Annotated in this window: 80 protein-coding genes and 7 tRNA genes; 42 read left to right on the forward strand and 45 right to left on the reverse strand. The window is 56.2% G+C overall.

The genetic code is table 11. The features are described from left to right. Window positions 1–159: 159 nt before the first annotated feature. The 3 genes from ACOTXT_RS10900 to ACOTXT_RS10910 are packed head-to-tail and all read right to left on the reverse strand — an operon-like array spanning window position 160 to window position 2,661. Window positions 160–903: an alpha/beta hydrolase gene (locus ACOTXT_RS10900; protein ID WP_333164574.1), complete on the reverse strand. Its 744-nt coding sequence runs from the start codon at window positions 901–903 to the stop codon at window positions 160–162. 11 nt (window positions 904–914) lie between these two features. Next, window positions 915–1,382, reverse strand: a complete 468-nt coding sequence (locus ACOTXT_RS10905; protein ID WP_023294273.1) for a DUF6130 family protein — start codon at window positions 1,380–1,382, stop codon at window positions 915–917. Between the two features lie 49 nt (window positions 1,383–1,431). After that, a complete protein-coding gene (locus ACOTXT_RS10910) occupies window positions 1,432–2,661 on the reverse strand; it encodes an MFS transporter (RefSeq protein ID WP_333164571.1) in 1,230 nt (409 codons plus the stop codon). Window positions 2,662–2,758: 97 nt separating this feature from the next. On the opposite strand from ACOTXT_RS10910, the gene ACOTXT_RS10915 reads away from it, so the two are divergent. Next, window positions 2,759–3,649, forward strand: a complete 891-nt coding sequence (locus ACOTXT_RS10915; protein ID WP_045351566.1) for a LysR family transcriptional regulator — start codon at window positions 2,759–2,761, stop codon at window positions 3,647–3,649. On the opposite strand, the gene ACOTXT_RS10920 is transcribed toward ACOTXT_RS10915, so the two are convergent. Next, window positions 3,646–3,834, reverse strand: coding sequence for a YfgG family protein (locus tag ACOTXT_RS10920; RefSeq protein ID WP_021241815.1), 189 nt, complete (start codon window positions 3,832–3,834; stop codon window positions 3,646–3,648). The genes ACOTXT_RS10915 and ACOTXT_RS10920 overlap by 4 nt on opposite strands. A 352-nt stretch (window positions 3,835–4,186) precedes the next feature. On the opposite strand from ACOTXT_RS10920, the gene ACOTXT_RS10925 reads away from it, so the two are divergent. Then, complete coding sequence (locus ACOTXT_RS10925) at window positions 4,187–6,427, forward strand: sensor domain-containing phosphodiesterase (RefSeq protein WP_055321497.1); 2,241 nt, start codon at window positions 4,187–4,189, stop codon at window positions 6,425–6,427. Between the two features lie 4 nt (window positions 6,428–6,431). Here ACOTXT_RS10925 and ppx read toward each other — a convergent pair whose 3' ends face one another. The 4 genes from ppx to purM all read right to left on the reverse strand — a co-directional run bounded on the left by ppx (window position 6,432) and on the right by purM (window position 11,914). Next, on the reverse strand, window positions 6,432–7,970 hold the full coding sequence (gene ppx / locus ACOTXT_RS10930) for an exopolyphosphatase (protein WP_008501646.1): 1,539 nt from the start codon (window positions 7,968–7,970) through the stop codon (window positions 6,432–6,434). 3 nt (window positions 7,971–7,973) lie between these two features. Beyond that, on the reverse strand, window positions 7,974–10,034 hold the full coding sequence (gene ppk1 / locus ACOTXT_RS10935; RefSeq protein WP_008501645.1) for a polyphosphate kinase 1: 2,061 nt from the start codon (window positions 10,032–10,034) through the stop codon (window positions 7,974–7,976). 204 nt (window positions 10,035–10,238) lie between these two features. After that, complete coding sequence (purN, locus tag ACOTXT_RS10940; RefSeq protein WP_021241814.1) at window positions 10,239–10,880, reverse strand: phosphoribosylglycinamide formyltransferase; 642 nt, start codon at window positions 10,878–10,880, stop codon at window positions 10,239–10,241. Next, a complete protein-coding gene (purM, locus tag ACOTXT_RS10945) occupies window positions 10,877–11,914 on the reverse strand; it encodes a phosphoribosylformylglycinamidine cyclo-ligase (protein ID WP_008501643.1) in 1,038 nt (345 codons plus the stop codon). The genes purN and purM overlap by 4 nt, the downstream gene beginning before the upstream one ends. A gap of 266 nt (window positions 11,915–12,180) precedes the next feature. Between purM and ACOTXT_RS10950 the strand changes: the two genes are divergently transcribed. The 4 genes from ACOTXT_RS10950 to ACOTXT_RS10965 all read left to right on the forward strand — a co-directional run bounded on the left by ACOTXT_RS10950 (window position 12,181) and on the right by ACOTXT_RS10965 (window position 16,626). After that, window positions 12,181–13,611, forward strand: a complete 1,431-nt coding sequence (locus ACOTXT_RS10950; protein WP_021241813.1) for a 6-phospho-beta-glucosidase — start codon at window positions 12,181–12,183, stop codon at window positions 13,609–13,611. A 215-nt stretch (window positions 13,612–13,826) separates the two neighbouring features. After that, window positions 13,827–14,453: a uracil phosphoribosyltransferase gene (upp, locus tag ACOTXT_RS10955; protein ID WP_008501641.1), complete on the forward strand. Its 627-nt coding sequence runs from the start codon at window positions 13,827–13,829 to the stop codon at window positions 14,451–14,453. Between the two features lie 86 nt (window positions 14,454–14,539). Further along, the gene (gene uraA, locus ACOTXT_RS10960) at window positions 14,540–15,829 is read left to right on the forward strand and encodes a uracil permease (protein ID WP_023294266.1); all 1,290 of its coding nucleotides are present in this window, start codon (window positions 14,540–14,542) and stop codon (window positions 15,827–15,829) included. 95 nt (window positions 15,830–15,924) lie between these two features. Then, on the forward strand, window positions 15,925–16,626 hold the full coding sequence (locus ACOTXT_RS10965) for a DnaA inactivator Hda (protein ID WP_166792068.1): 702 nt from the start codon (window positions 15,925–15,927) through the stop codon (window positions 16,624–16,626). An 84-nt stretch (window positions 16,627–16,710) separates the two neighbouring features. On the opposite strand, the gene arsC is transcribed toward ACOTXT_RS10965, so the two are convergent. After that, window positions 16,711–17,067 carry an arsenate reductase (glutaredoxin) gene (gene arsC / locus ACOTXT_RS10970; RefSeq protein WP_021241810.1) on the reverse strand — a complete coding sequence of 119 codons (357 nt, stop codon included), beginning with the start codon at window positions 17,065–17,067 and terminating at the stop codon, window positions 16,711–16,713. Window positions 17,068–17,085: 18 nt separating this feature from the next. Then, the gene (gene bepA / locus ACOTXT_RS10975) at window positions 17,086–18,549 is read right to left on the reverse strand and encodes a beta-barrel assembly-enhancing protease (RefSeq protein ID WP_055321491.1); all 1,464 of its coding nucleotides are present in this window, start codon (window positions 18,547–18,549) and stop codon (window positions 17,086–17,088) included. Window positions 18,550–18,770: 221 nt separating this feature from the next. Between bepA and ACOTXT_RS10980 the strand changes: the two genes are divergently transcribed. Further along, complete coding sequence (locus ACOTXT_RS10980) at window positions 18,771–19,835, forward strand: AI-2E family transporter (protein WP_008501636.1); 1,065 nt, start codon at window positions 18,771–18,773, stop codon at window positions 19,833–19,835. Between the two features lie 83 nt (window positions 19,836–19,918). On the opposite strand, the gene bcp is transcribed toward ACOTXT_RS10980, so the two are convergent. Together bcp and ACOTXT_RS10990 are read right to left on the reverse strand one after the other, a co-directional pair. Beyond that, window positions 19,919–20,389, reverse strand: coding sequence for a thioredoxin-dependent thiol peroxidase (gene bcp / locus ACOTXT_RS10985; RefSeq protein ID WP_008501635.1), 471 nt, complete (start codon window positions 20,387–20,389; stop codon window positions 19,919–19,921). Continuing rightward, window positions 20,389–20,958 carry a glycine cleavage system transcriptional repressor gene (locus ACOTXT_RS10990; RefSeq protein ID WP_008501634.1) on the reverse strand — a complete coding sequence of 190 codons (570 nt, stop codon included), beginning with the start codon at window positions 20,956–20,958 and terminating at the stop codon, window positions 20,389–20,391. Before ACOTXT_RS10990 ends, bcp begins: the two co-directional genes overlap by 1 nt. Window positions 20,959–21,103: 145 nt before the next feature. Between ACOTXT_RS10990 and dapA the strand changes: the two genes are divergently transcribed. The 6 genes from dapA (at window position 21,104) to ypfH (ending at window position 27,561) form a co-directional block, all read left to right on the forward strand. After that, window positions 21,104–21,982 (forward strand): 4-hydroxy-tetrahydrodipicolinate synthase, encoded by an 879-nt coding sequence (gene dapA / locus ACOTXT_RS10995; RefSeq protein WP_008501633.1) that lies wholly within the window; start codon window positions 21,104–21,106, stop codon window positions 21,980–21,982. A gap of 16 nt (window positions 21,983–21,998) precedes the next feature. Beyond that, window positions 21,999–23,033 (forward strand): outer membrane protein assembly factor BamC, encoded by a 1,035-nt coding sequence (bamC, locus tag ACOTXT_RS11000; protein ID WP_008501632.1) that lies wholly within the window; start codon window positions 21,999–22,001, stop codon window positions 23,031–23,033. Between the two features lie 109 nt (window positions 23,034–23,142). Then, a complete protein-coding gene (gene purC / locus ACOTXT_RS11005) occupies window positions 23,143–23,856 on the forward strand; it encodes a phosphoribosylaminoimidazolesuccinocarboxamide synthase (RefSeq protein WP_008501631.1) in 714 nt (237 codons plus the stop codon). A 120-nt stretch (window positions 23,857–23,976) separates the two neighbouring features. Further along, on the forward strand, window positions 23,977–24,846 hold the full coding sequence (locus ACOTXT_RS11010; protein WP_008501630.1) for a neutral zinc metallopeptidase: 870 nt from the start codon (window positions 23,977–23,979) through the stop codon (window positions 24,844–24,846). Further along, window positions 24,846–26,792, forward strand: coding sequence for a tRNA(Met) cytidine acetyltransferase TmcA (locus ACOTXT_RS11015; RefSeq protein WP_055321492.1), 1,947 nt, complete (start codon window positions 24,846–24,848; stop codon window positions 26,790–26,792). Before ACOTXT_RS11010 ends, ACOTXT_RS11015 begins: the two co-directional genes overlap by 1 nt. A gap of 73 nt (window positions 26,793–26,865) precedes the next feature. After that, window positions 26,866–27,561, forward strand: coding sequence for an esterase (gene ypfH, locus ACOTXT_RS11020; RefSeq protein ID WP_055321493.1), 696 nt, complete (start codon window positions 26,866–26,868; stop codon window positions 27,559–27,561). Between the two features lie 39 nt (window positions 27,562–27,600). Here the strand turns inward: ypfH and ACOTXT_RS11025 are convergent, their stop codons facing one another. Genes ACOTXT_RS11025 through ACOTXT_RS11035 form a run of 3 tightly spaced genes read right to left on the reverse strand, consistent with a single transcriptional unit; the run spans window position 27,601 to window position 29,311 of the window. Next, entirely contained in the window at window positions 27,601–27,798 is a 198-nt protein-coding gene (locus ACOTXT_RS11025) for a YpfN family protein (protein ID WP_008501627.1), read from the reverse strand. A 24-nt stretch (window positions 27,799–27,822) separates the two neighbouring features. After that, window positions 27,823–28,950 (reverse strand): succinyl-diaminopimelate desuccinylase, encoded by a 1,128-nt coding sequence (gene dapE / locus ACOTXT_RS11030; protein ID WP_008501626.1) that lies wholly within the window; start codon window positions 28,948–28,950, stop codon window positions 27,823–27,825. Between the two features lie 10 nt (window positions 28,951–28,960). Beyond that, complete coding sequence (locus ACOTXT_RS11035; RefSeq protein WP_008501625.1) at window positions 28,961–29,311, reverse strand: ArsC family reductase; 351 nt, start codon at window positions 29,309–29,311, stop codon at window positions 28,961–28,963. A 387-nt stretch (window positions 29,312–29,698) separates the two neighbouring features. Between ACOTXT_RS11035 and ypfM the strand changes: the two genes are divergently transcribed. Beyond that, window positions 29,699–29,758, forward strand: a complete 60-nt coding sequence (ypfM, locus tag ACOTXT_RS11040; RefSeq protein ID WP_015572204.1) for a protein YpfM — start codon at window positions 29,699–29,701, stop codon at window positions 29,756–29,758. A gap of 109 nt (window positions 29,759–29,867) precedes the next feature. Here ypfM and acrD read toward each other — a convergent pair whose 3' ends face one another. Both acrD and narQ read right to left on the reverse strand, forming a co-directional pair. Then, window positions 29,868–32,981, reverse strand: coding sequence for a multidrug efflux RND transporter permease AcrD (gene acrD / locus ACOTXT_RS11045; RefSeq protein ID WP_008501624.1), 3,114 nt, complete (start codon window positions 32,979–32,981; stop codon window positions 29,868–29,870). A 142-nt stretch (window positions 32,982–33,123) separates the two neighbouring features. Continuing rightward, on the reverse strand, window positions 33,124–34,818 hold the full coding sequence (gene narQ, locus ACOTXT_RS11050) for a nitrate/nitrite two-component system sensor histidine kinase NarQ (RefSeq protein WP_232946010.1): 1,695 nt from the start codon (window positions 34,816–34,818) through the stop codon (window positions 33,124–33,126). 152 nt (window positions 34,819–34,970) lie between these two features. Between narQ and aegA the strand changes: the two genes are divergently transcribed. From aegA to ACOTXT_RS11065, 3 genes are all read left to right on the forward strand, one after another. After that, window positions 34,971–36,950: a formate-dependent uric acid utilization protein AegA gene (gene aegA, locus ACOTXT_RS11055; protein WP_055321494.1), complete on the forward strand. Its 1,980-nt coding sequence runs from the start codon at window positions 34,971–34,973 to the stop codon at window positions 36,948–36,950. A gap of 66 nt (window positions 36,951–37,016) precedes the next feature. After that, on the forward strand, window positions 37,017–37,610 hold the full coding sequence (gene nudK / locus ACOTXT_RS11060; protein WP_025912781.1) for a GDP-mannose pyrophosphatase NudK: 594 nt from the start codon (window positions 37,017–37,019) through the stop codon (window positions 37,608–37,610). A gap of 101 nt (window positions 37,611–37,711) precedes the next feature. Continuing rightward, window positions 37,712–38,755: a DUF1176 domain-containing protein gene (locus ACOTXT_RS11065; protein WP_055321499.1), complete on the forward strand. Its 1,044-nt coding sequence runs from the start codon at window positions 37,712–37,714 to the stop codon at window positions 38,753–38,755. Window positions 38,756–38,851: 96 nt separating this feature from the next. Here ACOTXT_RS11065 and tkt read toward each other — a convergent pair whose 3' ends face one another. Next, window positions 38,852–40,840 carry a transketolase gene (gene tkt / locus ACOTXT_RS11070; RefSeq protein WP_333164559.1) on the reverse strand — a complete coding sequence of 663 codons (1,989 nt, stop codon included), beginning with the start codon at window positions 40,838–40,840 and terminating at the stop codon, window positions 38,852–38,854. Window positions 40,841–40,859: 19 nt separating this feature from the next. After that, window positions 40,860–41,810, reverse strand: a complete 951-nt coding sequence (gene tal / locus ACOTXT_RS11075) for a transaldolase (RefSeq protein ID WP_333164554.1) — start codon at window positions 41,808–41,810, stop codon at window positions 40,860–40,862. 289 nt (window positions 41,811–42,099) lie between these two features. Here tal and maeB point away from each other — a divergent pair, with 289 nt between their 5' ends. Continuing rightward, complete coding sequence (maeB, locus tag ACOTXT_RS11080; RefSeq protein WP_045406103.1) at window positions 42,100–44,379, forward strand: NADP-dependent oxaloacetate-decarboxylating malate dehydrogenase; 2,280 nt, start codon at window positions 42,100–42,102, stop codon at window positions 44,377–44,379. 79 nt (window positions 44,380–44,458) lie between these two features. Here the strand turns inward: maeB and hemF are convergent, their stop codons facing one another. Together hemF and amiA are read right to left on the reverse strand one after the other, a co-directional pair. Next, entirely contained in the window at window positions 44,459–45,358 is a 900-nt protein-coding gene (gene hemF / locus ACOTXT_RS11085) for an oxygen-dependent coproporphyrinogen oxidase (protein ID WP_039024769.1), read from the reverse strand. Beyond that, entirely contained in the window at window positions 45,358–46,233 is an 876-nt protein-coding gene (amiA, locus tag ACOTXT_RS11090) for an N-acetylmuramoyl-L-alanine amidase AmiA (RefSeq protein ID WP_008501615.1), read from the reverse strand. The genes hemF and amiA overlap by 1 nt, the downstream gene beginning before the upstream one ends. A 212-nt stretch (window positions 46,234–46,445) precedes the next feature. On the opposite strand from amiA, the gene ACOTXT_RS11095 reads away from it, so the two are divergent. The 10 genes from ACOTXT_RS11095 to pdxK all read left to right on the forward strand — a co-directional run bounded on the left by ACOTXT_RS11095 (window position 46,446) and on the right by pdxK (window position 54,790). Next, complete coding sequence (locus ACOTXT_RS11095) at window positions 46,446–46,871, forward strand: GNAT family acetyltransferase (RefSeq protein WP_008501614.1); 426 nt, start codon at window positions 46,446–46,448, stop codon at window positions 46,869–46,871. Next, entirely contained in the window at window positions 46,858–47,307 is a 450-nt protein-coding gene (locus tag ACOTXT_RS11100; RefSeq protein WP_055321495.1) for a DUF2919 domain-containing protein, read from the forward strand. The genes ACOTXT_RS11095 and ACOTXT_RS11100 overlap by 14 nt, the downstream gene beginning before the upstream one ends. 63 nt (window positions 47,308–47,370) lie before the next feature. Further along, entirely contained in the window at window positions 47,371–47,946 is a 576-nt protein-coding gene (locus tag ACOTXT_RS11105) for an RpoE-regulated lipoprotein (protein WP_021241797.1), read from the forward strand. A gap of 92 nt (window positions 47,947–48,038) precedes the next feature. Then, the gene (locus ACOTXT_RS11110) at window positions 48,039–48,938 is read left to right on the forward strand and encodes a Dyp-type peroxidase (RefSeq protein WP_333164550.1); all 900 of its coding nucleotides are present in this window, start codon (window positions 48,039–48,041) and stop codon (window positions 48,936–48,938) included. Between the two features lie 174 nt (window positions 48,939–49,112). Then, a complete protein-coding gene (locus tag ACOTXT_RS11115) occupies window positions 49,113–50,126 on the forward strand; it encodes a sulfate ABC transporter substrate-binding protein (protein WP_008501610.1) in 1,014 nt (337 codons plus the stop codon). Next, window positions 50,126–50,959, forward strand: a complete 834-nt coding sequence (gene cysT, locus ACOTXT_RS11120; protein WP_055321756.1) for a sulfate/thiosulfate ABC transporter permease CysT — start codon at window positions 50,126–50,128, stop codon at window positions 50,957–50,959. The genes ACOTXT_RS11115 and cysT overlap by 1 nt, the downstream gene beginning before the upstream one ends. After that, the gene (cysW, locus tag ACOTXT_RS11125) at window positions 50,959–51,834 is read left to right on the forward strand and encodes a sulfate/thiosulfate ABC transporter permease CysW (RefSeq protein WP_008501608.1); all 876 of its coding nucleotides are present in this window, start codon (window positions 50,959–50,961) and stop codon (window positions 51,832–51,834) included. The genes cysT and cysW overlap by 1 nt, the downstream gene beginning before the upstream one ends. After that, the gene (gene cysA, locus ACOTXT_RS11130; protein WP_008501607.1) at window positions 51,824–52,918 is read left to right on the forward strand and encodes a sulfate/thiosulfate ABC transporter ATP-binding protein CysA; all 1,095 of its coding nucleotides are present in this window, start codon (window positions 51,824–51,826) and stop codon (window positions 52,916–52,918) included. The genes cysW and cysA overlap by 11 nt, the downstream gene beginning before the upstream one ends. A gap of 118 nt (window positions 52,919–53,036) precedes the next feature. Then, on the forward strand, window positions 53,037–53,948 hold the full coding sequence (cysM, locus tag ACOTXT_RS11135) for a cysteine synthase CysM (RefSeq protein WP_021241793.1): 912 nt from the start codon (window positions 53,037–53,039) through the stop codon (window positions 53,946–53,948). A gap of 5 nt (window positions 53,949–53,953) precedes the next feature. Further along, entirely contained in the window at window positions 53,954–54,790 is an 837-nt protein-coding gene (gene pdxK / locus ACOTXT_RS11140) for a pyridoxine/pyridoxal/pyridoxamine kinase (RefSeq protein WP_333164546.1), read from the forward strand. 44 nt (window positions 54,791–54,834) lie between these two features. Here pdxK and crr read toward each other — a convergent pair whose 3' ends face one another. The 5 genes from crr to cysZ form a co-directional block, all read right to left on the reverse strand. After that, window positions 54,835–55,344: a PTS glucose transporter subunit IIA gene (crr, locus tag ACOTXT_RS11145; RefSeq protein ID WP_003861316.1), complete on the reverse strand. Its 510-nt coding sequence runs from the start codon at window positions 55,342–55,344 to the stop codon at window positions 54,835–54,837. Between the two features lie 40 nt (window positions 55,345–55,384). Next, window positions 55,385–57,112, reverse strand: a complete 1,728-nt coding sequence (gene ptsI / locus ACOTXT_RS11150) for a phosphoenolpyruvate-protein phosphotransferase PtsI (RefSeq protein ID WP_008501604.1) — start codon at window positions 57,110–57,112, stop codon at window positions 55,385–55,387. 44 nt (window positions 57,113–57,156) lie between these two features. Then, window positions 57,157–57,414: a phosphocarrier protein Hpr gene (gene ptsH, locus ACOTXT_RS11155; protein ID WP_000487600.1), complete on the reverse strand. Its 258-nt coding sequence runs from the start codon at window positions 57,412–57,414 to the stop codon at window positions 57,157–57,159. Between the two features lie 317 nt (window positions 57,415–57,731). Next, window positions 57,732–58,703, reverse strand: coding sequence for a cysteine synthase A (gene cysK / locus ACOTXT_RS11160; protein ID WP_023294245.1), 972 nt, complete (start codon window positions 58,701–58,703; stop codon window positions 57,732–57,734). Between the two features lie 163 nt (window positions 58,704–58,866). Then, entirely contained in the window at window positions 58,867–59,628 is a 762-nt protein-coding gene (gene cysZ / locus ACOTXT_RS11165; RefSeq protein ID WP_023294244.1) for a sulfate transporter CysZ, read from the reverse strand. 230 nt (window positions 59,629–59,858) lie between these two features. On the opposite strand from cysZ, the gene zipA reads away from it, so the two are divergent. From zipA to ACOTXT_RS11180, 3 genes are all read left to right on the forward strand, one after another. Beyond that, window positions 59,859–60,842, forward strand: a complete 984-nt coding sequence (zipA, locus tag ACOTXT_RS11170; protein ID WP_023294243.1) for a cell division protein ZipA — start codon at window positions 59,859–59,861, stop codon at window positions 60,840–60,842. 69 nt (window positions 60,843–60,911) lie between these two features. Continuing rightward, the gene (gene ligA, locus ACOTXT_RS11175; protein ID WP_032663110.1) at window positions 60,912–62,927 is read left to right on the forward strand and encodes an NAD-dependent DNA ligase LigA; all 2,016 of its coding nucleotides are present in this window, start codon (window positions 60,912–60,914) and stop codon (window positions 62,925–62,927) included. A gap of 1 nt (window position 62,928) precedes the next feature. Further along, the gene (locus ACOTXT_RS11180) at window positions 62,929–63,144 is read left to right on the forward strand and encodes a DUF3820 family protein (RefSeq protein ID WP_003861328.1); all 216 of its coding nucleotides are present in this window, start codon (window positions 62,929–62,931) and stop codon (window positions 63,142–63,144) included. Here ACOTXT_RS11180 and ACOTXT_RS11185 read toward each other — a convergent pair. Continuing rightward, on the reverse strand, window positions 63,141–64,136 hold the full coding sequence (locus tag ACOTXT_RS11185) for a bile acid:sodium symporter family protein (RefSeq protein WP_008501598.1): 996 nt from the start codon (window positions 64,134–64,136) through the stop codon (window positions 63,141–63,143). The genes ACOTXT_RS11180 and ACOTXT_RS11185 overlap by 4 nt on opposite strands. A gap of 89 nt (window positions 64,137–64,225) precedes the next feature. On the opposite strand from ACOTXT_RS11185, the gene ACOTXT_RS11190 reads away from it, so the two are divergent. Then, the gene (locus ACOTXT_RS11190) at window positions 64,226–65,161 is read left to right on the forward strand and encodes a LysR family transcriptional regulator (RefSeq protein ID WP_023294241.1); all 936 of its coding nucleotides are present in this window, start codon (window positions 64,226–64,228) and stop codon (window positions 65,159–65,161) included. Here ACOTXT_RS11190 and ACOTXT_RS11195 read toward each other — a convergent pair. The 5 genes from ACOTXT_RS11195 to ACOTXT_RS11215 form a co-directional block, all read right to left on the reverse strand. Next, window positions 65,158–65,499 (reverse strand): FlxA-like family protein, encoded by a 342-nt coding sequence (locus tag ACOTXT_RS11195; RefSeq protein WP_023294240.1) that lies wholly within the window; start codon window positions 65,497–65,499, stop codon window positions 65,158–65,160. The two genes, ACOTXT_RS11190 and ACOTXT_RS11195, sit on opposite strands and share 4 nt — an antisense overlap. A gap of 126 nt (window positions 65,500–65,625) precedes the next feature. Beyond that, window positions 65,626–65,701, reverse strand: a tRNA-Lys gene (locus tag ACOTXT_RS11200). 4 nt (window positions 65,702–65,705) lie between these two features. Beyond that, a tRNA-Val gene (locus ACOTXT_RS11205) sits at window positions 65,706–65,781 on the reverse strand. Between the two features lie 29 nt (window positions 65,782–65,810). Further along, window positions 65,811–65,886, reverse strand: a tRNA-Val gene (locus ACOTXT_RS11210). Between the two features lie 41 nt (window positions 65,887–65,927). After that, window positions 65,928–66,003 (reverse strand) — tRNA-Val (locus ACOTXT_RS11215). Window positions 66,004–66,261: 258 nt separating this feature from the next. Here ACOTXT_RS11215 and gltX point away from each other — a divergent pair. Next, entirely contained in the window at window positions 66,262–67,677 is a 1,416-nt protein-coding gene (gene gltX, locus ACOTXT_RS11220) for a glutamate--tRNA ligase (protein ID WP_032663114.1), read from the forward strand. Between the two features lie 44 nt (window positions 67,678–67,721). Here the strand turns inward: gltX and ACOTXT_RS11225 are convergent, their stop codons facing one another. Continuing rightward, a complete protein-coding gene (locus tag ACOTXT_RS11225) occupies window positions 67,722–68,114 on the reverse strand; it encodes a YfeC-like transcriptional regulator (protein ID WP_032663116.1) in 393 nt (130 codons plus the stop codon). Window position 68,115: 1 nt separating this feature from the next. Then, entirely contained in the window at window positions 68,116–68,478 is a 363-nt protein-coding gene (locus tag ACOTXT_RS11230; RefSeq protein WP_008501593.1) for a YfeC-like transcriptional regulator, read from the reverse strand. A gap of 217 nt (window positions 68,479–68,695) precedes the next feature. Between ACOTXT_RS11230 and ACOTXT_RS11235 the strand changes: the two genes are divergently transcribed. From ACOTXT_RS11235 to ACOTXT_RS11245, 3 genes are all read left to right on the forward strand, one after another. Next, window positions 68,696–68,771: transfer RNA gene (locus ACOTXT_RS11235), tRNA-Ala, on the forward strand. 41 nt (window positions 68,772–68,812) lie between these two features. Next, window positions 68,813–68,888, forward strand: a tRNA-Ala gene (locus tag ACOTXT_RS11240). 215 nt (window positions 68,889–69,103) lie between these two features. Beyond that, a complete protein-coding gene (locus tag ACOTXT_RS11245) occupies window positions 69,104–71,293 on the forward strand; it encodes a sensor domain-containing phosphodiesterase (protein WP_063929802.1) in 2,190 nt (729 codons plus the stop codon). A gap of 44 nt (window positions 71,294–71,337) precedes the next feature. Here ACOTXT_RS11245 and ACOTXT_RS11250 read toward each other — a convergent pair whose 3' ends face one another. From ACOTXT_RS11250 to ACOTXT_RS11265, 4 genes are all read right to left on the reverse strand, one after another. Then, complete coding sequence (locus tag ACOTXT_RS11250; RefSeq protein ID WP_008501591.1) at window positions 71,338–72,525, reverse strand: NupC/NupG family nucleoside CNT transporter; 1,188 nt, start codon at window positions 72,523–72,525, stop codon at window positions 71,338–71,340. Window positions 72,526–72,933: 408 nt separating this feature from the next. Then, the gene (locus tag ACOTXT_RS11255) at window positions 72,934–73,323 is read right to left on the reverse strand and encodes a hypothetical protein (protein ID WP_154816488.1); all 390 of its coding nucleotides are present in this window, start codon (window positions 73,321–73,323) and stop codon (window positions 72,934–72,936) included. 72 nt (window positions 73,324–73,395) lie between these two features. Then, a complete protein-coding gene (locus ACOTXT_RS11260) occupies window positions 73,396–73,728 on the reverse strand; it encodes a hypothetical protein (protein ID WP_154816489.1) in 333 nt (110 codons plus the stop codon). 154 nt (window positions 73,729–73,882) lie between these two features. After that, window positions 73,883–73,998 (reverse strand) — tRNA-Met (locus tag ACOTXT_RS11265). Between ACOTXT_RS11265 and ACOTXT_RS11270 the strand changes: the two genes are divergently transcribed. After that, entirely contained in the window at window positions 73,966–74,112 is a 147-nt protein-coding gene (locus tag ACOTXT_RS11270) for a manganese transporter (protein WP_148639726.1), read from the forward strand. The two genes, ACOTXT_RS11265 and ACOTXT_RS11270, sit on opposite strands and share 33 nt — an antisense overlap. A 31-nt stretch (window positions 74,113–74,143) precedes the next feature. Here ACOTXT_RS11270 and ACOTXT_RS11275 read toward each other — a convergent pair whose 3' ends face one another. Together ACOTXT_RS11275 and mgrA are read right to left on the reverse strand one after the other, a co-directional pair. After that, window positions 74,144–74,485, reverse strand: a complete 342-nt coding sequence (locus ACOTXT_RS11275) for a DUF2502 domain-containing protein (protein WP_008501589.1) — start codon at window positions 74,483–74,485, stop codon at window positions 74,144–74,146. A gap of 127 nt (window positions 74,486–74,612) precedes the next feature. Further along, the gene (gene mgrA / locus ACOTXT_RS11280) at window positions 74,613–75,611 is read right to left on the reverse strand and encodes an L-glyceraldehyde 3-phosphate reductase (protein WP_055321755.1); all 999 of its coding nucleotides are present in this window, start codon (window positions 75,609–75,611) and stop codon (window positions 74,613–74,615) included. Between the two features lie 185 nt (window positions 75,612–75,796). On the opposite strand from mgrA, the gene ipdC reads away from it, so the two are divergent. After that, on the forward strand, window positions 75,797–77,455 hold the full coding sequence (gene ipdC, locus ACOTXT_RS11285) for an indolepyruvate decarboxylase (RefSeq protein WP_039266818.1): 1,659 nt from the start codon (window positions 75,797–75,799) through the stop codon (window positions 77,453–77,455). On the opposite strand, the gene ACOTXT_RS11290 is transcribed toward ipdC, so the two are convergent. Continuing rightward, entirely contained in the window at window positions 77,456–78,691 is a 1,236-nt protein-coding gene (locus ACOTXT_RS11290; protein ID WP_055321754.1) for an ion channel protein, read from the reverse strand. 205 nt (window positions 78,692–78,896) lie between these two features. Between ACOTXT_RS11290 and glk the strand changes: the two genes are divergently transcribed. Next, entirely contained in the window at window positions 78,897–79,862 is a 966-nt protein-coding gene (gene glk / locus ACOTXT_RS11295; RefSeq protein WP_008501585.1) for a glucokinase, read from the forward strand. 35 nt (window positions 79,863–79,897) lie between these two features. On the opposite strand, the gene ACOTXT_RS11300 is transcribed toward glk, so the two are convergent. Further along, window positions 79,898–80,629, reverse strand: coding sequence for a LytR/AlgR family response regulator transcription factor (locus ACOTXT_RS11300; RefSeq protein WP_129345004.1), 732 nt, complete (start codon window positions 80,627–80,629; stop codon window positions 79,898–79,900). A 3-nt stretch (window positions 80,630–80,632) separates the two neighbouring features. Continuing rightward, on the reverse strand, window positions 80,633–82,339 hold the full coding sequence (locus ACOTXT_RS11305) for a sensor histidine kinase (protein WP_129345002.1): 1,707 nt from the start codon (window positions 82,337–82,339) through the stop codon (window positions 80,633–80,635). 385 nt (window positions 82,340–82,724) lie between these two features. Here ACOTXT_RS11305 and alaC point away from each other — a divergent pair, with 385 nt between their 5' ends. Then, window positions 82,725–83,963, forward strand: a complete 1,239-nt coding sequence (alaC, locus tag ACOTXT_RS11310; RefSeq protein WP_008501582.1) for an alanine transaminase — start codon at window positions 82,725–82,727, stop codon at window positions 83,961–83,963. Between the two features lie 52 nt (window positions 83,964–84,015). On the opposite strand, the gene ypdK is transcribed toward alaC, so the two are convergent. Continuing rightward, on the reverse strand, window positions 84,016–84,087 hold the full coding sequence (gene ypdK, locus ACOTXT_RS11315) for a membrane protein YpdK (protein WP_099458937.1): 72 nt from the start codon (window positions 84,085–84,087) through the stop codon (window positions 84,016–84,018). A gap of 357 nt (window positions 84,088–84,444) precedes the next feature. Beyond that, window positions 84,445–85,365 carry a kdo(2)-lipid IV(A) palmitoleoyltransferase gene (gene lpxP, locus ACOTXT_RS11320; protein ID WP_025912768.1) on the reverse strand — a complete coding sequence of 307 codons (921 nt, stop codon included), beginning with the start codon at window positions 85,363–85,365 and terminating at the stop codon, window positions 84,445–84,447. A 12-nt stretch (window positions 85,366–85,377) separates the two neighbouring features. Here lpxP and ACOTXT_RS11325 point away from each other — a divergent pair, with 12 nt between their 5' ends. Continuing rightward, on the forward strand, window positions 85,378–85,515 hold the full coding sequence (locus ACOTXT_RS11325) for a hypothetical protein (RefSeq protein ID WP_162184392.1): 138 nt from the start codon (window positions 85,378–85,380) through the stop codon (window positions 85,513–85,515). A gap of 639 nt (window positions 85,516–86,154) precedes the next feature. Next, window positions 86,155–86,568 carry a type VI secretion system contractile sheath small subunit gene (tssB, locus tag ACOTXT_RS11330; RefSeq protein ID WP_421625313.1) on the forward strand — a complete coding sequence of 138 codons (414 nt, stop codon included), beginning with the start codon at window positions 86,155–86,157 and terminating at the stop codon, window positions 86,566–86,568. The last annotated feature ends 96 nt before the right edge of the window (window positions 86,569–86,664 follow it).

Below are 86,664 nucleotides of genomic sequence, written 5' to 3' on the forward strand. Positions count from 1 at the left end.
AGGCCATCATCTTCAACGGAATAACGCTTGCGTACTACGACCGAAAAACCCAGAGTGTGGTGCGGATAGACTAAAAGTGTTACCTATGTTCCCGGTCTGATCTGTCACCTATGTATCCGGTCATACACTGCGCTTACCCGGCCTACAATTTACAAAATACTATTTTGCTTCAATCGCCTGCTCAATCGTCCGGGCGATAGCCTCCGGCTGGCTCACCATCGACACGTGGCTCGCGGAGACCTCGGTGGTTTTCGCATGGATCGTCTTCGCCATCGCACGTTCAAGATCGGGGTTGATCATTCGGTCATTTTTGCTGACCACAAACCAGCTCGGCTTATCATGCCACGCCGCGTGGGTCACCTTTTCACCAAACGCATCGGCCTTAATTGGCCCCTGCGTGGCCGCGATTGCAGTTTGTTCCTCGGGCTTCACGTCCGGCGCGAAATCCTTCCTGACGGCGTCCGTCGGCAGATATAAATAGCCGTCCGCCGTTTTGGCGATGCCCGCGCTGCCCGGCGGCGGCGGGTAGCTTCCCGCGAGGTCCGCCGTTGACTGGCCGGCATCCGGCGCGAACGCCGCCACATACACCAGCGATTTCACCCGCGCATCGTTGCCCGCTTCGCTAATCACGGTGCCGCCCCAGGAGTGACCCACCAGCACGACATCCCCCTGGGCGCGGGCGATGGCCCGCTTTGTGGCCGCAACGTCATCGTTAAGCGACGTGAGCGGCAGCTGGACGGCAATGACCTCTGCGTGCTGTTTCTGCAACAGGGTAATCACCTTATTCCAGCTGCTGCCGTCGGCAAACGCGCCGTGCACCAGCACGACGCTGGTTTTGCTCTGTGCAAAGGCGCTGGCGGAAAGCGCCAGCAGGCCTGCCGTGACTACAGTCAGTGCTTTCATCTTCAGACTCCTTAAAAATGGTGGACCGCCGCATGAGGCGGTACGGTGAATTCGATGGTTTTGTGGTCGAGCGGCTTGTGCGTCGGGTCGGCCAGAATAATCGTCACCTTGTGTTTACCGGCGGGGAGTCCCACCAGAATCACCGGCTCTCCGCTGGCGTCAGCCCAGTGCCACGGCGCGTCATCCACCACCACGTGAATGTGCCCGATGCGCGGGGTGACCTTGAGCGCTTCAGGTCCGAATACCGGCTCGATGCGCAGGTTTTCGGCACGGTACTGGATAAACACCGCGCCTTTACTCAGCGGCCCGGAAAGCGGCGGATCGACGATCAGTTTTGCCGGCGGTTGCGGCTGCGCCAGCGGGGCAACGGCGGCGGGGCCGTTAACGTCCGCGGCGCTCAGGTTGTCCAGCGGCGTGGCCTGGGCATGTGTTACAGAGGCCAGGACGAGCAGGGGTAAAATTGCGTAACGACGAATCATGGTTCTCTCCTCATCGGTTCTGAATGACGACAGGGAAAGAAAACCATTTTTATGTATCGGAGATATTTGCCGGAGGGGGCGTTTTGTACCCGTTTGTCAGCGCGTCGCGCGGGATACAGTGCGATACAGTTTGCCTCCCGGGACGGCGCACGATCGCTATCGCCAGCCCGGCAATCACCAGCGTTAACCCCGTCGACACTCCCATTGCACCCGCGATCCCCAGCGTTTTGTTCAGCCACGCATAGGCAAACGGTGCGGCTGCGGCCATCAGCTGGCCCGGGATAAGCAGCATGCCCGTGCGGCGGGCATAGCTTTCCGCACTAAACAGCTCCAGTGGCAGCGTGGCTTTGACTATGGTGACCAGCCCGTTGATGGCGCCGTAGCCCAGCACAAACCCGGCCGCGCACCAGGCAAACAGGGCGCTGCTTATTCCCACAAAAAAACACAGCGGCATGGCAAGAGCGGTAAAGAGCGTAAGCTTGAAGGGGGTTAAGCGGCCACCTGCCAGCACCTCCAGCGAGCGCGCGCCCGTCTGGCCGATCCCCCACAGCATGCCGATGGCGACCGGCAGGCCAAAGTGGGCAATAAACTCCGGCAAATGGGTGGAGGTGCCGTTAGAGACAAAGGTGATAAGGGCGATGAAGGCCGCATAAAGCCAGGCGTTACGCCGCTCGTTGCGCAGGGGCGGCGCGATGGCCTTCGTGTTTTCCGTCAGCCGCTGCCGGGGAAGCGTGCGGATCAGCACTGCGCTCAGCAGGCCAAGCAGGGCATAAATGCGTAACGCGTCCTGCCAGCTCATGATGTGAAGCAGGCCATCGCCCAGCGGCCAGAAGACGGCGGAGGCCAGCCCGCCCGCCAGCGTGACGCGTGAGATCGTTCTTCGCGCCTGCTGCCCGTAGAGGTTGACCAGCGCGGCGAACAGCGCATCGTACAGCGACAGGCGCATCCCAGTGCCGGCGACAATCCAGGCGCTGTACCAGCCATAAAGCGTCCGGGTATACGCCATTTCTGCACAGCTTGCGGCGATCAGCAGCGTTCCGACCATCACCACTTTTTGACCGCCAAAACGTGCCAGCAGGCGGGCGACAAAAGGAGATACCGCCGCCATCACCAGCATCGCCAGCGTCAGGCCGAGGTAAATCTGCGGTGACGACCATCCCCGGTCGGCTGAAATGGCCCGCGCAAAGGTGCCGGGCATATAAAATGAAATCCCCCAGTTGATGAGTTGATTACACCCGGCGGTGAGGGCGAGGCGACGAGGAAGGGCAGAGGTTTCCATGAGTTTTCATTCCGTTATGCAGTTGTCCTGAGCATAACGGGCGCGGTATTGTGCTGGCAGGGCTGCAACCTTATGCACGGTATAAGAGAAACTTTGAATGACGACGCTTAATCTGGGCTATCTCGCCACCTTCCGCCTGGTTCACCAGCGCGGCAGCTTTTCAGCGGCAGCGGACGTTCTGGGCCTCTCCCAGCCCGCCGTCAGCCTGCAAATACGCCAGCTGGAGCAGTTTCTGCAAACGCGGCTGGTGGAGCGTACCGGGCGAGGGATTAAGGCGACGGCTGCCGGAGAAACCTTGCTGGCGCACGGGGAGCGTATTCAGCAGGTGGTGGATGACGCCATCCGGGCCGTGAATGCGTTTAGCCACGACGTGAGCGGCACCATTACCCTTGGCACGGGGGCGACGGCCTGCATTCATCTTCTGCCGCCGCTGCTGGAGCAGCTACGCCGCGACTATCCGCTCCTGAGCGTGGGAGTCACGACGGGCAACACCCTCGACATCGTCAGGGCCATTGAAGAGAACCGTCTCGATATGGGGCTGGTGACGCTGCCGGTGAGCGGCAGAGCGCTGGACGTCATGCCGGTGATGGACGAAGAGTTTGTCTTTATCGCCTCAAGGGAGCAGCAGGACGCTTTCAGGGAGTTAACCCCGGAGGCGCTCCATGCCCAGCCGCTGATCGCCTTTGAGACAGGCAGCGGGACCCGGGCGCTGATCGATGGCTGGTTTGCCGCCCATGGGGTAGCGATGGCGCCGGTGATGCAGCTTGGCAGCATCGAGGCGATCAAACGCATGGTTCGCGCGGGGCTGGGCTACAGCATCGTGCCGCGAATGGCGGTAGAACAGGTTGCCGATCGCGAGGGGCTATGCGTGATGTCGCTGACGCCCATGCTGCAGCGGCAGCTGGCGGTGGTGATGCGGCAGGATAAAATCCTCAGCAAAGGGATCGCGGCCCTTATTCGGCTCGTACAACATCCTTCGGGGGGTTAGCGGTCAGCGGTGTCGACGGTCAGGCTGGATTGCTGTGACTGGGTTTTGTCCTGATGGTGGTACCAGGCGCCAATCGAAGAGTAAACGAAGCGGCCAAAGAAAAACAGGAAACTGATAAGCAGTATGATGCGGGTCATTCGGGTGTTAAATCGATGTCGTTTGCGCATACGCGTGACCTGACTCACTCTGTTTTTCCTGGATAAGCCCTCCCGGGCGATAAGGATATTAAGGCACAGCGGGAAGATGGGGTCAATTCTGTGATGTGTAAATAACCGTCAACGTTTGCATTAACTATTGTTATTGAAATTAATAATTGCATTTACCATATTGATAATATGAAGAAAATTATTTCACAAAATTCTTCTGCAAGGCTTATTTGCGTGAAATAGTTTGATTTAAGTCAACGGATTCCCGGCTCTGATATTTAAAATCCCTCCTCCACACTGTTCACTCTGCACGTCGCGGGGTGGCGCCAGGTCAGGTTGGATGCCTGTCTTTATTTTCCCTCTGGAGAAAAAGGGGTTTAACCGGGCATCTATGAAGATTTTCGCTTTTCTGAAAAACAATAAATACCGTTGGTGGGCATTGCCGCTACTATTACCGGTGGTTTTGCTTCCCGTGCTGAGCGTGGCAAATACGTTCACGCAGCTGGGGGACGGTATCGCGGCGCTTTATTATTTACCGCTCTCCTTTTTGCTCTCGCTGATGATGTTCTTTGGCCTGGAAGCCCTTCCCGGGATCGTGTTGTCGCTGTTTATCCGCTATTACCCGTCGGTCGGGATGTTCGAAACGGTTGCCGGGGTGCTCCATTTTATTGTCCCTTTAGTCCTCAGCTGGGGCGGCTACCGGGTGTTTGCGCCCAGACGCAATATGACGGCGTACGGCGACATCCGGCTGATGGCGCAGCGCATCTTCTGGCAGGTTATCTGCCCCGCGACGCTGTTTCTGGTGCTGTTTCAGTTTGCGGTGTATCTGGGCGTGTATGAGAGTCGCCAGAGCCTCGCGGGGTTGAACCCTCTTAACATTCGTACGCTCATTAACTACCAGGCGCTGCTGGTCAGCGGGCTGACGGGCGTGCCGTTGAGCTATCTGCTGATCCGCCTGATCCGTCATCCGCGCTATATCAAAAGTCTTCTCTCGCAGATCCGTTTCCAGATAGATAAAAAGGTGACGGCCGCGGAGTTTTCGCTGTGGGCGATTGCGCTTGGCGGGCTGCTGTCGCTGCTGCTGCTCCCGATAAATGAAAACAGCTCCATCTTCACCACTAACTATACCCTGTCGCTGCTGATGCCGGTGATGCTCTGGGGCGCGATGCGTTTTGGCTATAAGCTGATTTCGCTGATCTGGACCCCGATACTGCTGGTGTCCATTCACTATTTTTACCGCTATATCCCAGTGAACGCGGGGTACGATATTCAGCTGGCGATCACCTCTTCCAGTTACCTGGTCTTTTCGTTTGTGGTGATTTATATGTCGATGCTGGCGACCCGGCAGCGCGCGGTGAACAAACACGCCCGCAGGCTGGCACTGCTCGATCCGGTTGTCCATATGCCTAACCTGCGGGCGCTGTCGCGCGATCTGGCGAAGAATCCGTGGTCGGCGCTCTGCCTGCTGCGCATTCCGGAGCTGGAAATTCTGGGCCGAAATTACGGCGTGCAGCTGCGTATTCAGTACAAACAGCAGCTGGCGCAGTGGGTTAACGGTACGCTCCAGCCCAATGAGCAGGTGTATCACCTCACCGGATATGACATGGCGGTGCGGCTCAACGCGGAATCGCACCAGCAGCGGATTGACGCCCTGGACGAGCATATCAAGCAGTTCCGCTTTGTCTGGGACGGCATGCCGCTGCAGCCGCAGGTTGGCGTAAGCTACTGCTATGTCCGGTCCCCGGTTAACCATCTTTATCTGGTGCTGGGGGAGCTGGCGGTGGTGGCCGATCTGTCACTCTCCTCTAATCACCCGGAAAATCTTCAGCAGCGCGGTGCCGTCCATTTGCAGCGCAGCCTGAAGGATAAAGTCGCGATGATGAGCCGCCTGCAGAAGGCGCTCGACAACGACGAATTCATCCTGCTGGTTCAACCCGTTCGCGGCCTGCGTGGCGATTGCTATCACGAAGTCCTGCTGCGGATGCCGGACACCAATGGGATACTGATCTCCCCCGATCAGTTCCTGCCCGTCGCGCAGGAGTTTGGTTTGTCCTCTCGGGTGGATCTGTGGGTGCTTGAGCATACGCTGCGCTTCCTGGCCGCGCATCGGGAAAGACTGCCCGGCCAGCGCTTTGCTATTAATCTGGCGCCTTCAACAGTGTGCCGGGTGCAGTTCCCGCTTGAGGTGAGCCGCGTGCTGGCGAAATACGCTATTGAGCCGTGGCAGCTGATCTTTGAAGTGACGGAGTGCAGCAACTTCTGCAACCCCGAGCAGGCGCTGCATATCCTCAGTCAGCTGCAGAAAATGGGGGTACGCATTGCGATTGATGATTTTGGTACCGGCTCTGCAAGCTACGCGCGGCTAAAAAGCGTGGACGCGGATATTCTTAAAATCGACGGCGACTTCATCCGAAATATCGTCAACAACAGCCTGGATTATCAGATTGTGGCGTCTATCTGCCATCTGGCGCGCATGAAAAAGATGCTGGTGGTGGCGGAATATGTCGAGACCGAAGAGATACGTAGCGCGGTTCACGCGCTAGGTATTGATTATGTGCAGGGCTATCTGATTGGCAGACCGGCACCGCTTGAGTCACTGCTGGAAACAGAGGCGTCCTGCGCGGACGCCTGAACCGTTACGCGGCGACGTCGGCGCTCTCTTCCTCGATTTTGAGCAGCCAGCCGGTGACCGCTTCCCAGTACTGCTGCTCCTTTTCCAGGTCCAGCAGGACCAGCGCGTTCTGGCTGAACCAGTCGTGCGGGAAGCTCAACGTCCAGTGATGGTCGTCGGTTTTCAGCTTCAGCGTGGGCGGCGTGGTGGTCGCCTGACGCTGGTTATTGAGCAGCACGCCCAGACGCAGGAGCTGAATCAGCGGCAGGAACTGCTTTTTCTTAAACAGCGTGAAGCGCGGCAGGTCGTCGAGCTTGATGGCTTTGCGGTGATAGCGCACCAGGGTCGCCATCATGGTTTGCTGCTCCTGGTTGAAGCCAGGCAGATCGCTGTTTTGCAAAATATAGGCCGAATGGCGGTGCATCCCGCTATGGTTGATGTTCAGCCCCACCTCATGGAGCATCGCGGCCCATTTCAGCAGCGCGGCAAGCTGCGGGTGCGCCAGCTTCGGATTCTGCTCTTCCCACTGTTCATACATCTGCACCGTGGTGTCCAGCACGCGCTTCGCCTGCTCGCGGTCGATGTTGTACTGGTTGGCCAGGCTTTGCGCGGTGCGGCTGCGAATATCCTGATGGCGGAAGCGGCCTTCCATTTCGTACAGCACGCCTTCGCGCAGCGCGCCGTCGGACAGGCGCAGCTCTTTAATGGCCAGCGCATCAAACACGCCGCAGAGAATGGCCAGCCCCGGCACGAAGACCGCCTTACGCTCGTCGGAAAGCCCCGGCAGGCTTAAGGCGTCAAAACTTTTATGCTTCAGCACTTCGTCGGTCAGCAGCGTCAGGCGTTCGGGCGTGATGAACCCATCTTTTTCACCCATCGCCAGCAGCACTTCATGCGCCGCCTTGATGGTGCCCGACGCGCCCAGCGCCACGTTCCAGCCCTGAATACGGTACTGCCAGGCCAGGTTTTCCAGCTTCTGGACTGCCGCCATACGTGCACGCTGGAAGTTCTCGCGGGTGATGGTGCCGCCCGGGAAATACATCTGCGCGAAGCTGACGCAGCCCATACGGCGGCTTTCCACCAGGCGAGGCTCAAAGTCTTCGCCGATCACAAGCTCCGTAGAACCGCCGCCGATGTCGATCACCAGCTTGCGCCCTTTTTCCGGCTGGGTGTGCTCGACGCCCATGAAAATCAGACGCGCTTCCTCGTTACCGGAGATGATCTCAATCGGGTAGGGGATCACCTTTTCGGCCCGCTTGAGAAACTCTGGCGCGTTCAGCGCCTGGCGCAGGGTGTGGGTGCCCACGATGCATACGCTGGAGGGCGAGAAGCCCTGCAGGCGTTCAGCAAACAGCGACAGGCAGTTTAACCCGCGCTCCATCGCCTCTTCGCTGAGCATGCTGCGTTCATCAAGGCCATCCGCCAGGTGTACGCGCTGCTTCAGACGACCGATGATCTGCAGCGCGCCATCCACCTCACGGGCGATGACCATGTGGAAACTGTTAGAGCCAAGATCGACCGCGGCGAATTCCTGCGGGCGTGGGGTCTTATCATTTATCGGCATAGGTTAATCGGGTTGCTCGAGTGATTTGATATAGTCGTAAATCGCCAGTTGCGACCGCACTTTACGGCGGTTGCCGCGCGGTACATAGCGGTTACTGAGTTCTTTGTCGATATAGCGCGCCTTCACCGTATCGCTGAACAGGATCTCGATAATGTCGAGAATACGCTGTTTCAGACGCGGATCCAGCAGCGGGGTTGCGACTTCAATTCGGTAGTCAATATTGCGCGTCATCCAGTCTGCCGAAGAGAGATAGACCTGTTTGTCGCCTGCATTATCGAAAATATAGACCCGATCGTGTTCCAGGTAACGGTCAACAATGCTGATCACCCGAATATTGTCGCTGATGCCTTCCAGTTCCGGGATCAGCGAGCACATGCCGCGGATCAGCAGGTTAACCGGTACGCCAGAGCTGGACGCGGCGTACAGCCTGTCCACCAGTCCTTTGTCGACCAGATTGTTAAGCTTCAGGGTGATGCCGGACGACAGCCCTTTCTGGGCATTGGCAATCTCTTTATCAATCATATCGTACAGCAGACGGCGCGAGTTCTGCGGCGAGACCAGCAGATAGTCGAAGCTGACAGGGCGGTACGGGTTCTCAATGAAGTTAAAGACCCGGCGTACCTCGTTGGTGATGCGCGCATCGGCGGTCAGCAGCGAGTAGTCGGTATAAATACGGGCGGTTTTTTCGTTGAAGTTACCGGTGCCGATGTGAGCATAGCGCACCACGTCGTCGCCCTCTTTACGGGAGATCAGGAACAGCTTGGCGTGAATTTTCAGACCCGGCGCGGAGAAGATCACGTGCACGCCCGCTTCCGTCAGACGGCGCGCCCAGTGAATGTTCGCCTCTTCGTCGAAGCGCGCCTGCAGCTCAACCACCACGGTCACTTTTTTGCCGTTGTGCGCGGCGTGGATCATCGCATCGATGATGCGGGAATCTTTAGCCACGCGGTAGATGTTGATTTTGATCGCCAGCACGCTCGGGTCGAACGAGGCCTGTCGCAGCAGCTCCAGCACGTGTTCAAACGTGTGATACGGATAGTAGAGCAGAACATCGCGCTCGCGAATGGCGTCGAACCCGTTGCGGAATTTATCAAACCACAGATGGCGCAGGCGCGGCAGCGGCTTGTTCACCAGATTGGCCTTGCCGACGTTCGGGAAGCCAATAAAGTCTTTAAAGTTGTGGTAACGGCCGCCCGGCACGATGGAGTCATAGCGCGAAATGGTCAGCTTCTCGCGCAGCATTTCTACCATGGCGTCCGGCATATCGCGCTGATAAACAAAGCGCACCGGCTCGGCCGTCAGGCGTTGTTTCAGGCTGGAGGACATCAGCTCCATCAGGCTGGCCTCCATCTCGTGCACCAGGTCATATTCGGCGTCACGGGTCATCTTCATCGAGTAGGCGTTTAACGCATCGTAATCGAAGAAGCCTTTGAAAATGTCGTCGAGACAGTAGCGCAGGATGTTGTCCAGCAGGATCATCGGCTTGCGTCTGCGCGGGGTTTCCGGCGGCAGGTTCACGAAGCGCGGGACCTTGTCGGACGGGATCTCCAGCAGCGCGTAGCGAATGGATTCACCGCGAATAATTTCTACGGCCAGATAGGTGTAGTCATCTTTCAGGAACTGCACCAGATCGGTTTCGCGGTTGATGAGAATCGGGGTAATGTGCTGGCGCAGGTACTGTTTAAAATAGTGGCGCAGCCAGTTTTGTTGGTTAACGGAAAGCTGACGTTCGTTAATCAGGAAGATTTGATTGCGCGCCATCTCCAGCAGCAGTTCGTTATACAGGCCGTCAAATTCCTGATCGGCTTTCAACACGCGGGACTGGATTTTGCCCAGCAGATGCCGCGAGTGAGAGTTTAAGCCCTGTTCTTCACTGATGATGATCCGTCTTTTCAGCTCGGCAAAGCGAACCTTGTAGAACTCATCCAGGTTGTTGGAATAGATGCCCAAAAAACGCATGCGTTCGATCAGCGGGTTACTTTTGTCAGCCGCTTCCTGGAGTACACGTTCGTTAAATGCTAACCAGCTTAGCTCTTTCTCGATATATAACTTTTCCTGACCCATTACAGCTCACACTCCAGTTCAATCACAGGACGTGGTAAATCCGTCTCGTCCTTATTATGGCGAGCATTTCCACGATATGTCCAACAGTGCCAGAAAAGTATGACAGTTATTTTTTTTGTTGGGGAATTTAGAAGGTTGGAGAAGAGAATATCGGGTAATGCAAGGTAGATGTCGGGTAAGCGCGGCGCCACCCGACATAACAAACTACTCTTCCGCCGCATGGCCCTGCGGGGGTAACTTCACGCCATCCAGCCAGGCAGCGCCGTCGCGCATTTCGAGACGCCCGTCGACAAACCAGCTTACCACCAGCGGGTAAATGGCGTGTTCCTGGGTCTGCACGCGTTCGGTCACATCTTCTTCGCTGTCGCCGTCAAAGACCGGGACTTTGGCCTGCAGGATCACCGGACCGCCGTCCAGCTCGTCGGTAACGAAATGCACGGAGGTGCCGTGCTCCTCATCGCCGTTTTCCAGAACCTGACGATGGGTGTGCAGGCCGGGATATTTCGGCAGAAGAGAAGGGTGAATATTCAGCAGACGTCCGGCGTAGTGCGCAACAAAAGCCGGGCTCAGAATGCGCATATAGCCCGCCAGCACCACGACGTCCGGTGCGTAGGCATCAATCTCCTGAACCAGCTCGCGGTCAAAGGCTTCACGCCCGGCGAACTGACTGGCTTCCAGCGCGTGCGCGGGAATGTTAGCTTCCCGCGCGCGCTCAAGGCCGAACGCGTCGGCCTTGTTGCTGAATACTGCCCGAATGGTGCCGTTGATTTTCTTCTGTTTGCAGGCGTCAATGATGGCCTGCAAATTGCTTCCGTTGCCGGAAATGAGCACCACGATGTTTTTCATTCAATGACCACACGCTGTTCGGAATCGGAGGCTTTAATCGTACCGATTTTCCACGCGTTTTCACCTTTTTCGGTCAGCAGTTTAACCGCTTTATCCGCTTCGCTTGCCGGCAGGGCGATAACCATGCCCACGCCGCAGTTAAAGGTGCGGTACATTTCGTGAGAGCTCACGTTGCCTGCGGTCTGCAGCCAGTTAAACACGGCTGGCCACTGCCATGAGGATTCGTCGATTACGGCCTGGGTGTTGTCCGGCAGCACGCGCGGGATGTTTTCCCAGAAGCCGCCGCCGGTCAGGTGGGCGATAGCGTGCACGTCAACGTTCTCAATCAGTTCCAGCACGTTTTTCACGTAGATGCGGGTCGGTGCCAGCAGATGGTCTGCCAGCGGTTTACCGTCAAGCTCGGTGGTCAGCGGGTCGCAGCCGCTCACTTCGAGGATTTTACGCACCAGGGAGTAGCCGTTGGAGTGTGGGCCGCTGGAAGCCAGCGCGATCAGCACATCGCCATCCGCCACTTTGCTGCCGTCGATAATTTCTGATTTTTCTACTACGCCGACGCAGAAGCCCGCGACGTCATAATCTTCGCCGTGATACATACCCGGCATTTCAGCGGTTTCGCCGCCGACCAGCGCACAGCCGGACTGCAGACAGCCTTCGGCGATACCGTTAATGACGCTGGCCGCGGTATCCACGTCCAGTTTGCCGGTCGCGTAGTAATCGAGGAAGAACAGCGGCTCTGCGCCCTGAACCACCAGGTCATTCACACACATCGCGACCAGATCGATACCGATCGTGTCGTGACGTTTTAAATCCATCGCCAGGCGCAGCTTGGTGCCTACACCGTCAGTACCCGAGACCAGAACAGGTTCACGATATTTTTGCGGCAGCGCGCACAGTGCGCCGAATCCACCCAGACCACCCATCACTTCCGGGCGGCGGGTTTTTTTCACCACACCTTTGATTCGGTCAACCAGCGCATTACCTGCGTCAATATCAACACCGGCATCTTTGTAGCTGAGAGAAGTTTTGTTGGTCACGGCTCAAGTCCCCACGCGATTGCATAGCTAGTAAGAAAAATCGGCGCAATTCTAACAGTCCAGGCAAACGTTTGCGAGCCTATTCTCGGTGCGGGGATCTTTTTTTCTCTCTGGCTTATGCAGGGCGACAAACTTGACTCTGTTCACGAAAATGAAACCGGTTTCGGCGTTCTGCTTGCAACGGCTATCCCCTTTGCACATCATCGAACTGAAACCGGTTTCTGTAATTGTTTTTGCAGAAAATAACGCAGAATGAGGGAAAGCAAATGTCAGGATTTAAAGCAGATTTTCTGTGGGGTGGTGCCGTTGCGGCGCATCAGCTTGAGGGCGGCTGGAAAGAGGGCGGCAAGGGCGTTAGCGTTGCCGATGTGATGACGGCGGGCGCGCACGGCGTACCGCGCGAAATCACCAACGGCGTGCTTGAGGGGAAAAATTACCCTAACCATGAAGCCATCGATTTCTACCACCGCTATAAAGAAGACATCAAACTCTTTGCCGAGATGGGGTTCAAATGCTTCCGTACCTCCATCGCCTGGACGCGTATCTTCCCGAAAGGTGACGAGCTTGAGCCGAACGAGGCCGGTCTGAAATTCTATGACGATCTGTTCGACGAGTGCCTGAAGTACGGCATCGAACCGGTTATTACGCTTTCCCACTTCGAGATGCCTTTCCACCTGGTCACGGAATACGGCGGCTGGCGCAACCGTAAGCTGATCGACTTCTTCGTTCGTTTTGCGAAAGTGGTTTTCCAGCGCTATCAGCATAAAGTCAAGTACTGGATGACCTTTAACGAGATCAACAACCAGGCCAACTTCCATGAAGATTTTGCGCCGTTTACCAACTCCGGGCTGAAGTACGCGCCGGGTGAAGATCGTGAGCCGGTGATGTTCCAGGCCGCGCACTATGAACTGGTGGCCAGCGCCCTGGCGGTTAAGGCGGGGCGCGAGATTAACCCGTCCCTGCAGATCGGCTGCATGATTGCCATGTGCCCCATCTACCCGCTGACCTGCGCGCCGGACGACATGATGATGGCGATGAACGCCATGCACCGCCGCTACTGGTTCACCGACGTGCACGTGCGCGGCAAGTATCCGCAGCATCTGCTCAACTACTTTGAACGTCGCGGCTTCGCGCTGGATATCACCGAAGAAGATAAAGTCGCGCTGACGCAGGGCTGCGTGGATTACATCGGGTTTAGCTATTATATGTCCTTCGCCACCAAGGCGACGGCGGACAACCCGCAGCTGGACTATGACGAGAGCAAGAGCCTGGTCTCTAACCCGTACGTGCAGAAATCTGACTGGGGCTGGCAGATTGACCCGGTGGGGCTGCGCTACTCCCTCAACTGGTTCTGGGATCACTACCAGCTGCCGCTGTTTATCGTTGAAAACGGCTTTGGCGCAATCGACGTGCAGGAGAGCGACGGCACGGTGAACGACCAGTACCGCATTGACTACCTGGCCGCCCACATCCGCGAGATGAAAAAAGCGGTGGTGGAGGATGGCGTCGATCTGATGGGCTATACCCCGTGGGGCTGTATCGACCTGGTGTCTGCCGGTACCGGTGAAATGAAAAAACGCTACGGCTTTATCTTTGTCGATAAAGACAATGAAGGCAACGGCACGCTGAACCGCAGCAAGAAAAAGTCGTTCGACTGGTATAAGCAGGTGATTGCGAGCAACGGCGATAACCTGTAATTGTCGGGTGGCGCTAACGCTTACCCGACCTACACTACACGTAGGCCCGCGTAAGCGTAGCGCCACCGGGCAGAACCTCGCACTTAAGCCGGAGACCTGTCTCCGGTTTTTTGTCTTTGCTTGATCCCTGTCAAGCAACATGGGTATGGCCTAATCCGAAAAAAGCGGTATAATCCCGCGATTTTTTTGCGGATGCCATTCAGAGGAGAAAGAGAATGAAGATTGTGGAAGTGAAACACCCACTCGTTAAACACAAGTTGGGCCTGATGCGTGAGCATGACATCAGCACGAAGCGTTTTCGCGAACTGGCCTCTGAAGTCGGCAGCCTGCTGACTTACGAAGCGACCTCCGATCTGGAGACAGAAAAAGTCACCATCGAAGGCTGGAACGGCCCGGTGCAGGTTGAGCAGATCAAAGGTAAGAAAATTACCGTTGTGCCAATCCTGCGTGCCGGTCTCGGCATGATGGAAGGCGTGCTGGAGCATGTGCCAAGCGCGCGCATCAGCGTGGTGGGGATCTACCGTAACGAAGAAACCCTCGAACCGGTTCCTTACTTCCAGAAGCTGGTGTCCAACATCGACGAGCGTATGGCGCTGGTGGTTGACCCGATGCTGGCAACCGGCGGTTCAATGATTGCCACCATCGACCTGCTGAAAAAAGCGGGCTGCAGCAGCATTAAAGTGCTGGTGCTGGTTGCGGCACCGGAAGGGATCGCGGCACTGGAAAAAGCGCACCCGGACGTTGAGCTGTATACCGCCTCTATCGACCAGGGCCTGAACGAGCACGGGTACATCATCCCGGGGCTCGGCGATGCCGGCGATAAGATCTTTGGTACGAAATAATCGAATAACGATAAATAAGCCGACTTTGATAGTCGGCTTTTTTTTGAATAAAACACCAACAACGATACTACTCAGAGGAAAACACTATGACGCGCCGTGCTATCGGGGTGAGTGAAAGACCGCCGCTTTTACAGACTATCCCGCTTAGTTTGCAGCACCTGTTCGCCATGTTTGGCGCAACCGTGCTGGTGCCAATCCTGTTCCACATTAACCCGGCAACCGTGCTGCTGTTCAACGGCATCGGTACGCTGCTGTATCTCTTTATCTGTAAAGGCAAAATCCCGGCGTATCTCGGGTCGAGCTTCGCCTTTATCTCTCCGGTGTTATTGTTGCTGCCGCTGGGTTATGAGGTCGCGCTGGGCGGCTTTATCATGTGTGGCGTGCTGTTCTGCCTGGTCTCCTTCATCGTGAAGAAAGCCGGTACCGGCTGGCTGGACGTGATGTTCCCCCCTGCGGCGATGGGCGCCATCGTGGCCGTCATCGGTCTTGAGCTGGCGGGCGTGGCGGCGAATATGGCCGGCCTGCTGCCAGCAGACGGCCAGTCACCGGATTCCAAAACCATTATCATCTCGCTGGTGACCCTGGGCGTAACGGTCTTTGGCTCCGTGCTGTTCCGCGGCTTTATGGCGATTATCCCGATCCTGATCGGCGTGCTGGCGGGCTATGCGCTCTCCTTTATGATGGGCGTGGTGGATACCACCCCGATTGCGCAGGCGCACTGGTTCGCGCTGCCTACCTTCTATACGCCGCGCTTCGAATGGTTTGCGATTTTCACCATTCTGCCTGCGGCGCTGGTGGTGATTGCGGAGCACGTCGGCCACCTGGTGGTGACGGCAAACATTGTCAAACGTGACCTGATCCGCGACCCGGGCCTGCACCGTTCCATGTTTGCGAACGGTTTCTCCACCATCATCTCCGGTTTCTTTGGATCTACGCCAAACACCACCTACGGTGAAAATATCGGCGTGATGGCGATTACCCGCGTCTATAGTACCTGGGTTATCGGCGGCGCGGCGATCATCGCCATTCTGCTCTCCTGCGTCGGCAAGCTGGCGGCAGCGATTCAGATCATCCCGGTGCCGGTGATGGGCGGCGTGTCTCTGCTGCTGTACGGGGTCATCGGTGCCTCCGGTATTCGCGTGCTGATTGAATCCAAAGTGGATTACAGCAAAGCGCAGAACCTGATCCTGACGTCGGTGATCCTGATTATCGGCGTGAGCGGCGCGAAGGTGCACATCGGCGCGGCCGAGCTGAAAGGCATGGCGCTGGCAACCATCGTCGGCGTGGGCCTGAGCCTGATTTTCAAGCTGATCTCCGTGATCCGTCCGGAAGAGGTGGTGCTGGACGCTGACGAAAGCGAAAAAGCGTCACAGTGATCCTATAACCGGGCGGACGATCCGCCCGGTTCTCTCCTTGCAGGTTCCGTGTTAAACTCCATGCCGATTTTATGTCAGATCTGGTTGAGGTACTTCTGAACGGACCGGCACAGCTCTCTCTGCCACTCTATCTCCCTGACGACGAAACGTTTGCAAGTTTCTGGCCGGGTGATAACCCCTCTTTACTGGCTGCACTGCAAAACGTGCTGCGTCAGGAACACAGCGGATACATCTATATCTGGTCACGCGAAGGTGCGGGGCGCAGCCATCTGCTGCATGCCGCCTGTGCGGAGCTTTCGGCGCGCGGTGATGCGGTAGGCTACGTGCCGCTGGATAAACGAACCTGGTTCGTGCCTGAGGTGCTGGAGGGGATGGAACATCTCTCCCTGGTCTGCATCGATAACATCGAATGCGTGGCGGGGGATGAGCCGTGGGAAATGGCGATCTTTAACCTCTACAACCGCATTCTGGAATCGGGCAAAACCCGGCTGCTGATCACCGGCGATCGCCCACCTCGGCAGCTGAATCTGGGCCTGCCGGATCTGGCGTCTCGCCTGGACTGGGGACAAATCTACAAGCTCCAGCCTCTGTCGGATGAAGATAAGCTTCAGGCGCTACAGCTGCGTGCAAAGCAGCGTGGGTTTGAGCTGCCGGAAGACGTGGGCCGTTTCCTGCTGAAGCGGCTGGACCGCGAAATGCGCACGCTGTTCGACACGCTGGATCAGCTCGATCGCGCCTCGATTACCGCCCAGCGCAAGCTGACCATTCCGTTTGTGAAAGATATTCTGAAGCTATAGTTGTGCCGGGTGCCGGCTGCGCCTTACCCGGCCTACATATGGCACCCGTAGGCCCGGTAAGCGCAGCGCCACCGGGCGAAACCATCAGAGGATCTCGAGCACGTCTTCCGGCGGGCGTCCAATGCGCGCCTGGCCGTTCGCCACCACAATCGGGCGCTCAATCAGCTTTGGATTTTCAACCATCGCCTGTATCAGCCGATCCTCGGAGAGACTGTCGTCATTCAGGTTAAGCGACGTATACAGATCTTCTTTCTTGCGCATCAGATCCCGTGCACTGCCCATGCCCAGCATATGCAGCAGCTGGCGGAGGGTTTGCGCGTCCGGTGGGGTGTCGAGGTACAGCACCACCTCTGGCTCCACGCCGTTAGACTTCAGCAGGCTCAGAGTATCGCGGCTCTTGGAGCAGCGCGGGTTGTGATAAATTTTTACGGCGTCTGTCATGACGTGAATTCTCCTTGATTACATCTTCTCGTACGGCTTGAAGCGCTGCTGCAGGCCGCGAAGCTGATCGATACGCGCGTCGTATCGGGCCTGCTGGAGGCTGCCGAGTTTGACCTGCGAGCTGGCGCTGCTGAGCGCGGAAATGGCCTGATCGAGGCGCCCCACCAGGGCAAAGCCTTCGGCACGCGCCGCGAGCTCCTGGTCGCGGTTGCCAAGCTGGGCTTCCGCCTGAGCGAGCAGATCCCAGCCGTTTTGATCGTCTTTATTGTTAAAGGTGTAACGGTTCAGGATGGTCGCCGCTTCACCCGGCTGGCCGCCCTGCAGGTAAGCGTTCGCCAGGTTAAGCTGCAGCACCGGGTTGGTGCGGACGTTTTTCGCCCCTTTCAGGCGGTTAATCGCATCGGCAGGCTTCTTCTGCCCCAGATCGATATCCGTCGACAGATCGAGGTACCACGGGTTGTTCGGGTCGGCAGCCAGAAGCGGTTGCAGCGCTTTACGCGCCTCGTCGTATTTGCTGGCTTCCATCGCCTGGAGCGCCTGACCATACTGCGCGGCGTTTTTCTCACGCACGTTGCCTTTCGCCAGGGCATCCAGCAGGTCGCTGGTGAGCTGGTTACGCCCGGAATTGTACATCCCCAGCGTTCTCACTTTCGCCATGTAGAAATCCTGCGAAGACTGGACCACAACCGGGCGCATCTGGTTGGCACGGTTACGCGCGTCCGACAGACGGCTCTCAGGCAGCGGGTGTGTGAGCAAAATTTCCGGTGGGCGGGAAGAATAACGCGCCTGATCGAGCAGTTTTTCGAGGAAGCTCGGCATGGCCTGCGGGTCAAAGCCTGAGCGCTGTAACACCTGGATGCCGATGCGGTCTGCTTCCTGCTCGTTTTGTTGGGTAAAGCTGATCATCCCCTGGCGCGTCCCGGCCAGCGTACCGGTCAGCGCCGCCATCCCGGCCTGCGGGCTGGCCATCGCCAGCAGAATGGAACCCAGTGCGCCCACCCAGGTGAGGGGAGCGTTACGTTTCTGGTCTTCCATCGCACGCGCCAGGTGCCGCTGGGTGACGTGCGAAATTTCGTGCGCCATGACCGAGGCCAGCTGGCTTTCGTTGTCCGAATAACGGAATAACGCCGAATGCAGCACCACGTTACCGCCAAAGAAGGCGAAGGCGTTGATTTCGTCATTATTGATTAAATAGAAATGGAAGGGGGTTTTTACCGAGTCGGCGTGCGCCACCAGGCGCATTCCCAGCCCGTTTATGTACTGTACCAGCAAAGGGTCGTTAATCAGCGGGGCGCTGCCGCGCAGCTGGCGGACATAGTAGTCGCCCATTTGCATCTCTTGCCCAATAGAGAGCGTGCTTCCTGCCGTGGTGCCCATGTCCGGCAATGTATCGGACGAGTCAGCAAAAGCGGGCAACACCTGACCGACCGTCACCGCGGCAATCAGTGTTGCAACCAGTGTTTTTCTCAACTGCCTGAACATAACCACTGTCCTGTATGTTAGATGTGCTAGTTTGACCGATGAACCGGCATATCGTTCATCTCTGCTGCCCTGCGAGTGTAGCCGTGTTGTAGCATGAAGAAAATCCCATTCATCAGGCTTTTGCGGATTGCGATCGGGATACAAAAAGCGAAAGTCTTTTTTGTGACAGTTAGATACAATTCACCCTCTCACTCCCGCCATTCGATTCAGGGAAGGGTTGTATGCTCGAAATGTTAATGCAGTGGTACCGGCGTCGGTTCAGCGACCCGGAAGCCATTGCTTTGTTGGTTATTCTGGTCGCCGGGTTCGGTATCCTGTTCTTCTTCAGCGGCCTGCTCGCCCCTCTGCTGGTAGCGATTGTGCTGGCGTACCTGCTGGAGTGGCCAACGGCGCGCCTGGAGAATATTGGGTGTTCCCGCCGCTGGGCGACCAGCATCGTGCTGGTGCTGTTTGTCGGCATCCTGCTGCTGATGGCCTTTGTGGTGATGCCGGTAGCCTGGCAACAGGGAATTAACCTGATCCGCGATATGCCCGGCATGCTGAATAAGCTTTCTGATTTCGCCGCCACGCTGCCGCGCCGTTATCCTGCGCTGATGGATGCCGGGATTATCGACGCGATGGCCGAAAATATGCGCGCCCGCATCATGACGATGGGCGATTCGGTGGTGAAGTACTCTCTGGCGTCCCTGGTCGGACTGCTGACGCTGGCGGTCTACCTCGTGCTGGTGCCGCTGATGGTCTTCTTCCTGGTGAAAGATAAAGACCAGATGCTCAACGCCGTACGCCGTATTCTGCCGCGCAACCGCGGGCTGGCGGGGCAGGTCTGGGAAGAGATGAACCAGCAGATCACCAACTACATTCGCGGCAAGGTGCTGGAGATGATTGTGGTGGGGGTCGCCACCTGGATTGGCTTCCTGATTTTCGGCCTGAACTACTCGCTGCTGCTGGCCGTGCTGGTCGGATTTTCGGTTTTGATCCCCTACATCGGCGCGTTTGTGGTGACCATTCCGGTGGTTGGCGTGGCGTTGTTCCAGTTTGGGCTGGGTACCGAGTTCTGGAGCTGCTTCGCGGTGTATCTGATTATTCAGGGGCTGGACGGTAACCTGCTTGTACCGGTGCTGTTCTCCGAAGCGGTGAACCTGCATCCGCTGGTGATTATCTTATCGGTGGTGATTTTCGGCGGGCTGTGGGGATTCTGGGGCGTGTTCTTCGCTATTCCGCTGGCGACGCTGATTAAAGCGGTCGTCCACGCGTGGCCGGATGTGCCGGCGGTAGAAGAGCAGTAAGTTTTGCCGGGTGGCGCTGCGCTTACCCGGCCTATTTATCCTTGTAGGTCGGGTAAGGCGAAGCCGCCACCCGACACTCACTTTCAGGCACTTTCTTTCAGCCAGTTCAACACCACGTCGTGGTGGTTGCTGGTTTTGAAGTCGTCAAACACGTGTTCAACTTTACCGTCGGCGTCAATCAGGAAGCTGATGCGGTGAATGCCGTCGTAGGTTTTACCCATAAACGTCTTCTCGCCCCAGACGCCGAACTGCTCGCATACCTGATGATCTTCGTCAGAAAGCAGCGTGAAGTTCAGCAGCTCTTTTTCAGCAAATCGTGACAGCTTTTCTGGTTTATCGGTGCTGATACCCAGCACTTCCACGCCGACTTTTTTCAACTCATCCATGTTATCGCGTAAGCCGCAGGCCTGTACGGTGCAGCCGGGGGTCATGGCTTTCGGGTAGAAATAGACCAGAACACGCTGTCCCTGGAAGTCGGTCAAATTTACTTGCTCGCCGTCTTGATCCGGTAAGCTAAATTTCGGTGCGATGTCACCGGCTTTCAGTGGATTCATTACTCAACTCCATCCTGTTCGTGCTGCGAATAATTGACGACGCTTATACTGCCCTGCGCGTTTAATTCTGTACAGAGGGCTTTGAACGCTTGCTCGATATTTGACGCATCCTGTGACGCAGGACTGTGCGCGGTAATTTGAATAAAGAGCGTGGGAACCGTGCTTGCGTCGCCCGGCTGTGTGCGGGAAACGAGCTCGGCGATGTTCATCTGATGGCTGTCAAACAGCGCGGTGAAGCGCTCTATCAGATGTGGAGAATCAGGCACTTCAACCTGCACCCAGACGGTAGCGGGCATGGCCGGGCGAGGGCGCGCGGTGGTGCGCTTCATGACGATCAGCAAATCCAGCTCGGCACCTTTCAGCGGCAGGGTCGATTCAATCAACGTGATGGCGTTCCATGTCCCTGAAAGCAACATAATGAATGTGAACTCTTCGCCGAGCATGGCCAGACGGCTGTCTTCAATATTACAGCCGCAACTGCTTACGTGGCGGGTGATGGTGTTCACGATACCCGGCCTGTCGGCACCCAGCGCAGTGATAACCAGGTAATGTTGTGATGAGGTTGTCAAACCTGTTCTTCCTTTGCATGGTTAAGTCTTCCTAAGGAAAGCATAAAAAAAACATGCATACAACCGCCTGAGGGCCTCAGGTCGCTTGCTTTTATTACAGTTCCAAACGTACCATTGAGACTCTTGTTCGCACAGAGGATGGCTCATGTTCACGGGAAGTATTGTCGCGCTTGTAACACCGATGGATGAAAAAGGTAACGTCTGCCGGTCTAGCATGAAGAAGCTGATTGATTACCATGTCGCCAATGGAACCTCGGCGATCGTTTCGGTAGGGACTACCGGTGAATCTGCAACGCTGAGCCACGACGAGCACGGCGATGTGGTTATGCTGACCCTGGAACTGGCTGACGGACGTATTCCGGTCATCGCGGGCACAGGCGCGAATGCCACCGCAGAAGCGATCAGCCTGACTAAACGTTTTAACGACAGCGGCATTGTCGGCTGTCTGACGGTGACCCCTTACTACAACCGTCCTACTCAGGAAGGTTTGTTCCAGCACTTCAAAGCCATCGCTGAACATACTGACTTGCCACAAATTCTGTATAATGTGCCGTCCCGTACCGGTTGCGATATGCTGCCGGAAACCGTTGGTCGTCTCTCGGAAGTCAAAAATATTATCGGTATTAAAGAGGCGACAGGGAACTTAAGCCGCGTTCATCAGATCAAAGAGCTGGTTTCAGACGACTTTATCCTGTTGAGCGGTGATGATGCGACCGCGCTGGACTTTATGCAGCTCGGTGGCCATGGCGTGATCTCCGTAACGGCAAACGTTGCGGCACGCGACATGGCTGAAATGTGCAAACTGGCCGCGGCCGGTCACTTTGATGAAGCGCGTGTCATAAATCAGCGTCTGATGCCGCTGCACAATAAATTATTTGTCGAACCCAATCCGATCCCAGTGAAATGGGCATGTAAGGAGTTGGGGCTTGTAGCAACCGACACGCTGCGTCTGCCAATGACACCGATTACCGACCACGGTCGTGATATCGTCAGGGCAGCGCTGAAACATGCCGGTTTGCTGTAAAGTTTAGGGAGATTTGATGGCTTATTCAGTACAGAAGTCGCGCCTGGCGAAGGTTGCGAGTGTTTCGCTTGTTATGCTGCTCGCTGCCTGTAGTTCAGACTCGCGCTACAAGCGCCAGGTGAGCGGTGATGAATCCTATCTGGATGCGACCCCGCTTGCTGAACTTCACGCACCGGCTGGTATGATCCTGCCGATTCAGAACGGCGATTATAATATTCCCGTGACCAACGGCAGCGGCCTGGTCGGTAAAGCGCTTGATATTCGTCCGCCAGCACAGCCTCTGGCGCTGGTGAGCGGGGCGCGTACCCAGTTCACCGGTGATACGGCGTCTCTGATGGTTGAGAGCGCGCGCGGTAGCACCCTGTGGCCGCAGGTTGTCAGCGTCATTCAGGCGAAGAACTACACCATCGATAAACGCGATGATGCCAGCCAGACGTTAACCACCGACTGGATCGAATGGAACCGTCTGGATGAAGACCAGCAGTACCGCGGTCGTTATCAAGTCTCCGTTAAACCGCAGGGTTATCAGCAGGCGGTTAACGTTAAGCTGTTGAACCTGGAGCAGGCGGGTAAACCGGTTGCGGATGCCGCATCCCTGCAGCGTTACAGCACCGAAATGCTGAACGTGATTGCCGCAGGCCTGGATAAAAACGCGACCGATGCTGCCAACGCCGCGCAGAGCCGCAACGGTGTGACCTTCGATGTCCAGAGCGGCGCGGATGACACCGGCCTGCCAATGCTGGTGGTGCGTGCACCGTTTAACCAGACCTGGCAGCGTCTGCCAGCGACGCTGGAAAAAGTGGGCATGAAAGTGACCGACAGCACCCGCTCAACCGGCAGCATGACGGCAACCTATAAGCCGCTCTCCGACAGCGCGTGGCAGGAACTGGGCGCGAAAGATCCTCAGCTTGCCTCCGGTGACTACAAGATTCAGGTCGGTGACCTTGATAACCGCAGTAGCCTGCAGTTTATCGATCCAAAAGGTCACACGCTGACCCAGTCGCAGAACGATGCGCTGGTCGCTGTCTTCCAGGCAGCATTCAGCAAATAAATACGAGGGCTGGTGAATCCAGCCCTTTTTATTTTCGTGCTACGCAAACGTGTGCGTGGCATAATATCCCCAGTTTTGAACACAAATCATCACACCAGGAGTAATGAAGATGCAGAAGCAAGCTGAGTTGTATCGTGGCAAAGCGAAGACCGTATACAGCACGGAAAACCCGGATCTGTTGGTGCTCGAGTTCCGCAATGATACGTCAGCAGGGGATGGCGCGCGCATTGAGCAGTTCGATCGTAAAGGCATGGTGAACAACAAGTTCAACCACTTCATTATGACCAAACTGGCCGAAGCGGGTATCCCGACTCAGATGGAAGCGTTGCTGTCCGATACGGAATGTCTGGTGAAAAAACTGGATATGGTTCCGGTTGAGTGCGTTATTCGTAACCGTGCGGCGGGCTCCCTGGTGAAGCGTCTGGGCATTGAAGAAGGTATCGAACTGAATCCACCGCTGTTCGATCTGTTCCTGAAAAACGATGCCATGCACGACCCGATGGTCAATGATTCCTACTGCGAAACCTTCGGCTGGGTGAACAAAGAGAACCTGGCGCGCATGAAAGAGCTGACCTACAAAGCCAACGACGTGCTGAAAAAATTGTTTGATGACGCGGGCCTGATCCTCGTCGACTTTAAGCTGGAGTTTGGTCTGTTCAAAGGCGAAGTGGTGCTGGGCGATGAGTTCTCACCGGACGGTAGCCGCCTGTGGGACAAAGAAACCCTGGATAAAATGGACAAAGACCGTTTCCGTCAGAGCCTGGGTGGCCTGATTGAAGCGTACGAAGCGGTTGCTCACCGTTTAGGCGTTAAGCTCGACTAACTCCCTCACTTGCCAAAGGATGTTCGCATCCTTTGGCGTCTTACCTTTGTTTCCTATGGTAATCTTGCCGTTAACCGCCTACGATCATAGCTATTATAAATGGAATAGTTAGAGGTGGTTATGCGCTGGCAAGGGCGTCGTGAAAGTGACAATGTAGAAGACAGACGCAGTGATGGCGGCGGCGGTCCTTCCATGGGCGGACCGGGCTTCCGGTTACCCAGCGGCAAGGGCGGTATCATTCTGCTGATTGTGGTGCTGGTCGCGGGCTATTACGGCGTCGATCTCACCGGGTTAATGACCGGTCAGCCGCTGCAACAGCAGCAGCATTCTCAGCGCTCCATCAGCCCGAATGAAGATGAAGCGGCCAAATTTACCTCCGTGATCCTCGCCACAACGGAAGACACCTGGGGTCAGCTGTTTGAGAAGATGGGGCGTACCTACCAGCAGCCGAAGCTGGTGATGTACCGGGGTGCAACCCGCACCGGATGCGGCACCGGGCAGTCCGTGATGGGACCGTTCTACTGCCCGGCGGACGGCACCGTCTATATCGATCTCTCCTTTTACGATGACATGAAACGCAAGCTTGGCGCTGACGGTGATTTTGCCCAGGGTTACGTTATCGCGCATGAAGTCGGCCATCACGTGCAAAAGCTGCTGGGAATTGAGCCAAAAGTGCGCCAGCTGCAGCAAAATGCTTCGCAGGCTGACGTGAATCGCCTGTCCGTTAAAATGGAGCTGCAGGCGGACTGCTTCGCGGGCGTCTGGGGCCACAGCATGCAGCAGCAGGGCGTGCTGGAATCCGGCGATCTTGAGGAGGCGCTGAATGCCGCTCAGGCAATCGGTGACGACCGTCTTCAGCAGCAGAGCCAGGGGCGCGTCGTGCCGGACAGCTTCACTCACGGTACCTCGCAGCAGCGCTACAGCTGGTTTAAACGCGGTTTCGACAGCGGCGACCCGGCGCAGTGTAATACCTTCGGTAAAGCGATGTAATGCTGGCGTTTGATCAGCAGATACGCGAGCTTGAGCGCACCGGCCATCGTCGGCTGGTGGTGCTCAGCGGTGAGACGCAGTGGACGTTGAGTCAGGCGGCTGTCCTGCGTAATACCCTGCCGGGAGACTGGCTGTGGCTGGATGACATTCCCTCAAAAACCCTCAGCGGACTGCTGGGACGCGAATACCTTCACGCCGTTTTTGACGCGCGCGCCGGGTTTGACGTCTCAGCCTTCGCCGCGCTCAGCGGAACGCTGCGCGCCGGAAGCCTCCTGGTGCTGCTGGTTCCTCCGCTTGCTGACTGGGCCGACAGGCCAGACAGCGATTCTTTGCGCTGGAGCGACAGCGCGGAGCCGATCGCCACTCCATACTTTGTGCACCACTTCTGCCGGACGCTTGCCGCCGATTCGGATGCGATTGTCTGGCAGCAGCATCGTCCTTTGTCCGTTCCCGTTGCGCCGGATTTACCCGACTGGCAGCCTGCCAGCGGCGCACCGCAGCGCGAGCAGGCGGAGATCCTCGACGCGCTTCTGACCATGCCTGCGGGCATCGCTGCCGTAACGGCACCGCGCGGGCGCGGAAAGTCAGCGCTGGCGGGGATGCTGCTCAATAGCATTCAGGGGAGTGCGGTGGTCACGGCACCGGCTAAAGGGGCAACGGATGTCATTGCGCGCTTTGCGGGCGAGCATTTCCACTTTATGGCCCCGGATGCGCTGCTGGCCTCCACGCTGCAGGCCGACTGGCTGATTGTCGATGAAGCGGCTGCCATCCCGGGCCCGCTGCTGGAGAAGCTGGTGACGCGCTTTACGCGCGTATTATTAACCACCACGGTGCAGGGCTATGAAGGGACGGGCAGGGGCTTCCTGCTGAAGTTCTGCGCCCGTTTCAGCGGACTGCGGCATTATGCCTTATCGACCCCCATTCGCTGGGCCGCCGGATGTCCGCTTGAGCGGTTCGTGGCAAATGCTCTGTTATTTGATGATGCGCTTATCGATCGCAAACCGGAAGGTGAGGTTCGTATAACGCCGCTGGCGCCGCGGATGTGGGAGAGCGACCCGGCACGCGCGGCAAGCGTTTATGAACTGCTGTGTGCTGCTCATTACCGCACGTCACCACTCGATTTACGCCGGATGATGGACGCGCCCGGCCAGCACTTTGCTGTTGCAGAGACGGGGGCCGATATTGCAGGCGCGCTCTGGCTGGTGGAAGAGGGCGGGTTGTCACCGGAGCTTAGCCGCGCCGTGTGGGCGGGATACCGGCGTCCACGCGGGAATCTCGTGGCGCAGTCGCTGGCGGCGCACGGCGGCTCTCCGCTCGCGGCGACGCTGAAAGGGCGACGGGTTAGCCGCATTGCGGTTCACCCCCTGCGCCAGCGGGAAGGCATCGGGCAACGGCTTATCCTTAGCGCCAGCGGGGAAGATTATCTGTCGGTGAGTTTTGGTTATACCGACGAGCTGTGGCGTTTCTGGCAGCGGTGCGGGTTTGTGCTGGTGCGGATGGGGAGCCATCGGGAAGCCAGCAGCGGCTGCTACACGGCGATGGCGCTGCTGCCGCTGAGCGAGGCCGGGCGTCGGCTGTGCGCGCAGGAACATCACCGTTTATGCCGGGATATGCGCGTCCTGTCGGCCTGGAACGGTGAAAAGATCCCGGTGGACGACGGCTGGGAAGCTACCCTTAATAGTGATGACTGGCGGGAGCTGGCGGGGTTTGCTTTTGCCCATCGCGCGTTTTCAACCTCGGTTGCCGCGCTGACGCGGTTGTTGCTCAATGTTGATATGCCGCTTCCGGCCCTGCGGGGGAAACTAGCAGGGAAAACGGATGAGCTCGGGCGAAAAGCGTTGCTGGCAAAGCTGCGCTCTGAAACCGCGCAAGCGCTTGAAAGCCTTGATTATCCCCGCTGCCAGCAGTTGAAGGAAGCCATTTTGCAATGGCAATTTTTTCAATGACTTCTTCAGTAAAGTGGCATGGTCATTCCCGCCGGGAGGCGTAGAATCCAGGTCATCTATTAAGGAGACCACCATGAAACATGACCATTTTGTTGTTCAAAGCCCTGACAAACCGGCTAAACAGTTACTGCTTCTGTTTCATGGGGTTGGCGATAATGCCGTCAATATGGGGCAGATTGGCAGCTGGTTTGCACCCGTTTTCCCGGAAGCGCTGATTGTCAGCATCGGCGGCGTAGAGCCATGCGGCCCGAACGGGCGCCAGTGGTTCTCGGTTCAGGGCGTGACGGAAGAGAACCGTCAGGCGCGTATCGACGCCATCATGCCGACCTTTATCGACGTCGTCCGCTACTGGCAGCAGCAGAGCGGCGTAGGAGCCGAAGCGACCGCGCTGATTGGCTTCTCGCAGGGGTCAATCATGTCGCTGGAAAGCGTAAAGGCGCAGCCGGGTCTGGTGTCACGGGTGATCGCCTTTAACGGCCGTTTTGCGACGTTACCGACAAGCGCAACCACGCAAACCACGATCCACTTAATCCACGGCGGTGAAGACCGGGTGATTGAGCTCTCGCATGCGGTTGCTGCCCAGGAAGCGCTGATTCGTGAGGGTGGGGATGTGACGCTGGATATCGTTGACGATCTGGGCCACGCCATTGACGACCGCAGCATGCAGTTTGCGCTTGACCATCTGCGCTATACCGTACCGAAGCACTACTTTGATGAAGCGCTCAGCGGCGGTAAGCCGGATGACGATGATATTGTTGAGTTTATGTGATTCTTCCCCCTCTCCCATGGAGAGGGGGAATCGGATCGATTACTTCTTCTGATCCTTCTTCGGCCAGTCGTCGTCATCGTCCCACTTGTCGTTGAAATCACGGTGCGGGGGAAGATCCGGCTTGTTGGCGAGAAATTTTTTATGGTCAACGCGCTTAAGGTCTTTAATCACGTTCAGCAGTACGCCGACCAGAAAAACCAACACCAGAACCCACCAGTACTTTGAAAGCCAATCCATTCGCTATTCCTCTCAGAGCGTTCGTCAGGCGACGATTTGCTCCATAATACGTTGATACATACGGGCCAGCAGTTGTAAATCTGCCGCATTGACACACTCATTTATTTTATGAATGGTTGCGTTCACTGGCCCCAGTTCGACAACCTGAGCACCCATACGGGCGATAAAGCGTCCGTCTGAGGTGCCACCCGTTGTCAGCAGCTGTGGCTTAATTTCATTATAGTGCTCGATGGCGTTCACCACCGCATCCACCAGTTTACCGCGCTGCGTCAGGAACGGCTGGCCGGAAAGCCACCACTCCACGGTGTAACGCAGCTGATATTTTTCCAGCAGGGCGATAACGCGCGCCTTGATCATCTCATCGGTCAGTTCCGTGCTGAAGCGGAAGTTGAACTGGACGACGTAATCCCCCGGGATCACGTTATTGCTGCCGGTCCCGGCCTTGACGTTCGCAATCTGCATGCTGGTCGGCGGGAAGAACTCGTTGCCCTTATCCCACTCAATCGCCACCAGCTCGCTCAGCATTGGCGCGGCGCGGTGGACCGGGTTATCGGCCAGATGCGGATACGCAACGTGCCCCTGAACGCCGTGAATGGTCAGGTTACAGGTCAGCGAGCCACGGCGACCGTTTTTGACGACGTCACCCACCACTTCGGTACTGGACGGCTCACCGACCAGGCAGTAGTCGAGACGCTCGTTGCGTGCCATCAGCGCTTCGACGACCTTCACGGTGCCGTTGTGCGCGCTGGCTTCTTCGTCGGAGGTGATCAAAAACGCGAGACGGTTTTTGTGATTCGGATGCTGCGCCACAAAGCGCTCTGCCGCCACGACCATCGCCGCCAGAGAGCCTTTCATGTCTGCCGCGCCGCGACCAAACAGCATGCCATCGCGAATGGTCGGCTCAAACGGCGGGTTAATCCAGCGATCCGCGTCACCGGCGGGAACGACGTCAGTATGCCCGGCGAAGGCCAGCGTTTCGCCCTGTCCGCGCCACGCCCAGAAGTTCTGGGTATCGCCAAAGTCCATGCGTTCAACGGTAAAACCGATGGCACGCAGGCGTTCAATCATAAGAGCCTGACAACCTGCGTCGTCCGGGCTAAGGGAAGGACGGCGAATAAGCTGCTGAGTCAGCTCAATGACCGGGCATGACATAAACTACACCTCAACGAAAAAAGTCGGAATAAAGGGTTTCACTGAAACCCAGCAGCATAGGCTGCCCTGGCGCGCAGAGCAATGGGCGTTTGATAATTGCCGGCATCTCGAGCATCAGTTTTGCCGCGCTGTCGGCATCGGTGATGCTGGCGCGCAGAGAGTCGTCCAGTTTACGCCAGGTGGTGCCGCGGGTGTTCAGCAGGGCTTCCCAACCCAGTTCGCGAATAGCGCTATGCAGAAATTCTGCATCGAGCCCGTCGGCACGGTAATCGTGGAAGCGGTACTCCACGCTGTTAGCGTCCAGCCAGCGGCGGGCTTTTTTGATGGTGTCGCAATTTTTAATGCCGTACATCACAACCATGGTGAATCCTTTTGATGTTCTGATAATTAAATGTTCAGTAAATTCGAAGATATATCCTTAAGTGGAATATAACACATTCAGGAATTGTCTGGATTAATACGTCTTCTTAATTCGACTCACAACTGTACGCTGAATATTCTTTCATCATTTAAGCATAGATGTCCATTAACTTTAAAAATCCAATAAACTCAGCAAATAAAATAAAACTCACCCGTTCGTAGGGTTATTTCAAAATATTGCTGGCCGTCACAAAAAATTGAGGGCTCTCCGTTCATATTTATCATAAATCCCCGCAGGACGTAGGGTACAATCACAGCAATTGGTTAAATAGTCTTCACAATGATGGTACGTTTTTGTAGAATGCGCATAATAATAAGAGAGGTTGTTATGATTGAACGTGAACTGGGGAACTGGAAAGATTTTATCGAAGGTATGCTTCGTAAATGACATTCAGTAAGAATTGCAAGAGCACTAAAATAAGTAAAATAACCATAGTGTGAATTAATCACACAGTAAAAAGGCGGCCGATAAAGCCGCCTTTTTTTATTTCAACCACTTACTCAGGACGTTCCTTTAGCGGGAAGCGGCGACGCACCAGCACAAAGAACAGCGGAACGAAGTAAATGGCCAGGATGGTGGCCGAAATCATGCCGCCCATCACCCCCGTGCCGACGGCATGCTGGCTGCTGGAACCTGCACCGGTGCTGGTCGCCATCGGCAGTACACCAAAAATAAACGCCAGCGATGTCATCAGGATCGGACGCAGGCGCTGACGGCAGGCGTGCAGCGTGGCGGCCATCAGCTCGTGGCCTTTGGCATTCATCTCGTTAGCAAACTCAACGATCAGAATGGCGTTTTTCGCCGACAGCCCAATGACGGTGAGCAGGCCCACCTGGAAGTAGACATCGTTCTCCAGGCCGCGCATCCACGTTGCGAGCAGCGCACCGATAACCCCAAGGGGCACGACCAGCATGACCGAGAACGGGACCGACCAGCTCTCATACAGGGCGGCAAGGCAGAGGAAGACCACCAGCAGAGAGAGCGCGTAAAGGGCGGGGGCCTGCGCCCCTGAGAGACGCTCCTGGTAAGACATGGCCGTCCACTCGAGACCAAAACCGGCGGGCAGCTGTTGCACCAGTTTTTCCATGGTGTCCATGGCGGTACCGGTGCTGACGCCCGGCGCGGCTTCCCCGACGATTTCAACCGCAGAATAGCCGTTATAGCGTTCCAGGCGTGGCGATCCGCTCTCCCAGTGCGAACTGGCAAAGGCTGAGAACGGCACCATGCCGCCAGCATTATTTCTGACAAACCAGCGGTTAATATCATCCGGCAGCATGCGGAACGGCGCGGCGGACTGGACATACACTTTTTTCACGCGGCCGCGATCCATAAAGTCATTCACATAGCTCGACCCCCACGCCGTTTGCAGGGTGTCGTTGATATCGTTGATCGACACACCCAGCGCCTGCGCCTTTCGCTGATCGATATCCACCTGAAGCTGCGGGCTGTCGTCGAGGCCGTTATGGCGAACGCGGGTCAGGCCGGGATCGTTGCCTGCCAGCGCTAACAGCTTATCGCGTGCCGCCATCAGCGCCGTGTGGCCCGCCCCGGCGTGATCCTGCAGCTCCATATCAAACCCGGCTGAACTGCCCAGGCCGCTTATCGCCGGTGGGCTGCTGGCGAAGACGCGCGCTTCTTTGATGTGCGCAAAGGCTTTTGTCGCACGTTCAATGATGGCAAACGAGGTGCCCGTCCGGGTATCGCGTTCGTCCCAGTCCTTCAGGCGGACAAACATGCGGGCAACGTTCTGCCCGTTTCCGCCCGGGCCGGAACCGACGGTGGAGAAGACCGAGACAACGTTATCTTTCTCTTTGGTGAAGAAATACTGTTCCACTTTCTGCACCACTTTCAGCGTCTGCTGCTGCGTTGCGCCGCTCGGAAGCTGCACCGAGGTGGTGAACATCCCCCGGTCTTCCATCGGCAGGAACGAGGTGGGCAGGTGCAGGAACAGCCACACCATCCCGCCCAGCAGCACAACGTAAATCATCATCCAGCGCAGGCTGCGGTGCAGTACGCGACCCACGGCAGATTCATAGCGCGCGGCGTTGCGGTTGAACATCCGGTTAAACCAGCCGAAGAACCCTTTCTGCCCGTGATGCTCCCCTTTGTGCAGCGGTTTCAGAATGGTGGCGCACAGCGCGGGGGTGAGGATCAGCGCGACCAGCACGGAGAGCACCATCGCCGAGACGATGGTGATCGAGAACTGGCGATAAATCGCCCCGGTGGTGCCGCCAAAGAAGGCCATCGGGATAAAGACGGCCGACAGCACCATCGCAATCCCGACCAGCGCCCCCTGAATTTGCCCCATGGACTTGCGCGTCGCCTGGCGCGGAGAGAGCCCTTCTTCGCTCATAATGCGCTCGACGTTTTCAACCACCACGATGGCATCATCCACCAGAAGGCCGATCGCCAGCACCATCGCAAACATCGTCAGGGTATTAATGCTGTACCCGAAGGCGTAGAGCACCGCAAAGGTCCCCAGCAGCACGACGGGGACGGCAATGGTGGGGATCAGCGTCGCGCGGAAGTTTTGCAGGAACAGGTACATGACCAGGAACACCAGCGCGATGGCTTCGAGTAGAGTCTTCACCACGTCCTCAATGGAGGCTTTTACGAAGGAGGTGGTTTCATAGGCGACTTTGTACTCCAGCCCGTGCGGGAAATACTGCGACAGCTCGTCCAGACGGTCTAACACCAGTTTTGCCGTCGCCATTTCGTTCGCGCCGGAGGCCAGCTTAATCCCCAGACCGGAGGCCTGATTGCCGTTAAAGCGGCTCAGGTAGTCGTATTTCTCCGCCCCCATTTCCACCGTGGCGACATCGCCGAGACGCACTTCCGACCCGTCCTGATTCACGCGCAGGGTGATATTGCGGAACTGGTCCGGTGTCTGCAGCAGGGATTGCGAATTAATGGTGGCGTTCAGGGCTTGCTTATCAACGGAAGGCGTTCCCCCCAGTTGCCCCACGGCAATCTGGGCGTTCTGGGCTTTGATAGCATCCGTCACGTCGGTTGCCGTCATCTGGTAGCTGTTCAGCTTGTTGGGATCGAGCCAGATACGCATGGAGTACTGTGAGCCGTAGGCGTCGATATCCCCGACGCCGTTAATCCGGCTGATGGGATCCTGAATATTACTGGCGACGTAGTCCGCGATGTCCTGTTTATCCATCGAGCCATCTGTCGAGACAAACGCGATGGTCAATATGTTGGTATCGCCGGTTTTACGCACGGTCACGCCCTGGTTTTGCACCGCCTGGGGCAGCTTGCGCATGGCCGACTGCAGCTGGTTTTGGACCTGCTGCACCGCTTCGTCCGGGTCGGTGCCCGCCTTAAAGCTCAGGGTGACCGTCGCCTGTCCCGTGGCGCTGCTTTGTGAGGACATGTACATCAGGTTATCCAGACCCGTCATGTTCTGCTCGATAACCTGCGTCACGGTATTTTCCAGCGTCTGAGCGGACGCGCCGGGGTAGTTTGCGGTGACGCGCACGTTCGGCGGTGCCAGGTCGGGGTATTGCTCAACGGGAAGTGACGTAATCGCCAGGACACCTGTCAGACACAACAGGATGGCAAGCACCCAGGCAAAAATGGGGCGATCGATGAAAAAATTCGCCATGAAAGTGTGACCTCGTTTTGCTGCACGTCATTATTGTTTATTGCCCGCATAACTTTAGCGGTAAGGCCCAGGTCAAACGTGGAGAAATAAAGGAGATAGTGTAAATTATCATGCGCTTTTCCCTGCGCTTCCCTCTTTACCGTTATTTACCCGTTAACGGCGTGGGCGCCGGAAACGTCACGCTGACCAGCGTGCCGCCGTTTTGCGGCTGTGAAAAGTGCAGCACTCCTCCAAGCCGCTGCGCGCGTTCGCGCATAATGTTCAGACCGTAGTGTCCCGGCGGCTCGCTGGCCTCGCCAATCCCGATGCCGTTGTCGCGAATGCTGACGCTGTGCGTACCGTCCGCTGCGGTCACGCAGCTCACGGTGATCTCGCTGGCCTGCGCGTGCTTAATGGCGTTCAACACCGCCTCACGCACGATCTGTAACAGGTGCACCTGCTTTTGCGCGTCGAGCGCCAGCGAGGAGAGGCGGCAGTCGAGATGCAGTTTCGCCTGCGTCTGGCTCTGCAGGACATCGAGTGACTCCTGCAGCGCCGCGGGTAAATTCGCGTGGTTCAACGTCAGGCGGAAGGTGGTCAGCAGCTCGCGCAGCTGCTGCCAGGCGTTGTTCAGCTCGCGGGAGAAGTCGGTAATAATGGCCTGCGCTTGGGTATTTTCTTCCGGCACGGCGCGTTTGAGCAGCGCAAGCTGAATGCGCAGATACGACAGCACCTGCGCCAGCGAATCGTGCAGCTCGCGGGCAATGGTGGCGCGCTCTTCCATCAGCAGCAGCTGCTGGTAATGCTTTTGCGCCTGGTTAAAGTACAGCCCGCGCCCGAGCATGGTCGCCACGCTTCTCATCAGCGGAAGGGGGACGCTGTCCGCCTCGCTTTGCCAGCGCAGCTCGCCGTAGAGCGTGTCCTGCATCAGTACCGGCAGGTTTTGCAGAGGGGTACCCTCAGCCTCCGTCCCTTCGCACAGCCGCCAGTCGTCGCTGGTGCGCAGTTCCAGATAATTCATCTGCGTATAGTCATGGACAATCTGCAGGATATGCCGGAAACAGTGGCTGTCTATCTGGCCGGTATTGAGCGCCTGCGAGCACTTAAACAGCATGTCGAGCTGCTGGTGGGCTTCGTGCAGGTGCCGCGTCTTTTCCGCAACCGAGGCTTCGAGCGAACGGTAGAGTGTATCAAGCTCGGCTGACATGTGGTTAAAGGCGCGCGAAAGCTGGCCCAGCTCGTTCGGCAGGGCACTGTCCGGCGCAGGGGTGGCAAACTCGCCGCGCTCAATGCGTTCGCTGGCCGCCACCAGGTTGTTTAGCGGAAGCACCACCTGGCGACGGATGCGTCGCAGGGTAAACAGCGTCAGCAGCAGGATCCCGAGTGCGCCAGCCAGCGAGAGCAGGGTGACCGTTTGAATTTTATGTTCGGTGTAGTGCTGGAGGGCGAGCACAAAGGCATCAATGCGGCCGACAAAATCCTCAATATTGCGTTGATACCACGCGCTGTCGCCGCGGGCGATATGCGCATCCATCTCCTGCCAGGCCACATGCAGCTGCTGATAGCGTGCTTTCACATTGTCCGGAACGTACCAGCGGTTCAGCTTCTGCAGGGCAGGCGCGCCGAGCGTCTGTTGCCAGCTCTCGCGATGTGCCGAAAGGGAAGGGCTGTTGCGCTGCATCTCGTAGCCCAGACGATAGCTCTGCATGCGCAGTGAGCCAGCGATGTTGATGGCTTCGGCATCGCGCTGGCTGCTGGCCAGCGTCAGCAACGCGACGGTGCTGCTGAGCACGGATAGGGCAATGATCGAAAAGAAAGCCCAGGCAAGGCTTCCGGAAACGGGTCGTTTAACGGTCACAGAACGGCTCTCTGAATAAAATTGATCTGCCACAGGTTCACTGGAAATAATTGGGCGCTTCTGGCATTTGAACATTGCCCGAACGCACCGTGATGCGTAAATACCATACTCTTATAAAGAGAAAGGTTATTGAACCAAAAACAGGTGTGGTTATGAATCGTTTTATTATGGCTAACAGCCAGCAGTGCATTGGGTGTCGCGCCTGCGAAGTCGCCTGCGTGATGGCGCACAACGGTGAGCAGCATGCCCTGAGCGAGCACCATTTTCATCCCCGTATCACGGTCCTGAGATCCGGCGAGAAGAGCCACCCCGTGACCTGTCATCATTGCGAAAATGCACCCTGCGCGCAAAGCTGCCCGAACGGCGCCATCAGCAAATGCGATGACAGCGTACAGGTGAATCAACAAAAATGCATCGGCTGTAAGGCCTGCGTGGTGGCCTGCCCGTTTGGCACGATGGAGATTATCGTCACTCCGCTCGACAATGGCAGCGTGAAGGCCTCGGCGAATAAATGCGATCTCTGTCTGACGCGTCCACACGGCCCGGCCTGTATCGAAAATTGCCCGGCGGATGTCCTCTCCCTGGCGACGCCCGCCGCGCTGGAAAACCTGGCGAAATCGCGCCGACAGCGCACGGCCTGCCTGGAGGCGCAGCCCTGGCATGGTGCCGAGGCCGTCAGCGTGGACGCGCCGCGTACCAAACTGCAGCAGATGCAAACGACCCCGCCCCGCGGCGAGCCCGACAAGCTGGCTGGCGCAGAGCGCGTGGGCCATTTTAACGAAATTTACCTGCCGTTCCGGGCCGAACAGGCCGCCCGCGAGGTGTCGCGCTGCCTGAAGTGCGGAGAGCACAGCATTTGCGAATGGACCTGCCCGCTGCACAACCACATCCCGCAGTGGATTGAGCGCCTCAACGCGGGGGATATCACCGGCGCGGCCGAGCTTTCTCATCAGACCAACTGTTTACCTGAAATTACCGGTCGCGTCTGCCCGCAGGACCGGCTATGCGAGGGAGCCTGCACGCTTCGTGACGCGGCGGGGGCCGTGACGATCGGCAACATCGAGCGCTACATCTCCGATCGGGCGCTGGCGATGGGCTGGCGGCCGGATATGTCCGCCGTCACGCCGTCAGGTAAACGTGTCGCGATTGTCGGCGCGGGGCCCGCCGGGCTGGCGTGCGCCGACGTGCTGGCGCGCCGCGGCGTGAGCGTGACGGTCTATGACCGGCATCCGGAGATCGGCGGTTTGCTGACCTTTGGCATCCCGGCATTTAAGCTCGATAAATCGCTGCTCGCGCGGCGCAGAGAGATCTTTACCGCGATGGGGATCCGCTTCGAGCTGAACTGCGAGGTGGGCCAGGACGTGTCGATGTCGCAGCTCAAGAGCGATTACGACGCCCTGTTTATTGGCGTGGGTACCTATCGTTCGATGAAGGCGGGTATCCCGAACGAGGATGCGCCAGGGGTCTACGACGCGCTGCCTTTCCTGGTGGGCAACACGCGGCATGTTATGGGGCTGGAGGCGACGGCCAGCGAGCCGTTCATCGACACCCGTGGCCTGAACGTGGTGGTGCTGGGTGGAGGCGATACCGCGATGGACTGCGTCCGCACGGCGTTACGTCACGGCGCGGCGACGGTCACCTGCGCCTATCGTCGGGATGAGGCCAACATGCCGGGCTCGAAGAAAGAGGTGCAGAACGCCAGAGAAGAGGGGGCGTCATTTGAGTTTAACGTCCAGCCGGTTGAGCTGACGCTGGATCCGAACGGTAAGGTCAACGGTATCCGGATGCTGCGTACCGCGCTCGGTGAGCCGGATGCGCAGGGGCGTCGTCGGCCCGTTCCGGTGGCGGGCAGCGAGTTTGTGATGGCCGCGGATGCAGTCATCATGGCGTTTGGCTTTAATCCGCACGCGATGCCGTGGCTGCAGGCGCAGGGTGTCGAAACGGATGACTGGGGGCGGATCGTGGCCTCGGTCGAGAGCCGCTACCGCTATCAGACAACCAACCCGCAAATCTTCGCCGGGGGCGATGCGGTACGCGGCGCGGATCTGGTCGTCACCGCGATGGCGGAAGGGCGTCATGCCGCGCAGGGGATACTCGACTGGCTGGGAGTTGATGTACCACAACATCATTAATCCGGCGGACGACAAAGCGGGATTCACGGCGTAGTATAGGACGACTCATTGTGCCGTGGAGCCCGTATGACCCTGAAAATTGACGTTATCAAAGACAAAATTCTCTCTGAAAACTACTTTGTCCTGCGTAACATTACCTATGATCTTACACGTAACAACGGTGAAGTGATCCGCCACAAGCGCGAGGTCTATGACCGTGGTAACGGAGCAACCATCCTGCTCTATAACCGTGAAAAGCAGAGCGTGGTGCTGATCCGTCAGTTCAGGGTGGCAACATGGGTCAATGGCAATCCTGACGGACGTCTGATTGAAACCTGCGCGGGCCTGCTCGATGACGATGAGCCGGAAGTCTGCATCCGCAAAGAGGCCGTCGAAGAGACCGGCTTTGAAGTGGGCGAGGTCAAAAAGGTCTTCGAGCTGTACATGTCCCCGGGCGGCGTGACGGAAATTGTCCATTTCTTTATTGCTGAATACAGCGACGCACAGCGCACGCACCGGGGCGGTGGCGTAGAGGATGAAGATATCGACGTGCTGGAGCTTCCTTTTGCCCGAGCGCTGGAGATGGTGCGTTCAGGCGAAATCAGGGATGGTAAAGCGGTGATATTGCTGCAGTATTTACAGACAACCGGGCTGATGAACACCCCTTTCGAACGGATATAGCCTGTTTTTCAGGTATATCTGATAAATCCGATTGAGCAACCCCGGCGTGAACACGAAGATACTGCCCTGTTATGCGTTTTCGTTCCGGGATTGTGTCATTCATGCGCTACAGCGTCTTTTTATTTTCCCTGTTTTGTGTGCTCCTCGCGCCGCAGGTGCGGGCTGCACCCGCGCAGCAAGCCTTCTCTGACTGGCAGGTGACCTGCAATAACCAGAACTTTTGCCTTGCCCGCAACACGGGCGAACACCGCGGTCTGGTCATGACGCTCACCCGGAGCGCCGGGGCGAAAACGGATGCCACGCTGCGTATCGATCTCGGCGGTCTTGATACCCCCTCCGTGAAAGAGCCGGATATTGCCCCGCGGCTGCTGCTGGATAATGTTCCCCTGAAGCTCGACAAACAGCGCTGGCAGCTCACCCCCTGGCATCTGAAAACGGACGATGCGACCACCATCACCGCCTTTCTGAAAAACATCCAGGAAGGAAAAGCCCTGACTCTGCGAGGCGGTAAGCAGGTGATTTCACTGGCCGGTCTGAAAGCCGCGCTGCTGTTCATTGATGCCCAGCAAAAGCGCGTTGGCAGCGAAACCGCGTGGATCAAGAAAGGTGACGATCCGCCGTTAAGCGTGCCGCCCGCACCTGCCCTGAAAAAGGTGGCGATCGTTAATCCTACCCCAACACCGCTTTCCCACGCTGAACTGAACGATCTGCTGGATTATGGTACCGGCAGGATGAACAGCAGCCAGTGCTCGCTGGATCCTAACCGTCGCGAAGTGCGCGTCACCGCGTTAACCGATGACAAAGCGCTGCTGATCGTCAGCTGCGAGGCGGGGGCCTATAACACGGTCGATCTGGCGTGGCTGGTGTCACGTAAAAAACCGTTCTCTGCCCGCAGCGTGAGGCTGCGTCTGCCGTTTACGCCGTCAAGCGACAGCAGCGAAATCGAGTTGATGAACGCCAGCTTTGATGAAAAGACGCGTGAGCTGACCACGCTCTCGCTGGGGCGCGGTATGGGGGATTGTGGGATCCAGACGCGCTGGCGGTTTGACGGCCAGCGTTTCCGCCTGGTGCGCTATGCCGAGGAACCCAGCTGTGATAACTGGAATGGGCCAGACGCCTGGCCCACGCTGTGGATCACGCGGTAGCTTTTTGCCGGGTGGCGCTGTCGCTTACCCGGCCTACGGTTTGGTGGTTTTGTAGGCCGGGTAAGGCGTAGCCGCCACCCGGCAACGCAGACCGCACTAAATCACGCTCAGCGCCTTCTCTACCACGTTCTCAACGGTAAAGCCAAAGTACGGGAACAGCTTGTCGGCAGGGGCGGACTCACCGTAGCCCCGCATCCCAACAATCGCCCCTTTGAGCCCGACATACTTGTACCAGTAGTCGGCAATACCGGCCTCCACCGCCACGCGCGCCGCGACGTTAGAGGGCAGCACCGATTCCCGGTACGCTTCGTCCTGGGCGTCAAAGATATCCGTTGAGGGCAGGGACACCACGCGCACCGCGTGGCCTTCGGCGGTCAGTTTTTCCGCCGCTTTTACCGTGATTTCCACCTCGGAACCGGTCGCAATCAGGATCACGTCCGGCTTGCCGCCGCTGTCTTTCAGGGTATAGCCGCCGCGGGCAATGTTTTTCACCTGCTCCGGCGTGCGCTCAATCTGCGTCAGGTTCTGGCGTGACAGGATCAGCGCCGTCGGGCCGTTATGGCGTTCTACCGCCAGCTTCCAGCCCACCGCCGCTTCGACCTGATCGCAGGGACGCCAGGTGCTGAAGTTGGGCGTTAAACGCAGGCTCGCCAGCTGTTCCACCGCCTGGTGGGTGGGACCGTCTTCTCCCAGACCGATGGAGTCGTGGGTATAGACCATAATCTGCCGCGCCTTCATCAGCGCTGCCATGCGCGCCGCGTTACGGGCGTACTCGACAAACATCAGGAAGGTGGCGGTGTAGGGCACGAAGCCGCCGTGATGGGCGATGCCGTTGGCGATCGCGGTCATCCCGAACTCGCGCACGCCGTAGTGGATATAGTTCCCGGCAATATCCTCCTTCAGCGATTTCGAGCCCGACCAGATGGTCAGGTTACTCGGTGCCAGGTCCGCCGAGCCGCCCAGCAGCTCAGGAAGGAGAGGGCCAATCGCATTCAGGGTGTTTTGCGACGCCTTACGGGTGGCGATTTTTGCCGGGTTGGACTGCAGGTTTTCAATCAGCGCCTGGGTTTTATCGTCCCAGTCCTCCGGCAGACCGCCGCTCATGCGCCGGGAAAACTCGGCGGCCAGTTCCGGGTACGCTTTTTTGTAGGCGGCGAATTTCTCGTTCCAGGCCTGCTGGGCTTTCTCACCGTCTTCACGGGCATCCCACGCCCGGTAGATCTCTTTCGGGATCTCAAACGGCGGGTATTTCCAGCCCAGCTTCTGCCGGGTCAGCGCCACTTCTTCGTCACCCAGCGCCGCGCCGTGCGCCTCTTCTTTGCCCGCCTTGTTCGGCGAGCCGAAGCCGATAACCGTGCGGCAGATAATCAGGGACGGTTTGTCCTTCACGCTCTGCGCTTCCTGAATCGCTTTTTTCACCGCCTCAGGATCGTGGCCGTCGATCTCGTGCACTACGTGCCAGTGGTAGGCCTCGAAGCGTTTTGCCGTGTCGTCGGTGAACCAGCCCTCGGTTTCCCCGTCGATGGAGATGCCGTTGTGATCGTAGAAGCCAATCAGCTTGCCGAGCCCCAGGGTGCCCGCCAGGGAGCAGACCTCATGGGAAATCCCCTCCATCAGGCAGCCGTCACCCATAAACACGTAGGTGTAGTGATCGACAATCTCGTGGTCCGGCTGGTTGAACTGTGCCGCCAGCGTACGCTCGGCAATCGCCAGCCCGACCGCATTTGCCAGCCCCTGACCGAGCGGCCCGGTGGTGGTCTCCACGCCCGGCGTATAGCCGATCTCCGGGTGACCCGGGGTTTTAGAGTGCAGCTGGCGGAAGTTTTTCAGCTCCTCAAGTGGCAGATCGTAACCGGACAGGTGCAGCAGGCTGTAGAGCAGCATCGAGGCGTGGCCGTTGGAGAGAATAAAGCGGTCACGGTCGTACCAGGTGGGATCGTTAGGGTTGTGCTTCAGGAAGTCGTTCCACAGGACTTCGGCAATATCGGCCATGCCCATCGGTGCGCCGGGATGGCCAGAATTGGCTTTCTGCACGGCATCCATGCTGAGGGCGCGGATGGCATTGGCGAGCTCTTTACGGGACATAGTTCACTCCGTGGCAAGGTTAAAGTTTGGCAGCGAGAAGATCTTCAAGTTTGCGCTGGTCGACGGCGAACAGGCGGATACCTTCCGCCAGTTTTTCCACGGCCATGGCGTCCTGATTGTGCTCCCAGTGGAATTCGGCTTCGGTCATGGCTTTCGGTTTTGGCAGAACGGTAGAGGTGGGGATCAGCTTGCGGATGACCGTCTCTTCTTTATCCTGTAGCTCCTGGAGCAGGTTAGGGGAGATGGTCAGGCGGTCGCAGCCCGCCAGGGCGAGGATCTGCTCGGTACGGCGGAAGCTGGCCCCCATCACGATAGTTTCGTAGCGATGCTGCTTGTAGTAGTCGTAGATATTGCGAACCGATTTCACGCCCGGGTCCTCATCCACCACGTACGGATCCATCGGCTGTTTCGCCTGGTACCAGTCGTAGATGCGGCCAACAAACGGTGACACCAGGAACACGCCCGCTTCGGCACAGGCGCGCGCCTGGGCAAAGGAGAACAGCAGCGTCAGGTTGCAGTGAATTCCCTCTTTTTCCAGCACCTCTGCCGCGCGGATGCCTTCCCAGGTCGACGCCAGCTTGATCAGAATGCGTGATTTATCGATCCCCTGCTCCTGGTAGAGTTCCACCAGGCGGCGAGCCTTGTTGATGCTCTTTTCTTTATCGAACGAGAGGCGGGCGTCAACTTCGGTCGAGACGCGTCCCGGAATGCTTTTAAGAATTTCCGCACCAAAATTAACTGCCAGCTTGTCGCTGGCTTCGGCGACCTGCTGTTCCTGCGTCTTCCCGCGCTGTTTTCCGTAGGCAATGGCGTCATCAATCAGATGACTAAAATGGGTAAGCCCGGCTGCCTTGAGCAGTAGCGAAGGGTTGGTGGTCGCATCCTCCGGCTGATAGTGGCGAATCGACTCGATATCGCCGCTGTCTGCCACCACCGTGGTGAATTGTTTGATGCCGTCTAGCTGGTTCATAAATGATTACTCCTTGGAAATAAAAGCGTTAGCTGAGTGCGTTAGTTCACACTTCTGAGAAAATCATGATGGACTTAACAAAAAAGCATAGCAGACGGGGGAGGCATTGCTTTTGAGACGGGTAACATGGCTGTTATAAATTGATAACAATTTTTAATGTGTGATGGTGAGAGTTTGGCAGCCTTCAAAGTTTAGGAGGCGGCCTGAGGCGATACTAGGCGGCACACCAGGGTGTGCAACCGGATCGTTTTCGTCACCCTTTTGACCGATACGTGAAAGGAAAAATAAGATGGATGAGCAGTTGAAACAGAGTGCCCTCGATTTTCACGAGTTCCCTGTCCCGGGCAAAATTCAGGTCTCCCCAACCAAGCCGCTGGCGACACAGCGCGATCTGGCGCTGGCCTACTCGCCGGGCGTGGCGGCCCCGTGTCTGGAAATCGAAAAAGATCCGCTGGCGGCCTATAAATACACCGCGCGCGGCAACCTTGTCGCCGTGATCTCTAACGGCACGGCGGTACTGGGGCTCGGTAACATCGGCGCGCTGGCCGGTAAGCCGGTGATGGAAGGCAAGGGGGTGCTGTTCAAGAAATTCGCCGGTATCGACGTGTTTGATATCGAGGTGGACGAGCTCGATCCTGACAAATTCATCAACGTGGTGGCCGCGCTGGAGCCGACCTTCGGCGGGATCAACCTGGAAGACATCAAAGCGCCGGAATGTTTCTATATCGAGCAGAAGCTGCGCGAGCGTATGAACATTCCCGTGTTCCATGACGACCAGCACGGAACGGCCATTATCAGCACCGCCGCCATTCTCAACGGCCTGCGCGTGGTAGAGAAAAATCTCTCCGACGTGCGCATGGTGGTCTCCGGCGCTGGCGCCGCGGCCATCGCCTGTATGAACCTGCTGGTGGCGCTGGGTATGCAGAAACACAACATTGTGGTCTGCGACTCCAAGGGCGTGATTTACAAAGATCGCGAGCCGAACATGGCGGAAACCAAAGCGGCGTATGCGGTAGAAGACGACGGCAAGCGCACGCTTGAGGACGTGATTGACGGCGCGGATATCTTCCTCGGCTGCTCGGGTCCGAAAGTGCTGACCCAGGAGATGGTGAAGAAGATGGCGCGCGCGCCGATGATCCTGGCCCTGGCGAACCCTGAGCCGGAAATTCTGCCGCCGCTGGCGAAAGCGGTGCGTGAAGACGCCATTATCTGCACCGGGCGTTCCGACTACCCGAACCAGGTGAACAACGTGCTCTGCTTCCCGTTCATCTTCCGCGGCGCGCTGGACGTCGGCGCGACGGCGATCAACGAAGAGATGAAGCTGGCCGCGGTGCACGCCATTGCGGAGCTGGCCCACGCCGAGCAGAGTGAAGTGGTTGCCTCAGCCTATGGCGATCAGGATCTGAGCTTTGGCCCGGACTACATCATTCCAAAACCGTTCGACCCGCGTCTGATTGTCAAAATTGCCCCTGCGGTGGCAAAAGCGGCGATGGATTCCGGCGTGGCGACGCGTCCGATTGAAGACTTCGACGCTTACGTCGATAAGCTCACCGAGTTTGTCTATAAAACCAACCTGTTCATGAAGCCGATCTTCTCTCAGGCGCGCGCCGACGCGAAGCGCGTGGTGCTGGCGGAAGGGGAAGAGGCGCGCGTGCTGCACGCCACCCAGGAGCTGATCACCTTAGGCCTGGCGAAACCGATCCTGATTGGTCGTCCGAGCGTGATTGAAATGCGTATCCAGAAACTGGGCCTGCAGATTAAGCCGGGCGTCGACTTCGAGATCGTCAACAACGAATCCGATCCGCGCTTCAAAGAGTACTGGAGCGAATACTACGCGATCATGAAGCGCCGTGGGATCACCCAGGAGCAGGCGCAGAAAGCCGTCATCAGCAACACCACGGTGATCGGCGCGATCATGGTGCATCGCGGCGAGGCGGATGCGCTGATTTGCGGCACCATTGGCGATTACCACGAGCACTTTAGCGTGGTGCAGGAGATCTTCGGTTATCGAGACGGCGTCCATACCGCCGGGGCGATGAACGCCCTGCTGCTGCCGAGCGGGAACACCTTTATCGCTGACACCTACGTTAACGACGATCCGACCCCGGACGAGCTGGCGGAGATCACCGTGATGGCCGCCGAGACCGTGCGCCGCTTTGGTATCGAGCCGAAGGTGGCGCTGCTGTCGCACTCTAACTTCGGTTCGTCCAAATCAGCGGCGGCGTGCAAAATGCGTGAGACGCTGGCGCTGGTGCGCGAGCGCGCGCCGGAGCTGATGATTGACGGGGAAATGCACGGTGATGCCGCGCTGGTGGAGAGCATCCGCAACGAACGTATGCCTGACAGCCCGCTGAAAGGATCGGCAAACATCCTGATTATGCCGAATGTGGAAGCGGCGCGTATCAGCTACAACCTGCTGCGCGTCTCCAGCTCTGAAGGGGTGACCGTAGGACCGGTGCTGATGGGCGTGGCGAAGCCGGTGCATGTGTTAACGCCGATTGCCTCCGTGCGCCGTATCGTGAATATGGTGGCGCTGGCGGTGGTTGAGGCGCAGACGCAGCCGCTGTAAGCGTTGTGAGTCGGGTAGCGCGTTCGCTTACCCGACCTACGGGTTGAGCAGGCCGGATAAGCGCAGCGCCATCCGGCAGTTAAACCCAGTCGCGTACTTTAAGGAACTCACTCAAGGCAGCCTCCGGGCTGCCTTCTTTTGGCTCGTAGCAGTACTCCCAGCGCACCAGCGGCGGCATCGACATCAGAATCGACTCCGTGCGCCCGCCGGTCTGCAGGCCAAACAGCGTCCCGCGATCCCATACCAGGTTGAACTCCACGTAGCGCCCGCGACGGTAGAGCTGGAACTCGCGCTCGCGCACGCCATAGCTGGTGTCTTTACGGCGTTCGACGATGGGCAGGTACGCGTCGGTATAGCCTTCGCCCACCGCGCGCATAAAGCTAAATGCGGTATCAAAATCAGGCGTGTTGAGATCGTCAAAGAACAGCCCGCCGATGCCGCGCTGCTCGTCGCGGTGCTTCAGGTAAAAGTAGTCATCGCACCACTTTTTAAATTTCGGGTAAATGTCTTCGCCAAACGGCAGGCAAAGATCCCGCGCGGTGCTGTGCCAGTGCACGGCATCCTCTTCGAAGCCGTAGTAGGGCGTCATGTCGAAACCGCCGCCAAACCACCAGACCGGATCGGCCCCCGCTTTTTCCGCAATGAAAAAGCGCACGTTGGCATGGCTGGTCGGCACAAACGGATTGTGCGGATGCACCACCAGCGAAACGCCCATCGCTTCGAAGCTGCGGCCCGCAAGCTCGGGACGATGTGCCGTCGCAGACGCGGGCATCGCGTCGCCATGAACGTGGGAAAAATTCACGCCCGCTTGTTCGAAGATGCCGCCGTTACGCAGCACGCGGCTACGCCCGCCGCCGCCGGCTTCGCGCTGCCAGTTGTCTTCCTGAAATTCTCCGCCGTCAGCGGCGGCCAGTTTCTGGCAAATTTCGTCCTGCAGCTGCAGCAGGAAGGTTTTGACCAGTTGAGCATTGGGTTTCATCAGCGTTTCCTGGAGTGCGCTTTTTGGTTATCAAACCAGTTGAAGTAACTGATAATGCCGGAGGCGATGGCGTTGGCGATCTTCTGACGAAACGCCGTAGTGCCGAGGAGTCGCTCCTCTTCCGGGTTGGTAATGAACGACGTTTCCACCAGCACGGACGGGATAGACGGTGATTTCAACACCACAAACGCCGCCTGTTCGGTGCTCCTGCTGTGCAGGCGATGCACTGGCTTAATCTTCTTCAGGATGTGCGAGCCGAGCGTCAGGCTGTTTTTGATCGTATCCGTCTGCACGAGGTCGAACAGCACCTGCTGTAGCAGGTGGTCTTTGTCGGTGGCTTTTTTCCCGGCGACTTCATCCGCCCGGTTCTCGCGGTCGGAGAGGTATTTTGCCATGGCGCTACTGGCGCCGCGGTTGGACAGCGCAAACACCGAGGCACCGGCGGCAGACGGGTTGGTAAAGCCGTCCGCGTGAATCGACATAAACAGATCCGCCCCGTGCTGGTGGGCGATCTCTACGCGATCGTACAGCGGAATAAAGGTGTCGCCAGAGCGCGTTAGACGCGCGTCAATGCCGTTGCTGCGTAAAATCGCCCGCACATTTTTTGCAATTGCCAGCACGACGTGTTTTTCTTTCGACCCGTTTTTGCCGATGGCGCCGGTATCAATACCGCCGTGGCCCGGGTCGAGCATCACCAGACGCTTTGCGCCCGGCTTTTTGGTTTTCGGTTTGCTGTGTCCGTTACTGGTTTTAAGCGTGCTCTCGTCTTTTGCCTGAGCCTGCTTTGCGATGCCCGTTAACGTTAAGGCCGCCAGCCCCGCTTTGAGAACCTGACGACGCGATGTGAGTGCTTTTAATGGTTTGAATGTGCTCATGCGGCCTGAATACTAAAAAAAGGGGTCCTGGTGTTATATCGTATCGCGTTTAGCGTTACGACAGTCCTTATTGAGAATTGTTTTACTTTTCATTTCAATACGTGACAAAGTGACATTATGCCAAATTTTGGCGAGATTTTCCCCGGTTATTGGCTAAAGGCGTGGTTCGCGCCATAATCACTGTTTTTAAACCCGAAAAGGCGGTTAATACCATGGAGATACGCGTTTTTCGCCAGGAAGATTTCGAAGAGGTGATCACCCTTTGGGAGCGCTGCGATCTGCTGCGTCCGTGGAACGATCCGGAAATGGATATCGAACGTAAGGTGAATCACGACGTCAGTCTGTTTCTGGTTGCGGAAGTCAATGGCGAGGTTGTGGGGACGGTGATGGGCGGTTATGACGGCCATCGCGGCTCGGCCTATTATCTGGGCGTCCATCCGGAATACCGTGGTCGCGGTATTGCCAATGCGCTGCTCAACCGGCTCGAGAAGAAGCTGATCGCCCGCGGCTGTCCGAAAATCCAGATCATGGTGCGGGAAGATAACGACGTGGTGCTGGGCATGTATGAACGCCTGGGCTACGTACACGCTGACGTGCTGAATTTAGGAAAGCGTCTCATCGAAGATGAAGAGTACTGAGATCCATCCGGCAGATTATGACGCGCAGGGTCGCGTCAGGCTGCCCTTTTTATTCTGGTGCGTTCTGCTGCTTCAGGCCCGCACCTGGGTGCTGTTTGTGATGGCCGCCGCGTCGCGCGGGCAGGGCGACACGCTGCTAAATCTCTTTTATCCCGATCACGATGCCTTCTGGCTCGGCTTGCTGCCGGGCGTACCGGCGGTGGTGGCTTTCTTGTGCAGCGGTCGGCGGCACGTAATCCCGCGCTTGTGGCGCGCGCTTCGCGGGCTGCTGATCCTTGCCCAAATTGCGCTGCTCTTCTGGCAGCCGGTACTCTGGTGGTACGGTGAACCGCTGACGGGCATCGGCGTTGCGCTGGTGGTTGCCGATATCGTGGCGCTGCTGTGGCTGCTGACCAACCCACGTCTTCGCGCCTGTTTTGTGCCTCAGGATGATTAATCCGGCACTTTTTGCCGATGTCGCACTCCAACAAGCGTTGATTTAACACGTAAGGACGTTTCAATGAAATCGCTGCGTTTAGTTTTATGCGCTCTTCCGCTGGCATTGACCGGCTGTTCGACGCTCTCCTCCATTAACTGGTCTGCTGCGTATCCGTGGAACTGGTTTGGCTCATCAACGGAAGTGACCGAGCAGGGCGTGGGGAAAATTACCGCCGCGACGGCGCTGGATCAGAATGCTATTCAGGATGCGCTCAGCAGTGACTACCGCCTGCGCAGCGGCATGAAAACAGAGAATGGTAATATTGTTCGCTATTACGAGGCGCTGAAGGGCGACAAGCTGGCGCTGGCGATCAACGGTGACAAAGGCACGGTAAACCGGATCGCGGTGATGGATGAAGATATTCCGACCGCCAGCGGCGTGAAGGTCGGGACGCCGTTTAGCGATCTTTATAAGCAGGCCTTTGGCAACTGCACCAGCGTGCCATCCGACGATGAAGTGGCGGTGGAGTGTAAGGCGGAAGGCAGCCAGCACATCAGCTATGTTTTTACCGGCACCTGGAGCGGCCCGGAAGGGTTGATGCCGTCTGACGACACCCTGAAGAGCTGGAAGGTGAGCAAAATACTCTGGAAGCAGTAATTTGCGTCTGAACAAACCGCCTCGCTGAAATCCGGGTATAATAGCCGCCATCAATGCCACGCTGACGTGGCATCTTTATTTCAGGAGGAGCGATGTCTCAGGTTCAGAGTGGCATTTTGCCAGAACATTGCCGCGCGGCGATTTGGATTGAAGCCAATGTCAAAGGGGACGTGGATGCCCTGCGTGCGGCCAGCAAAGCGTTTATTGATAAACTGGTGACCTTCCAGGCCAAATTCCCGGAAGCCCACCTCGGCGCCGTTGTTGCGTTTGGCAATAACGTCTGGCGTCAGCTGAGCGGCGGTGAAGGGGCAGAAGAGCTGAAGGACTTCATTCCTTACGGCAAAGGCCTGGCACCTGCGACCCAGTACGACGTGCTGATCCACATCCTTTCTCTGCGTCACGACGTGAACTTCTCCGTTGCCCAGGCGGCGGTGGCGGCCTTTGGCGACAGCATCGAGGTGCAGGAAGAGGTTCACGGTTTCCGCTGGGTAGAAGAGCGCGATCTGAGCGGCTTTGTCGACGGAACGGAAAACCCGGCGGGTGAAGAGACGCGTCGTGAAGTCGCGGTTATCAAAGACGGCGTGGACGCGGGCGGAAGCTACGTGTTCGTGCAGCGCTGGGAGCATAACCTCAAGCAGCTTAACCGCATGAGCGTGCATGACCAGGAGATGATGATTGGCCGTACGAAAGAAGCTAACGAAGAGATCGACGGCGATGACCGTCCGGTCACCTCGCACCTGAGCCGCGTTGACCTCAAGGAAGACGGCAAAGGGCTGAAGATTGTCCGCCAGAGTCTGCCGTACGGTACCGCAAGCGGTACGCACGGCCTCTACTTCTGCGCCTACTGCGCGCGCCTGCATAACATTGAACAGCAGTTGCTGAGCATGTTCGGCGATACCGACGGCAAGCGCGACGCCATGCTGCGCTTCACCAAACCGGTGACCGGCGGCTACTACTTCGCGCCGTCCGTCGAGCGTCTGCTGGCGCTGTAAACCGCTTTCCATACGTAGGCCGGGTAAGCGTTAGCGCCACCCGGCAATTTTCCCCGCTCCTTATTCCCTTTTCTGCTTCTAAATCACCAAACGGTATATAAAACCGTTACTGCTTTCATCACCGTTATAAATATTATGACTATAAGATAGTCATCACATTTATAAGGGTGCGCAATGGCCGTTACTGTACTGAAAAAAGGAACTCTGGCGCTGGCAGGTTTACTGCTGGTGGCACAGGCGCAGGCGACTGAACTGTTGAACAGTTCGTATGACGTCTCCCGCGAGCTGTTTGCCGCCCTTAACCCCCCGTTCGAACAGCAGTGGGCGAAAGACAATAACGGCGACAAGCTGACCATCAAGCAGTCTCACGCCGGGTCGTCCAAGCAGGCGCTGGCCATCCTTCAGGGGCTGAAAGCGGATGTGGTGACCTACAACCAGGTGACTGACGTGCAGATCCTGCACGACAAAGGCAAGCTCATCCCGGCGGACTGGCAGAGCCGTCTGCCGAACAATAGCTCGCCGTTCTACTCCACCATGGGTTTCCTGGTGCGTAAGGGCAATCCGAAGAATATCCACGACTGGAGCGATCTGGTGCGTTCCGACGTGAAGCTGATCTTCCCGAACCCAAAAACCTCCGGTAACGCGCGTTACACCTATTTAGCGGCGTGGGGCGCGGCGGACAAGGCTGACGGTAACGATAAAGCCAAAACCGAGCAGTTCATGACCCAGTTCCTGAAAAACGTCGAAGTGTTTGATACCGGCGGCCGCGGGGCGACCACGACCTTCGCAGAGCGCGGCCTGGGCGATGTGCTGATCAGCTTTGAGTCGGAAGTGAACAACATCCGCAAGCAGTATGAAGCGCAGGGCTTTGAGGTGGTTATCCCGAAAACCAACATTCTGGCCGAATTCCCGGTCGCATGGGTGGATAAAAACGTGCAGGCGAACGGTACCGAGAAAGCGGCAAAAGCCTATCTCAACTACCTGTACAGCCCTCAGGCGCAGGCCATCATTACCGATTACTACTACCGCGTAAACAACCCGGACGTGATGAACAAGCTGAAAGATAAGTTCCCGCAGACCGCGCTGTTCCGCGTGGAAGACCATTTCGGCTCATGGCCAGACGTGATGAAAACGCATTTTGCCAGCGGCGGTGAGTTAGACAAACTGCTGGCGGCGGGGCATAAGTAATGTTTGCAGTCTCGACCAAACGCGTGCTGCCGGGCTTTACCTTAAGCCTCGGGACCAGCCTGCTGTTCGTCTGCCTGATTCTGCTGTTGCCGCTCAGCGCGCTGGTGATGCAGCTTGCGCAGATGAGCTGGGCGCAGTACTGGGACGTGATCACCAACCCGCAGGTGGTGGCGGCCTATAAGGTGACGCTGCTGTCGGCGTTTGTCGCCTCCATTTTTAACGGCGTGTTCGGCCTGCTGATGGCGTGGATCCTGACCCGCTATAGCTTCCCGGGCCGCACGCTGCTTGACGCCCTGATGGATCTGCCGTTTGCGCTGCCGACGGCGGTCGCGGGCTTAACCCTCGCGTCGCTCTTCTCCGTGAACGGGCTGTACGGCGAGTGGCTGGCGAAATTTGACATCAAGGTGACCTACACCTGGCTTGGTATCGCGGTGGCGATGGCCTTTACCAGCATCCCGTTTGTGGTGCGTACCGTGCAGCCGGTGCTGGAAGAGTTAGGTCCGGAATACGAAGAAGCGGCGGAAACGCTGGGCGCCACGCGCTGGCAGAGCTTCCGCAAAGTGGTGCTGCCTGAACTGTCTCCGGCGCTGATGGCGGGCGTCGCGCTGTCGTTTACCCGCAGCCTCGGCGAGTTTGGCGCGGTGATTTTTATCGCCGGGAACATCGCCTGGAAAACGGAAGTGACCTCGCTGATGATATTCATTCGCCTGCAGGAGTTTGATTATCCGGCGGCGAGCGCGATCGCTTCGGTGATCCTCGCGGCATCGCTGCTGCTGCTGTACTCGATTAACACTCTGCAAAGTCGCTTTGGTCGACGTGTGGTAGGTCACTGATGGCGGAAGTTACGCAATTGAAGCGATACGATGCGCCCCGCATCAACTGGGGTAAATGGTTTCTGATTGGGGCGGGCGTGCTGGTTTCCGCCCTCATTCTCGTCGTGCCGACGATTTATATCTTCGTTCAGGCGTTCAGCAAGGGCCTGATGCCCGCGCTGGAAAACCTGGCGAACCCGGATATGCTGCACGCCATCTGGCTGACCGTGCTGATTGCCCTGATCACCGTCCCGGTGAACCTGGTGTTCGGTACCCTGCTGGCGTGGCTGGTGACGCGCTTTAATTTCCCGGGACGTCAGCTGCTGCTGACCCTGCTGGATATTCCGTTTGCCGTGTCGCCGGTGGTGGCGGGCCTGGTGTATCTGCTCTTCTACGGCTCTAACGGACCGCTGGGCGGCTGGCTGGATGCGCATAACCTGCAGATCATGTTCGCCTGGCCGGGCATGGTGCTGGTCACCATCTTCGTGACCTGCCCGTTCGTGGTGCGCGAGCTGGTGCCGGTGATGTTAAGCCAGGGGAGCAACGAAGACGAAGCGGCGGTGCTGCTGGGTGCGTCGGGCTGGCAGATGTTCCGCCGCGTGACCCTGCCGAACATCCGCTGGGCGCTGCTTTATGGCGTGGTGCTGACCAATGCCCGCGCGATTGGTGAATTCGGTGCCGTTTCCGTCGTCTCTGGCTCCATTCGGGGTGAAACCCTGTCGCTGCCGCTGCAGATTGAACTCCTGCAGCAGGACTACAACACCATCGGCGCCTTTACTGCCGCAGCGTTGCTGACGCTGATGGCGATTTTGACCCTGTTTTTGAAGAGTGTGGTGCAGTGGCGTTTAGAAAATCAGGAAAAACGTCAGCATCAGGAGGGAAATCATGAGCATTGAGATTGCCAATATTAAGAAGTCTTTTGGTCGCACCCAGGTGCTGAATGATATCTCGCTGGATATCCCTTCCGGACAAATGGTGGCGCTGCTGGGGCCGTCTGGCTCGGGCAAAACCACGCTGCTGCGTATTATCGCCGGGCTTGAGCACCAGACCAGCGGGCACATCCGCTTCCACGGCACTGACGTGAGCCGCCTGCACGCCCGCGATCGTAAGGTGGGCTTTGTGTTTCAGCATTACGCGCTGTTCCGCCACATGACCGTGTTCGACAACATTGCGTTTGGCCTGACCGTGCTGCCGCGTCGTGAGCGTCCGGATGCGGCAACCATTAAGGCGAAAGTGACCAAACTGCTGGAGATGGTGCAGCTGGCGCATCTGGCGGACCGTTTCCCGGCCCAGCTGTCCGGCGGGCAGAAACAGCGCGTGGCGCTGGCGCGCGCGCTGGCCGTTGAGCCGCAAATTCTGCTGCTGGACGAACCCTTCGGCGCGCTGGATGCGCAGGTGCGTAAAGAGCTGCGCCGCTGGCTGCGTCAGCTTCATGAAGAGCTGAAATTCACCAGCGTCTTCGTGACCCACGACCAGGAAGAGGCGATGGAAGTCGCGGATCGCGTGGTGGTCATGAGTCAGGGCAACATTGAGCAGGTTGACGAGCCGGAGCAGCTCTGGCGTGAACCGGCGACCCGCTTCGTGCTGGAGTTTATGGGCGAGGTGAACCGCCTGCAGGGCACCATTCGCGGCGGTCAGTTCCACGTTGGCGCGCACCGCTGGCCGCTGGGCTATACCTCCGCGCATCAGGGGCCGGTCGATCTGTTCCTGCGCCCATGGGAGGTGGACGTGAGCCGTCGAACCAGCCTGGACTCACCGCTGCCGGTACAGGTGCTGGAAGCGAGCCCTAAAGGGCATTACACCCAACTGGTGGTTCAGCCGCTGGGCTGGTACACCGAGCCGCTGACCGTGGTCATGCGCGACGACGTCCCGCCGCATCGGGGAGAGCGCCTGTTTGTCGGTCTTCAGCATGCCCGTATTTATCACGGCAAGGAACGCATCGAGACGCGCGAGGATATTGCTCTGGCGGAGTCAGCCTGATAGGTTATTAGGATGTTTATCGCCCGGTGGCGCTGCGCTGACCGGGCCTACAGCTAAAACTGTGTCTTGTAGGCCGGGATCGCTGCGCGCAACCCGGCTTTTTTATTGAGTAAAAATCGTGAATACACTCGAACATACCATCGGCAACACGCCTCTGGTCAAGCTTCAGCGCATGGGGCCAGACAACGGCAGCGAAATCTGGGTCAAACTCGAAGGTAATAACCCGGCGGGGTCGGTGAAAGACCGGGCCGCACTATCGATGATCGTCCAGGCCGAAAAGCGTGGTGAAATCAAGCCGGGCGACGTGCTGATTGAAGCCACCAGCGGCAACACCGGTATCGCCCTGGCCATGATTGCGGCGCTGAAAGGCTACCGCATGAAGCTGCTGATGCCGGATAACATGAGCCAGGAGCGCCGCGCCGCGATGCGTGCCTACGGAGCCGAGCTGATTCTGGTGACCAAAGAGCAGGGGATGGAAGGCGCGCGCGACCTGGCGTTAGAAATGGCCGAGCGCGGCGAAGGTAAACTGCTCGATCAGTTTAACAACCCGGACAACCCTTACGCGCACTACACCACCACCGGCCCGGAAATCTGGCAGCAAACCGACGGGCGCATTACCCATTTTGTCTCCAGCATGGGCACCACGGGCACCATTACCGGCGTATCCCGTTTTCTGCGCGAGCAGGCGAAAACCGTCACCATCGTTGGCCTGCAGCCGGAAGAGGGGAGCAGCATTCCGGGCATTCGCCGCTGGCCGGCGGAGTATATGCCCGGCATTTTTAATGCGCAGCTTGTGGACCAGGTGCTGGATCTTCACCAGCGCGAGGCGGAAAATACCATGCGTGAGCTGGCCGTGCGCGAAGGTATCTTCTGCGGCGTCAGCTCGGGCGGCGCGGTAGCGGGTGCGATTCGGGTGGCGCAGGCAAACCCGGGGGCGGTAGTGGTGGCGATTATTTGCGATCGCGGCGATCGCTATCTGTCTACCGGCGTCTTTGGTGAAGAGAGTTATTCGCAGGGGGCGGGGATTTAAGCGTCATGGAGATGATTCTATTCCGGGATAATACCCGGGCGCAGCAAACCGATATTGTCGCCGTGCAGTCGCAGGTGGTGTACGGCAGCGTGGGGAACAGCATTGCGGTACCGAATATTCGTACCCACAGGCTGAACGTTACCGCCGTGCCGACGGTACTGTTCAGCAACACGCCGCACTATGACACCTTCTACGGCGGCGTGATCCCCGACGAGTGGTTCAGCGGCTACCTGAAGGCGCTGGAAGAGCGCGAGATCCTGCGCGAGCTTAAGGCGGTCACCACCGGCTATATGGGCAGTGCCAGCCAGATTGTCCTGCTGGCGCAGTGGTTGAAGGCGGTCAAAGCGCAGCATCCTGACCTGCTGGTGCTGGTCGATCCGGTTATCGGCGATATCGACAGCGGGATGTACGTGAAGCCTGAGATCCCCGAAGCGTATCGGGAGCACCTGCTGCCGCTGGCGCAGGGGATCACGCCCAATGTCTACGAGCTGGAAGTGTTAAGCGGCAAGCCGTGCCGCACGCCGGAAAGCGCCATCGCGGCGGCGCAAGGACTGCTCTCAGACAGCCTGAAATGGGTGGCGATCACCAGTGCGCCGGTTGCCGACGATCCGCAAAACATCCACGTGGTGCTGGTCTCACGCGAGGGCGTCACCGTCAGCGCGCATCCGCGCGTAGAAACCGATCTGAAAGGGACGGGCGACCTGTTCTGTTCAGAGCTGGTGAGCGGCATTGTAGAGGGGAAAACCGTTGCTGATGCCATTCGCATGGCCGGCGATCTGGTGACTGACGTGATGCTTTATACCCAGTCGAAAGGCTACGACGAGCTTATCCTCCCGGCATAAACAAAAATGGCGCCCGAAGGCGCCATTTTTCTGTGCGGCAAGAATTACTTCTTGATGCGGATAACCGGGGTTTCACCCACGGTGACGCTGCCAGACAGTTTGATCAGTTCTTTGATTTCGTCCATGTTGGAGATAACAACCGGCGTCAGGGTAGACTTGGCTTTTTCTTCCAGCAGTGGCAGATCGAATTCAATCACCGGGTCGCCAACTTTCACACGCTGGCCTTCTTCCGCGATACGTTTGAAGCCTTCGCCTTTCAGTTCAACGGTGTCGATACCGAAGTGAACGAACAGTTCGATACCGCTATCAGATTCGATAGAGAACGCATGGTTGGTTTCAAAAATTTTACCGATGGTGCCGTCAACTGGAGCAACCATTTTGTTGCCAGTTGGTTTGATAGCAATGCCATCACCAACGATTTTCTCAGCAAACACTACATCCGGCACGTCTTCGATGTTGACGATCTCGCCGGAGAGCGGAGCAACAATCTCAATAGTTCCGGAGTCTTTCTTATCATCAGAAACCAGAGATTTCAGTTTATCGAACAAACCCATGATCTTCTCCTAAGCAGTAATTTGGGCCGCATCTCGTGGATTAGCAGATTGTTTTTTCTTCAATGAACTTGTTAACCAGCGTCATTAACTCGTCCGTTGTCGGTTGAGCAAGAGCCTGCTCTGCTAACACCTTCGCATCTTCGAAGTTCGTGTTACGGATAATCTTCTTAATGCGCGGGATGGAAATGGCGCTCATAGAGAATTCGTCCAGACCCATACCCAGCAACAGAAGTGTAGCACGTTCGTCGCCTGCAAGCTCACCACACATGCCAGTCCATTTACCTTCTGCATGAGAAGCATCAATAACTTGCTTGATCAAGTTCAGTACGGACGGTGACATTGGCTGGTAGAGATGTGAAATCATATCATTACCACGGTCAACTGCCAGGGTGTACTGCGTTAAATCATTGGTGCCGATACTAAAGAAATCAACTTCTTTGGCTAAATGACGCGCAATGGTCGCCGCCGCAGGTGTTTCCACCATCACGCCGATCTCGATTGACTCGTCAAATGCTTTACCTTCGTCGCGCAGTTCCTGCTTGTAGATTTCGATCTCTTTCTTCAGTGCACGCACTTCTTCAACAGAGATGATCATCGGGAACATGATGCGCAGCTTACCGAAAGCGGACGCACGCAGGATTGCGCGAACCTGGTCACGCAGGATCTCTTTACGATCCATCGCAATACGCACGGCACGCCAGCCCAGGAACGGGTTCTCTTCTTTCGGGAAGTTCATGTACGGCAGCTCTTTGTCGCCACCGATGTCCATGGTACGGACGATAACCGCCTGAGAGCCACAGGCTTCAGCAACGGCTTTATACGCAGCAAACTGCTCTTCTTCCGTTGGCAGCGCGTCGCGGTCCATGAACAGGAATTCTGTACGATAGAGACCAACGCCTTCCGCACCGTTGCGCTCAGCGCCATCAACGTCGCGGACGGTACCGATGTTTGCGCACACTTCTACCTGATGGCCGTCCAGAGTGATGGCTGGCAGGTCTTTCAGCTTAGCGAGTTCCGCTTTTTCAGTCGCAACCTGCTCCTGAACCGCGCGCAGTTTTTCGATCTCTTCGTTAGTTGGGTTGACGTAAACCAGATTGTTTACGGCATCCAGAATCAGATAATCGCCGTTTTTCACCTGAGAGGTGACGCTTCCGGTACCCACGATGGCAGGCAGTTCCAGAGAACGCGCCATGATAGAGGTGTGGGAGGTACGGCCGCCCGCATCGGTGATGAAACCGAGGACCTTTTTCAGGTTCAGCTGTGCGGTTTCAGACGGGGTGAGGTCAGCGGCAACCAGGATCACTTCATCCTGAATGGCGCTCAGGTCGATAATGGCCAGACCCAGGATGTTGCGCAGCAGGCGCTTACCGATGTCACGTACGTCAGCCGCACGCTCTTTCAGGTATTCATCATCCAGTTCTTCCAGGGCAGTTGCCTGACCTTCGATAACTTCATGCGCAGCCGCGTCGGCCGTCATGCCTTTATCTTTAATCAGGGCTATGATTTCCTGCTCCAGCTCCTCATCTTCGAGCAGCATGATGTGCCCTTCGAAGATGGCTTCTTTTTCTTCACCGAAAGTTTCGCCAGCTTTAGTTTTGATTGCTTCCAGTTGCGCAGATGCCTTGGCACGACCGCTCAGAAAACGTTCAACTTCCTGATCAACCTTGTCGGCAGAAATTTTTTTCCGGTCGATGACGATCTCGTCTTCTTTCAGCAGCAGTGCTTTGCCGAAAGCGATACCCGGGGATGCTAAAATGCCTGAAATCATAACCCTACCTTACTTGTGACTGATATTTAAAAGAACCCGGAAACTTACTCGAGCTCAGCCATCAGTTTTACCAGATGCTCAACTGCTTTCTGCTCGTCTTCACCTTCCGCAGAGATGGTGACTACGGTGCCCTGAGTCAGGCCCAGAGTCTGCAGTTTGAACAGGCTTTTTGCGCTGGCGCTTTTGCCGTTGGAAGTCACAGTGATTTCAGAAGTGAAGCCTTTCGCTTCTTTAACAAACTGAGCAGCAGGGCGGGTGTGCAGACCGTTCGGAGCGGTAATGGTAACTTCTTGCTGGAACATTGTATTTCCCCAACTTATAGGTTTAGTGTTGTGGAACTAAAGTCTAGCCTGGCGACTGAACTTTAGCCTGTATTGTTAGCGCTGACGTTTCGATCGTCATTAAACATTATGCAGCGAAAGCAAGACTTGAACCAAATCATAAAATCGATTCAGCAAGGCTATTTCGTTCGCTGATTAATTTCACGCATCAAAATAATTGCTGGTTTAAATACCAGACCCAACGGGGTGAAGCAATGCCAGGAGGGGCAAAAGTTTGAAGCAGGCCACAAAAAAGCACCTGAAAAGGTGCTTTTTTACGCGTTATTAACATAGTGGCACTACTGTTGCAGCTCTTTTTCAGTGAACAGATCGGCAAACAGTGCGGTGCTCAAGTAACGCTCACCCGAGGAAGGAAGGATAACCACAATATTCTTATTGGTAAAGGCCTCATCTTCCTGAAGTTTAAGCGCTGCCGCAACGGCCGCACCGGAAGAGATACCTGCCAGAATGCCTTCTTCATCCATCAGGCGACGCGCGGTAGAGATGGCTTCTTCGTTCGTGATAGTGACCACTTTATCGATCAGCTTCAGATCCAGGTTGCCCGGAATGAAGCCTGCGCCAATCCCCTGAATTTTGTGCGGGCCGGGTTTGAGCTCTTCCCCCGCCAGGGCCTGGGTGATAACCGGTGAATCAGTCGGCTCAACGGCAACGGTGATCAGCTCTTTTTTACCTTTGGTGCCTTTAATATAGCGTGACACGCCGGTCAGCGTGCCGCCGGTACCTACGCCGGAGATAAAGACGTCAATCTGGCCGTCGGTATCTTCCCAGATTTCCGGGCCGGTAGTCTTCTCGTGAATTTCCGGGTTAGCCGGGTTGCTGAACTGCTGCAGCAGCAGGTATTTCGCCGGATCGCTGGCCACAATCTCTTCGGCTTTCTGAATGGCACCCTTCATGCCCTTCGCGCCTTCGGTCAGCACCAGGTTCGCGCCCAGCGCTTTAAGCAGCTTACGACGCTCGATGCTCATGGTTTCAGGCATGGTCAGCGTCAGCTTGTAGCCGCGCGCGGCAGCAACATAGGCCAGAGCGATCCCGGTATTGCCGCTGGTCGGTTCCACCAGCTCAACGCCCGGCTTCAGTACGCCACGTTTTTCAGCATCCCAAATCATGTTTGCACCGATACGGCATTTTACGCTGAAGCTCGGGTTACGTGATTCGACCTTCGCCAGGATGCGTCCATTACCGATACGGTTCAGTCGAACCAGGGGCGTATGACCGATAGTCAGCGAGTTGTCTTCATAAATCTTACTCATGGCCTGTCCTTAACTGTATGAAATTGGGATACCGACCCAGCATACCTGCTAAGCAGGTAGGGGGAAGTAAGGAATTCGCATATCTATATACTGCAAGGAAATAATGGGGATCAGTATGGAATAAGGGGCGGCATAAGCCACCCCTGCTTTACACATTTTTGCATTATTTCCATAACGCGTGCTTAGCACGGTAGCAGTCGACCCACATGGCGGTCGCGCCGCAAACGGCAACCGGCATGATGAACAGATTCAGGAACGGAATCATGGTGAACAGGCTGGTCAGCGCGCCAAACTGCATATTGGCGATCTTCTGGCTGCCCAGGGCGGTGCGCATCTCTTTAAACGGCACCTTGTGGTTATCGAACGGATAGTCGCAGTACTGGATGGCCAGCATCCAGGCGCTGAACAGGAACCACAGCACCGGTGCCACCGTCTGGCCAATGCCGGGCACAAAATAGAGGATAAGCAGCACAACCGCGCGGGGCAGGTACCAGGCAAACTTCTGCCATTCACGCTTCATAATGCGAGGGAGGTCTTTCATGATCCCCAGGATGCCCGTGTCCGGCGGTGTTGCGCCGGTAAGGCGCGCTTCCAGCTGTTCCGCCAGCAAACCGTTAAACGGCGCGGCTATCCAGTTGGCAATCGTCGAGAAGAAGTAGCCAAATACCAGCAAAACGGAGATCACCGCCACCGGCCAGAGCAGGTAGTTAAGCCACTGCAGCCAGTCCGGCACGTAGCTCATCAGCGATGGGATCCAGCTTTCCAGTTTTGTGAACAGCCACCAGAACGCGCCGCCCATCAGAATAATGTTGATCAACAGCGGCAGAATGACGAAGCGTCGAATACCCGGCAGAGAGACCAGTTTCCAGCCCTGAGAAAAATACCAGACGCCGCTGCGCGGGGGAGAAGAAGATGTTGAAACCATAGCCAGGCTGTACTCCTTTTTACACAACCAGTGGAATTGCCCGCCTATATTATCCACTTACGGACCAATGACTAGTTCGGAAATGTTCGAAAAACCAGCAAAAAGCACGATTTCCTTCATCTTTATGCTGTGAATGCTCTGCACACACTTGCACTTGACGTAAACGGCAAATACTCTTAGTGAGTAAATGTTTGCCGTGGTGGCAAGGTGTTAGAACAACAGAGAATATAATGATGCAGGATTTGCGTCTGATATTAATCATTGTTGGCGCGATCGCCATAATCGCTTTACTGGTACATGGTTTCTGGACCAGCCGTAAAGAGCGTTCCTCGATGTTTCGCGATCGCCCACTGAAGCGCATGAAGTCCAGTCGTGACGACGATGACAGTGAAGATGACATCGATGGAAGCGACGATGACGGCGTGGGTGAAGTTCGTGTTCATCGGGTCAATACTGCGCCCGGCGTAGGCCATGGGGAGCATGAAGCACCTCGTCCTTCGCAGCACCAGTATCAACCGCCGTATGCTTCTGCACAGCCGCGCCAGCCAGCGCCACAGCCTGTGGAAGAACCGGTGCGCCAGCCGCCGCAACAGCGTGTGTATCAGCAGCCTGCTGCGCCACAGCCGGTTCAACAGCAACCCGTGCAGCAGCCTGTGCAACAGCAGCCTGCGCAACCGGTACATCAACCGCAGCAGCCTGTTCATGTTCAACCTGCGCCGCAGCCCGCTCCTGCCCCGCACGTTGAGCCTGAGCCCGTTGTAGAGCCAGAGCCGGTTGTTGAAAAACCGCAGCGTAAAGAAGCGGTGATCATCATGAACGTGGCCGCCCATCACGGCAGCCATCTGAACGGTGACGTACTGCTGAACAGTATTCAACAGGCCGGCTTCAAGTTTGGTGATATGAATATCTTCCATCGTCACCTGAGCCCGGACGGTAGCGGCCCGGCGCTATTTAGCCTGGCCAATATGGTTAACCCTGGCACATTCGACCCAGAAATGACGGGCGATTTCGTGACGCCGGGTGTCACTATCTTTATGCAGGTGCCGTCCTACGGCGACGAACTGCAAAACTTTAAGCTGATGCTGCAATCCGCTCAGCACATCGCTGACGAAGTGGGTGGTGTGGTGCTCGACGATCAGCGTCGCATGATGACCCCGCAGAAGCTGCGTGAGTATCAGGACCGCATCCGCGAAGTTAAGGAAGCCAACGCGTAACCGACGCGTTATCTTCAACTCCTCCTCAACCCCCGCATGTCGGGGGTTTTTTCTCATTGATGGTGTGATATGGACTCAATCGAACAACAACTCACTGAACTGCGAACCACGCTTCGCCATCATGAATATCTCTATCATGTTATGGACGCGCCGGAAGTCCCGGATGCGGAGTATGACCGCCTGATGCGCGAGCTGCGCGAATTAGAAGCGCAGCACCCGGAGCTTATCACACCGGATTCTCCCACCCAGCGCGTCGGCGCTGAGCCGCTGGGCGCTTTCAGCCAGGTGCGTCATGAAGTACCGATGCTGTCGCTGGATAACGTCTTCGATGAAGAGAGCTTTCTCGCGTTTAACAAGCGCGTGCAGGATCGCCTGAAAAGCAGCGACGCTCTCACCTGGTGCTGCGAACTGAAGCTGGATGGCCTGGCGGTCAGTCTTCTCTATGAAAACGGCGTGCTGGTGCGTGCCGCGACGCGTGGCGACGGTACGACGGGCGAAGACATCACCACCAACGTGCGTACCATCCGCGCGATCCCGCTGAAGCTGCAGGGTGACAATATTCCTGCACGTCTGGAAGTGCGCGGCGAGGTGTTTCTGCCCCAGGCGGGCTTCGAGAAAATTAACGAAGAGGCACGTCGCACCGGCGGTAAGGTGTTTGCTAACCCGCGTAACGCGGCGGCGGGCTCGCTGCGCCAGCTTGATCCGCGCATCACCGCGAAGCGACCGCTTACGTTCTTCTGCTACGGCGTCGGTATTCTGGAGGGCGGCGAGCTGCCGGATACCCATCTCGGGCGTCTGCTGCAGTTTAAAGCATGGGGCCTGCCGGTGAGCAACCGCGTTCAGCTCTGCGACTCGCCGGAAGCGGTGCTGGCGTTCTACCACAAGGTGGAGGCGGACCGTCCGACGCTCGGCTTTGATATTGATGGCGTGGTCATCAAGGTGAACTCGCTGGCGCTGCAGGAGCAGCTGGGCTTTGTGGCGCGCGCGCCGCGCTGGGCGGTGGCGTTTAAGTTCCCGGCCCAGGAGCAGATGACCTTCGTCCGCGACGTGGAGTTCCAGGTGGGACGTACGGGGGCCATTACCCCGGTCGCTCGTCTGGAGCCCGTGCAGGTGGCGGGTGTGTTGGTGAGTAATGCCACGCTGCATAACGCCGATGAAATCGACCGCCTGGGTCTGCGTATTGGTGACAAAGTGGTAATTCGCCGCGCGGGGGACGTGATCCCGCAGGTGGTTAACGTCGTTGAGTCAGAGCGTCCTGACGATACGCGCGAAGTTGTCTTCCCGACCCATTGCCCGGTGTGCGGCTCGGACGTTGAGCGCGTAGAAGGTGAAGCGGTGGCGCGCTGTACGGGCGGCTTAATCTGTGGTGCGCAGCGTAAAGAGTCACTGAAGCACTTTGTCTCCCGTCGGGCGATGGACGTCGACGGCATGGGCGACAAGATTATCGACCAGCTGGTTGAGAAAGAGTACGTCCACACGCCAGCGGATCTCTTCAGGCTGACCGCAGGTAAACTAACCGGTCTGGATCGCATGGGGCCAAAATCAGCCCAGAACGTGGTTAACGCCCTAGAAGCGGCTAAAGAGACCACCTTCGCCCGTTTCCTTTATGCGCTCGGCATTCGTGAAGTGGGTGAAGCGACGGCAGCAGGGCTGGCGGCGTACTTTGGTACGCTGGAGGCGCTGGAAAAGGCAAGCATCGAGGAGCTACAGAAAGTCCCGGATGTCGGCATCGTCGTCGCCACGCACGTCTTTAACTTCTTTGCTGAAGAGAGCAACCGCGAGGTCATCGGCCAACTGCTGGCAGAGGGCATCAAATGGCCTGCGCCGGTCGTCGTCAACGCCGAAGAGATCGACAGCCCGTTCGCCGGTAAAACGGTGGTGCTGACCGGCAGCCTGAGCCAGCTATCCCGTGATGATGCAAAGGCACGTCTGGTGGCGCTGGGAGCCAAAGTGGCGGGCAGCGTGTCGAAGAAAACTGATCTGGTGATCGCCGGGGAGGCCGCCGGTTCGAAGCTGGCGAAAGCCCAGGAGCTCGGCATTGAGGTTATCGACGAAGCAGAAATGATGCGTCTGTTAGGAGAGTAACGTGGAGAAAGAGCAGCTCGTTGAGATCGCCAATACGGAGATGCCGTTCGGTAAATACAAGGGCCGCAGGCTGATTGATTTGCCGGAGGAGTATCTGCTGTGGTTTGCCCGTAAGGATGAATTCCCGGCAGGGCGACTGGGCGAGCTGATGGCTATCACGTTACTGATCAAAACCGAGGGGCTGACCCAGCTGGTGCAGCCCCTGAAACGTCCTTAAGCCTTTGCGGCGCGGGTCCCTTCCTGCGCCAGTTTTTCCGTCTGGCGCTTGTAGCGACGCGCCAGCACCGCGCAGACCATCAGCTGGATCTGATGGAAAATCATTAGCGGCAGTACCATCATTCCAATCACCGAGGTCGGGAACAGAATGTTGGCCATCGGGATACCGTTTGCCAGGCTCTTCTTCGAACCGCAGAACACAATCGTAATTTCATCCGCTTTGTTGAAGCCGCACTTGCGTGCCACAAAGACGTTTACTGCAATGACAATTGCCAGCAGGATGAGGCTGACCACCACGATAAAGAGCAGCGAACCAGCGCCCACCTTATGCCAGATCCCGTTCACGACCGCTTCGCTGAAGGCGGAATAGACCACCAGCAGGATCGACGACTGGTCGGTTTTTGAAATCCATTTCTTGTGCTTTGCCACAAATGCGCCCGTCCACGGACGCGAGAGATGCCCCAGCACAAACGGCAGCAGCAGCTGCAAACAGATTTTGCCGACCTGCTCAAGGTTACCTTCCGCGCCGTGCATGTTCATCAGCAGGCCCACCAGCAGCGGCGAGACGAAAATCCCCAGCAGGCTGGATGCCGATGCCGAGCAGACGGCGGCCGCAACGTTCCCTCCCGCCAGAGAGGTAAAGGCAATGGCGGATTGCACGGTAGCCGGCAGAATACAGAGATACAGAAAACCGGTATAGAGCGCCGGGTCGACGTTAACCGGTGCCCACCAGGCAAACAGCACGCCGAGGATCGGGAAGAGAATGAACGTGCTGCACATTACCCAGAGATGCAGCCGCCAGTGGCTCCCCCCTGCGATAATCGCTTCACGGGACAGCTTCGCGCCGTGCATAAAAAACAGCAGTGCGATGGCGGCCGTCGTCAGCCCTTCAAAGAACGGGACGAACCCGCCGCGAGCGGGAAAGAACGAGGCCAGTAAAACGGTAACGACCAGGGTGAGCGTAAACGGATCAACAATACGAAATAGTTTCATAATGACTCCTGAAAACAGATGTCGCTATTGTGCTTTTTTCTTTTTGAGAAATAAAATTGATTTATTGCATCCATTCATGAATTAAACAGATGAATTATTCCTTACGCCAGCTCCGCATTTTCGTTACCGTCGCCAATGCCCGCAGCTTTAGCCGGGCAGGGGAGATGATTGGCCTGAGCCAGTCGGCGGTCAGCCACAGCGTGAAAGAACTGGAAAATCAGACCGGCGTCCGGTTGCTTGACCGCACCACGCGCGAAGTGGTGTTGACCGAAGCCGGGCAGCAGCTTGCTCTGCGCCTTGAACGGCTGCTGGATGAGCTGAACAGCACGCTCAGAGACGTGGGGAGGCTGGGGCAGCAGCTTTCGGGTACCGTGCGGGTCGCGGCCAGCCAGACGATATCTGCACACCTTATCCCGCAGTGTATTGCCGAGGGGAACCATCGCTACCCGGACATTGACTTTGTCCTGCATGACCGGCCACAGCAGTGGGTACTGGAGAGCATCCGCCAGGGGGATGTCGATTTTGGTATTGTTATCGATCCCGGCCAGGTGAGCGATCTGGAGTGCGAAAGCGTACTTTCGGAGCCCTTTTTGCTGCTCTGCCGTGACGACGATCCGCTGGCAGCGTTGCCTGACGTCAGGTGGCAGTCACTGCAGGGCGCAAACCTGGTTTTACAAGATTATGCCTCGGGCAGCCGCCCGCTGATTGATTCCGCACTGATGAATCAGGGGGTAAAGGCAGCGATCGTGCAGGAGATTGGCCACCCGGCAACGCTGTTTCCCATGGTGGAAGCCGGGATCGGCATCAGCGTGTTGCCCGCCCTGGCGCTTCCCCTGCCTCAGGGAAGTCGACTGGCCGTGAAGCGGTTGACGCCCGTTGTCGAACGAAAGCTAATGCTGGTGCGGCGAAAAAATCGTTCACTCTCGGGGGCGGCGCAGGCTATCTGGGAAGTGGTGCGTATCCAGGCACAGCGATTGACCGAGGCCCGCATACGCGATCCACTGTTTAACGCTTCAGAAGATTAGATGTAGATATCAATCTGATTATTGTCTGTTGGGCTATTCACACCTTCCACTTTGCCCAATTTTTGATCCTGCTTTTTCTGGGCCTCTTCGGCCTGCTGGCGCTGCAGTGCGGCGAGCTGCGCCTGAAGCACTTTGATCTGGGTCTGAATCAGTTCCTGCTGCTTTTTCTTATCTTCCGTGCTGCCGGGACTGTTCGCCAGCTCGTTTAACTGCTGAGTCAGTTTTTGGATTTTGTCGAGAATGCGGGTGATTTGCGCAGAGATATCGTTACCGCCAGAAGCCCCATTCCCGCCACTGCTGGTTTGAATAGATTGGGTTGATGCCTGAATGGTCGTCATACTTTTTCCTCGCGTTATAAAACAGAGGTATCGGCACCGACGGGATTAGCTTGAGGAAAATGCGGCAGGTTCACATTTTTTATATCGCAGATAGCAAAAAAGCGCCTTTAGGGCGCTTTTTTACATTGGTGGGTCGTGCAGGATTCGAACCTGCGACCAATTGATTAAAAGTCAACTGCTCTACCAACTGAGCTAACGACCCGAAATGGTGGGCGATGACGGGCTCGAACCGCCGACCCCCTCCGTGTAAAGGAGATGCTCTACCAACTGAGCTAATCGCCCATTTCGGAACTGCTGCGATAAGATGAGAATGGTGGGCGATGACGGGCTCGAACCGCCGACCCCCTCCGTGTAAAGGAGATGCTCTACCAACTGAGCTAATCGCCCAATCTCAATGCTTATCTACACTGCGAGTCTACCGAAGTAGATGGTGGGTGATGACGGGCTCGAACCGCCGACCCCCTCCGTGTAAAGGAGATGCTCTACCAACTGAGCTAATCACCCCCGCTGTGTGGAGTCGCATTATAGGGAGAGTTGAAAATGAGTCAACGCATTTTCTAAAGTTTTTATTCGTTCGTCGTAAAATTAAGCAAAACGATCGCGAAACGGGCAGTGGCGCATGATTTCTAAACAAAAATCGCAAACTCGGGCCCGATTCAGGGAACAACATTGAGGAATCGCCGCACAGTGATAGAATATTGCCCATTGTTTTTTCCCCAGGATTTGCCGATTGCCGGCATCTTTATAACGTAAGGCCATTTCATGAAAATCAAAACTCGCTTCGCGCCGAGCCCGACAGGCTATCTGCACGTCGGTGGTGCACGTACCGCTCTCTATTCCTGGCTTTTCGCACGCCACAACAAAGGTGAGTTCGTGCTGCGTATTGAAGACACCGATCTTGAGCGCTCCACGCCAGAAGCAATTGAAGCCATTATGGATGGGATGAACTGGCTGAACCTGGAATGGGATGAAGGTCCCTACTTCCAGACCAAACGCTTTGACCGCTATAACGCCGTCATTGATGAGATGCTGGTCGCGGGCACGGCGTATAAGTGCTACTGCTCCAAAGAGCGTCTGGATGCGCTGCGTGAAGAGCAGATGGCGAACGGTGAAAAGCCGCGTTATGACGGCCGCTGCCGCCACGACCACAGCGAGCATGCTGCAGATGAGCCTTGCGTTGTGCGTTTTGCTAACCCGCAAGAGGGGTCTGTGATCTTTGACGATCAGATCCGTGGCCCGATCGAATTCAGCAACCAGGAGCTCGACGATCTGATCATCCGTCGTACCGATGGTTCTCCAACCTACAACTTCTGCGTGGTGGTGGACGACTGGGATATGGAAATTACCCACGTTGTGCGCGGTGAAGACCATATCAACAACACGCCACGTCAGATCAACATCCTGAAGGCGCTGAACGCCCCTGTGCCTGTCTATGCCCACGTCTCCATGATCAACGGCGACGACGGGAAAAAGCTGTCTAAACGTCACGGTGCGGTGAGCGTGATGCAGTATCGCGACGACGGCTATCTGCCAGAAGCGCTGCTGAACTATCTGGTGCGTCTGGGCTGGGCTCACGGTGACCAGGAGATCTTCAGCCGCGAAGAGATGATCGAACTGTTCTCTCTGAGCTCTGTCAGCAAATCCGCCAGCGCGTTTAACACCGACAAGCTCCTGTGGCTGAACCATCACTACATCAATACCATGCCGCCAGAATATGTGGCGACGTATCTGCAGTGGCACATTGAGCAGGCAAATATTGATACCCGCACAGGCCCTGAGCTGGCGGATCTGGTGAAACTGCTCGGCGAGCGCTGCAAAACGCTGAAAGAGATTGCTGAAAGCTGCCGCTACTTCTATGAAGAGTTTGATGCGTTTGATGCGGACGCCGCGAAGAAACACCTTCGCCCGGTTGCGCGTCAGCCGCTGGAAGTGGTGCGTGACAAGCTGGCTGCCATTACCGAGTGGACCGCAGAGAATGTGCATCACGCCATTCAGGCGACGGCGGACGAGCTGGAAGTCGGCATGGGTAAAGTCGGTATGCCACTGCGCGTTGCTGTGACCGGTGCGGGTCAGTCTCCGGCGCTGGACGTAACGGTTCATGCTATCGGCAAATCACGCAGCGTGTCGCGCATTAACAAGGCTCTGGACTTTATCGCTGAACGAGAAAATCAGCAGTAATAACGTCTCAGATAAAACAAACGGCAGGGGAACCTGCCGTTTTTTTATGCTTCTTCTTCTGCAATACCCAGACGCTTAAGAAAGCCGTGAATGCCTTCGCGCTTCAGGAAGGTGTCCAGACGCTTCTGCTCTGCTGCAGTCATATTCTCCAGCGTCTCAATTATGCCCGGAAACAGGTTTGCAGAGGGGGCATTGTAGGCGGAAGTGGCCTCCGCGAGATGGTAAACCGCCTGACGGTTGCGAATCGCCGGGAGACTCATGATATGTTCCTTCACGCGCGCATCGATATGAATGAGCCTCGCGCGACCGCCTTTCACGCCGTTGAGTCCTTCTGTTTTCCAGCCCTGCTGGCGAATCCAGCGATTAACCGTTTGCCTGGCAACGCCCAAACTCTCCGCCAGCTCTTCCGTGGTCATTTTGCTCCGTAATTTTTTCATATCAGTCCCGATCGCGAATCCCTAAACGTTGCAACAATCCGGTGATCCCTTCCCGCAGTAACAGCGATGTCATCTGTTTCTGCTCTTCCGGCGTCATTTCATCAGCCAGCGTCAGGAGTAGGGTGTGAAGCGAACTGTTATGGCTGGTACCTTCTGCCATATCGGACGTTTCGCTTGCCCGACGTGCGCTGCGGATAAAGTCGCGGACTTTTTCGTTCACATGTACCAGTCGCGCTTTCCCGCCCTGAACGCCAGGTTTTGGTGACGTAATCCAACCCTCTTTGCGTACCCATTTATTGATGGTCTGTCGGCTATAGCCAGTGAGCAGGGCTAACTCTTCTGGCGTCATTCGTTCCTTGATCATGCAATTCCCTGAATATCAGTGGGGTTAATTAACGGCTCATTTTATAGCACCGTTTTACATGAAAACGTGACAGGCTTAACTCCTGATTACGAGCACGCTCGCAAAGTGATTCATTTGCATGATTTTTCGGCGATCGAACGGCGGTCATTGATTTTGCCGTTGACACTCCGCAGCGGAATTCATATTATGCCGCCCGTCAACATGACAGCTTTACGATGGGGCTATAGCTCAGCTGGGAGAGCGCTTGCATGGCATGCAAGAGGTCAGCGGTTCGATCCCGCTTAGCTCCACCAAACTCTGAACCCAACAGAGTGCGGTCAGTAAAGTCACATGTGGGGCTATAGCTCAGCTGGGAGAGCGCTTGCATGGCATGCAAGAGGTCAGCGGTTCGATCCCGCTTAGCTCCACCAAAATTGTAAACCCTCGTCAAATGACGAGGGTTTTTTTTATCTGTTTGTAACGCCCGTCACTGGTTTTTGTTATCAAAAAGAAGGTATTCCCATACCTCACCTCAATCGAAATCAATAAACGTGTCTATAAATAGACTTGAACTTGATTCGTGCAATTAATAAACCTATTATCCATCCGGTCAATGATTCAGACGGATAATATACTCATCAGCTTAATGAATAGAAAAACGTACAATAATGTAAAGATATTTATAATTGCCCTGACACTTTGTCTGATTGCGGTACCTGTCTCCCGTTATCTCTCTCCACGCGCAATTGTTAATGGTCATGACGTTTATTTAGCATGGCTGCCGCTCAGCGTGATGCTGGCGGTAATTCTGCTATTTGGGCGCAGGGCTATTCTTCCCATTTTGTTAGGTTTTACTGTCACTAATTTATTCTATATTAATTTAGTGCCGCTACAATATTCAGTTTTGCTGTTCTGTCAGACCTTTGCGTTGTTCGCGGCCTGCGGCCTGCTACGCCTCATGCTGGGCAAGCGCTGGCGCCACTCCATCCCTAACAAGCACATCGGGCTACGTATATTCTGGCTCGGTTTTATTGTGCCATTTGGTATTAAGCTGTCGATGTATATGGCAGGCTATTTGTTTGATTTTCCGGTGACTATCTCAACCTATTTCGGCGAAGGAACGGTAATTTATAATGTTGTGGATATTCAAAGCCTGATATGCGCGGGGCTGATTTTTACCATGATGTTCTATTACCCATTAAGAATGATAATTAATCCTCGTTATGCCGTCACCTTCTGGCGGCGAAGCGTGAAGCCCGTGTTTTATCACAAGAATCCATTATATATTTTTGTCTGGCTGATGCTTTTAGGCGCCATTCTCATCATTTTATGTGGTCCTTTTGAATCACCGGTCATTGCGGGCTATTTGATGCCGCTGATTTTTATTCTTTTTACCCTGGCAATAAGCCGCCTGACCTATGCGTTGATTTCTCTGCTGTGGGCCACCTCAGCGCTCCTGCTGTTGACCTACAACTACAACTTCCTGAACGGGGTCGAATCGGGCCATTCACTCTCCTTTATCCTCTCCGTGCTGATTTCTTTCGCTATCTGCTTGCTTTACATGTCGCGCATTTACCAGCGCAGCGAGTGGCTGAAGCGGGGCTGGCAGGGCAGGGCGCTTACCGATCCCCTTACCGGTTTGCCCAATATTCGTGCGCTGGAAGATTATCTTGAGATTCACCCGGATGCCAAAGTGTGCATTCTGCGCATGGATAACCTGGAGTTTTTGAGCCGCCACTACGGGATTATCATGCGGGTCCACTGCAAACGTACGATCGCCACGTCGCTACAGCCACTTTTGCAGAAAGATGAGACGCTCTTCCAGCTTCCGGGAAGCGAACTGGTGCTGGTATTACTGGGGCCGGGAACCGCCGAGCGGCTCCAGCATATGGTCGATCGGCTGAACAGCCGTAAGATTTTCTGGAACAACACCGGGCTGGATATTGAATTTGGCGCATCCTGGGGAATGGTCGAAAACGGCGAAAAGCTGCATCACACGCTGGGACAGCTGAGCTGGCTGGCAGAGCAGGCCTGCGGAGAGCAAAACGTTCTCGCGCTCACGAATAGCCTTGAGGCGGCATCAGGACAAACGACAGAGCGTGTCCTGATGCTGGCGCGGATTAAGCATGCCCTTGAGGCGGGGCAGTTCCATTTATACGCGCAACCGATCCAGAAGGCGGACGGGAGCGGGTATTACGAAATCCTGGCGCGTATGGAGAGCGAGGGCGAGATCTTCACCCCTGACCGCTTTATTCCGCTGATTGCCCAGTTCAACCTCAGCCATCGGTTTGATATGTGCATTATGGAGAAATTACTGCTGTGGCTGCGCGATCACCCTTCAACACAGGCTGGCACCCGTTTCTCCGTCAATCTGATGCCGCTCACGCTGATGCAAAAAGAGGTGGCGACTGAGATTTGCGCGCTGTTTGAACGGTACGGCGTGGCACCTCAGGCCGTCGTGATTGAGATCACCGAGGAGCAGGCTTTTTCAAATTCAGGCACAAGTATCAACAATATTCAGCAGCTGCGGGATTACGGTTTCCGAATTGCCATAGATGATTTTGGTACTGGCTACGCCAACTACGAGCGCCTCAGACGCCTGCAGGCGGACATCATTAAAATTGACGGCTGCTTTGTGAAAGACATTTGTACAGACGACATGGATGCAATGATCGTCCAGTCGATGTGTAATCTGGCGAAGGCGAAATCGCTGTGCGTCGTCGCGGAATACGTCGAAACGCCGGCCCAGCGGGAGATGCTGCTTTGCTTTGGTGTGGATTACCTGCAGGGATACCTGATAGGCAAACCCAAACCGCTGGAAGAATTGCGGGCATAAAAAAACCGGGAGCCTGGCTCCCGGTTTTTGTTTAACGGTAAACGTTACAGAACCAGTGCCGCGATAGATGCGGACAGGACGCTCACCAGCGTAGAGCCGTAAACCAGCTTCAGGCCAAAGCGAGAAACCACGTTACCCTGCTCTTCGTTCAGACCCTTAATCGCACCGGCGATGATACCGATAGACGAGAAGTTCGCGAAGGAGACCAGGAACACGGAGAGAATACCTTCCGCGCGTGGAGAAAGCGTGCTGGCAATTTTCTGCAGATCCATCATCGCAACGAATTCGTTAGAAACCAGTTTGGTTGCCATGATACTGCCCACCTGCAGCGCTTCGTGAGCCGGAACACCCATCACCCATGCAACAGGGTAGAAGATGTAGCCCAGAATGCCCTGGAAGGAGATACCCAGCACCGCGGCGAACAGGGCGTTCAGTGCAGAAATCAGCGCAATGAAGCCGATCAGCATGGCGGCAACGATAATCGCGACTTTGAAACCGGCCAGGATGTATTCACCCAGCATTTCGAAGAAGCTCTGGCCTTCGTGCAGGTTAGACATCTGGATGTTCTCTTCGCTGGCGTCAACGCGGTACGGGTTGATCAGCGACAGAACGATAAAGGTGCTGAACATGTTCAGTACCAGCGCAGCCACCACGTATTTTGGTTCCAGCATGGTCATATACGCGCCCACGATAGACATGGAAACGGTAGACATTGCGGTTGCCGCCATGGTGTACATGCGGTTGCGGGACATCTTGCCGAGAATATCTTTATACGCGATGAAGTTCTCAGACTGACCGAGGATCAGGGAACTGACGGCGTTGAAGGATTCCAGCTTACCCATGCCGTTCACTTTGGATAACAGGAAACCAATTCCACGAATCACGAACGGCAGAACGCGGATGTGCTGCAGAATACCGATCAGCGCGGAGATGAAGACGATAGGGCAGAGAACCTTCAGGAAGAAGAACGCCAGACCTTCGTCGTTCATTTTACCGAAGACAAAGTTGGTCCCTTCATTGGCGAATCCGAGCAGTTTTTCGAACATTTCGGAGAAGCCTTTCACGAAGCCGAGGCCTACGTTGGAGTTCAGGAAGAACCACGCAAGTAAAACTTCAATGACCAGCAGTTGGACAACATAACGAATACGAATTTTTTTGCGGTCTGTGCTGACCAGCAATGCGAGTGCAGTAACGACAACAAGTGCCAGGACAAAATGAAGGACGCGGTCCATATTTGCTCCAAATATGAGGCAGGTTTAATTTTCGTGCACATTCTATGTAACAAGCGAAAAGAAAACGAGATCGAGGACACACTATAGTTACATCCTGTGACGAGTCTCAAAAATAGTGATCCACAATACATTTTTGTTATGTTAGGTAAATGAGTGAAAAGTTAAGTTTGTGTGCTAGTCTTCACAAAAGCATGCGCGATTTCAGTTTCAGTTAGATCGCCCCACTTACCCGCCCGTCTATCGTTCAAAGCTATCAGAGAAATCACTGCAAACTTCATAAATGATCTTGATAATCATTCTCATTTTGATAGCATTAAACATAGCAAAGGCTATATTTCAGAGGCAGAAATGACAAACAGTCGCGTAGAGGGTAGCAGTGGCAGAGCAGCGCGCAAGTTGCGGTTCGCATTAATGGGACCTGCGTTCATCGCTGCCATTGGTTATATCGATCCAGGTAACTTTGCGACCAATATTCAGGCCGGGGCCAGCTTCGGCTATAAGCTGCTCTGGGTGGTCGTCTGGGCAAACCTGATGGCAATGCTGATTCAGATGCTCTCCGCAAAGCTGGGGATTGCGACGGGCAAAAACCTGGCGGAGCAAATTCGCGACCATTATCCGCGTCCCGCGGTCTGGCTCTACTGGGTTCAGGCTGAAATCATCGCCATGGCCACTGACCTTGCTGAATTTATCGGCGCAGCGATCGGCTTTAAGCTGATTCTGGGTGTGTCGCTGTTGCAGGGGGCGGTCCTCACCGGGATTGCCACGTTCCTGATCCTGATGCTGCAGCGTCGGGGTCAAAAGCCGCTGGAGAAGGTCATTGGCGGTCTGCTGCTGTTTGTCGCGGCGGCCTATATCGTTGAGCTAATCTTCTCACAGCCGAATCTGGCGCAGCTCGGTAAAGGAATGGCGATCCCAAGCCTGCCGACCTCGGAAGCGGTGTTCCTGGCCGCCGGGGTGCTGGGGGCGACCATCATGCCGCATGTGATCTATCTCCACTCCTCGCTGACTCAGCATCTCCACGGTGGGACGCGTAAAGAACGTTACTCCGCCACCAAGTGGGACGTGGCGATCGCCATGACCATCGCGGGGTTTGTCAATCTGGCGATGATGGCTACTGCAGCCGCAGCTTTCCACTTTAACGGTCATACCGGTATTGCCGATCTCGACCAGGCGTATCTCACGCTGGAGCCGTTGCTGAGCCATGCTGCCGCCACGATATTTGGCCTTAGCCTGGTGGCTGCTGGTCTCTCTTCTACGGTGGTGGGCACGCTGGCAGGCCAGGTGGTGATGCAGGGGTTTGTCCGGTTCCATATTCCGCTGTGGGTTCGTCGTTCCGTCACCATGCTGCCGTCATTTGTGGTGATTCTGATGGGACTCGACCCAACGCGAATTCTGGTCATGAGCCAGGTGCTGCTGAGTTTTGGTATTGCGCTGGCGCTGGTGCCGCTGCTGATCTTTACCAGCAACAAAACCCTGATGGGCGAGCTGGTCAACTCAACGCTGGTGAAACGAACCGGGTGGGCCATCGTGGTGGTGGTCGTGGCGCTGAACCTGTGGTTGTTAGTGGGAACCGCGCTGGGTCTTTAACAAAAAAGGAGCCGTGGAGGCTCCTTTTTGATTAGTGATGATGGCCGTGACCATGACCTTTGCCGCGACCCCAGCCGCCGCGACGGTCGTCACGATCGTTCCAGCCTTCACGGTAACCGCGCTCATAGGCGCTGTCTTTATACCAGCCGCGGTGTCTGCCGTTATCATGTTTCCACCAGCGATCGCCGCGCCACTCATAGTGACGATGCCAGTAATCACGGTCGCGCCAGTAGCCGCCGTCCCAGTATCTGCCGTAGTCGTCACGATCGCCAATTTGTAATTTTACTGATGGCAACAGGGTGATTTCGCCCGCAGTGGCGATCAGCGGCGCCGAAGCCAGTAATACCGCTGCAAGAATCAGTGACCTGAACATACTCTTTCTCCTTCACGATCGGGGCCTTTGTTGGGCCTGTTAACGCAATTTTACGAGTTGGTAAAGCGTCGTATCATCGCCTCAACTCCGAATTCCTGGGTGAGAGCACTTTTTGCTAAAAGTGATGTTATATTGAGCTGCTCAGGATCGCGTCTATACGGGCCAACTCTTCTGCAGAGAAATGGCGGTTTGCCAGCATCCCCACGGCGTCATCAATCTGAGCCGCTTTACTTGCCCCAATCAGCACCGACGTCACTTCCTCATGGCGTAATACCCAGGCCAGCGCCATCTGGGACAGCTTCTGGCCGCGGCTTTCTGCCAGGGCATTCAGCTTCCTGACTTTCTCCAGCTTCTCTTCGGTGAGCTGATCGGGTTTAAGAAACTGACTGCCGCTTGCCGCGCGTGAGTCTGCGGGGATGCCGTTCAGATAGCGATTGGTCAGTTGCCCGCCGGCCAGCGGCGAGAAGGGAATACAGCCGACTCCCTTTTCCTGCAACACGTCCAGCAGCCCCGCTTCCGGCGCACGTTCAAAAAGGGAGTATTTCGGCTGGTGGATCAGGCAGGGCGTCCCGAGGTCATTAAGGATATCAATCGCCTGGCGAGCCAGAACAGCCGGGTAGTTGGATAATCCGACATACAAAGCCTTCCCCTGACGCACCACATGGTCAAGCGCTTTCATGGTTTCCTGCAGCGGCGTTTCCGGATCTGGCCGGTGATGATAGAAGATATCCACATACTCCAGCCCCGTGCGCTTCAGGCTTTGATCGAGGCTTGCCAGCAGATATTTACGTGACCCCCAGTCGCCGTAAGGCCCCTCCCACATGGTATAACCCGCTTTGGTGGAGATGATTAGCTCGTCGCGCCAGGGCAGGAAATCCTCCTGCAAAATACGTCCGAAATTACGTTCGGCCGATCCGGGGGGCGGGCCATAGTTGTTGGCAAGGTCGAAATGCGTAATGCCCAGATCGAACGCACGCTGTAAAAGTTGACGGCTGTTTTCGATAAGGGTGGTGTCACCAAAGTTATGCCACAGCCCAAGCGAGATGGTAGGCAACCTGAGTCCGCTTCGCCCGCAGCGGCGATACTCCATTGTCCTGTAACGATTTTTGTCCGGCTGATAACCCATTTTCGTGACCTCTGGCGCTGAAGTGAAAAATCAGTGTATGCGTTTACATTTTCGTGAAAAAAAGCAGCATAGCGCAGCCTTTTTTGTAAAGCATTCTTTCCATGCCCTTCTTATCACCAATTCTGGACAGCCATCACGCTTATTTAATACTCAAGGTGAGGTCAACATTAGAAGGATACCTGTTCATGCGTACCCCATACTGCGTCGCCGATTACCTGCTGGACCGTCTTACTGATTGTGGAGCCGATCATCTGTTTGGCGTGCCGGGCGACTATAACCTGCAGTTTCTCGACCATGTGATAGACAGCCCGGATATCTGCTGGGTGGGCTGTGCCAACGAGTTAAACGCTTCTTATGCCGCTGACGGATACGCCCGATGTAAGGGCTTTGCCGCGCTGCTGACGACATTTGGCGTAGGAGAGTTAAGCGCCATGAACGGCATTGCGGGCAGCTTCGCCGAGCACGTTCCGGTCTTGCATATTGTAGGGGCACCGGGTACGGCATCACAGCAAAGAGGGGAGCTGCTGCACCACACGCTTGGCGACGGTGAGTTTCGTCATTTTTATCATATGAGCGAACCGATCACTGCTGCACAGGCGATCCTGACCGAACAAAACGCCTGTTATGAAATCGACCGGGTGTTAACGACAATGCTCCGGGAGCGTCGCCCCGGCTATCTGATGTTGCCTGCCGATGTGGCAAAAAAGGCCGCCACTCCCCCTGTAAACGCTCTCACGCTCAGGCTTCCACATGCCGATAGTGCCTGCCTGAAAGCATTTCGGGACGCCGCAGAAAACAAGCTTGCCAGGAGCAAGCGTACTGCGCTGCTGGCCGATTTCCTTGTCCTGCGCCACGGCCTGAAGCATGCGCTACAAAAATGGGTCAAAGACGTGCCGATGGCACACGCCACCATGCTGATGGGCAAAGGGATATTTGACGAACGTCACGCCGGATTTTATGGCACCTACAGCGGTTCAGCGAGCGCCGGTGCGGTAAAAGAGGCGATTGAAGGGGCGGATACCGTACTGTGCATCGGCACGCGATTTACCGATACCCTGACCGCCGGCTTCACGCATCAGCTCACCCCGGCACAAACGATAGAAGTTCAGCCTCATGCCTCACGCGTGGGTGATCTCTGGTTTACCGGCATCCCTATGCTTCAGGCAATCGAAACGCTGGTGGAACTGTGCAAACAGCACGTGCACGAGACGCCCGCGCAGTCTTCTCAAAGCGCGATGGCCTACCCGCAGCCGGATGGCTCGCTGACGCAGGCGAATTTCTGGCAAACGTTGCAGACATTTATTCGTCCGGGAGACATCATTCTTGCGGATCAGGGCACCTCGGCCTTCGGCGCGATCGACCTTCGTCTGCCGGCTGACGTGAATTTTATCGTCCAGCCGCTGTGGGGATCGATTGGCTATACGCTGGCGGCAGCATTTGGCGCGCAAACGGCCTGCCCGAACCGGCGCGTGATTGTCCTGACGGGGGATGGCGCGGCGCAACTTACTATCCAGGAGCTTGGCTCGATGCTGCGGGATAAACAACACCCCATCATTCTGGTCCTGAACAACGAAGGGTACACGGTGGAAAGAGCGATCCACGGGCCTGAGCAGCGTTACAACGACATTGCGCTATGGAACTGGACGCAAATCCCGCAGGCCCTGAGCCTTGATCCTCAGGCCCAGTGCTGGCGGGTCAGTGAAGCGGAGCAGCTGGCGGACGTCCTTGAGAAAGTGGCACACCACGAGCGGCTCTCGCTGATTGAGGTGATGCTGCCGAAAGCCGATATCCCTCCGCTGCTGGGGGCGATCACCAAAGCGCTGGAAGCGCGCAACAGCGCCTGATTATTTGTCGTTTCGCCAGGCCATCATCATCGGTTTGCCCGCCAGCAGGAGCCAGGCGGGCAACATCACGATGCAAAGTAACGGGATGAGGGTGGTATCCGGTACCACCACGGCGGCCATGAAGAGGCTCAGCCAGGCATCGCGCGTGACCACCAGCACCAGCCCCAGAATCGAGCAGGAAACGGTAATCGCAGCCGGAACGGCATCGACATGCTCGTGCAGCATCAGCCCCAGCGCAACGCCGACAAAGACCGCCGGGAAGATGCGTCCACCACGGAAACCGCAGGCGGCCGCCACCACCAGCGCTGCCAGCTTGATCACGGCAAACAGCAGATAGTCGGAGACGCTGAACACCTGGCTGAAGGCCAGCTGCTGCATCTCGTCCAGTCCTTTAAACAGCGTCACCGGCCCGCCGATCGTACCTAAAATACCCAGAACCAAACCGCCAGCCCCCAGAATCAGCACCGGGTGTTTGAGTCTGTGCATCAGCCGGTGCAGGCGTGGAAGACACCATACTGCCACCATGCCCAGCGCAATGGCGATGGCGACGACGATGGCGCCGCTGAAGATATCGGCGATTTGCATCTGGCCGTAGTGGGGGAGAGAGAGTGAAAAATGGGGATGGAAAAACAGGCTGGTCGTCAACGCTCCGGCGGCTGCGGCCATCAGTGGGGCAAAGAGCTTGTCCCACAGCGGGACGTCGTTATTGCTGCTGAGCGTCTGCGAAAAGATCAGTGCGGCAGCGACGGGCGTGCCGAAGAGCGCCCCGATGGTGCCTGCGGAGGCGAGAATGGTCCAGTCCAGCGCGCCAACGCGGGGCAAAATGCGTGAACCAAGAAAAACCGCCAGGCCAATGTTCACGGCCATAATCGGATGCTCAGGTCCCAGACTAACGCCTCCAGCCAGACCGATAATCAGCGCAATGATTAGCCCTGGCAACGCCGAGGGGGCCACCGGGGCACCGATCAACGGTTCCAGTGCCGGATCGGGGCCAGCATGACCTGGACTGAAACGGATCACCAGGCCCACCGCAATACCGGTTAACGTCAGCATCCCAACGATCCACGCAGGAGAGTCAGCGGTGACGCCCAGCCCTGCAGGAAGCGCGTTCCATAATAGTGTTTGCAGCACCGACGCGACTTTCATCACGACAATAAGGACCAGACTTGAAACCACGCCTATGATGAGCGCCGGAATTGCCAGCAACAGCATGGTTCTGGCTCGCGGGTGAAGCATGATGATTTCCTTGTACAAAACGGTATTACGTTACTTTGCACATTAAGCCTTATGGCAATAGTGCAAAAGGTGCTGAAACGGTAAAGTTATTCTGTGACGAAGATCGATAATCCATGGGCATTCACCTTCCGGTCGTTGTTGTTATCACGCCTTGAATTTACAGTGTCCCAAAGATTTATTCTGACTTTAGCGGAGCAGTAGAAGAATGACAAAGTATGCTTTGGTAGGCGATGTGGGCGGCACGAATGCGCGCCTTGCATTATGCGATGTAAATAGCGGTGAAATTTCCCGGGCGAAAACCTATTCCGGTCTCGATTATCCAAGCCTTGAGGCCGTTGTCCGCGTCTATCTGGAGGAGCATCAGATAAGCGTCGAAGATGGCTGCATCGCCATTGCCTGCCCGATAACCGGCGACTGGGTCGCCATGACCAACCATACCTGGGCATTCTCCATCGCCGAGATGAAAAAAAACCTCGGCTTTGCGCATCTTGAAATCATCAATGACTTTACCGCGGTGTCCATGGCGATCCCGATGCTGAAGCCTGAGCATCTGATCCAGTTTGGCGGCGCTGAACCGGTCGAAGGTAAGCCGATTGCGGTTTACGGGGCCGGTACCGGGCTGGGCGTTTCACATCTGGTGCATGTCGCTCAGCGCTGGGTGAGCCTGCCGGGTGAAGGTGGTCACGTGGATTTTGCGCCAAACAGCGAAGAAGAGGGCATTATCCTCGAAGAATTACGCGCGGAGATCGGCCACGTCTCCGCCGAGCGCGTGCTGTCAGGACCGGGGCTGGTGAACCTGTACCGGGCGATTGTGAAATCGGACGGTCGTCTGCCGGAAAATCTGCAGCCGAAAGACGTCACCGAACGCGCGCTGGCGGACAGCTGCATTGACTGCCGTCGTGCCCTGTCGCTGTTCTGCGTGATCATGGGGCGCTTCGGCGGCAACCTGGCGCTGACGCTGGGTACCTTCGGGGGCGTTTATATCGCGGGCGGCATTGTGCCGCGCTTCCTGGAGTTCTTTAAAGCCTCCGGCTTCCGCGGCGGGTTTGAGGATAAAGGGCGCTTCAGAAGCTACGTGCAGGACATTCCGGTTTATCTGATCGTGCATGATAACCCAGGCCTGCTGGGGTCGGGTGCCCACCTGCGTCAGGTTCTCGGTCAAATCCTCTGACGCATAGCCCTCTCCCGCAGGAGAGGGCTTTTTTGTTACAGGTGCATGAGCTGGCGGAACTCTTTTACCTTGCTGCGGCTCACCGGCACCTGAAAATCCAGATCCTTCAGACGCAAAATGTAGGTGTTGTTAAACCAGGGTTCGATCTCGCGGATCTTGTTTAAATTGACGCAGAACGAGCGGTGGCAGCGGAAAAAGTGCGACGCAGGCAGCTTGTTGCAAAACTCGGTGATGTTCATCGCCATCACGTAAGATTCCCGTCGCGTATAGACAAACGTCATCTTTTCATGGGCTTCGGCATAGTAGATATCATTGACCGGCGTCACGATGATGCGCTCATCTTTGACCAAATTAATGGTGTCGTTTTCCCGTACCGTTGGGCTGGCGCTTGCAGGGGCGGTCTGCTGCTGCCATGCGGCCTCCAGCTTTTGCAGCATGCTGACAATCCGCGACTCCTGGTAAGGCTTAAGGATATAGTCAAACGCCTCCAGCTCGAAGGCTTCTACGGCGTGCTCTTTCCATGCGGTCACGAACACAATAAACGGCTTATGGGCAAACTGATTGATGTTTTGCGCCAGCAATACGCCATCCAGCGACGGAATGTTGATATCCAGGAAGATGGCGTCGACCCGGTTATGCTGCAGAAACTTCAGCACGTCCAGACCGTCATCAAAGGTACCCACAATTTCCATCTGGCTGTGGGTGTTGATAAGCCAGGTTAGCTCCTGTTGAGCCAGAATTTCATCTTCTACGATGATGACTTTCATGGGTTACTCCACCTGGGGCAACAGTGATGTTGCCGAATGAGCGGGAGAGCGCTCGTTCGGGACGTAAAACGCAATTTCGGTGCCCGGTTCAAGACGCTGAATATGCAGCCCGTCGCCGTAAAGCAGCTTGACCCGGTGGTGCACGTTCAGCAGGCCGATTTTATTTCCAGGCATCTCGTTAGACTCCACCCGCTCAATGACTTTTGGATCAATGCCGTGGCCGGTATCGCGCACGGCAATACGTACGCGGTTGCCGCTTTCGGTGACGCTGATGGTGACGACGCCTTTGCCTTTACACGGCTGAATGCCGTGAACAATCGCGTTTTCGACCAGCGGCTGGATAAGCAGGCTTGGGATCACGCAGTTGACCTCTTCATCAATATCGTAAATGACCGTGAGCTTGTCACCAAAGCGCGCCTGCTCAATCGCGATGTAGTCTTTAATCTGATACAGCTCTTTTTTGATGTCGATCTGCTCGTCATCTTTCAGCTCGATGTTGTAGCGCAGATAGCGCGACAGGTTAAAAATCAGCTGGCGCGCGGTGTCCGGATTAAGACGAATGGACGAGGAGATCGCGTTCAGCGCGTTAAACAGGAAATGGGGATTGATTTTGCTCTGCAGCGCGCGCAGCTCTGCCTTATTTGCCATCTCACGCAGTTGTTCCGCCCGGGATACTTCCAGCTGGGTGGAGATAATCTGCGACAGGCCGATGGCCATCTCCTGCAGCGTGGAGGTGATCTGATGCGCGTGGCAGTAATAAATTTTCAGCGTGCCCGTCACGACGCCCTTCTCCCACAGCGGAATCACCAGCATGGAGTGGATTTCCGGCGTTCGGTGGGCTTCATCATTGTTTTTAATAATGATTTTACCGTAGTTAATCGCCTGTCGGGTGGTTGGGCTGATGGTGTCATCATTATCGCGATAGTTGTGCTCCCCGACGCCAACGTAGGCCAGCACGTGGTCAATATTGGTGATGGCGACAGCGTCAGCGTGGATGTCATGGCGAATGATTTCGCAGACCTGACGCAACGACTCCGCGTTAACGTGGCGGAAGAGCGGTAGCGTTTTGTTGGCGATATCCAGCGCCAGCTTGGCCTGACGGGCGGCGCTGGCCTCTTTTTCCCCTTCAACGCTTTGCACCAGCAGCACGATAAAGCCGATGCACACGCTGCCCAGGATCATCGGAATACCGATTTTCGAGACGATATCCAGCCCAAGTTCGGTGGTCGGGGCCCAGACGACGACCAGGATCATGGTCAGCGTTTCGCACACCATGCCCGCCACGATCCCGGCGCGCCAGCGCTGTTTTTTCGGGATTTTGCAGCTGATCCAGCCGGAGAGCACCCCGGCGATAATGCTGGTGATAAAGCAGGGCACCGCCGTGACGCCGCCGATGTCAATCAGGTAGCGATGGGTTCCGGCAATCACGCCGGTAATGACACCCACCCACGGGCCAAACAAAATTCCGCCGGACATCACGGCGATAATGCGCACGTTAACCAGCGAACCCTCTACCGGCACGCCAGACCAGGTGCTGAACAGGGCGAACAGCGAAAAGATGGCGGTAACGGCCAGCAGCTCTTTTGGCGAGTGTGCGGATTTGTGCAATAGCTCGCGAAACAGTCGAATGCGAATGAGGAAAAACAGGCAAATCAGCATTAATGCTGCACGGTCAAAAACCGCCAGCAGCATAGTGAATATTTCGTGCACGAGTAGACCTGGGAAAACGGGAAAGAACCATGATAAAAAACCTGACGCGTGTTGACCAGCTATCCGTCAGGTTTATCAAATGAGGAAAAACCATAATTTCTAAAGGGGATTGTCTGTCGGTAACGGACACGTCCTGATTTTTTATAGCCTGCGTATCGTCAGGTAACTGTTTTGATATCATCCTGTTAAATAACAGCTATCAGAAAGCCAACCCTGAAACAGGGGCTTCCGCTTTTCGGCACAGCCGGGTTCCGGTTTTCAGGCGATCGTTTTTTTTCACTTCCCTCTCGACAGCGTGATTTTTTTCAGGTTATTTTCTAAGCACGCCACATCGGTGGCAGCGTCGCTCGGACGGTCCGGGCGCTAACGTTAATCTGAGGAATCTATGGCTGAATTCAGTCCTGAACGCCGTTTTACGCGTATCGATCGTCTCCCCCCTTATGTTTTCAATATCACCGCTGAACTGAAGATGGCTGCGCGTCGGCGCGGCGAAGATATTATTGATTTCAGCATGGGTAACCCTGACGGCCCAACGCCACCGCATATCGTTGAAAAACTCTGCACGGTTGCCCAGCGTCCGGATACGCACGGCTACTCGACCTCCCGCGGTATTCCCAGATTACGTCGCGCGATCTCGCGCTGGTATCAGGATCGCTATCAGGTTGATATCGATCCGGAAAGTGAAGCGATTGTCACCATCGGCTCGAAAGAGGGGCTGGCACACCTGATGCTGGCTACGCTGGATCATGGCGATACGGTGCTGGTACCGAATCCCAGCTACCCAATCCACATCTACGGTGCGGTGATTGCCGGGGCGCAGGTCCGTTCGGTTCCGCTGGTGGAAGGGGTCGATTTCTTTAACGAACTGGAACGTGCGATTCGCGAAAGCTATCCGAAACCGAAGATGATGATCCTCGGTTTCCCATCGAACCCAACGGCCCAGTGCGTGGAGCTCGATTTCTTCGAGAAAGTGGTCGCGCTGGCGAAGCGTTATGACGTGCTGGTGGTTCACGATTTAGCCTATGCCGACATCGTGTATGATGGCTGGAAAGCGCCATCTATTATGCAGGTCCCGGGCGCGCGTGACGTGGCGGTAGAGTTCTTCACCCTGTCGAAAAGCTACAACATGGCGGGCTGGCGTATTGGCTTTATGGTGGGTAACAAAACGCTGGTGAGCGCACTGGCGCGTATTAAGAGTTACCACGACTACGGCACCTTCACGCCGCTGCAGGTTGCGGCTATCGCTGCTCTTGAGGGCGACCAGCAGTGCGTCCACGAGATTGCCGCTCAGTATAAGCGCCGTCGCGACGTGCTGGTAAAAGGCTTGCATGAAGCGGGCTGGATGGTGGAAATGCCGAAGGCGTCCATGTACGTCTGGGCGAAAATTCCGGAACCATACGCGGCGATGGGATCGCTGGAGTTTGCCAAAAAGCTGCTGCAGGATGCGAAGGTGTGCGTATCACCGGGAATTGGCTTTGGTGATTATGGCGACACCCATGTGCGGTTTGCCCTGATTGAAAATAGCGACCGCATTCGTCAGGCGGTGAGGGGCATCAAGAGTATGTTCCGGGCCGACGGGCTTCTCTCCTCGAAGAGCGTGGCTGAAAATCCCGCGTCATCATGACATAAAAAAACAGGAGCCAATGGCTCCTGTTTTTTTGACTGCATGTTCTTCACTAGATCATCAGGGCAAAGGTTCCGGCCCAGACTAAAACAATCACCGAAATGCCCATAAAGAAATATTTCACGTTTCATCGCTCCGCGTATCTTGTGGTACGCATTTAAAAACAGAGTCCACCTGATTATAGAGAACTGAAATCCGGTCAAAGCGGAAATGAGAATTTTCCCGTTTCGCCGCTCACTCCAGCTCAGAATTCTGTGCTTTCCTGTTGCCAGACGGCGCTAATGTACGCCTAAAAATGAGGGGTGACAAGAGGGATTTTTTTAAATAATTTCCGTCACTTACGAGTGTCGTGGAACGGCGACAGTTTGATTTCGCATCGCAATAAATTCACTTTGGGCGACGCAATGAAAAACGGTTTCTTAACGGATGACAGGTGATTGAAAAGGTTAGTTTCTTAGCGAAACTAACCTTTCTGAAGAGCTTAAATATAGAGCGAGGCTTCGCCAATAGGGCGGGTTTTGAAACGACGATGCATCCACAGATACTGCTCTGGCGCACGCATGATTTCAGTTTCGATGACTTTATTGATAAACGCCGCGGCTTCGCACTCGTTTTCGGGATAGTTAGCCATCTCAGGAGAGATGTGCAGACGATAGCCTGACTTATCTGCTTTTCTCACCATTGTCACGGTCAGCATGGAAGCGCCCGACAAACGAGAAATGACAAAGGTGCCGTTGGTCGTCGCAACATCTTTAACCGCAAAGAAAGGCGCAAAGCTGCTGCCTTTACGTCCATAATCCTGATCGGGGGCAAACCAGACGGCTTCACCTTTCTTCAGAGCCCCGACCATACCGCGCAGGTTATTACGGCTGATCATCGCCTTATTCGAACGCATGCGGCCACGCGTTTGTACCCACTCCATCAGCGGACTGTTGTGTGGTCGATAGGTCGCCATCATTGGCTGGCACAGGCCCATCACGCGGCCACCCAGTTCCAGCGACATAAAGTGAACGCCGACGACCATCACGCCGCGTTTTTGCATCTGCGCGCGTTTAAGGTTATCCAGCCCTTCCACGTCAAACCACTTGCGGACGCGCTCATCCGGCCAGAACCAGGCCATGCCGGTTTCAAGCAGTGCCATGCCGATAGACTTGAAGTTTTCAGCGATGAGTTTCTCGCGCTCTTCGGCATTGTAATGCGGAAAGCAAAGCTCAATATTTTTACGCGCGATGGATTCGCGGCGTTTCAGGAAGAAGCGGGAAGCGCTGCCCAGTTTCGACCCCAGCAAACGCAGAACAGGGTACGGAAGTTGAACCAGCAGCCAGAGAACGCCAAGACCAAACCATGTAAACCAGTAACGCGGGTGTAAAAACGCGCGTTGAAATTTGGATTGAGACAAAATAGTAAAACCTATGTGAAGCCTGTAAAGGTAGCGCAGAGTTTGCGATACGACGTGCCGATAAGACCGTTCTTCAAGGTGATGGTTGCAGGCTTTACCGAACTTTACGGCGTTGCCTGGCCACTGCTGATTTGGGTGGGCGGCGTAATGTAGCACCGTTATACGATATGTGCTATTACTCGTTTTTGATTAAAAAAGCGGCAGTTAAGGAGGTGCTTGATTTTACAGATTTTATAGAAAGTCGCATTGAAAGCATTTTTCCTGACTGAGCGGAGAGCAGAAGCCCTGGCGATCGGATGGAAGACGTAACGAAAAAGAATGGCATTGTTGAGTTACGGCAAATTAATTATTTCTCGTTTATTTCTTCCTTACCTAATAAATAAGAATTTTCTTTGTGAAAAATCTTATTTATTATTCATATCCTCAATGGAATAGTCGTCTTTTATCACCCACTTTTCTCTTCTTTTAATCGTACTGCAATAAAATATTGCAGTTCTTTCTTGTTTTTTGACATAGTGCCGTGATGCAAATCAAAATAAGATGTTTTTATTAATATCTCTCTGGCTGCAATCCCTTCGGCGATACAAATATCCGATTTGTGAGAAAAGAGTAGTTTCTTTTTCTGAGTTGATTGAGCAATTTGCGATAATGTTTTAGTGGAAAATTCTTAAGAAAATTCTTGTATCGGATAAATGATCTGTGTATTTGATTTTGTTCCGATCATTATTCTATTATTGCGCATCAAGAACGATACCGTGAAGTTGGCATAGCAAAACAAAGAGGGATGATTAGATGGCTGACAGTTTTCAGAACGAGGTGCCTAAGGCACGTATTAACCTGAAGCTTGACCTGCATACTGGCGGAGCAAGCAAGAAAATGGAATTACCCTTGAAATTGCTTGTTACGGGTGATTTCAGCAACGGGCAGGAATCTGCGACAATATCTGAGCGTGAAAAGATTAACATCACCAAAAATAATTTTGATAGCGTTCTTTCCGAATATTCCCCAAAAGTTAACCTGGCCGTAAAAAATACACTGTCTGACGATGGTGGTGAAGACAACATTCAGCTGACTTTCCAGAGCATGAAAGATTTCACGCCAGAGCAGGTGGCTGCCCAAATTCCGCAGCTGAAGGCGATGCTGGCGATGCGCAACTTGCTTCGCGATCTCAAAGCTAAGGAAGGTGCGAATAAGTCCGAGATGTGAGATCATCGTGTTGTAACCTGAACCCAGAATGAGTAACCGGATGAGCCAGCAACTGACTTTTGCCGACAGTGAGTTTTCCAGTAAACGCCGCCAGAC

Source organism: Enterobacter cloacae complex sp. IR5422, assembly GCF_049238165.1.
Taxonomy (GTDB): Bacteria; Pseudomonadota; Gammaproteobacteria; order Enterobacterales; family Enterobacteriaceae; genus Enterobacter; species Enterobacter roggenkampii.

Coding starts and splice junctions, on each gene's coding strand:
- ACOTXT_RS10900 (WP_333164574.1), bottom strand. CDS start 903: ATGAAAGCACTGACTGTAGTCACGGCAGGCCTGCTGGCGCTTTCCGCC.
- ACOTXT_RS10905 (WP_023294273.1), bottom strand. CDS start 1,382: ATGATTCGTCGTTACGCAATTTTACCCCTGCTCGTCCTGGCCTCTGTA.
- ACOTXT_RS10910 (WP_333164571.1), bottom strand. CDS start 2,661: ATGGAAACCTCTGCCCTTCCTCGTCGCCTCGCCCTCACCGCCGGGTGT.
- ACOTXT_RS10915 (WP_045351566.1), top strand. CDS start 2,759: ATGACGACGCTTAATCTGGGCTATCTCGCCACCTTCCGCCTGGTTCAC.
- ACOTXT_RS10925 (WP_055321497.1), top strand. CDS start 4,187: ATGAAGATTTTCGCTTTTCTGAAAAACAATAAATACCGTTGGTGGGCA.
- ppx (WP_008501646.1), bottom strand. CDS start 7,970: ATGCCGATAAATGATAAGACCCCACGCCCGCAGGAATTCGCCGCGGTC.
- ppk1 (WP_008501645.1), bottom strand. CDS start 10,034: ATGGGTCAGGAAAAGTTATATATCGAGAAAGAGCTAAGCTGGTTAGCA.
- purN (WP_021241814.1), bottom strand. CDS start 10,880: ATGAAAAACATCGTGGTGCTCATTTCCGGCAACGGAAGCAATTTGCAG.
- ACOTXT_RS10950 (WP_021241813.1), top strand. CDS start 12,181: ATGTCAGGATTTAAAGCAGATTTTCTGTGGGGTGGTGCCGTTGCGGCG.
- upp (WP_008501641.1), top strand. CDS start 13,827: ATGAAGATTGTGGAAGTGAAACACCCACTCGTTAAACACAAGTTGGGC.
- uraA (WP_023294266.1), top strand. CDS start 14,540: ATGACGCGCCGTGCTATCGGGGTGAGTGAAAGACCGCCGCTTTTACAG.
- arsC (WP_021241810.1), bottom strand. CDS start 17,067: ATGACAGACGCCGTAAAAATTTATCACAACCCGCGCTGCTCCAAGAGC.
- bepA (WP_055321491.1), bottom strand. CDS start 18,549: ATGTTCAGGCAGTTGAGAAAAACACTGGTTGCAACACTGATTGCCGCG.
- ACOTXT_RS10980 (WP_008501636.1), top strand. CDS start 18,771: ATGCTCGAAATGTTAATGCAGTGGTACCGGCGTCGGTTCAGCGACCCG.
- bcp (WP_008501635.1), bottom strand. CDS start 20,389: ATGAATCCACTGAAAGCCGGTGACATCGCACCGAAATTTAGCTTACCG.
- dapA (WP_008501633.1), top strand. CDS start 21,104: ATGTTCACGGGAAGTATTGTCGCGCTTGTAACACCGATGGATGAAAAA.
- bamC (WP_008501632.1), top strand. CDS start 21,999: ATGGCTTATTCAGTACAGAAGTCGCGCCTGGCGAAGGTTGCGAGTGTT.
- purC (WP_008501631.1), top strand. CDS start 23,143: ATGCAGAAGCAAGCTGAGTTGTATCGTGGCAAAGCGAAGACCGTATAC.
- ACOTXT_RS11010 (WP_008501630.1), top strand. CDS start 23,977: ATGCGCTGGCAAGGGCGTCGTGAAAGTGACAATGTAGAAGACAGACGC.
- ACOTXT_RS11015 (WP_055321492.1), top strand. CDS start 24,846: ATGCTGGCGTTTGATCAGCAGATACGCGAGCTTGAGCGCACCGGCCAT.
- ypfH (WP_055321493.1), top strand. CDS start 26,866: ATGAAACATGACCATTTTGTTGTTCAAAGCCCTGACAAACCGGCTAAA.
- ACOTXT_RS11025 (WP_008501627.1), bottom strand. CDS start 27,798: ATGGATTGGCTTTCAAAGTACTGGTGGGTTCTGGTGTTGGTTTTTCTG.
- dapE (WP_008501626.1), bottom strand. CDS start 28,950: ATGTCATGCCCGGTCATTGAGCTGACTCAGCAGCTTATTCGCCGTCCT.
- ACOTXT_RS11035 (WP_008501625.1), bottom strand. CDS start 29,311: ATGGTTGTGATGTACGGCATTAAAAATTGCGACACCATCAAAAAAGCC.
- acrD (WP_008501624.1), bottom strand. CDS start 32,981: ATGGCGAATTTTTTCATCGATCGCCCCATTTTTGCCTGGGTGCTTGCC.
- aegA (WP_055321494.1), top strand. CDS start 34,971: ATGAATCGTTTTATTATGGCTAACAGCCAGCAGTGCATTGGGTGTCGC.
- nudK (WP_025912781.1), top strand. CDS start 37,017: ATGACCCTGAAAATTGACGTTATCAAAGACAAAATTCTCTCTGAAAAC.
- ACOTXT_RS11065 (WP_055321499.1), top strand. CDS start 37,712: ATGCGCTACAGCGTCTTTTTATTTTCCCTGTTTTGTGTGCTCCTCGCG.
- tkt (WP_333164559.1), bottom strand. CDS start 40,840: ATGTCCCGTAAAGAGCTCGCCAATGCCATCCGCGCCCTCAGCATGGAT.
- tal (WP_333164554.1), bottom strand. CDS start 41,810: ATGAACCAGCTAGACGGCATCAAACAATTCACCACGGTGGTGGCAGAC.
- maeB (WP_045406103.1), top strand. CDS start 42,100: ATGGATGAGCAGTTGAAACAGAGTGCCCTCGATTTTCACGAGTTCCCT.
- hemF (WP_039024769.1), bottom strand. CDS start 45,358: ATGAAACCCAATGCTCAACTGGTCAAAACCTTCCTGCTGCAGCTGCAG.
- amiA (WP_008501615.1), bottom strand. CDS start 46,233: ATGAGCACATTCAAACCATTAAAAGCACTCACATCGCGTCGTCAGGTT.
- ACOTXT_RS11095 (WP_008501614.1), top strand. CDS start 46,446: ATGGAGATACGCGTTTTTCGCCAGGAAGATTTCGAAGAGGTGATCACC.
- ACOTXT_RS11100 (WP_055321495.1), top strand. CDS start 46,858: ATGAAGAGTACTGAGATCCATCCGGCAGATTATGACGCGCAGGGTCGC.
- ACOTXT_RS11105 (WP_021241797.1), top strand. CDS start 47,371: ATGAAATCGCTGCGTTTAGTTTTATGCGCTCTTCCGCTGGCATTGACC.
- ACOTXT_RS11110 (WP_333164550.1), top strand. CDS start 48,039: ATGTCTCAGGTTCAGAGTGGCATTTTGCCAGAACATTGCCGCGCGGCG.
- ACOTXT_RS11115 (WP_008501610.1), top strand. CDS start 49,113: ATGGCCGTTACTGTACTGAAAAAAGGAACTCTGGCGCTGGCAGGTTTA.
- cysT (WP_055321756.1), top strand. CDS start 50,126: ATGTTTGCAGTCTCGACCAAACGCGTGCTGCCGGGCTTTACCTTAAGC.
- cysW (WP_008501608.1), top strand. CDS start 50,959: ATGGCGGAAGTTACGCAATTGAAGCGATACGATGCGCCCCGCATCAAC.
- cysA (WP_008501607.1), top strand. CDS start 51,824: ATGAGCATTGAGATTGCCAATATTAAGAAGTCTTTTGGTCGCACCCAG.
- pdxK (WP_333164546.1), top strand. CDS start 53,954: ATGGAGATGATTCTATTCCGGGATAATACCCGGGCGCAGCAAACCGAT.
- crr (WP_003861316.1), bottom strand. CDS start 55,344: ATGGGTTTGTTCGATAAACTGAAATCTCTGGTTTCTGATGATAAGAAA.
- ptsI (WP_008501604.1), bottom strand. CDS start 57,112: ATGATTTCAGGCATTTTAGCATCCCCGGGTATCGCTTTCGGCAAAGCA.
- ptsH (WP_000487600.1), bottom strand. CDS start 57,414: ATGTTCCAGCAAGAAGTTACCATTACCGCTCCGAACGGTCTGCACACC.
- cysK (WP_023294245.1), bottom strand. CDS start 58,703: ATGAGTAAGATTTATGAAGACAACTCGCTGACTATCGGTCATACGCCC.
- cysZ (WP_023294244.1), bottom strand. CDS start 59,628: ATGGTTTCAACATCTTCTTCTCCCCCGCGCAGCGGCGTCTGGTATTTT.
- zipA (WP_023294243.1), top strand. CDS start 59,859: ATGATGCAGGATTTGCGTCTGATATTAATCATTGTTGGCGCGATCGCC.
- ligA (WP_032663110.1), top strand. CDS start 60,912: ATGGACTCAATCGAACAACAACTCACTGAACTGCGAACCACGCTTCGC.
- ACOTXT_RS11185 (WP_008501598.1), bottom strand. CDS start 64,136: ATGAAACTATTTCGTATTGTTGATCCGTTTACGCTCACCCTGGTCGTT.
- ACOTXT_RS11190 (WP_023294241.1), top strand. CDS start 64,226: ATGAATTATTCCTTACGCCAGCTCCGCATTTTCGTTACCGTCGCCAAT.
- ACOTXT_RS11195 (WP_023294240.1), bottom strand. CDS start 65,499: ATGACGACCATTCAGGCATCAACCCAATCTATTCAAACCAGCAGTGGC.
- gltX (WP_032663114.1), top strand. CDS start 66,262: ATGAAAATCAAAACTCGCTTCGCGCCGAGCCCGACAGGCTATCTGCAC.
- ACOTXT_RS11225 (WP_032663116.1), bottom strand. CDS start 68,114: ATGAAAAAATTACGGAGCAAAATGACCACGGAAGAGCTGGCGGAGAGT.
- ACOTXT_RS11230 (WP_008501593.1), bottom strand. CDS start 68,478: ATGATCAAGGAACGAATGACGCCAGAAGAGTTAGCCCTGCTCACTGGC.
- ACOTXT_RS11245 (WP_063929802.1), top strand. CDS start 69,104: ATGAATAGAAAAACGTACAATAATGTAAAGATATTTATAATTGCCCTG.
- ACOTXT_RS11250 (WP_008501591.1), bottom strand. CDS start 72,525: ATGGACCGCGTCCTTCATTTTGTCCTGGCACTTGTTGTCGTTACTGCA.
- ACOTXT_RS11260 (WP_154816489.1), bottom strand. CDS start 73,728: ATGGCTCAGCAACGGCTCCAGCGTGAGATACGCCTGGTCGAGATCGGC.
- ACOTXT_RS11275 (WP_008501589.1), bottom strand. CDS start 74,485: ATGTTCAGGTCACTGATTCTTGCAGCGGTATTACTGGCTTCGGCGCCG.
- mgrA (WP_055321755.1), bottom strand. CDS start 75,611: ATGGGTTATCAGCCGGACAAAAATCGTTACAGGACAATGGAGTATCGC.
- ipdC (WP_039266818.1), top strand. CDS start 75,797: ATGCGTACCCCATACTGCGTCGCCGATTACCTGCTGGACCGTCTTACT.
- ACOTXT_RS11290 (WP_055321754.1), bottom strand. CDS start 78,691: ATGCTTCACCCGCGAGCCAGAACCATGCTGTTGCTGGCAATTCCGGCG.
- glk (WP_008501585.1), top strand. CDS start 78,897: ATGACAAAGTATGCTTTGGTAGGCGATGTGGGCGGCACGAATGCGCGC.
- ACOTXT_RS11300 (WP_129345004.1), bottom strand. CDS start 80,629: ATGAAAGTCATCATCGTAGAAGATGAAATTCTGGCTCAACAGGAGCTA.
- alaC (WP_008501582.1), top strand. CDS start 82,725: ATGGCTGAATTCAGTCCTGAACGCCGTTTTACGCGTATCGATCGTCTC.
- tssB (WP_421625313.1), top strand. CDS start 86,155: ATGGCTGACAGTTTTCAGAACGAGGTGCCTAAGGCACGTATTAACCTG.